This is a genomic window from Echinicola salinicaeni (genome assembly GCF_014280965.1).
GTDB classification, from domain to species: Bacteria; Bacteroidota; Bacteroidia; order Cytophagales; family Cyclobacteriaceae; genus Echinicola; species Echinicola salinicaeni.
The window spans coordinates 115,343-230,685 of sequence record NZ_JACODZ010000004.1 but is presented as its reverse complement, the minus strand read 5'-3'; the positions used below and the strand labels follow the sequence as shown (position 1 = coordinate 230,685).

101 protein-coding genes and 1 riboswitch (2 of these 102 running past the window's edge) are annotated in these 115,343 nt (G+C 38.0%); of the genes, 62 read left to right on the top strand and 39 right to left on the bottom strand.

The window, feature by feature from the left end:
* Positions 1-943: the 3' portion of a signal peptidase I gene (lepB, locus tag H7U17_RS08940; RefSeq protein WP_186756367.1), read on the top strand. 128 nt of this gene lie to the left of the window's left edge; only the last 943 of its 1,071 coding nucleotides appear in the window; its start codon lies beyond the left edge, outside the window; its stop codon occupies positions 941-943.
* 70 nt (positions 944-1,013) lie between these two features.
* Here the strand turns inward: lepB and ung are convergent, their stop codons facing one another.
* Positions 1,014-1,676 (bottom strand): uracil-DNA glycosylase, encoded by a 663-nt coding sequence (gene ung, locus H7U17_RS08935; protein ID WP_186756366.1) that lies wholly within the window; start codon positions 1,674-1,676, stop codon positions 1,014-1,016.
* Between the two features lie 73 nt (positions 1,677-1,749).
* Between ung and apaG the strand changes: the two genes are divergently transcribed.
* Together apaG and H7U17_RS08925 are read left to right on the top strand one after the other, a co-directional pair.
* Complete coding sequence (apaG, locus tag H7U17_RS08930; RefSeq protein WP_186756365.1) at positions 1,750-2,136, top strand: Co2+/Mg2+ efflux protein ApaG; 387 nt, start codon at positions 1,750-1,752, stop codon at positions 2,134-2,136.
* Between the two features lie 3 nt (positions 2,137-2,139).
* Entirely contained in the window at positions 2,140-2,922 is a 783-nt protein-coding gene (locus H7U17_RS08925; protein WP_186756364.1) for an O-methyltransferase, read from the top strand.
* Positions 2,923-2,924: 2 nt separating this feature from the next.
* Here H7U17_RS08925 and H7U17_RS08920 read toward each other — a convergent pair whose 3' ends face one another.
* The gene (locus tag H7U17_RS08920; RefSeq protein ID WP_186756363.1) at positions 2,925-3,518 is read right to left on the bottom strand and encodes a class I SAM-dependent methyltransferase; all 594 of its coding nucleotides are present in this window, start codon (positions 3,516-3,518) and stop codon (positions 2,925-2,927) included.
* A gap of 32 nt (positions 3,519-3,550) precedes the next feature.
* Between H7U17_RS08920 and H7U17_RS08915 the strand changes: the two genes are divergently transcribed.
* The 4 genes from H7U17_RS08915 (at position 3,551) to rplI (ending at position 5,793) form a co-directional block, all read left to right on the top strand.
* Positions 3,551-4,471: a coiled-coil domain-containing protein gene (locus tag H7U17_RS08915; RefSeq protein WP_186756362.1), complete on the top strand. Its 921-nt coding sequence runs from the start codon at positions 3,551-3,553 to the stop codon at positions 4,469-4,471.
* Positions 4,472-4,685: 214 nt separating this feature from the next.
* Entirely contained in the window at positions 4,686-5,057 is a 372-nt protein-coding gene (gene rpsF, locus H7U17_RS08910) for a 30S ribosomal protein S6 (protein WP_186756361.1), read from the top strand.
* Complete coding sequence (rpsR, locus tag H7U17_RS08905; protein WP_186756360.1) at positions 5,054-5,305, top strand: 30S ribosomal protein S18; 252 nt, start codon at positions 5,054-5,056, stop codon at positions 5,303-5,305. The genes rpsF and rpsR overlap by 4 nt, the downstream gene beginning before the upstream one ends.
* 44 nt (positions 5,306-5,349) lie before the next feature.
* Entirely contained in the window at positions 5,350-5,793 is a 444-nt protein-coding gene (rplI, locus tag H7U17_RS08900; RefSeq protein ID WP_186756359.1) for a 50S ribosomal protein L9, read from the top strand.
* An 81-nt stretch (positions 5,794-5,874) separates the two neighbouring features.
* On the opposite strand, the gene H7U17_RS08895 is transcribed toward rplI, so the two are convergent.
* Entirely contained in the window at positions 5,875-6,123 is a 249-nt protein-coding gene (locus H7U17_RS08895) for a hypothetical protein (RefSeq protein ID WP_186756358.1), read from the bottom strand.
* A 197-nt stretch (positions 6,124-6,320) separates the two neighbouring features.
* On the opposite strand from H7U17_RS08895, the gene H7U17_RS08890 reads away from it, so the two are divergent.
* The 5 genes from H7U17_RS08890 (at position 6,321) to pfkA (H7U17_RS08870) (ending at position 13,390) form a co-directional block, all read left to right on the top strand.
* Positions 6,321-7,301 (top strand): GSCFA domain-containing protein, encoded by a 981-nt coding sequence (locus tag H7U17_RS08890; RefSeq protein WP_186756357.1) that lies wholly within the window; start codon positions 6,321-6,323, stop codon positions 7,299-7,301.
* Between the two features lie 15 nt (positions 7,302-7,316).
* Positions 7,317-9,353, top strand: coding sequence for a thioredoxin domain-containing protein (locus H7U17_RS08885; RefSeq protein WP_186756356.1), 2,037 nt, complete (start codon positions 7,317-7,319; stop codon positions 9,351-9,353).
* 6 nt (positions 9,354-9,359) lie between these two features.
* Entirely contained in the window at positions 9,360-11,885 is a 2,526-nt protein-coding gene (priA, locus tag H7U17_RS08880; protein WP_186756355.1) for a replication restart helicase PriA, read from the top strand.
* Positions 11,886-12,027: 142 nt separating this feature from the next.
* Entirely contained in the window at positions 12,028-12,414 is a 387-nt protein-coding gene (locus H7U17_RS08875; protein WP_186756354.1) for a methylglyoxal synthase, read from the top strand.
* Positions 12,404-13,390, top strand: a complete 987-nt coding sequence (gene pfkA, locus H7U17_RS08870; protein WP_186756353.1) for a 6-phosphofructokinase — start codon at positions 12,404-12,406, stop codon at positions 13,388-13,390. The genes H7U17_RS08875 and pfkA (H7U17_RS08870) overlap by 11 nt, the downstream gene beginning before the upstream one ends.
* Before the next feature lie 132 nt (positions 13,391-13,522).
* On the opposite strand, the gene tamL is transcribed toward pfkA (H7U17_RS08870), so the two are convergent.
* A complete protein-coding gene (tamL, locus tag H7U17_RS08865; RefSeq protein WP_186756352.1) occupies positions 13,523-15,823 on the bottom strand; it encodes a translocation and assembly module lipoprotein TamL in 2,301 nt (766 codons plus the stop codon).
* An 8-nt stretch (positions 15,824-15,831) separates the two neighbouring features.
* Entirely contained in the window at positions 15,832-20,889 is a 5,058-nt protein-coding gene (locus H7U17_RS08860; RefSeq protein ID WP_186756351.1) for a translocation/assembly module TamB domain-containing protein, read from the bottom strand.
* Positions 20,890-21,258: 369 nt separating this feature from the next.
* Between H7U17_RS08860 and miaB the strand changes: the two genes are divergently transcribed.
* From miaB to H7U17_RS08830, 6 genes are all read left to right on the top strand, one after another.
* Positions 21,259-22,719 carry a tRNA (N6-isopentenyl adenosine(37)-C2)-methylthiotransferase MiaB gene (gene miaB / locus H7U17_RS08855; RefSeq protein ID WP_186756350.1) on the top strand — a complete coding sequence of 487 codons (1,461 nt, stop codon included), beginning with the start codon at positions 21,259-21,261 and terminating at the stop codon, positions 22,717-22,719.
* Positions 22,720-22,740: 21 nt separating this feature from the next.
* Positions 22,741-24,030, top strand: coding sequence for a sigma-54 interaction domain-containing protein (locus H7U17_RS08850; protein ID WP_186756349.1), 1,290 nt, complete (start codon positions 22,741-22,743; stop codon positions 24,028-24,030).
* Positions 24,023-24,559 (top strand): LptE family protein, encoded by a 537-nt coding sequence (locus H7U17_RS08845; RefSeq protein ID WP_186756348.1) that lies wholly within the window; start codon positions 24,023-24,025, stop codon positions 24,557-24,559. The genes H7U17_RS08850 and H7U17_RS08845 overlap by 8 nt, the downstream gene beginning before the upstream one ends.
* Positions 24,560-24,598: 39 nt before the next feature.
* Positions 24,599-25,480: a hypothetical protein gene (locus tag H7U17_RS08840; RefSeq protein WP_186756347.1), complete on the top strand. Its 882-nt coding sequence runs from the start codon at positions 24,599-24,601 to the stop codon at positions 25,478-25,480.
* A 12-nt stretch (positions 25,481-25,492) separates the two neighbouring features.
* Positions 25,493-25,852 carry a preprotein translocase subunit SecG gene (gene secG, locus H7U17_RS08835; RefSeq protein WP_186756346.1) on the top strand — a complete coding sequence of 120 codons (360 nt, stop codon included), beginning with the start codon at positions 25,493-25,495 and terminating at the stop codon, positions 25,850-25,852.
* A gap of 167 nt (positions 25,853-26,019) precedes the next feature.
* Positions 26,020-27,003 (top strand): sterol desaturase family protein, encoded by a 984-nt coding sequence (locus tag H7U17_RS08830; RefSeq protein WP_186756345.1) that lies wholly within the window; start codon positions 26,020-26,022, stop codon positions 27,001-27,003.
* 30 nt (positions 27,004-27,033) lie between these two features.
* Here H7U17_RS08830 and H7U17_RS08825 read toward each other — a convergent pair whose 3' ends face one another.
* Entirely contained in the window at positions 27,034-27,741 is a 708-nt protein-coding gene (locus tag H7U17_RS08825) for a hypothetical protein (RefSeq protein WP_186756344.1), read from the bottom strand.
* A gap of 220 nt (positions 27,742-27,961) precedes the next feature.
* Between H7U17_RS08825 and H7U17_RS08820 the strand changes: the two genes are divergently transcribed.
* The 3 genes from H7U17_RS08820 to H7U17_RS08810 all read left to right on the top strand — a co-directional run bounded on the left by H7U17_RS08820 (position 27,962) and on the right by H7U17_RS08810 (position 30,516).
* On the top strand, positions 27,962-28,240 hold the full coding sequence (locus tag H7U17_RS08820) for a co-chaperone GroES (RefSeq protein ID WP_186756343.1): 279 nt from the start codon (positions 27,962-27,964) through the stop codon (positions 28,238-28,240).
* Between the two features lie 49 nt (positions 28,241-28,289).
* Entirely contained in the window at positions 28,290-29,924 is a 1,635-nt protein-coding gene (groL, locus tag H7U17_RS08815) for a chaperonin GroEL (RefSeq protein ID WP_186756342.1), read from the top strand.
* A 196-nt stretch (positions 29,925-30,120) separates the two neighbouring features.
* Positions 30,121-30,516 carry a response regulator gene (locus H7U17_RS08810; RefSeq protein ID WP_186756341.1) on the top strand — a complete coding sequence of 132 codons (396 nt, stop codon included), beginning with the start codon at positions 30,121-30,123 and terminating at the stop codon, positions 30,514-30,516.
* A gap of 31 nt (positions 30,517-30,547) precedes the next feature.
* Here the strand turns inward: H7U17_RS08810 and gloA2 are convergent, their stop codons facing one another.
* On the bottom strand, positions 30,548-30,931 hold the full coding sequence (gene gloA2, locus H7U17_RS08805) for an SMU1112c/YaeR family gloxylase I-like metalloprotein (protein WP_186756340.1): 384 nt from the start codon (positions 30,929-30,931) through the stop codon (positions 30,548-30,550).
* A gap of 188 nt (positions 30,932-31,119) precedes the next feature.
* On the opposite strand from gloA2, the gene H7U17_RS08800 reads away from it, so the two are divergent.
* Positions 31,120-31,842 carry a hypothetical protein gene (locus tag H7U17_RS08800; RefSeq protein ID WP_186756339.1) on the top strand — a complete coding sequence of 241 codons (723 nt, stop codon included), beginning with the start codon at positions 31,120-31,122 and terminating at the stop codon, positions 31,840-31,842.
* Positions 31,843-31,857: 15 nt separating this feature from the next.
* Here H7U17_RS08800 and rfbA read toward each other — a convergent pair whose 3' ends face one another.
* Both rfbA and H7U17_RS08790 read right to left on the bottom strand, forming a co-directional pair.
* Positions 31,858-32,718, bottom strand: a complete 861-nt coding sequence (gene rfbA / locus H7U17_RS08795; RefSeq protein WP_186756338.1) for a glucose-1-phosphate thymidylyltransferase RfbA — start codon at positions 32,716-32,718, stop codon at positions 31,858-31,860.
* Positions 32,719-32,877: 159 nt separating this feature from the next.
* Positions 32,878-34,332, bottom strand: coding sequence for an alpha-L-fucosidase (locus tag H7U17_RS08790; protein ID WP_186756337.1), 1,455 nt, complete (start codon positions 34,330-34,332; stop codon positions 32,878-32,880).
* A 305-nt stretch (positions 34,333-34,637) separates the two neighbouring features.
* On the opposite strand from H7U17_RS08790, the gene H7U17_RS08785 reads away from it, so the two are divergent.
* The gene (locus H7U17_RS08785; RefSeq protein WP_186756336.1) at positions 34,638-35,399 is read left to right on the top strand and encodes a creatininase family protein; all 762 of its coding nucleotides are present in this window, start codon (positions 34,638-34,640) and stop codon (positions 35,397-35,399) included.
* Positions 35,400-35,448: 49 nt separating this feature from the next.
* On the opposite strand, the gene H7U17_RS08780 is transcribed toward H7U17_RS08785, so the two are convergent.
* A complete protein-coding gene (locus tag H7U17_RS08780) occupies positions 35,449-37,611 on the bottom strand; it encodes a glutamine synthetase III family protein (RefSeq protein ID WP_186756335.1) in 2,163 nt (720 codons plus the stop codon).
* Between the two features lie 234 nt (positions 37,612-37,845).
* Here H7U17_RS08780 and mtaB point away from each other — a divergent pair, with 234 nt between their 5' ends.
* Positions 37,846-39,165 carry a tRNA (N(6)-L-threonylcarbamoyladenosine(37)-C(2))-methylthiotransferase MtaB gene (gene mtaB / locus H7U17_RS08775; RefSeq protein WP_186756334.1) on the top strand — a complete coding sequence of 440 codons (1,320 nt, stop codon included), beginning with the start codon at positions 37,846-37,848 and terminating at the stop codon, positions 39,163-39,165.
* Between the two features lie 110 nt (positions 39,166-39,275).
* On the top strand, positions 39,276-39,629 hold the full coding sequence (locus tag H7U17_RS08770) for a DUF805 domain-containing protein (RefSeq protein WP_186756333.1): 354 nt from the start codon (positions 39,276-39,278) through the stop codon (positions 39,627-39,629).
* 2 nt (positions 39,630-39,631) lie between these two features.
* On the opposite strand, the gene H7U17_RS08765 is transcribed toward H7U17_RS08770, so the two are convergent.
* From H7U17_RS08765 to lpxK, 4 genes are all read right to left on the bottom strand, one after another.
* Positions 39,632-40,876: an ABC transporter permease gene (locus H7U17_RS08765; protein ID WP_186756332.1), complete on the bottom strand. Its 1,245-nt coding sequence runs from the start codon at positions 40,874-40,876 to the stop codon at positions 39,632-39,634.
* Between the two features lie 106 nt (positions 40,877-40,982).
* Complete coding sequence (miaE, locus tag H7U17_RS08760) at positions 40,983-41,594, bottom strand: tRNA-(ms[2]io[6]A)-hydroxylase (RefSeq protein WP_186756331.1); 612 nt, start codon at positions 41,592-41,594, stop codon at positions 40,983-40,985.
* Positions 41,595-41,599: 5 nt separating this feature from the next.
* Entirely contained in the window at positions 41,600-43,468 is a 1,869-nt protein-coding gene (locus tag H7U17_RS08755) for a putative porin (protein WP_230981335.1), read from the bottom strand.
* A gap of 40 nt (positions 43,469-43,508) precedes the next feature.
* Positions 43,509-44,576, bottom strand: coding sequence for a tetraacyldisaccharide 4'-kinase (gene lpxK, locus H7U17_RS08750; protein ID WP_186756329.1), 1,068 nt, complete (start codon positions 44,574-44,576; stop codon positions 43,509-43,511).
* A 45-nt stretch (positions 44,577-44,621) separates the two neighbouring features.
* On the opposite strand from lpxK, the gene H7U17_RS08745 reads away from it, so the two are divergent.
* The 3 genes from H7U17_RS08745 to H7U17_RS08735 all read left to right on the top strand — a co-directional run bounded on the left by H7U17_RS08745 (position 44,622) and on the right by H7U17_RS08735 (position 47,086).
* Positions 44,622-45,722, top strand: coding sequence for a Nif3-like dinuclear metal center hexameric protein (locus H7U17_RS08745; protein ID WP_186756328.1), 1,101 nt, complete (start codon positions 44,622-44,624; stop codon positions 45,720-45,722).
* A gap of 3 nt (positions 45,723-45,725) precedes the next feature.
* The gene (locus H7U17_RS08740; RefSeq protein ID WP_186756327.1) at positions 45,726-46,508 is read left to right on the top strand and encodes a zinc ribbon domain-containing protein; all 783 of its coding nucleotides are present in this window, start codon (positions 45,726-45,728) and stop codon (positions 46,506-46,508) included.
* 167 nt (positions 46,509-46,675) lie between these two features.
* Positions 46,676-47,086 (top strand): hypothetical protein, encoded by a 411-nt coding sequence (locus H7U17_RS08735; protein ID WP_186756326.1) that lies wholly within the window; start codon positions 46,676-46,678, stop codon positions 47,084-47,086.
* Here the strand turns inward: H7U17_RS08735 and H7U17_RS08730 are convergent.
* Entirely contained in the window at positions 47,070-47,699 is a 630-nt protein-coding gene (locus tag H7U17_RS08730; protein ID WP_186756325.1) for a histidine phosphatase family protein, read from the bottom strand. The two genes, H7U17_RS08735 and H7U17_RS08730, sit on opposite strands and share 17 nt — an antisense overlap.
* A 54-nt stretch (positions 47,700-47,753) precedes the next feature.
* Between H7U17_RS08730 and H7U17_RS08725 the strand changes: the two genes are divergently transcribed.
* From H7U17_RS08725 to menD, 3 genes are read left to right on the top strand one after another with little or no spacing between them, the layout of a single operon-like run.
* Entirely contained in the window at positions 47,754-48,176 is a 423-nt protein-coding gene (locus H7U17_RS08725) for a hotdog fold thioesterase (RefSeq protein WP_186756324.1), read from the top strand.
* A gap of 2 nt (positions 48,177-48,178) precedes the next feature.
* A complete protein-coding gene (locus tag H7U17_RS08720) occupies positions 48,179-49,384 on the top strand; it encodes a chorismate-binding protein (RefSeq protein ID WP_186756323.1) in 1,206 nt (401 codons plus the stop codon).
* Between the two features lie 9 nt (positions 49,385-49,393).
* Positions 49,394-51,073, top strand: a complete 1,680-nt coding sequence (gene menD / locus H7U17_RS08715) for a 2-succinyl-5-enolpyruvyl-6-hydroxy-3-cyclohexene-1-carboxylic-acid synthase (RefSeq protein ID WP_186756322.1) — start codon at positions 49,394-49,396, stop codon at positions 51,071-51,073.
* Positions 51,074-51,122: 49 nt separating this feature from the next.
* Here the strand turns inward: menD and H7U17_RS08710 are convergent, their stop codons facing one another.
* A complete protein-coding gene (locus H7U17_RS08710) occupies positions 51,123-51,956 on the bottom strand; it encodes a 1,4-dihydroxy-2-naphthoyl-CoA synthase (RefSeq protein WP_222439177.1) in 834 nt (277 codons plus the stop codon).
* Positions 51,957-52,126: 170 nt separating this feature from the next.
* On the opposite strand from H7U17_RS08710, the gene H7U17_RS08705 reads away from it, so the two are divergent.
* From H7U17_RS08705 to H7U17_RS08685, 5 genes are all read left to right on the top strand, one after another.
* The gene (locus tag H7U17_RS08705) at positions 52,127-53,221 is read left to right on the top strand and encodes an AMP-binding protein (RefSeq protein WP_186756320.1); all 1,095 of its coding nucleotides are present in this window, start codon (positions 52,127-52,129) and stop codon (positions 53,219-53,221) included.
* A gap of 110 nt (positions 53,222-53,331) precedes the next feature.
* Complete coding sequence (locus H7U17_RS08700; RefSeq protein ID WP_186756319.1) at positions 53,332-54,657, top strand: cytochrome ubiquinol oxidase subunit I; 1,326 nt, start codon at positions 53,332-53,334, stop codon at positions 54,655-54,657.
* Positions 54,658-54,661: 4 nt separating this feature from the next.
* Entirely contained in the window at positions 54,662-55,681 is a 1,020-nt protein-coding gene (locus tag H7U17_RS08695) for a cytochrome d ubiquinol oxidase subunit II (RefSeq protein WP_186756318.1), read from the top strand.
* 257 nt (positions 55,682-55,938) lie between these two features.
* Complete coding sequence (locus H7U17_RS08690) at positions 55,939-57,375, top strand: hypothetical protein (RefSeq protein ID WP_186756317.1); 1,437 nt, start codon at positions 55,939-55,941, stop codon at positions 57,373-57,375.
* A 123-nt stretch (positions 57,376-57,498) separates the two neighbouring features.
* Positions 57,499-58,662, top strand: coding sequence for a hypothetical protein (locus H7U17_RS08685; RefSeq protein ID WP_186756316.1), 1,164 nt, complete (start codon positions 57,499-57,501; stop codon positions 58,660-58,662).
* Between the two features lies 1 nt (position 58,663).
* Here H7U17_RS08685 and H7U17_RS08680 read toward each other — a convergent pair whose 3' ends face one another.
* The gene (locus tag H7U17_RS08680) at positions 58,664-59,179 is read right to left on the bottom strand and encodes a gamma carbonic anhydrase family protein (RefSeq protein ID WP_186756315.1); all 516 of its coding nucleotides are present in this window, start codon (positions 59,177-59,179) and stop codon (positions 58,664-58,666) included.
* 145 nt (positions 59,180-59,324) lie between these two features.
* Here H7U17_RS08680 and H7U17_RS08675 point away from each other — a divergent pair, with 145 nt between their 5' ends.
* Both H7U17_RS08675 and H7U17_RS08670 read left to right on the top strand, forming a co-directional pair.
* Positions 59,325-60,047 carry a YceI family protein gene (locus H7U17_RS08675; RefSeq protein ID WP_186756314.1) on the top strand — a complete coding sequence of 241 codons (723 nt, stop codon included), beginning with the start codon at positions 59,325-59,327 and terminating at the stop codon, positions 60,045-60,047.
* Positions 60,048-60,127: 80 nt separating this feature from the next.
* The gene (locus tag H7U17_RS08670) at positions 60,128-61,378 is read left to right on the top strand and encodes an anthranilate synthase component I family protein (protein WP_186756313.1); all 1,251 of its coding nucleotides are present in this window, start codon (positions 60,128-60,130) and stop codon (positions 61,376-61,378) included.
* Positions 61,379-61,431: 53 nt separating this feature from the next.
* Here the strand turns inward: H7U17_RS08670 and H7U17_RS08665 are convergent, their stop codons facing one another.
* The 6 genes from H7U17_RS08665 to H7U17_RS08640 all read right to left on the bottom strand — a co-directional run bounded on the left by H7U17_RS08665 (position 61,432) and on the right by H7U17_RS08640 (position 71,315).
* A complete protein-coding gene (locus H7U17_RS08665) occupies positions 61,432-63,882 on the bottom strand; it encodes a GumC family protein (protein WP_186756312.1) in 2,451 nt (816 codons plus the stop codon).
* A 2-nt stretch (positions 63,883-63,884) separates the two neighbouring features.
* Positions 63,885-64,682, bottom strand: coding sequence for a polysaccharide biosynthesis/export family protein (locus H7U17_RS08660; protein WP_186756311.1), 798 nt, complete (start codon positions 64,680-64,682; stop codon positions 63,885-63,887).
* A gap of 172 nt (positions 64,683-64,854) precedes the next feature.
* Complete coding sequence (gene rfbB, locus H7U17_RS08655; protein ID WP_186756310.1) at positions 64,855-65,904, bottom strand: dTDP-glucose 4,6-dehydratase; 1,050 nt, start codon at positions 65,902-65,904, stop codon at positions 64,855-64,857.
* Positions 65,905-66,002: 98 nt separating this feature from the next.
* On the bottom strand, positions 66,003-67,034 hold the full coding sequence (locus tag H7U17_RS08650; RefSeq protein WP_186756309.1) for an NAD-dependent epimerase: 1,032 nt from the start codon (positions 67,032-67,034) through the stop codon (positions 66,003-66,005).
* A gap of 220 nt (positions 67,035-67,254) precedes the next feature.
* Complete coding sequence (locus H7U17_RS08645) at positions 67,255-68,202, bottom strand: PorP/SprF family type IX secretion system membrane protein (RefSeq protein WP_186756308.1); 948 nt, start codon at positions 68,200-68,202, stop codon at positions 67,255-67,257.
* 26 nt (positions 68,203-68,228) lie between these two features.
* A complete protein-coding gene (locus H7U17_RS08640; RefSeq protein ID WP_186756307.1) occupies positions 68,229-71,315 on the bottom strand; it encodes a T9SS type B sorting domain-containing protein in 3,087 nt (1,028 codons plus the stop codon).
* Between the two features lie 962 nt (positions 71,316-72,277).
* Here H7U17_RS08640 and pfkA (H7U17_RS08635) point away from each other — a divergent pair.
* Positions 72,278-73,249 carry a 6-phosphofructokinase gene (gene pfkA / locus H7U17_RS08635; RefSeq protein WP_186756306.1) on the top strand — a complete coding sequence of 324 codons (972 nt, stop codon included), beginning with the start codon at positions 72,278-72,280 and terminating at the stop codon, positions 73,247-73,249.
* Positions 73,250-73,251: 2 nt separating this feature from the next.
* Positions 73,252-73,584, top strand: coding sequence for a hypothetical protein (locus H7U17_RS08630; RefSeq protein WP_186756305.1), 333 nt, complete (start codon positions 73,252-73,254; stop codon positions 73,582-73,584).
* Here the strand turns inward: H7U17_RS08630 and miaA are convergent.
* A complete protein-coding gene (gene miaA, locus H7U17_RS08625) occupies positions 73,572-74,486 on the bottom strand; it encodes a tRNA (adenosine(37)-N6)-dimethylallyltransferase MiaA (RefSeq protein WP_186756304.1) in 915 nt (304 codons plus the stop codon). The genes H7U17_RS08630 and miaA overlap by 13 nt on opposite strands.
* Before the next feature lie 54 nt (positions 74,487-74,540).
* On the opposite strand from miaA, the gene H7U17_RS08620 reads away from it, so the two are divergent.
* The 5 genes from H7U17_RS08620 (at position 74,541) to H7U17_RS08600 (ending at position 78,290) form a co-directional block, all read left to right on the top strand.
* Positions 74,541-75,290, top strand: a complete 750-nt coding sequence (locus H7U17_RS08620) for a response regulator (RefSeq protein ID WP_186756303.1) — start codon at positions 74,541-74,543, stop codon at positions 75,288-75,290.
* Between the two features lie 2 nt (positions 75,291-75,292).
* A complete protein-coding gene (locus tag H7U17_RS08615) occupies positions 75,293-75,682 on the top strand; it encodes a response regulator (RefSeq protein WP_186756302.1) in 390 nt (129 codons plus the stop codon).
* 12 nt (positions 75,683-75,694) lie between these two features.
* A complete protein-coding gene (locus H7U17_RS08610; protein WP_186756301.1) occupies positions 75,695-75,973 on the top strand; it encodes a hypothetical protein in 279 nt (92 codons plus the stop codon).
* Complete coding sequence (locus H7U17_RS08605) at positions 75,970-76,734, top strand: MBL fold metallo-hydrolase (protein WP_186756300.1); 765 nt, start codon at positions 75,970-75,972, stop codon at positions 76,732-76,734. Before H7U17_RS08610 ends, H7U17_RS08605 begins: the two co-directional genes overlap by 4 nt.
* A gap of 71 nt (positions 76,735-76,805) precedes the next feature.
* Positions 76,806-78,290 (top strand): NFACT RNA binding domain-containing protein, encoded by a 1,485-nt coding sequence (locus H7U17_RS08600; RefSeq protein WP_317172715.1) that lies wholly within the window; start codon positions 76,806-76,808, stop codon positions 78,288-78,290.
* A 50-nt stretch (positions 78,291-78,340) separates the two neighbouring features.
* Here the strand turns inward: H7U17_RS08600 and pyk are convergent, their stop codons facing one another.
* A complete protein-coding gene (gene pyk / locus H7U17_RS08595) occupies positions 78,341-79,777 on the bottom strand; it encodes a pyruvate kinase (RefSeq protein ID WP_186756298.1) in 1,437 nt (478 codons plus the stop codon).
* Between the two features lie 19 nt (positions 79,778-79,796).
* On the bottom strand, positions 79,797-80,225 hold the full coding sequence (locus H7U17_RS08590) for an IPExxxVDY family protein (protein WP_186756297.1): 429 nt from the start codon (positions 80,223-80,225) through the stop codon (positions 79,797-79,799).
* Between the two features lie 150 nt (positions 80,226-80,375).
* Here H7U17_RS08590 and H7U17_RS08585 point away from each other — a divergent pair, with 150 nt between their 5' ends.
* From H7U17_RS08585 to H7U17_RS08565, 5 genes are all read left to right on the top strand, one after another.
* Positions 80,376-80,612 (top strand): acyl carrier protein, encoded by a 237-nt coding sequence (locus H7U17_RS08585; protein ID WP_010855324.1) that lies wholly within the window; start codon positions 80,376-80,378, stop codon positions 80,610-80,612.
* A gap of 22 nt (positions 80,613-80,634) precedes the next feature.
* Positions 80,635-81,888, top strand: a complete 1,254-nt coding sequence (gene fabF, locus H7U17_RS08580; protein ID WP_186756296.1) for a beta-ketoacyl-ACP synthase II — start codon at positions 80,635-80,637, stop codon at positions 81,886-81,888.
* Positions 81,889-81,894: 6 nt separating this feature from the next.
* On the top strand, positions 81,895-82,638 hold the full coding sequence (gene rnc, locus H7U17_RS08575; protein WP_186756295.1) for a ribonuclease III: 744 nt from the start codon (positions 81,895-81,897) through the stop codon (positions 82,636-82,638).
* Between the two features lie 112 nt (positions 82,639-82,750).
* Positions 82,751-84,604, top strand: a complete 1,854-nt coding sequence (gene nadE / locus H7U17_RS08570; RefSeq protein ID WP_186756294.1) for an NAD(+) synthase — start codon at positions 82,751-82,753, stop codon at positions 84,602-84,604.
* Between the two features lie 32 nt (positions 84,605-84,636).
* The gene (locus tag H7U17_RS08565) at positions 84,637-85,740 is read left to right on the top strand and encodes a prolipoprotein diacylglyceryl transferase (RefSeq protein ID WP_186756293.1); all 1,104 of its coding nucleotides are present in this window, start codon (positions 84,637-84,639) and stop codon (positions 85,738-85,740) included.
* On the opposite strand, the gene yidD is transcribed toward H7U17_RS08565, so the two are convergent.
* Entirely contained in the window at positions 85,737-85,958 is a 222-nt protein-coding gene (gene yidD, locus H7U17_RS08560) for a membrane protein insertion efficiency factor YidD (protein WP_186756292.1), read from the bottom strand. The two genes, H7U17_RS08565 and yidD, sit on opposite strands and share 4 nt — an antisense overlap.
* 82 nt (positions 85,959-86,040) lie before the next feature.
* Here yidD and H7U17_RS08555 point away from each other — a divergent pair, with 82 nt between their 5' ends.
* From H7U17_RS08555 to H7U17_RS08545, 3 genes are all read left to right on the top strand, one after another.
* On the top strand, positions 86,041-87,498 hold the full coding sequence (locus H7U17_RS08555) for a BamA/TamA family outer membrane protein (protein ID WP_186756291.1): 1,458 nt from the start codon (positions 86,041-86,043) through the stop codon (positions 87,496-87,498).
* Positions 87,499-87,565: 67 nt separating this feature from the next.
* Entirely contained in the window at positions 87,566-88,393 is an 828-nt protein-coding gene (locus tag H7U17_RS08550; protein ID WP_230981333.1) for a PorV/PorQ family protein, read from the top strand.
* On the top strand, positions 88,390-90,492 hold the full coding sequence (locus tag H7U17_RS08545; RefSeq protein WP_186756290.1) for a ComEA family DNA-binding protein: 2,103 nt from the start codon (positions 88,390-88,392) through the stop codon (positions 90,490-90,492). Before H7U17_RS08550 ends, H7U17_RS08545 begins: the two co-directional genes overlap by 4 nt.
* 17 nt (positions 90,493-90,509) lie before the next feature.
* On the opposite strand, the gene mscL is transcribed toward H7U17_RS08545, so the two are convergent.
* On the bottom strand, positions 90,510-90,926 hold the full coding sequence (gene mscL / locus H7U17_RS08540) for a large-conductance mechanosensitive channel protein MscL (RefSeq protein ID WP_186756289.1): 417 nt from the start codon (positions 90,924-90,926) through the stop codon (positions 90,510-90,512).
* Positions 90,927-91,118: 192 nt separating this feature from the next.
* Between mscL and H7U17_RS08535 the strand changes: the two genes are divergently transcribed.
* Entirely contained in the window at positions 91,119-93,170 is a 2,052-nt protein-coding gene (locus H7U17_RS08535) for a S9 family peptidase (RefSeq protein ID WP_186756288.1), read from the top strand.
* Positions 93,171-93,728: 558 nt separating this feature from the next.
* Positions 93,729-94,475 (top strand): 4'-phosphopantetheinyl transferase family protein, encoded by a 747-nt coding sequence (locus H7U17_RS08530; protein ID WP_230981331.1) that lies wholly within the window; start codon positions 93,729-93,731, stop codon positions 94,473-94,475.
* A gap of 120 nt (positions 94,476-94,595) precedes the next feature.
* On the opposite strand, the gene H7U17_RS08525 is transcribed toward H7U17_RS08530, so the two are convergent.
* From H7U17_RS08525 to H7U17_RS08495, 7 genes are all read right to left on the bottom strand, one after another.
* Entirely contained in the window at positions 94,596-94,820 is a 225-nt protein-coding gene (locus H7U17_RS08525; RefSeq protein ID WP_186756287.1) for a hypothetical protein, read from the bottom strand.
* Between the two features lie 189 nt (positions 94,821-95,009).
* Positions 95,010-97,070, bottom strand: a complete 2,061-nt coding sequence (metG, locus tag H7U17_RS08520) for a methionine--tRNA ligase (RefSeq protein WP_186756286.1) — start codon at positions 97,068-97,070, stop codon at positions 95,010-95,012.
* 103 nt (positions 97,071-97,173) lie between these two features.
* A complete protein-coding gene (locus tag H7U17_RS08515; protein WP_186756285.1) occupies positions 97,174-98,358 on the bottom strand; it encodes an MFS transporter in 1,185 nt (394 codons plus the stop codon).
* A 324-nt stretch (positions 98,359-98,682) separates the two neighbouring features.
* Positions 98,683-99,174, bottom strand: a complete 492-nt coding sequence (locus H7U17_RS08510; protein ID WP_186756284.1) for a DUF6691 family protein — start codon at positions 99,172-99,174, stop codon at positions 98,683-98,685.
* Between the two features lie 13 nt (positions 99,175-99,187).
* Positions 99,188-99,769, bottom strand: coding sequence for a YeeE/YedE family protein (locus H7U17_RS08505; protein ID WP_186756283.1), 582 nt, complete (start codon positions 99,767-99,769; stop codon positions 99,188-99,190).
* A gap of 64 nt (positions 99,770-99,833) precedes the next feature.
* Positions 99,834-101,255 carry an MBL fold metallo-hydrolase gene (locus tag H7U17_RS08500; RefSeq protein WP_186756282.1) on the bottom strand — a complete coding sequence of 474 codons (1,422 nt, stop codon included), beginning with the start codon at positions 101,253-101,255 and terminating at the stop codon, positions 99,834-99,836.
* Between the two features lie 162 nt (positions 101,256-101,417).
* Positions 101,418-102,221, bottom strand: coding sequence for a sulfite exporter TauE/SafE family protein (locus H7U17_RS08495; protein WP_186756281.1), 804 nt, complete (start codon positions 102,219-102,221; stop codon positions 101,418-101,420).
* A gap of 211 nt (positions 102,222-102,432) precedes the next feature.
* Here H7U17_RS08495 and H7U17_RS08490 point away from each other — a divergent pair, with 211 nt between their 5' ends.
* Positions 102,433-103,257: a universal stress protein gene (locus tag H7U17_RS08490; protein ID WP_186756280.1), complete on the top strand. Its 825-nt coding sequence runs from the start codon at positions 102,433-102,435 to the stop codon at positions 103,255-103,257.
* Between the two features lies 1 nt (position 103,258).
* Here the strand turns inward: H7U17_RS08490 and H7U17_RS08485 are convergent, their stop codons facing one another.
* Positions 103,259-103,924, bottom strand: coding sequence for a Crp/Fnr family transcriptional regulator (locus tag H7U17_RS08485; RefSeq protein WP_186756279.1), 666 nt, complete (start codon positions 103,922-103,924; stop codon positions 103,259-103,261).
* A 5-nt stretch (positions 103,925-103,929) separates the two neighbouring features.
* Positions 103,930-104,514, bottom strand: coding sequence for an acetyltransferase (locus tag H7U17_RS08480; RefSeq protein ID WP_186756278.1), 585 nt, complete (start codon positions 104,512-104,514; stop codon positions 103,930-103,932).
* 471 nt (positions 104,515-104,985) lie between these two features.
* On the opposite strand from H7U17_RS08480, the gene H7U17_RS08475 reads away from it, so the two are divergent.
* Complete coding sequence (locus H7U17_RS08475; protein WP_186756277.1) at positions 104,986-106,197, top strand: Gfo/Idh/MocA family protein; 1,212 nt, start codon at positions 104,986-104,988, stop codon at positions 106,195-106,197.
* A gap of 697 nt (positions 106,198-106,894) precedes the next feature.
* Positions 106,895-107,683 carry a DUF5995 family protein gene (locus H7U17_RS08470; protein WP_186756276.1) on the top strand — a complete coding sequence of 263 codons (789 nt, stop codon included), beginning with the start codon at positions 106,895-106,897 and terminating at the stop codon, positions 107,681-107,683.
* A gap of 1 nt (position 107,684) precedes the next feature.
* Here H7U17_RS08470 and H7U17_RS08465 read toward each other — a convergent pair whose 3' ends face one another.
* Positions 107,685-108,845, bottom strand: a complete 1,161-nt coding sequence (locus tag H7U17_RS08465) for a DUF4407 domain-containing protein (protein ID WP_186756275.1) — start codon at positions 108,843-108,845, stop codon at positions 107,685-107,687.
* A gap of 326 nt (positions 108,846-109,171) precedes the next feature.
* On the opposite strand from H7U17_RS08465, the gene H7U17_RS08460 reads away from it, so the two are divergent.
* On the top strand, positions 109,172-109,561 hold the full coding sequence (locus H7U17_RS08460; RefSeq protein WP_186756274.1) for an SGNH/GDSL hydrolase family protein: 390 nt from the start codon (positions 109,172-109,174) through the stop codon (positions 109,559-109,561).
* 376 nt (positions 109,562-109,937) lie between these two features.
* A riboswitch (SAM riboswitch) is annotated at positions 109,938-110,045 on the top strand.
* A gap of 138 nt (positions 110,046-110,183) precedes the next feature.
* Complete coding sequence (locus H7U17_RS08455; RefSeq protein WP_186756273.1) at positions 110,184-111,359, top strand: trans-sulfuration enzyme family protein; 1,176 nt, start codon at positions 110,184-110,186, stop codon at positions 111,357-111,359.
* 130 nt (positions 111,360-111,489) lie between these two features.
* Here the strand turns inward: H7U17_RS08455 and H7U17_RS08450 are convergent, their stop codons facing one another.
* Complete coding sequence (locus tag H7U17_RS08450; protein WP_186756272.1) at positions 111,490-113,034, bottom strand: beta-N-acetylhexosaminidase; 1,545 nt, start codon at positions 113,032-113,034, stop codon at positions 111,490-111,492.
* Between the two features lie 308 nt (positions 113,035-113,342).
* Between H7U17_RS08450 and H7U17_RS08445 the strand changes: the two genes are divergently transcribed.
* Together H7U17_RS08445 and H7U17_RS08440 are read left to right on the top strand one after the other, a co-directional pair.
* Complete coding sequence (locus H7U17_RS08445) at positions 113,343-114,803, top strand: Gfo/Idh/MocA family protein (RefSeq protein WP_186756271.1); 1,461 nt, start codon at positions 113,343-113,345, stop codon at positions 114,801-114,803.
* A gap of 104 nt (positions 114,804-114,907) precedes the next feature.
* Positions 114,908-115,343, top strand: the 5' portion of a protein-coding gene (locus H7U17_RS08440; protein ID WP_186756270.1) for a DinB family protein. Its footprint extends 23 nt past the window's final position; 436 of the gene's 459 nt are visible here — the first part of the coding sequence; the start codon lies at positions 114,908-114,910; its stop codon lies beyond the right edge, outside the window.

The window sequence follows — 115,343 nt, the reverse complement described above, 5'->3', positions numbered from 1 at the left end:
GGAAAAATCCCTGCTCGTAGGGGACTTTCTATTTGTCAGTAAAATGCATTATGGAACCCGTACCCCTCAGACATTACTACAAGTCCCATTGACCCATCAAAAAATCTGGGGAACGAATATCCCTTCGTATTCAGACGCCATACAGCTACCCTATTACCGTCTTCCAGGTTTTAGCAGTGTAGAAAGAAATGATGTAGTTGTATTTAACTATCCTGATGAATTTGAATATCCGGTAGATCTAAAAACCAACTATATCAAAAGGGCCGTCGCTATTCCTGGGGATGTGGTAAAAATAGATGAAGCCCAACTTATCATCAATGACCAAGTTGCTGAAAACCCCGAGGAGATGCAATTTTCCTATGATGTGGTTCCTAATAGGATGCTAAATGCGGAATTCTTTGAAGAATATGATATCAACAGGGACTCTTATCATCCTTTCAATGGTATGTATGTAGTATTTACTACGCCGACCATAGCAAAACAATTGGAAAAATCCCCTGTAATCAAGGAAGTTAAAATCCGAATTTACGAAAAGGACAATGGTGATCCGGACATCCATCCTGACGGTTCCTACTATGGCTGGAACAGGGATAATTTTGGACCACTTAAAGTCCCTGCAAAAGGTTGGACCATAGACCTGACAGAGGACAATGTCCGTAAATATGCCTTCACCATTAAAAATTATGAAGGTATTGAAGATTTGAGAATTGAAGCCAACCAAGTCTTTATCAATGGGCAAAAACAAGACACCTATACTTTCACCCAGGATTATTATTTTATGATGGGGGATAACAGGCATGACTCCTTGGACTCTAGGTTCTGGGGGTTTGTTCCTGAAGACCATATTGTAGGAAAAGCATGGTTCCTATGGCTATCATTGGATAAACACAAGAGCATGTTCAGTAAAATCAGATGGAACAGGTTCTTTAATGGAATCCACTGATCTTAAGAAATAAATGGCCCCAGGGGCCAGAAAAAAGGCGGCAAGAACAAATATTCTTGCCGCCTTTTTTTTACCATTCGATCTCTTTTTCTCCTTTTGATTTCAAATAATCATTGGTTTTGCTAAAATGTCCACAGCCTAAAAATCCTCTATGAGCAGATAAAGGGCTAGGATGTGGCGCATATAATTTCAAATGCTTAGCATCTGAAATAAAGGCAGCCTTCTTCTTGGCATAAGCTCCCCAAAGCATAAATACCAATCCTTCTCTTTCTTCAGCCAACTTTCTAATAACAGCATCAGTGAACTCCTCCCAACCTTTCTTTTGGTGGGATCCAGCCTTATGGGCTTCCACAGTCAGTGTTGCATTCAACAATAGAACTCCTTGTTCTGCCCATCTCTCCAAATTACCGTGCGGCGGAACGGGTAAGGCTAAATCATTTTTCAGTTCCTTGAAGATATTCATCAATGATGGGGGAAATGGCATTCCCTCCCTAACGGAAAAAGACAGTCCATGAGCTTGCCCTGGGCCATGATAAGGATCCTGTCCTAAGATGACCACTTTCACTTTTTCAAATGGACATTTTTCAAAAGCATTAAAAATCTCACTACCCTGTGGAAAGATTTTTTTTTCGTTATATTCCTTTTTCACAAAAGAGGCCAAGCTTTCAAAATAGGGTTTCTCAAACTCATCACCCAACTTTTCTTTCCAATCCGCGTTTATTTTAACATTCATTTATTTTAATTCTCTTGAGATTTATGAATAAACCCTTAATTTCGAACAAAAATCCCGATAGACAAAGTTTTTAATGGTTACGGCAATCACCCAAGGTATTAAGGTTAGCGTAGAAGCCACCTATCAAGCAGAATACTCCAGTCCGCATCAGCACCACTATGTCTTTACTTATAAAGTCTCTATTGAAAATAATAGTGCCCATACCATACAGCTATTACGAAGAAAATGGGAGGTTTTTGATGCCGGCTTGTCTACAAAAATTATTGAAGGAGATGGAGTGGTTGGACAACAACCGGTCTTAGAGCCTGGGAAATCCCACCATTATGTATCAGGCTGTAACCTTCGGTCAGGCTTAGGCAAAATGAAGGGGGAATTTTATATGGAGCGCCTCCAAGACGGACAGGTCCTAGCAGTTGAAATTCCAGAATTTCAACTGATTTCTGACATCTTCGACAATTAGACCGTGCTCAAAAGGTTGTATCCATTTTTTTCCTATCTAAGGTATTTTCTTTTGAAGGAAGACCGCCATTCTCTCCAGGCGCCCTTTGCTTTTGAAGTATATGAAGGCTTAAAATCCTTCAGCAAACAGCAACCCATAGATGACGAGCTGATTCAGCTAAAAAAAAGACTTTTATCCAATAATGATGTGATCTCCATTGAGGATTTCGGTGCAGGTTCTATTCATCTAAAAAAGAACAAGCTCAGAAAAGTTGCTGATATCACACGGCACAGCAGCTCATCAAGCAAATATTCCAGGCTTTACCAATACTTTTGTTCTTTGACGCCTGCCAATACTGTTCTAGAACTAGGGACTTGTGTAGGGATCAACACCTGCTATTTATCCAAAGTCACACAAGGAAGGTTATTCACTTTTGAAGGAGCACCTTCACTTGCTAAAGTGGCACAAAACACATTTTCTTCTTTTGAGAACATTAAATTAATTGAGGGCAAAATACAGGAAAGCTTCCCTCCTTTCTTAGAAGATATCACTTTATTGGACTTTGTACTGATCGATGCCCATCATACCTACGAGGCTACCCTGCATTTCTTTGAACTGATCAAAACTAATTTGCATCATGATAGTATCGTAGCCATCGGAGACATCAATTGGTCTCCAGAAATGCAAAAAGCCTGGGAACAAATCAAAACACAAGAGGAAGTCACCATGAGCATGGATTTTTACGAATGTGGCATCCTGTTTTTTAAGAAAGGAATCAATAAAAAACATTATATCCTTAACTATTAAGCTCAGCCTTTGACAGCCTTAAAAAACAACTCAGCCCCTGCCCTTTCTTTGATGCTATTATAACACTTTTCCATCTTAAGGACTCTGAGTTCAGGTTCAAAGCATTTTTGATATTCCCCTTTATCACCTCCAAAAGGTGGACCGGATTTCCCAAAATCCACATTGAATAATACCCCTCTCAATTCCCCTTTAGGTTTTAATAACTGCGCCATCTTTATGGCATAGTTTTTTCTGAGTGAAGGATTCAAGGCGCAAAAGAAAGTTTGCTCAATAATAAGATCATACTGCCCTTTATGCTCAAAGAAATTTTCGTGAAGCAGTTGCCCTGAAGGAAAGTCTGGGTGACTGGCTGCGAATTTTTCCAAAGGCAATGAAGAGATATCCAAAACATGAACATTTTTAAAACCTTTCTTATAGGCATAAGCTGCTTCATATGCATTTCCAGCCCCCGGAATTAGAATCTTTACATCTTTATTTGCAATTTGGTCTAAATATTGCTTTATGGGATTTGTTGCTTCACCTACATCCCAACCGGTTTGGTTAAGGTGATACCTAGAAGTCCAGTAATTTTCATCAAAAAGATCTGAAATAGTCATTATAGTGCAAATAAGGCCTAACGTTCTACATTATGAGTACTAATTTACCCGAAGAAAAATCATCCCGAAACGAAAAAGGGAAAAACATTTTAATAATTGTTTTACTTGTACTGGTAGTCATCAGTGGAGTAAAACTGTATTTGGACAGTGTTGACAAGTCCCAAAAAACAGAAGAAATCCTCATCCTGTCGGAGGACAATAACAATCTTAACCTACGAATTGATTCCATGGCCTACCAGCTAGATTTAAGAATCAATGAAATACAAAAGCTGGGGGGAAATGTAGACTCTTTGGTTATGCTAAAGGAACAATTAATTCAGGAGCGTAACACTGAAAGAAACCGATCGGCTTCTGAAATAGCCGCTTTGAACAAAAGGATCGACAGCTTTTCAACTGTACTTACCGACAAAGACCAAGAAATCACCAGACTGAAGCAGGTCAACGAGGAACTCTTTACGGAAAATCAAGACCTTAAAACATCCAAGGCTGAAATTGAAGATAGCATTGTGCAGCTCAACTTAAAACAAGAAGAACTCGAAGAAAAGGTCAATATAGCCCAAAAGCTATATGCAGAAAATATCGTCATAACAGCTGTCAACTCCAGGGGCAAGGAAAGAGAGGGTTCATTCAGAAACAGGCATTTAGAAAAACTTAAAATTTCCTTTGATATAGCTGAAAACAAAGTCGCTGAACCTGGCACAAAAGACATCTTTGTACAGGTGGTAGCACCAAACAACCAGGTCATTTTTGACATCGCTAAAGGATCCGGCACCTTTACCATTGATGGTAGAGAAGAATTTTATACTGCCAAACAGGACATTTTATTTGACAATACACAAAAGAAGTTAATATACCTTTATCAGAAAGAAACTGATTACCCAGAAGGCATTTATGAAGTTAAAATCTATTCTGAAGGTTTCAATATTGGAAACAAGAAATTTGAAATCAAATAATTGATTTCTCAAGTTTGACATATTTATTTTCACTACTTATCAGCACCTGTGAATATATATCGCAGGTGCTTTTATCATTTTTATCCTATATGCTTTTTAAAAAAGGTTTTCAATAATTATTCAACCTCCAAAAACCCACACACTTCTTTGATTAATTAAAATAAAGCGCTAATTTTGCGATCTGTTTAAATAATTAAATCTAAACAATTATCAAATGTTCCAAAGAAATTATGAAACGGTATTCATTTTAACTCCCGTTTTGTCTGATGTTCAGATGAAGGATACCGTAGACAAGTTCGTTAACTTGTTAAAAGAAGAGGGAGCAGACATTATCAATGTTGAAAACTGGGGTCTTAAGAAGCTTGCTTACCCAATCGATAAGAAAAGCACTGGTTTCTATGTTCTTGTAGAATTCAAGAGTGTTCCAACTTTGATCAAGAAGTTTGAACTTGAAATGAGAAGAGACGAGAAAGTAATGCGTTTCTTAACTACAGCTCTAGACAAGCATGCTATTGCTTACGGAGAAAGAAGAAGAAAAGGTGAATTCAACAAAAAATCTGAAGTAAAAGAGGAGGCTGCAAAATGACACTTAAGAACGAACCAATCAACAGAGAGCAAAACAAAAAGAAGTACTGCCGATTTAGAAAATTAGGCATTAAGTACATCGATTATAAAGATCCTAACTTCTTATTGAAGTTTGTGAATGAGCAAGGTAAAATTCTTCCTAGAAGACTTACTGGAAACTCTGCGAAATACCAGAGAAAAGTGGCTAACGCCATCAAAAAAGCTAGACATTTGGCCTTGTTACCTTATGTAACTGACGGACTGAAATAATCCGGCCCTGTTCTATTCAATACTTATTAAATTAGACAACTACAATGGACGTTATCTTAAAAACAGACATAAAAGGACTTGGCTATAAAAACGACTTAGTTACTGTAAAACCTGGATACGGAAGAAACTACCTTATCCCTCAGGGTTTTGCTGTATTGGCCACTGCTTCCAACAAGAGAATTCTTGAAGAAAATATCAAGCAAGCAGCTCACAAAGCTGAGAAAATTAAAACTGAAGCAGAAGAACTAGCTGCAAAAATCGAAGGTATTTCTCTTGAAATCAAAGCTAAAATCGGTGATTCAGGTAAAATCTTTGGTAAAGTAACTACGCTTCAAATTTCTGACGCACTTGCTGCTAAAGACATTGATGTGGATAGAAAGAAAATATCTATCAGCAGCCCTGTTACTGGAGCCGGTGAATACCAAGCAGAAGTTGATCTTCACAGAGAGGTTAAAACTGAAGTTAAATTTGTAGTAGTAGCTGAATAATCGCAGTACACTCAAATCAAATTATAAATAAAGGCTATCCGCTGAGGCAGATAGCCTTTTTACTTTTCTTCCCTCAAAAAATTAGGCTGTTGCTACTTTTTCTAGGTCATCCAACAACTTCTTGGACACAGCCCTACTGTTCTTCTCTTTAACTGCTTTTAAGGTAGAAAGTGCGACTCCACTCTTTTCTATCAAGCCAATAGGATTACTATCATAACGATAACTTCCTAGGCACCATTCCAATTCTGCTACCAGCTGATTTTCAACTTTTAATTTCTGTAGCTTTTCAACTGTTGCCTCAACTGTTTTCTCTAAAGTGACTGTTTTCATGATACTGATGGTTTTTTGTTAGCTTCTTATTATGTGAATGGTATTAAAAATAGACTATACCGCACAAACATTCAATAAGTTACACTATTTTTTAACAAAGAAATATCATAATACACTTTCCCTTAACGAATCATTAATTTTAACAGCAATTTCCAGGTTAAAACTGAACATTAAATCAATTTATTTAATTTAGCCTCATGTTACTTCAAACCAAAATTCAAATTCCCCAACTTGAAACCCAACTCAACTATGATCAGGAAATTCTGACTATCGGCTCCTGTTTTTCAACGGTGATTGGACGAAAACTATTGGAAAGAAAGTTCAACACTTTAAACAATCCATTTGGAACAATTTTCAACCCACTATCCATAATTAAACTTCTACAACACACATTGAATGGAGATGCTTTTCCAGAAGATCATATCATCCAACATCAAGGGAGATATCTCCATTATGATTTTCATTCTGATATTTTCGGAAATTCACCTAGTGACTTAATGGAAAAAATCGAGGCATGCACTGAAAGAACAGCCAAAAGCTTAAAAGAATCCGCTACTTTAATCATCACCTTTGGTACAGCCCATGTCTACGAATACATTAAATCGAATACAACTGTAGCCAATTGTCATAAACAAAGCAGTCAACTGTTTGAAAAAAGACTCCTATCGCTAAGCGAGATCCTGCATTCCTTTGATCATTTCCAAAAAAACTTAATCAAAATCAACCCTAATATTCAAATCATCCTAACCGTAAGCCCAGTTCGCCATATCAAAGATGGCATAGCAGAAAATCAACTCAGCAAGTCATTATTAAGGCTGCTCTGTCATGAAATCAGCTCGCGATATGAACAGGCCAGTTACTTCCCAAGCTATGAAATCATGATGGACGAGCTTCGGGACTATAGATTTTACAAAGAGGACATGATTCATCCCACGGCTCAAGCAGAGGACTATATCTGGGAGAAGTTTTCTCAAGCTTTTTTCACAGAAGACACAAAAAAAAAGATCCTCTATATTGAAAATATACTAAAAGCTCTCTCCCACAAGGCTTTCAATCCCAATGGAGAGGCCCATCAAAAGTTTTTGTCAAATCTCTTATTGAAAATGGAACAATTGACACCTGAATTTGATTTTTCAAATGAAATCAATCAAGTCAAAGACCTAATTCAAACCAAATAATCAAGTCCCAATCCCATGAGCAAAAAGGCCAATCAACTCATAAAAAGCCAGAGTCCCTATCTTTTACAACATGCCTACAATCCAGTAAACTGGCACCCTTGGGGACCTGAGGCATTGGAAAAAGCAAAAAGGGAAAACAAACCTATCTTAGTATCCATTGGTTACTCTGCCTGCCACTGGTGCCATGTGATGGAGCATGAAAGTTTTGAAGATGAAGCCACAGCGGCCATCATGAATGAGCATTTTGTCTCCATAAAAATTGACAGGGAGGAACGCCCTGATCTGGACAATATTTACATGGATGCCATTCAAGCCATGGGATTGCAGGGAGGTTGGCCACTCAATGTATTCTTGATGCCCAATCAAAAACCCTTTTATGGGGGAACTTATTTTCCCAATGCCAATTGGAAAGGGCTACTTCAAAATATTGCCGATGCCTATGAAAAACATTATGATGACCTGGCCAAAAGTGCTGAGGGCTTCGGGAAAAGCATTAAGTTAAAAGAAAGAGAAAAATACGGGTTGTCCGCCAATGAAAACGAACTTTCAGAGGAAGAGCTTCAGCATATTTCCCAAAAACTCACTGGACAAATGGATGACAAATGGGGTGGGATGAACAGGTCTCCAAAATTCCCTATGCCTTCAATCTGGAACTTTTTACTTGATTATGCCCATCTCAAACAGGATCAGGAAGTCAAAAACAAAGTCCTTTTCACTCTTAGGAAAATGGGTATGGGAGGCATCTATGACCACCTAGGAGGTGGGTTTGCCAGATATTCTGTGGACAGCGAGTGGTTTGCTCCCCATTTTGAAAAAATGCTCTATGACAATGGTCAGCTCTTATCATTATTTGCAAAGGCCTACCAAATCTGTGGCGAGGACTTCTTCAAGGAAAAAGTAAATGAAACCATTGCCTGGATAAACAAAGAAATGCTACAGAAAGAAGGCGGTTTTTATGCGGCTTTGGATGCAGATAGTGAAGGAGAAGAGGGCAAATTCTATACGTGGACCTTCGAAGAACTTAAAAGCCTTCTTGGAGTGGAGGATGCATGGTTTTATGAGTTATATAATATTTCAGAAAATGGCAACTGGGAAAATGGTGTCAATATTCTTTTCCAAACCTCATCTTATGAGGATTTAGCTGCTAAACTTGGCATTTCTGATCAGGAATTAAAAGATAATATAAAAAGCACAAAGGAAAAGCTTTATCAAAACAGGTCCAAAAGAATCAAGCCAGGCCTGGATGACAAAATCCTCTCTGGCTGGAATGGACTCTGCATCTCAGGGTTGGCACAAGCCTATTGGGCAACAGAAAACGCCCTTGCAAAGGAACTGGCCCTAAAAAATGGTGAGTTTTTATTAAAAAGAATGATTGAGGGAAATCAGCTTTATCGATCCTACAAAAACGGCCAAGCTTATACCCCCGCATTCCTAGAAGATTATGCTGCGACCATACAAGCTTTCATCAAATTATACCAACTGACTTTTGACGAAAAATGGCTAAACAAAGCCAAAGAACTTACAGATTTTTGCTTGCGCCATTTCTATGACCAAGAAGACAATCTATTTTATTTTAACAACCCAGATGCCGAGGAATTGATCGCCAATAAGAAAGAAATCTTTGACAATGTCATCCCATCCTCCAATGCTATCATGGCTGAGAACCTCCATCACTTAGGCCTTTACTTCTATGAGGACTATTATAGTCATCTTTCCGATAAACTTTTGGGACTGATCAGATCCATATTGGTAAAAGAGCCAGGTTTTCTAACCCAATGGGCCAGCGTTTACTTATCCAAAAAAGCCACCACACCGGAGATTGCTATCATTGGAAAGGGTGCTAAGGAATTAGCCCTGTCCCTTCATCAAATTTACACAGGCCCTAAGGTACTGGCCGCTAGTGAAACTTCGGATGTTGCGCTTCCCCTTTTACATCATAAGGTGGCAGATTCAAGCGGAAATGCTTTAATTTACGTTTGTTTTGACAAGGCTTGCCAACAACCCGTTGGTGATGTCAAAGCCGCCATAAAACAATTTCCGAACCTAGCTTAAGCATACTTGGAAAACCTATTTGGAGAAACTTTTGAAACTGACAGTAATAAGCAGGCAGCCGCAATATTTGCGGACATAATACTTCCTGTGCCAATCCCAAAGATGTTCACTTATCGAATCCCTCGAAACCTGGAGGACAATATTGGGATTGGTTATCGGGTGATTGTACAGTTTGGCAAAAAAAAGGTATTAACGGGAATTATAGGAAAGGTGCATCAAAAACCACCAGAGGCCTATGATGCCAAGCCTATCTTGGAATTATTGGATGAAAATCCAGTAGTAAATCCACTACAAATCAAATTTTGGTTTTGGATGGCGGAATATTATTGCTGCCATATAGGGGAAGTCATGAATGCAGCACTTCCTTCTGGACTTAAACTTAATAGTGAGAGCAAAATCCAACTCAACCCATCTTTTGATCTTGATAACTGTAATTTCCCAATTGATGATAGAGAAAAGATCATCATAGATGTTCTCACAGAAAAGGATGAACTATCTTATGAAGATTGCGGAAAACTATTAGGCATCAAATCTTCCTACGCCATCATCAAAAGTCTGGTAGCCAAAGAAGCTGTATTGGTATTTGAACAGGTTAGAGAAAAGTATAGTCCAAAAGTAGAAACAAGAATAAGATTAACTGAAACCTACAAGGAATCCAAAGAAGCTCTTGAAGGCTTATTTGAACAAATCAGCAAAAAACCTAAACAAGAAGAGGTACTTTTAAAATACCTCCAAAAAGTACCCGTACACCAAAACCCTGAGCTAAACGAACAAGGTTTAGAAAAAAAGGTAATCATTGACGCAGGATTATCGGCAAGTTCTATAAAAACATTAGTAAAAAATGACATCCTTGAAGAGTTCAAGGTTATAGTCAGCAGGTTTGACCAATTAAATGGTTCGGAAGAAGAAATAAAACTTGCGGACTTTCAGGAAACTGCTTTAGCTAGCATAAAGGAACAGTTCGCCAAAAAAAACTCCATTCTCCTACATGGAATCACAGGAAGTGGTAAAACCGAGATCTATATCCACCTCATTCAGGAGGCGCTAGAGAGTGGGTCGCAAGTATTGTTATTATTACCGGAAATAGCCCTTACCACCCAAATTGTAAGCAGACTGCAAAAAGTTTTTGGGAGTAAAATGGGGATTTTTCACTCCAAATTCTCTGACAATGAACGGGTGGAAGTGTGGCAAGGAGTACTTAGCGGGAAATTCTCCTTTGTAGTTGGAGTGAGGTCTTCTATTTTCCTACCTTTTGACAGTCTGGGTCTAGTCATCGTGGATGAAGAACACGAACCTTCGTTTAAGCAATTTGATCCTGCTCCGCGTTTTCAAGCAAGGGATGCCGCGATTATGCTTTCATGGCTGCACCAGGCAAAAACCCTCTTGGGAAGCGCCACGCCTTCTTTTGAATCATTCTATAATGCCAGGATGGACAAATATGGCTATGTAGAGCTAACCAAGCGATTTGGCGAAGCCCAACTTCCTGAATATCATATTGCTGATATACTTTCGGACAGAAAGAAAAACCTACTCAAACTGGATTTCACTAGGATCATGAGAGAGAAAATCCAAGAGGCCCTCAACAACCAAGAACAGGTGTTGATATTCCAGAACAGGAGAGGCTATGCTCCCTATATGTCCTGTGAAGAATGTGGCTGGATCCCTGAATGTGAACATTGCGATGTCAGTTTAACTTATCATCAATACAGTGAAGAGATGCGTTGTCACTATTGTGGTTTCAAGGAGAAAGTACCAAGATCCTGCCCCGCTTGTGGAAGCCATGAACTAACGACCGTTGGTGTGGGAACGGAGCGTATTGCCGAAAGCTTGTCATTACTGTTCCCTGAAGCTAGAATAGGGAGAATGGATTTAGATACCACCAGAAGTAAGTTTGCCTATCAAAAAATCCTAGAAGAGTTTGGAATGGGCAATTTAGACATTCTCGTGGGCACCCAAATGATCACCAAAGGCCTGGACTTTGATAATGTCACTGTGGTGGGCATAGTCGATGCGGACCGCATATTATATTTCCCCGATTTCAGGGCTGGCGAAAGGGCTTTTCAACAAATCACCCAAGTAGCAGGAAGAGCAGGCAGAAGGAATAAAAAGGGAAATGTGATCATTCAGACCAGAAAACCGGACAACGAAATTTTCAGGCAAGTGATCAAAGGGGAATATCAACAATTTTACATAAATGAAATGGGGGAAAGGCAACAGTTTTTCTATCCTCCCCTGGTCAAGAACATCAAAATCACCACCAAACATAAAGAATTTAAAATTGCCGAGCGGGCCGCCAACCATTTGAGCAATCTTCTCAAAGAAGTTAAGGTCAAAAAAATAATCTTAGGTCCTGAAAAGGCCCTGATAGGCAAGATCAAAAACCAGTACCTTTTTGATTTATTGATCAAACTAGATAAGTCGGGCCAGTCTCCAGCTGTGTTTAAACATGAGCTGAATTTGGTAATTGAAGAACTAAAAAGTAAAAAAGAATTTAAATCAGTACGGTTCGTAATTGACGTAGACCCTTTTTGAGCGGTTGTTAAAGACCATAAATTCAGTTTTTTTACAGTTAAAACAATTGTATTATATATTTCGGTATTATAGCCATACAAACCTTGAACATAATATCTAATTTTTCATAACTTTAGGCCTTAAACCTATTAAACCAAAAAGAATGGAAATTGCTTTAATCGCTCACGATGGAAAAAAGGCTGACATGGTTCATTTCCTTAGTGGTTTTAAGGACAAGCTGTTGGGTAAGAATATCCAACTTTTTGCCACTGGCACTACTGGATCTCATATAGAAAGATCTGGTTTCCAGGTAAAAAAACTAATGTCCGGACCTTATGGTGGTGATGCCCAAATAGCAGCCATGGCCGCTCAAAAAGAGCTAGACCTGGTGGTATTTTTTAGAGACCCATTGGACAAGCATCCACATGAACCAGACGTACAAATGTTAATGAGAATTTGTGATGTTCATAATATCCCTTTGGCTACCAACTTGGCCTCTGCAGAATTAATGTTCAAACAATTAACGAGCGAAATTGAAGATGGAAAGTAATGCAATCACAAAAATAGGCGTATTAACTTCTGGTGGGGATGCTCCCGGAATGAATGCAGCCATTAGGGCCGTCGTAAGGAGTGCTTTTTATTATAATTTAGAAGTATTCGGAATTTACAGGGGTTACGAGGGTATGATCCAAAACGATATCAAACAGCTGAGCAGTGCTGATATCGCTTATATTCTCGAAAGGGGAGGAACCTTCCTTAAATCTGCCAGAAGTATTGAGTTCCGTACTCCTGAGGGTAGAAAAAAAGCCTATGAAAACCTTCAAAAGCATGGCATTAATGCATTGGTAGTGATTGGTGGAGATGGTTCACTTACAGGTGCGCACCTTTTTTACAAAGAATATGGCATTCCTGCTATTGGCTTGCCTGGAACCATTGACAATGACCTTTCTGGTACAGATAATACCATTGGTTTTGATACAGCTTGTAACACTGCCATTGAGGCAATTGATAAGATCAGAGATACCGCAACTTCACATGACAGATTGTTCTTTGTAGAAGTAATGGGAAGAGATTCCGGCTTTATTGCGATCAATGCAGGTATTGGCAGCGCTGCAGCTGCAACTTTGATTCCTGAGAAGAAAATGCCTGTAGAAGCTTTGATCGATAGACTAGAAACCCGTGCCAAAGCAAAAAAACAAGCCAATGTGGTCATTGTTGCCGAAGGAGGAAAAAGTGGTGGGGCATTGGAAATCTCCAAAAAGGTCAAGAAGCACCTGCCAAACTATGATATCAAAGTAACTATTCTAGGCCACTTACAAAGGGGTGGATCTCCTACTTCCTACGATCGTGTACTGGCAAGTAAACTAGGAGTAGCAGCTGTGGAAGGGCTTATTCAAGGGAAATGTGATGTCATGGCTGGAGTAATCAACAACAAAGTAGTCTTTACTCCGATCAAGAGGGCTATTGTAGATGACAAAGAAGTGGATGACGAGGATTTCAGAGTAGCGAAAATTCTATCTACCTGATAAAAATCCCTATAAAAAGCTTAGCCGGACAATTCTCTTGTCCGGCTTTTTTTTGCAGTAGACCATATGCTTCTACTTAGATTAGCCATTGATATAAAATCATTCTCTCATCCAATCAGGCTTCATACTGAATTAAAAGGGGTAACCAATGGCAAAGTTCAGTATTAGATTTTCTCTTCTCCAATCCCTCTTAAAAGGTTTAAACTCGAATTCCCACCTATCCCCTTCTGCTTTATAGGGTTTTCGAATAGGGCTTGCAAAATCAAAACGAATTACAAAAAAGTCAATATCAATTCTAAATCCAATTCCTGTCCCAATACCTAATTCCCTTAACCAAGAATTACTGAATTTCCCTCCAGGCAAAGCTTCATTTTCATTCATCAACCATACATTACCTGCATCCATGAAAAGTGCACCCTTTAGAAAGGAAACTATTGGAAACCTATACTCAATATTTCCTTCAATCCTTATATCTCCAGTCTGCTCAAAATAAGATTGATTGTTTACCGAATCAGGCTTATATGTACCCGGCCCTAATGAGCGGATTCTAAAAGCCCTCACACTGTTTGGCCCACCCGAAAAATACTGCTTTACATAAGGCAATGACACAGAGTTACCATAGGGAAGTCCCAGCCCACCAAACAACCTTGCCGCAAGCACTTGATCTTTTCCTAATTCTATATGATACCTTAAGTCAACATCCCCTCTGACATACTGGGCATATTCCATTCCCAGAATTTTACCAGGGGATTCTTGTGTATTTTTACCATCAAATAGCCCAATCATATTTCCAGCCATATCCAACTGCGTACCGACGTAAAACTGACTTTGTCTAAAATCATCCCCTAACTGACTGTAATTGAAACTATAAATTAATCCTGGAATAAACTGCTGCTCAAAACTTCTCCTCAAAAAAGGATTTTTATCCAAGATTTCTTCAAATTCAGGAGAAGTGTCAGAAAGATTTACAATACTTAAACTAACAGGTGTTATTTCGTGGTAAACATATCGACTGGAATTCCAGTAAAGCCCATAACTTGTAGAAGCTGAATTCAACCTATATAATCCTATCCGATTAAGCGACTCCCCTCCCAGGCTCACTTTAGTTTTGGGCACTGAATAGACAAACCTATCTTCTATTAATTTAGGGAAAAGGACTCTGGGAAAAATCATTTCTGTATTTAGTCCGATATCATAGGTACTCAAACCAGTCCTATCTCCTCCCGCTATCTGAATTTCATATCCAAAATTACCTGAAATATTAAAAGTCTCTCCCCCATAGAACATATTCCGATTTCTAAAGGTTATCTCAATTGCTGGACCTATGAAGTTATTGGACTTCGACAAACCCTGAAGTTCGGCCCTGATGGATCGTTTTTTCAATGGAGACAAATAAATATCTGCATCAAGACTCCTTTCCTCCACTTTAGCCGAAACTGAGTCCTTTTCAGAATACCGTAAATTTACATACCTATAGTTACCAATGGAAGACAATCTGTTGGTGGTAAGCCTCGAAAAATCAGCATTGTACCTCTCAGACTCTTTGATCAAAATATACTTTTCCAATAATTCAGGTTTGAACACCAATTCATCTTGAATATAATCTATTCCTTCCAGATTGGTGGTGTCCTGATTTTTCGAATCTTCTTCTATGGAATAATTGGGATATACTCTAATCTGATCAACTTTATAAGGAACAATGGACCTTTCTGGAACGTCCATTTTCAACCGCATAAAAAGATCATACCTTCTATCCTCATAATTGTTGGTGTCTGCCTCAAAAATCAAAAAATCCGAGTTAAAATTATAATACCCCCTTTGCCTTAGTTCATCATTTATCCTGTTGCGCTCCTCCTTAAAAGCTTCCAACTCAAATCTACTTCCTTTGGTTAAAGTTGTTTCTTTTAAAACATCCGATATTTCCTTGTGAATCCCTAGTGAATCACCCAACAACTCCAGTTTTCCCATCAAATAAGGCCTTGTCACCTCTACTTCATATTGCATCCCCTGATACTTTCCCTTTCCAGTACTTTTAGAATTCGCTTGGGAATAAAAAAAACCATTATTCTCTAGTCTGTTAAGTAAAAGATTTTCTGTCTTGTTTGGGGTCACCATACTGAAGTAAACCGGTTCCTCTCCAATCTTCTTTTTCAGAAATCTATTAATAAACCCAGGGTTTTCTTTGCTTCCCTTATAATATGCCCACAATCCCATGCGCATGCCTAAAAATCTCCCATTTGCTTCAGGCCTAATTAACTCCTCCAGTCTTGTCTGTATTTTTTTTAAAACTTTTTTAGAAACTGTTTTATCTTCAGACTTTACTTCAAGCGTTGCCCCTGTATACAGCTGTTCATCTTCTGGAATATATTTCCCAACCCCACATGATAACAGGAAAAATGAAAAGAGTAGAACTATAAAAATATTTTTTATCATAAGATTCACTATTCGTCTTTTTCGGAGAAGATCGTCACATTAGCTTCTTTATTACTCTTTTCTGAACTTTCTAATTGCGACATGTCCTTTTCTCCTTTCCAAAATTCATAAAACTTATTAAACTCCCTGTTGAGGATAAATGCAATACCCGTAACTATCAGTTGGCCATCAATGACACTTTCGTATTCATTTTTTCTGAAACCTCTTACCCGATATCTGCCGTTCTCCGTCAGTAGATATTCGAGATTCACATTGCCAAACATGGCTGTATTTCCATTTTGTGAACTTTGACTTGTTCCCTCTAAGTCCATCTGGCTACCGACCTGCACTATCAACCTGTCATCGAAAAGTCGCTTTCTAGCATTAACACTTAATTGGGTTCTATTCCCTTCATATCCCGAATAACTGTCCAAATCAAAATCAAGCTCAAAGCCTGAGTTCCCTAAAACATTATTGGAAAGTGAGTTTAATTGACTGGACAACATCTGACTTACACTGGACCTGGCCAAGCCCGTCGTCATGCCTCCAGAACCGTCCCCACCTGTATTTGGCATAAATTTTTTAAACACCAGTAATGAAAACACCTGCCTGTTCAACTCTCCTTCATCTTCATTCACCTGCTGAAGCGCCTCATATACATTTCCTCCCATAGCCCCTTGTTCATCTTCAGGCATATCCAAACCAAAGAAAATTTCTGGCCTCAACAATTCCCCCTCAACATTCAAATAAACTAGGAAATCTAGCCTTTCCCTATATTGATTGGCTACATCCGTACTAACACCTGAAATTTGAGAGGCCATCAATTCACTCGAAGAAGTACGCACTTCATAAGAGGCCGTGATATCCAAATCAGCATCCATTGGATTGCCTTTCCAGGTGATGGTACTTCCTTTGACAATATTAAATTTCCTGCTCACTAAACTGTAAAGACTCATTTCATAATGCCCCTTTTCCAGTTCATAAACTCCAGTCATATTCATTCGGCCATTTTGTTCTATTGCAAAATTTATATCTGCCCGACCTGCGATCAATAAATTATCACCGGATCTTTCATCTACAATCACTTGAAACTCTGCATCAGGATCTACCTTAAAAATAGCTTCAAGTTCCATCCCTGTGTATAGTGATCCCATCCTTTCTCCCTCTGTTTTGGTTAAAATATCATTAGGATCATCTCTATCCACTATTAAAACCACTCCTTCCCTCTCTACTACATCCAACTCAGTTTCTGGAATAACAAAAGTCAAGCTTGTCCCTTCATTGACTTTTAAATCAGCCTTGATGATAGGTAGATTCATGTCTCCACTGATTCTTACATCAGCATCCACATTGGCCTTACCATAAAAGAGTTCATTATTTTCTCTATCTGAATCTAAAAGTTGAAAATTATTGGCCTTTAAATTCAAATCAAAAACCATATTGGTCATATCCGAGGTATTGATCTCTCCATCCAAGCTAAAATCATTGCCCTCAGCATCTTTGAAAGTGTAATTATCAAAATAAACTCCATCCTGATCTACCCTTAAAACCTGTTCTGGCAATGAAAACTTGGAATTAAGGCTATTTACATTCAATGCAGCCTTATCAAAGGAAAAATCACCATCATACTGAGGAGATGCTGTGTTTCCACTAACTACAACTCCGCCCTTTAAACTACCGGTTGCCTCACTTATTTCCTCATCCATTAAATTTTGTAGCACTTCCAATTTTAATTCATTTAAACTTAAATTTAAGTCCAAATCGGCTCCAGTCTCATTTGCTATATAACCTCCTATTAAATCCAAATCAATCCCTCTGTCTTTCAATGCCAGTTTAAAATCGTAATTCCCCGCATTTTTAGAGGAAGCTTCAAGTTTTAAATTACCCAGATTGGTTCCCATTGCCATTAATTCATCTATTTTCAAATCAGCCAGCAGACCAATTGCCCCAAAAGGATTTTCAACTATAAAATCCCCATTTACTTTCCCTCCCATCAACTGCTCGTCTGGGTTCAACAAACTCACAAGGGTTGCTAAACGAAAATTATTAAAGGACAATCCTATTTGACTCTCCTCAATATTGTTTAACTCATTACTAAATCTAATTTGTTGCAGATTGTTTGAGAATGAAAAATCTTTAAAAACCACTGATTTTCCCGATAACAAAACCTGGTTGCTTTCAGGCACCTCCCAGTTCTTCCTATTAAGGATCAATTTATCAGGTATCACATGGAAACCCATGGTATCTCCTATAGCTTTCAGTTCTGAATCCATGTAATACAACTCCTCATCCCCATCGAAAGACACAAAATTTAACCTCAACAGTTTATTTTCAAGCTCCCCCTTTAAATTGGTCTTCCCAATGGAAAGCGGCGAAGCTTTAATTGACCTCACCCCTAGACCGAAAGCCATATGCTGACCATCCCCATTTGCTTCAATACTCAAGCTATCAATGACAAGATCATTATAGTCCATTCGAGGCAAGTCAATCTGAGCAAGAAGCTTTTCTTCCTGTTCATTGAAATCAAGCTGAATTGTTAAAGAATCCATTTGATCCAAACCCTGCAAAACCACTTGATCTAATACTGGAGATGAATTGAAAATCAAATCTGCATCCAAGATCACTCCCTTATCTCTTAAATTAAGTGAATCACCACGCAAACTATCTGTCATCAAACTATCCCTCAAATAACCTTGAAAATGATTTTGAATCCCAGTAATGATCTGCTCAGGAGAGGAATTTGACCTGGCATATCCATTTAGCATCAAGCTATTTATATCCATGCTCGTGCTATCAGGCCTAACCAATGCATCCAACTTAAAATCACCCAAGGGATAGTTTTTTTCATCATATACCACTAAACCCTCGGCCACAGAAGCCTTAAGATCAAATGAATCTGGATTCCCATTAAAATCTACCTCTATCCTCATTTTAGTTCTTATATCCTTTTGGCTAAAGCCCAATGCCATAAGGTTCACTCCACGCAAATCCAAAACAGCTCCATAGTGTCCTTTAACTGAATCTAAATCAAGCTCCAAATCGAGATCTAAATCAACATACTCATCCAGTACGGACAAATTAAGACCGCCATGACCATCTATTAATTCCCCCTGGAGAGATAGGCCTGAATAATTATAACCATTAAAACCTAGCTGATCGAAATCAGATTGAAAATTAGCGGATATGCTCTCCAAGCTATTTCCCTGCCCTGAACTAGAGAGAGAAAAACTCAAGGTGTCCAAGCCCATCCCTGGAAGCAGTTCTCCCAAAAGCACTTTTTGCACATGAAGATCAAGATCATATACAAGCATTCCTTCATCTTTGTAACTACCTGATAGATCTATATCTCCCTCTGGCATCATTAAGTTTGCTTCTGCAAAAATCTCTGACACCCCTCCTTTAACTTCACTTTTGAACTCCACTGTTTTAGGAAATTTTACCCCATAATCTTCCTCATGGACAAATTTTTTGATGTCATTTCTAATTGTAGAAAAATTCAATTCATTAAAGTCCACTGCAAAACTTTCCTCTTCCAAAGGGTTCAAAATGCTTCCCTTTGCCTTAAATTTGGTATCCTCACCCCAGCCAAAATCAAATTGGGATATTTCTATCTTATCCAAGGTCCCGCTAGATTTTATAACTCCCTTAATATCCTGCTCTGCCAGTGCCATGATATAGAAATCCTGCTTAAGCTCTGGGACAAAGGGGTAAGCTTCATTGACGGCCAAGCTTATATCTGAAAAATCAAGAGAAAAACCTGACTTTTCTGGCTGAGAGATCAGTTCTTTGATAGAGGCATAGCTAAGACCTAAGCCTCCGCTTATTTTGCTATTTAGTGTTGCCAGTTGCAATTCCTGGACTTTCAGCTCACGTTGGTTCATCTCTACTTGAAAAGTAAATTCTTTCAGTCCAAAACCACTGTTTTCATGAAAGTCAAATTGGTCAAGTGAAAGCCCCAAGCCAGACTGATTTAGATAAATCTGCGAAGCCTTGAAATTAAGTTTGTCCAAATCCACTGCTTCAGGGTCAAACTCTCCCTGTTTCAGTTTTTGTTGTCCTACAGCATAAGAAATTTCATTATTGGAAAAATCAATAGATCCTATATCCACTGTCCACGCTGGCCATTCAAATTCTCCTATTGGAACTTCTTCTTGGGTATCAGACCTATTTGGAGGAGAGGCTGGCAGCTTCAGTTTCACTTTGGACTGAGACAACACTAGTTTTCTTAAATCTATTTTTTGACCTGCCAAGTCAGCTTCAGGTAATTGAACCAATAATTCTCCCAATTCAACAGCTGCATTAATTTCATCCGGCAATGATTCATAGACTGCATTTACGCGCTCTATTTGAAAATTATCAATAATGACCAATGGCAGAACAGACTCAGTTGTGTCCTCATCTGATGGGGGAAATACCTTGGTTTGTTGGTAAAAAGCCTCAGAATCCCTAAACTGAAAATCTTTTATATAAAAGCCCATATTTTCCAGATCCAGCTTTTCTATCCTGACTTCAAGCTTTCCTAAACTCAAGCTACTTTTGATCCCCGAGACCTCATCCTCATAGCTCAAATCAAATCCTTGTAATTCAACTGGGCCAATCGCTATTTCTGGATATGAACTTTCCTCTTCAGGTGCTGTCTTGAAAGTAGTACTGTCACTTGCTGCAGGATCGACAAATGCTTCCATTAAAAAATCAAAATTAAATCTCCCTTCTTCTCCCCTTAATATATGGGCTTTTAAACCAGTCCATTGGATTTTACTGATATGGATTCCTCCATTCCGTATCAAGGGCATCAATTTCACTCCTGTCTCTAACTTTTTTGAATAAACCAAAGTATCACCCTTGGCATCCTCCATATACAAGCCCTCTAAATATAGATTTCCCGAAAAAGTAAAATAAAGGCGATTAATATCAATTTTACTATTGGTTTTTCCCGAAACATAGCTGACTACTTTTTGAACAATAAAGTCTTGTCCCCATGGACTTCGTACAAAAAGAAACAGCACAAAAACAAGCATTACAAGCCCTATAAGTATTTTTAAAAATACCTTGAAAGTTTTAAACAATATCAGTTTTACTTTATTCAAATCAATTTTTTCAACATTTAATCAAAGATAAATAAGTAAAAGTCATACTAAAAGAAATTGTTTTAAAGTACCCCAAAATCATTGGGCATCACCATGTCTTTTCAAAATAGATCAGTTCTCTTTTCCTCAATACATCCCGTCCTTTGGTGACATTACCACTTCTAAATCTATTCCCATACCCTTCACTACTTTCGCATCAATTGAAATCTACAAAAAACAGTTGATAAGCCCTATACTTCGTCGAATAGAGCCCATGATGCAACAACCTGAACCCATTCTCCAATTCAGCGTAAAACATTAATGGATAAAAGCCTGTCATTTTGTCGGTATTTTATTAATTTCGCAACTCAATTAGATAGAATGAGCGATATGGAAAACATTATCAAAGACATTGATATAATTCCTGCAGAAGAGGCGCAGGCATGTGATTACAAAATCACGGAAGAGGAGAATACAGGAAAACAAAAAAAACTGTATATAGAGAGCTATGGATGTCAAATGAATTTCTCTGACAGTGAGATCGTTGCTTCCATAATGAAAGAAAATGGATTTGACACTACAGCAAACTTTGAGCAAGCTGATGTGATTTTCTTAAACACCTGTTCTATCCGGGAAAAAGCTGAACTCACTGTAAGAAAAAGGCTGACCCAATTTAAAAGCATCAAAAAAGAAAAGCCAGACCTGACCATTGGTGTTTTAGGCTGCATGGCAGAAAGACTCAAGGACAAATTACTAGAGGAAGAGAAGTTGGTCGATGTGGTTGTAGGACCAGATGCCTACAGGGACCTTCCCAACTTGGTCAAAGTAGCTGAAGAAGGCGATAAAGGAGTCAACACCTTTTTGTCGAGAGAGGAAACTTATGCCGATATTTCACCTGTAAGGTTAAATTCTGACGGAGTAAGTGCCTTTATTTCTATCATGAGAGGTTGTGATAATATGTGTTCATTCTGCGTGGTTCCGTTTACCCGTGGAAGAGAGCGAAGTAGAGCCCCTCATTCCATTGTCAAAGAGGCCCAAGAACTTTTTGACCAAGGTTATAAGGAAGTTACCTTGCTTGGCCAAAACGTGGACAGTTTTAAATGGTCTCCTGAGGAGAATAACAAAGCAAGACTGAACAAACAAGAAGAAGCCGTAAGTGAGGTGATCAACTTTGCCAACTTATTGGAAATGGTGGCAAAAGTCAGCCCGCAACTAAGGGTAAGGTTTTCTACTTCCCATCCCAAGGACATTACAGATGAAGTACTTTACACCATGAAGAAGTACGATAATATTTGTAAATACATCCACTTACCTGTACAAAGTGGTAATAGCAGGGTGCTCGATTTAATGAACCGTACCTATGATAGAGAATGGTACCTTGAAAGAGTTGCTAAAATCAGGGAAATTCTTGGTCAGGAATGTGGCATTTCATCAGATATGATTGCCGGTTTCTGTTCAGAAACCGAGGAAGAACACCAAGAAACACTCAGCTTGATGGACATTGTCAAATATGATTTCTCATATATGTTCTATTATTCTGAGAGACCAGGAACACTTGCTGCAAAAAAATATGAAGATGATATTTCTTTGGATGTCAAAAAAAGACGTCTTCAGGAGATCATTAATAAGCAATCCCAGCATTCACTGGAAAGAAACCAACTTGATATTGGCCAAGAACAATTAGTATTAGTCGAAGGCACTTCCAAAAGATCTGAAGAACAGTTAAAAGGAAGAAACTCTGCTAATAAAGTCGTAATTTTTAATAAGGGCGAATACAAAAAGGGAGACTACGTCCGTGTTAAAATAACCGACTGCACCGCTGCAACCTTATTTGGAGAAGTGGTTTCATAAATCGAAAAAGGCTAAGAATTTATGATCTCAGACGCAGAAGTATTATCCATAAAACAACGATTTGGAATAATCGGTAACAGCCCCTTATTGAACCATGCCATTAGAGTGGCCATGCAGGCTGCCCCTACTGACATGACCGTTTTGATTACCGGTGAAAGTGGAAGTGGTAAGGAATCTTTTTCCAAAATCATCCATTCTATCAGCAAGCGTAAGCATGGTAAATTCATTGCAATTAACTGTGGTGCTATCCCTGAAGGAACCATTGATTCTGAATTGTTCGGACATGAAAAGGGTTCTTTTACAGGTGCACATGAAGCCCGAAAAGGGTATTTCGAAGTGACAGATGGCGGCTCTATTTTCTTAGATGAAATTGGAGAAATGCCACTGGGCACTCAAGCAAGACTGCTAAGGATTTTAGAGAATGGTGAATTTATCAAAGTAGGCTCTTCCAAAGTCCTCAAAACCAATGTCAGGGTAATTGCTGCTACCAATGTCAACCTAATCAAAGCGGTAGAGAAAGGTAAATTCCGAGAAGATCTTTACTACAGACTCAATACGGTACCTATTTATGTTCCCCCTTTAAGGGAAAGAGGAACAGATATCATCCTGCTTTTCAGAAAATTCACAACAGACTTTTCCGAAAAGTATAATGTAACGCCCATCTCCTTGGACAGTGAAGCCAAAGAATTATTGCTTAAATTCCCTTTCAAAGGGAATATCAGACAATTAAAAAACTTGGCGGAACAAATATCCTTATTGGAGGAAGACAGAGAAGTAAATGCCATTACCATGGCCAAATACCTTCCTACTACCGAATCCAATCTACCAGCACCATATACTCATGGAAGCGGAAAAGAAGGAGACAAATCGAATGATTTTTCAGAAAGAGAAATCCTCTACAAGGTCCTGTTTGACATGAAGAAAGACATGACCGATCTGAAAAAGCTGGTATTGGACACGTATCAATCAGGTGAGATCAATTCCAATATCATCAAGAAACATCACTCCCTTTTTGAGGACATGGATACCTCAGTACCTTTTGAAGAAACCCCTGAGAAACCTCAATCTTCATTGCCGATTATTTTAGAATCGGGCTCTTCTTCAAAAAATGAAGACTATGATGATGAAGGCATTGAAGATATTATGCACGAGGAAGATGACAATTCTCTTTCCATAGAGAAAAAAGAAAAAGAATTGATCATTAAAGCGCTAAGAAAGCACAATAACAAGCGGAAATACGCGGCACAAGATTTGGGGATATCAGAAAGGACACTTTATCGTAAAATCAAACAATATGATATCAATGAGTAAACTTAAACTCATTATCGGATATTTACTTTGCCCATTCTTACTACTTTCAGCTTGTAAGGTGGAATATAGTTTTACTGGAACGACTTTAGACTACAATGTAACCCAGTCTTTTTCAGTGGCCAATTTCTTCAATGATTCTGGGGGAGGACCAGCCAATATGGGGCAAAACTTTACCGAGTCCCTGAAGGATTATTTCCAAAGAAATACCCAACTTGAGCTTGTACAAAGTAATGGAGACCTTCAATTTGAAGGAGCAATCACCAGGTACAGCATTACTCCACAGGCTACAGTCTCCAGCAATGACCCCAACCAACCTGACAGGGCTGGACAAATGAGGCTGACCATTGCGGTAGAGGTAAACTATATGAACCTATCCAATGAAGAAGAGGATGCGAAAAAAACATTCTCCTTTTATCAGGATTATGACCCAAGGAGCACGTCTTTGCTAACCGTAGAAACGGAGTTGATAGACACAATTTTTGAAAACATCATTCAGGATATTTTCACTTCAACTGTGGCTAATTGGTAATTTTCTTTAAATTAGATAATTAAACAAACGGACAAACCTGTGAATGCAGCTGAACTTTTAAGTATCATAAAAAAAGGTAATCATCTTGAGAAGGAAGACTTTAAAGCTTTAATAAAGCTTCATGAGACCTTCCCCTATTTCTTGGTACCTAAGGTTTTAGCAGCCAAATACGAGCTCAATGTATCCAATGGAGAATCCAAAGAATTATTACACTGGGCAGCAGTACAAAGCCCGGACAGATCTTGGCTCAAGACTTTAATCGAACAGGATCTCCCATTTTTAGGAAATCAACAATCAATTGATGAACCTAAAAAGGCTGCAAAAGAGAAGCCCGTCCTATTAGAAGAAAAGCCTGAAACTACAGAAAGCAAAAAGAAAGTAGAGCCTGAAGAAAGTCCAAAGCAAAACCCTATTACCAATAGCCGTGCTGAGGTCTTGAAAAAGCTGGAAGAGAATCTGTCCAAATTAAGAAACCAAGAAACTGAAAAGCCTACCGCATCTCCAAAACCCCAAGAAAAACCACCTCAATCCAGTACTGCAGATAAGCCAAAAGAAAAAAGTCCAAAATCAACAAAGAGACGACAAAAAGCTGGTGATGACCTGATAGAAACTATCAGAAAAAAGGAAAAAAAGGTCATCAAGGATGTTCGCAAAAAGGAACAAATAGACATCATAAAAGCCTTTAGTAAAAAGGAAATTAAGGTGGCTACAATCAAGGAAAATGAAGACAGCAACAAGCTTCAGGATTTATCCGTAAAAAGCACCCAGCTTAGTGACAAGCTGCTTTCTGAATCTTATGCCAAGTTATTGACCAAACAAGGTAAAAAAGACAAGGCAAAAGAAATTTATGAGAAATTAATTTTGAAATTTCCGAAGAAAAAGGCTTATTTTGCGGACTTAATAAAAGAGTTAAAAGATTAAATTCAATATTATATGTTTACTTTAATAATCAGTGTCATCATCGTTTTGGCCGTATTATTGGTACTAGTGATTTTGGGCCAAAATTCAAAAGGCGGTGTTGGTGCTGCATTTGGAGGAAGTGCTTCACAAATCATGGGGGTTACCAAAACTGGAAATATCCTTGAAAAATCCACTTGGGTTTTGGCGATCGCCATCCTAGTGCTTTCCCTAATTTCCTCCGCGTTCATTAACGAAACTACCTCTGTGGGAGATGAGTACAATTCTCCCAATATAGAAAACGCTAAAGAGCAAGGGATAACACCTGCTTTTGGTGAAGGAGAGAGTATACTTCCTAGTGAACAAGAAGCTACTCCTACTGATAGTGCAGAATAAGCATATAAACAGAAGACTCCAGATAGCCCGTTAGATAAACGGGCTATTTTTGTTTATCGCCTCTATTTTTCTAAATTTTTGTTAATAAACCCGTTTAATTTTGGCACTATCTTGATTTAGTAGTACCTTTTAATTTATGCTAAACCAAATCAGTTAAACTTTATTTTATGTTTGAAAATTATCAAAGCCTTGAAGATTTAGGAGCAAATGACTGGCCAAATATCATCTTATGGGCTGCACCTGTAATGTTCGCGTTGGTATTTGCAGAATGGGGATTAAGTATTTACAAAAACAGAGATTCATATGATGGCAAGGATTTCCTAGCAGCATCCTCCATTGGCCTAATCAACGTAGGAATAAGCGCCTTAATCAAGGTAGCTTTATTTTCTGCCGTCCTTTTCTTTTGGAATATTGTACCTTGGAAAATCCCAGCAACTTGGTGGTCTTTTATCCCCTGCTTCATTGCAATTGATTTTGCCAGATACTGGGCACACAGGGTTGCCCATGAACAGCGATTTTGGTGGGCCACTCATGTCACTCACCATAACTCAAGCAAATATAATTTTTCTGTTTCATTTAGATTAAGCTGGACCCAACATATTAAATTCATATTTTTCATCCCTGTGGTGATGATAGGATTTGATCCATTTGTTTTCTTTATCTGCCATCAAATAGCTGTTCTATACCAGTTTTGGATCCATACAGAGTACATCAAGAAACTTCCTGCTCCCATCGAATATATTTTCACCACACCTTCACACCATAGGGTTCACCATGCCAGTGACGAACATTATTTGGACAAAAACTATGGTTCAACCTTTATCATTTGGGACAGAATCTTTGGGACTTTCATGCCAGAAGCCGAAACTCCAAACTATGGCATCACTAAACCAGTAACTTCTTACAATCCGGTTTATTTGGTATTCCATGAATGGTACGATATAGTAAACGACTTGAAGCAGGCTGAGAATTTCAAAGAGGCTTATAAAATCCTATTTGGCAAACCAGGAGACGAAGTAATAAAAAACAGAGAAGTCAGAAGGCAAAAGCTCAAAGAAGCTAAAGAGGGTACAACGGATTCTAAAACCAGTCCGGCCCCAATACTCAATGAAAAAGAACCTTCGCTTCTTCAAAAGAGAATGGATAAATAAAATCAAAAGCGCCTCGATCAAGGCGCTTTTTTATGCAATCATTTTCATCAGAATCCGCTTACTGATGGGCACTACTGTTTCAATTAAAGGCACTTTCTTTTTACTATGCGCCCTCCATGTCGCAGGGTTGGGCAAATCTTTATTTAACTTAACCAGTTCAAGTTTAATATGCTCCAAGCTTTGATCAAGAGAATGGTGTCGTTTATCCAAAAAACTAAAAGCTATACCTCTTAACTTCTCAAAACTATTTTCAAATAATTTAACTTGATAACGGTAGATGAAAAGGTCAGATGAATGATCAAAAGAAAAAATAACATACCCTTCTTTTTGATAAATAGGACTCAAACCAACTGGCCCTACCTCAAGATTACTTTCAATCAGTTCATAAATGGTTTTACCTTGCTCAATTTGCTCTTTGATCTTAGGTATAGAATAAGCCATTATCTCTTCGAGCTCTTCCATCACTTCATCATCAGGCATTTCTATGGTCTTCCTTAGCTCAACCTTTTCATGATCTATCCCCATCAGCCGTTTAGGAAAAGATTGTTTGAGCACTTCCTTCTTATTAGAAAACCCCATTAGAATCTCATAATGCCTGACCAAATCACCCAGTGGTGGATAAAGTTTAATATCACTAAAATGCCTATCTACATGTTTTAAATAAGCCAATAGTAAATATTTCTTATACTCAAAATCTATCCAGCCTTCTACAATCCAGTTATCCGATAATGTTTTCATAGAGGATATAGTTTTACAGAATTTAATAAAAAACTGACATAGAAACGAATTTCAAAAAAGCAAAATTGACAGAAAGTTCAGGACATATCAACCAAACCTGACAAAGCCCCACGTTTTTTACGACTTTCTGTCATAAAATTTAAGGATTTTCCACTTGGCACAAGAAATGTAATAGAGGCTTTCAGAACATAGAAACTAACCTAAAAAAAACAATAAGATTATGTCAAAAGTGAACATCCAACCGCTTGCAGATAGAGTTCTAGTTGAACCGGCTGCAGCTGAAGAGAAAACAGCATCTGGACTTTATATCCCTGACACTGCCAAAGAAAAACCACAAAAAGGCACTGTAGTAGCTGTTGGAAACGGTAAAAAAGACGAACCTCTTACCGTGAAAGTAGGTGACACTGTACTTTATGGCAAATATGCTGGTACTGAGTTATCTGTTGAAGGTGCTGACTATTTGATCATGAGAGAATCAGACATTTTTGCTATTCTCTAAATCTTCACTTTAAAAGTTTAATCAAACAAAACATTAAAAGTAAACAAAAATGGCAAAGGAATTATTTTTCGATACAGACGCTAGAGACAAACTGAAAAAAGGAGTTGATGCTCTTGCTGAGGCGGTAAAAGTAACATTAGGCCCAAAAGGTAGAAATGTAATTATTGACAAAAAATTTGGTGCACCTACTATCACTAAAGATGGTGTTTCTGTAGCCAAAGAAATCGAATTGGAAGAACCTATCGAAAACATGGGTGCTCAATTGGTTAAAGAAGTAGCTTCTAAAACTGCAGACAATGCAGGTGATGGTACTACTACTGCTACTGTTTTGACCCAGTCTATTTTCAACGTAGGTATCAAAAACGTAGCGGCCGGAGCTAACCCTATGGACCTTAAAAGAGGTATCGACAAGGCTGTTAGTGCTGTAGTTGCTGAATTGAAAGCTACTTCTAAAGCCATCTCAACATCTAAAGAGATCGCTCAAGTAGGTACTATCTCTGCCAACAATGACGAGGAAATCGGTAATATGATTGCTGATGCCATGGACAAAGTAGGTAAAGATGGCGTTATCACTGTAGAAGAAGCTAAAGGTACTGAAACTGAAGTTAGAACTGTAGAAGGTATGCAGTTTGACAGAGGTTACCTTTCTCCATATTTCACTACCAACACTGAGAAAATGGAAGCTGAATTGGAGAACCCTTATATCTTGATCTACGACAAGAAGATCTCTTCAATGAAAGAATTGCTTCCTGTATTGGAGCCAGTAGCACAATCAGGCAAGCCGCTATTGATCATTGCTGAAGATGTAGACGGAGAAGCGCTAGCTACCTTGGTAGTTAACAAAATTAGAGGTGCACTTAAAGTAGCAGCTGTTAAAGCTCCTGGTTTTGGAGACAGAAGAAAAGCCATGTTAGAAGACATCGCTATCCTAACTGGTGGAACTGTTATCTCTGAAGAAAGAGGCTACAAACTTGAAAATGCTTCTATCGAGTACCTAGGTACAGCTGACAAAGTAAACATTGATAAAGACAACACTACTATCGTTAACGGTGCTGGTGAAAAGTCTGCTATTGAAGCTAGAATTGCTGAGATCAAATCTCAAATTGAAAAAACTACTTCTGACTACGACAGAGAGAAACTTCAAGAAAGACTAGCTAAGCTTTCTGGTGGTGTAGCTATCCTATATATTGGTGCTGCTACTGAAGTAGAAATGAAAGAAAAGAAAGATCGTGTAGATGATGCACTTCACGCAACTAGAGCAGCTGTTCAAGAAGGTGTTGTTGTTGGTGGTGGTGTAGCATTGATCAGAGCTTCTTCTGCCCTAGAAGGACTGAAAGGTGATAACGATGACCAAGACACTGGTATAAATATCATCAAACAAGCTATCGAATCTCCTCTTAGATCTATCGTAGCCAACGCAGGTGCTGAAGGATCTGTAGTGATCAACAAGATCAAAGAAGGAACTGGAAACTTTGGTTATAATGCCCGCACTGACAAGTTTGAAGACTTGTTCGAGTCTGGTGTAATTGATCCTACTAAAGTAACTAGATTAGCGCTTGAAAATGCTGCTTCGATTGCTGCATTGCTATTGACTACCGAATGTGTAGTAGCAGATGTTAAAGAAGAAGCTTCTGCTGCAGCTGCTCCTCCTATGGGAGGTGGCGGAATGGGTGGTATGATGTAAACACCTTCTGCAAACTGGAAAACACAAATTTTAAGGGGACTGATTATCAGTCCCCTTATTTTTTCACCAAGCAGGACAACTAGAGCCATATTAAAAAAGTACAAATCAGCCCCTAAATAATTTTTCAAAACTTAAAATATAATTGTATCTTACCTAGAATTGGCACAGTAAAACTTGAAATTATAAGGCGCGATTGATGTATTCATTTGATTCAATTGTTTTAATAGACGACGACCCTATCAATAATCTCATCAACAAAAGATTAATCGGTAAAACGAACCTAAGTTCTAATGTAGATGAGTTTCTTGAAGCAGAAATCGCGCTTGAAAAAATAATCAACCTTAACAATCAGAAAAGATTACTTATCCTCCTAGATATCAATATGCCCGTAATGAATGGTTGGGATTTCTTGAATCAATATGAGGAAAAATGTCCCGATAGGAATGACATAATTTTAATGCTATCCAGTTCTATCGACTTCCAGGACAGAAAAAAATCACAAGAATATGCTTCTGTTAAAGGTTTCATCGAAAAACCCTTAACCAATGAAAAACTCTTTGAAATCATCCCCGAACAAGTAAAGAATAAGTAACCTCTTTCCTTCCAATAATTTTTAACACGTATTACTCCTCGTAAAACTCAATGGGAAGCCCGTCAGGATCTGAAAGAAAAACAAACCTTTTTCCCGTCCATTCATCAATTCTTACCTTTTCCGTCCTCACTCCCTGCTCGCCTAGTACAGCAATAGTCTTTTCCAAATCATCTACAGAAAAAGCCAAATGCCTTAAACCACATGCTTCAGGCCTGGAAACCCTTCTTGGAGGATCAGGAAAAGAAAATAACTCTATTATATACGCTCCATCCAAAGCCAAATCTAGCTTATACGATTGCCTTTCTTCTCTAAAAACTTCCCTTAAGATTTCCAAACCTAAAACTTCAGTATAAAACCATTTCGAACGAGGATAATTTGAGCAAATTATAGCGATATGATGAATTCCTTTAAGCATTATTCAAGATTATAATAAAAAAACAAACTCCAAAATATCCTTTGATGGATATCCTTTTACAATTTATAAATTGTATGCAATGCATTTTATTTATTCCAACGTCAAAAAATGGAACAATGCTTGCTATTATTTTTAATTATCCCAATATTAACCTTACCCAATTGCATATCATCCCATAAAATTTGGAAATGACTTATAAGAAACTATTACTCCTAAGCCTCATTATTTTTTTTATATCATGCCAATTCTCTGGTGCGCAAAACTTCTACATAGAAAAAACACCCAGAAAATATTCTGCCCACTTAGGCATTGGTCCCGCATCGATGTATGCTGATAATGGTGGCCCATATAGAAATTTTGAATTCCCTATTTTCCCTGCTTTTAGCTTTGGCTTGGCTTCAAAGATTTCAAGGAGGACCAATTTAAGAGGTACATTTGGCTTTCAACCGGTTTCCAGTAATTTGGATTATATACCTGATCTGGCCATACAATGGGGAGAAAAAAATAAAGCCTATGCATTTTCTGGAAATGCATACACCTTGGACCTAATGCCGGAATTCTACCTCTCCATGTATGATTCTCATATAGAAAGGCCCAAATACAATTTCTATGGAGGACTTGGATTAGGGATAATTATGGTTTTCAGGGAACAGGCATTAGCCAAAACAGATGAAGTAATCATTCAAGATGCCACTTCCACCTCTGTCTATATCCCTATCAGAATCGGAGGTACCATAGGGATAAGCCCCCATTGGGACATTGGATTTGAAGGAACCCTAATAAGCACTTTTTCAGATTATCTTGATGGAAATGAAGGATCAAATACCACCAACGACATGCTAATTCAAGGACAGTTCTTTGTAAAAAGATACTTATCTCCTTTTCCATTCTGGAAAAAAAGAGTCAATTAAACAGCTCTGAAACCACTACTCAACCAATCTTTTCAAATACACCCCATAACCACTCTTGCCTAGCTTATTAGCCAATTTCAACAACTGTTTCTTCTCGATAAAACCTTTTCTATAAGCTACCTCTTCCACACAGCCAATTTTTAACCCTTGCCGCTCCTCAATTACTTCAACAAACTGGGCAGCTTGCAACAGTGACTGATGAGTTCCAGTGTCCAACCAAGCAGTCCCACGACTTAAAATCCCTACACTTAACTCCTCATCCTTTAAATAAACGTTGTTCACATCCGTGATCTCCAATTCTCCACGAGAGCTTGGTTTAATATTTTTGGCAATCTCAACGACTCTATTATCATAAAAATAAAGCCCAGGGACGGCATAATTTGACTTTGGCTTTTCTGGTTTTTCCTCAATGCTGATAGCCTTTTGTTCCCCATCAAATTGAACCACTCCATAGCGCTGAGGATCGTTCACATGATAAGCAAAAACCACCCCACCTTCCGGATCAGTATGCTTCATTAAGGTCTCTTGTAAACCTGACCCATAAAATATATTGTCACCCAATATAAGTGCTACCTTATCATCACCAATAAACTCCTCACCAATCACAAATGCCTGAACTAATCCTTCTGGTTTAGGCTGAATCGCAAAGGAAAATTCACATCCCAAATGAGAACCATCCCCTAATAGTTTTTGAAAGGCATCAGCATCCTCAGGAGTAGTGATAATCAATATTTCCCTAATTCCTGCCATCATCAATACTGACAAAGGATAATAAATCATCGGTTTATCATATACTGGCATTAATTGCTTGCTTAAAGCAATCGTCAATGGGTAAAGACGTGTTCCGGATCCACCGGCAAGAATAATCCCTTTCATAATAAAAATCTTTCTTCGAAACGCTAAGATAAGGCTTGTTTAACAAATATTAAATATGGGCTTCGATAATCAAACAATAAGCCAATTTCCTTAAACAGTCAAAAAAAAAGCCCGAAGGGAATCCTTCCCCCCAGGCTTTGACCCTAATAAATATTTTTATTAATTCTCAAATTCAAATACCAACGCCTCTTTTTGCTTTATTCTGCGCTTAACAGCATTTGGTATTTTCACTTGAAACGTATTATGATTCTCCGTAACACTTAACCTTTTATTCCCTTCCAATAATATAACCTTTTTCCCATCTACTGGCTGCTCTGAAGACCAGGATATAAGATCCGGAATTTCATCCCCCTCAGCAATCAATTTTATCGCGTATTTCTTTCCACTTTTCTTATTTTGGGTAAAATAAACATCTCCGTCTTGATAGAAATCCACTGTTCTGCTACCATAAATGGCTTTACCATTTACATCAAGCCAGTCTCCTATTCCTTTCAACCGTTTCACATCCTCATCTGGTATTAGCCCTTCTGGTGTTGGGCCTACTCCTAACAATAAACTCCCTCCTTTAGCTACTACTTCGACCAAAGTATGGACTACTTTAGTAACAGATTTATAATTTTGATTAGGCACATATCCCCAGGCATGCCCTAAAGTCATACAAGACTCCCAAGGATTATCAATTTTCTTTTCAGGGACACTTTGTTCTGGAGTCTGATAATTCTCATATGGACCATGAACCGTCCTGTCCACCATTATCAATCCGGGCTGTGCCTCTCTTGCCATTTTAGCTATTTTTGGCATATCAATATCTTGGCTCCATTCTGGAATCCTTGCGCCCCAGGCCCTTACTTCATCATTAACAGTTTCCAAAGGTCTTACCCATCCTCCATCTAACCAAAGGATATCGATATCACCATAACCATGCATCAACTCGCTGATCTGATTAAAGGTAAACTCTTTGAACTTATTCCACCTCCAGGGGTTTTTCCTTATATCGTAATTATTATTCCGGTCTGCTGTAGCATACCGGGACCACCAATAATATTGCGAATGCCAGTCAGGCTTTGAAAAATAAGCTCCGATCATAAAATCCTTCTTTCTAAAAGCATCAAAGACATACTTTGCCACATCAGCCTTAGGGTTATCCTTGAATGGACCATCAGAGATCTTAAAATCAGTCTGTTGTGTATCAAACATATTAAAGCCATCGTGATGTTTAGTGGTAAACACCAAATACTTCATTCCTGCAGCTTCGGCAGCATCTGCCCATTGATCAGGATCAAAGTCAACTGGATTAAACTCATCCTTTAGTCCCCAATACCAATCCTTGAAACCATTATATGTAAAAGTACTATCTCTATTGATCCAATCTTCAGAGCAAAGCGCCCATGATTCTATCATACCTGGCACTGCATATAATCCCCAATGAATAATCATCCCAAATTTCAAATCTTGCCAATCTTCTAACTTCTCTATTACCAAAGGGTCCTGTGGAGCCTCATATACAGAAGATTGACGATGAAGATTATCTTCTTGGGCCAATGCAGCTTGTCCTAGCAGGCAAAACCCTGCTAGCATTAAGGATAAAGTAATTTTTAATTTCGCGGCACTCATTTACTATGCTTGTTAGGGTAATTATTTCAGAAAATAAATCTACAACTTTTATTCAATAATTAAAATTTTTATAAAAGATTTATGCAATACATAAACATTTGTCCTAAAAAGAAAATATGGTATAAAGAATACAAAATCCACAATCACGGCTAAAAATTTGTACAAGAAATTATTATATTATGAAACAGCCCTAATTATCAATATAACACCTATTTTCTTTCAACTAATCGGATAAATAATAACCCAAAATAGATTCTTTAAAAATTAATCCATCTCAAAAACCAAAAACACCACTAAACTTGCCTATGAAACCATATATGCTTGCTGAAGCAAACTGGAAAGACTTAAAAGACACCGTGATTGACTTGGCTATCCTCCCTTGGGGAGCCACAGAAGCCCATAACTACCACCTTCCCTACGGTACGGACATTTATGAAGCTGACGCTATAGCCAAAGAAGCTGGTAGGATTGCTTATGAAAAAGGAGCCAAAATAATGATACTACCAACCATACCTTATGGAGTCAATACAGGACAAACAGATATATTTCTTGACATGAACTTGAATCCCAGTACACAACTGGCCATAATTAATGATTTAGCTGAAGTCCTTCACCGACAAAAGGTCAGAAAACTACTTATTCTAAACAGCCATGGCGGAAATGACTTCAAAACCATCTTAAGGGAACTCGGACTTAAATACCCAGACATGTTTTTCTCAAGCTGCAATTGGTTTAAAGCACTAGACAAATCCAAATACTTCGATCATGAAGGGGACCATGCAGATGAAATGGAAACAAGCTTGATCATGCATTTACATCCCAATTTAGTTCGTCCACTTGATGAGGCGGGCTTAGGTGAGGAAAGAAAATCACTGGTTAAAGGAATCCGAGAAGGATGGGCATGGTCAGAAAGGAAATGGAGCAGAGTAACCAAAGACACGGGAATCGGCAACCCCAAACTTTCCTCAAAAGAAAAAGGTGAAAAATATTTCAAGGATGTCACTCAAAAAGTAGCCAACCTATTCATAGAACTAGCAGAACTTAATCAGTACGATCCATATGAATAAAAAAAGCCGGGCAAAACCCGGCTTTCTTATCATCTATTCTGATATCTTCTTATTTCAAGAACAACATCTCTCTGTACTTAGCCAATGGCCAGTACTCATCATCAACAAACAACTCAAGCTTGTCTGCAGAATATCTGATCTTATCGAAATAAGCATCCTTAACTTCTGAACTATAACCTTTAGCTCTCTTAGCGATATCTTCCTCTTTATTCAAGGTTCTTCTAGCATCAATCATCGCTAGTACATTGTCCTTCAAGGCAGAAATATGCTTACTGATCTCACTGATAGTCTCTACAACAGCTTTGGCATCCAAACCAAGACCTTTAAGACCATTAGCATTTTCGATCAACTTGTTTTGGTACTGAATAGCAGTAGGAATGATATGGTTCAACGCCAAGTCCCCCATAACACGAGATTCAATTTGAACCTTCATGATATAGTTCTCCAACCTGATCTCATGTCTCGCATGTAGCTCAGTTTCATTCAATACATTATGTCTTTCGTAAAGCTCAGCAGTTTGCTTTCTGATTAATACATCCAGAGCAAATGGAGTGCTCTTCAAGTTAGAAAGACCTCTCTTTTCAGCTTCTTTCTCCCATTCTTCAGAGTAACCGTCTCCTTCGAATCGTACTTTCTTGCTGTCTTTGATGTATTGTCTCAATACATTAACGATCGCAATTTTCTTCTCGTTACCTTTTTCGATTTCTGCTTGGATGTCTTTAGACATCTGACGAAGCGTATCTGCTACAATAACATTTAGAGCAGTCATTGGTCCTGCTACATTCGATGAAGAACCTACAGCCCTGAACTCAAATTTATTACCAGTAAAGGCGAATGGAGAAGTTCTGTTTCTATCGGTGTTATCCAATATGATTTCAGGAATCTTATTGATACCTAACTTCATATACATATTATCACCTTTTTCGATCTTGATGTTACCATTTTTCTCAAGCTCATCCAATACTTCTGTCAAGGTAGAACCCAAGAACACGGAAATAATGGCTGGAGGAGCTTCGTTTGCACCAAGTCTAAAGTCATTACCTGCAGAAGCAATACTTGCTCTCAAAAGATCCGCGTGATCATATACAGACTTGATTGTAGCAACCAAGAAAGTCAAGAACTGAAGATTCTCTCTAGCAGAGTTGCTTGGCTGGAACAAATTCACACCAGAATCAGTGATCAAAGACCAGTTATTATGCTTACCACTACCGTTAAGACCGGCAAATGGCTTCTCATGGAACAAGACTTTCAAGTCGTGCTGATCAGCAACTTTGTCCATCATGTCCATCAATAATTGGTTATGGTCAGTAGCCTTATTGATTTCTTCAAATACAGGAGCAACCTCAAATTGACCTGGAGCTACCTCATTGTGACGAGTAGAAACAGGGATGCCCAATTTCCAAGCTTCGATCTCAAAGTGTTTCATGAAAGCTTTTACTCTACTTGGGATAGAACCAAAGTAGTGATCATCCAATTGCTGACCTCTAGCAGGATTATGACCAAATACAGTTCTACCAGACATCACCAAGTCAGGTCTTGCTGCGTAAAGCGCCTTGTCAATAACAAAGTACTCTTGCTCAACACCCAAAGAAGGAGTTACCTTCTTCACATTTCTATCAAACAATTGACAAATCTGAGCAGCTGCAGAGCTAACCGCATCAACAGACTTCAATAAAGGAGTCTTATAATCAAGCGCTTCACCTGTATAAGAAACAAAAATCGTTGGAATGCAAAGGGTATTCTCAAAGATGAACATTGGAGAACTAGGATCCCATGCAGTATAACCTCTGGCTTCAAATGTAGTTCTGATACCACCATTTGGGAAAGAAGAGGCATCTGGCTCTTGTTGAACCAAAGCTGAACCTTTAAATTTCTCAATCCCGCCATGTGCATCAAAGAAAGTATCATGCTTCTCAGCAGTAGAACCCGTCAATGGTTGGAACCAGTGAGTGTAATGCGTTACACCCTTAGATAAAGCCCAAGCTTTAACCGCAGTTGCTACTTCTTCTGCACTAGATGAATCAATCTTAGATCCTTTCTCAATTGCTTCACTAACCTTTTTGTATACGGTTGGAGCTAATGATTCTTTCATTTCGGTCAAACCGAACACCTCAGAACCATAATAATCAGAAATTTTGTGTGACGGAGCTTCAAAAGACGCTTGCTCTCTTGACTGCACCATCATTAATGATTTTTGTCGTAAAGTCGCCATGTTTTAATAATGTGGTTTAAAAACAGTAGCGAAGATACGCAAAAATCTGAAATAAAAAGAAAAATCGTATTTTTTTGAGGCATTCTTTGTAAAAACAGCATTATTTCACAGAAATAAGCCCCAATTTCACACGAAACACCCGTTTTTTGCGCAAAATCCTCAGAATAAACCGAAAATTGCAAACTGAAATAATATACTTAAATTTGCAACTCATTGTAAATTCGAAAAGTAGGTTTGAAAAAGGTAGCATTTTATACGTTGGGTTGCAAACTGAATTATTCAGAGACCTCTACGATTAGCCGTCAATTTGAGGAAAAGGGCTATAAAAAAGTAGGCTTTGAGGATAATCCAGACATCTTTATTATAAATACATGCTCGGTAACTGAAAATGCCGACAAAAAATGTAAAAAGATTGTCAAAGAGGCAAAAAAGATCTCCCCTAACTCTTACGTAACTATAATTGGCTGTTATGCTCAGTTAAAACCTAAAGAGATTTCTGAAATAAAAGGAGTAGATGCTGTTTTGGGCGCTGCTGAAAAATTCAGACTTATTGAACTTCTGGATGGCTTTGCCAAGGAACAGGAAACCAAAGTACTCGCTTCAGAAATCCAAGAAGCTACTACGTTTAATAATGCCTACTCCATGCATGACCGCACAAGGACCTTTCTAAAGGTTCAAGACGGCTGTAATTATGGATGTGCTTTTTGTACAATTCCCCTAGCCAGAGGAAAAAGCCGCAGTGATGCGATTGAAAATATTTTAGCATCCGCCCGTGAGATTGCTGAAACCGATGTTAAAGAAGTCGTATTAACAGGTGTAAATATTGGTGATTTTGGTATACAAAACGGAAAAAGAAAAGAGAAATTTTCTGACCTAGTGACTGCTTTAGATGAAGTTGAGGGGATAGATAGATTTAGAATTTCATCCATAGAACCTAACTTGCTCACCAATGAAATAATTGAATTTGCTTCTAAATCAAAGAGATTTGTACCCCATTTCCATATCCCGTTACAATCAGGCAGCAATACCATATTAAGAAAAATGGGCAGGAGGTACTTAAGAGAATTATATGTGGACAGAGTAAGCAAAATCAAATCCCTTATGCCCCATTGCTGCATTGGAGTAGATGTTATCGTAGGATTTCCAGGGGAAACAGATGAATTGTTCTTGGAAACCTATAATTTTCTAAATGAATTACCTGTAAGCTACCTACATGTTTTCACCTATTCAGAAAGAGCCAATACAAGGGCCACTGAAATGGAAGAAGTTGTTCCCATGAAAAAAAGGCATGAACGTAGTAAAATGCTCAGAATTCTCTCTGAAAAGAAAAAGCGTAAATTCTATGAAGAAAACCTCGGGGAGACATTAGAAGTATTATTTGAAGAGGATATTGAAGATGGTAAAATGCACGGTTTTACTGAAAACTATATTAGAGTATCAGCAAAATATGATCCTCTCCTCATAAACGAAATCAAAAAGGTCACTTTGGATGAAATCAATGATAAAGGGACAGTAGAAGTTTTAGAGCCTGAAACGATTTACGAAAAACACTAAATAAAGAAAGCACGCAAAATTAGCGTGCTTTTTTATTGCACCCATAGCTTTAGCAAACAATTATTTGTATTTTATTGTTAATTAAATAGAATTGTTTAAAAACGCTAGCTATGAAAACTATTCTCAAGACAACTGGTCGGATTACCAGAAGAAAGTACCTGTTACTTTTTATAGTATTTTACTTTATCAACTTGCTTTGCTTGATGATCATGTACGAATCGATCAAGCAACATAATTGGTTGACTTTTGTGATTTTTGGCATTCTCTTAATCACCACCATTGTATTATTAATGGTGCAAGCAATCAAAAGGTTCCACGATATTGGAATGGATTGGAAATATGCACTCTACCTACTGATTCCACCACCTGTAAACCTTATAGGTTTCATATTTCTGGCCATCAAAGAAGGTCAAAGAGGAACAAACGAATATGGTCCCGACCCTCGAAAAACAGACATTGTATAAATCTATTCGTACCGCAATGCTTCAATAGGATCCAACCTACTCGCTTTGATGGCTGGAATAACCCCTGAAACCAAACCTACTAAAACACATACAATAAAGGCCAGAATCATCCAAAGCCATGGGATTAAAAAACCTCCTGGACCAACTAGACTTGCTACAATATTTCCTATTCCCATGCCCAATAAGACACCAAAAACCCCTCCTATCACACAAATCACCACCGCCTCTATCAAAAATTGAATCCTAATTCTTCTTGGAGTGGCACCCAAAGCCTTTCTAATACCTATTTCCCGGGTTCTCTCTGTTACTGAAACCAACATAATATTCATCAAGCCTACAGATGCTCCTAGCAAAGTAATAAAACCAATACTAAAACCTCCAATCCTTAAATAGCCTGCCACTTCCTCTAAGCTTTCTCCGACATTATTTGACTTTACCACTTCGAATGAATCCTCCTGACCTATTCTATCCTGCCTTACTTTCCTCATAATCCCTATTGCCTGCCCCATTTCAAAATCCATTTTTGTAGGATCAGCTGTGGAAGCTGTTATAGTATATCTAAAAGTACCGTTTTGATCTAACCTGGAAGCATTCTCCACAGGAATAAAGATATTTCTATCCGCCCCGGAATCACCACCTACCGCACCCTGCTCTTCCAGCAGCCCCACAACAGTATACCGGTTTCCAAAAAATGAAACATAAGCCCCTAAGACCTCTTCTCCTTCCTCAAATAAGGTTTCTGCAATTTCGCTCCCTATAATGCAGACATTATTACCATAGCGAATTTCTACATTACTAAAGTTTCTTCCCTGCTCTAAATCATAGCCCTTGATCAATAGATAATTCTCATCCACACCTGTAATCCTTGTATTAGGGTTTGTGGTTACAGAACCTCTTTTCACCTCTGAAGAACCTGATACAGTTATATAAACAGTGGACAATCCATTATTGCCATACGCTTCTTTAAAGTCCAAAGCCTCACGATAACTTACTGGAGAATAACTCTTTTCGGCAACCCCGTCCTTTGTCACCCTCTGACCTGACGCTCTCTTAGTCCTTACATCAAAATTATTTGCTCCTAATCCTGAAAAACTCTCTTCAATCTGTGCTTTCATCCCGTCTATCGCTGTGAGCATCCCCACAAGGGAAGTGATCCCAATAGCAATGATCAAACCAGTCAGAATGGTTCTTAGCCAATTTGATTTAATTGACCGCATCGCTTCTCTAATGTTTTCCAGCAATTCCATATTCAATCTTTCCTTTTCTGGATAAAAATCAGGCTCATATTAGGAATAAAAACCTCCTAATACCAATAAATTTCTCTAAAAATAACCAAAAGAAGTAGTTACTTAACTAATGCATCCTATCTGAGCGCACATCAATATTCCTAAGCACATCCGCCTCATAAGCCAGCCATTCTTTCCACCTTTTATCAACCAATTCATATTCCTGGTATTTGCGTGCTAGCTCCAAAAAATTCACATAATGTCCTGCCTCCGAAATCATTAATTCATAATAAAAATGTTGAAGCTCTTCATCTGCTATATTTTTCCAAAGCAATTTAAAGCGTTCACAGCTTCTAGCTTCTATCAAGGCATTCATCAATAAATGCTCTGTCAATTGGGAAACCCTTGATCCTCCTTTACGCACAAATTGGTTCAGCTTGATCACGTACTCATCTTTCCTGGGAAACCCAAATTTAAATCCTCGCTTCCTGATTTGCTCCATCACCCTTTCAAAATGACCCCATTCCTCAGCCACCACCGGTGTCAACACCTCCACCAATTCTTCCAAATCTGGAAACCGAAGAATCAAAGAGATACAAGACGAAGCCGCTTTTTGTTCACAATATGCATGATCTACCAATATATCTTCCAGGTTCATGGAAGCTATATCTACCCACCTTGGATCAGTAGGCAATTGCAAATTCAACATTTTGTTTTTTGTGCTTTCTTCCCAACTCATAATATTTAATCAAAGAAATACCAGCTTATGCCTAAATCCAAAGAACCTTTCAAACCTGTAAAATCCGGAGTCACAAAATACCCCGGCACATTTAACAAATTACTATTAACGTGATTGTACCTAAACAGTACCCGGGTACGATTTATCCTCAAATTCACAAAGGCATCCACCACTGGATAGGCCTCAATAAGAAAATCATCCTGTAAATAATATTGCTGGGTGGCAGGCATATAGGCCTCAGCATAATAATCACTTTTGTAGCGGCCTTCCAGCCCAAATTGAATAAAAAGGTTTTCATCAAACATCGGCCCATCAAAGAACAGCCTAGTTCTTGCATACCACTCTGGAATTCTAAACTTGTCAGCAGCACCTCCAGAAATGGAAGTATAAATCACCTCACTCTGCCAAACTAATTTTTTCCAAAACCTAAAACTTGTTTTTATACCAGGAATCACCATATAAGCTTCACCATCTATCTGTTCAGCCTCTTGGCTCTGATTGAAATAAACGTATTTGTTTACTCTATTCAATGTCAAGCTAGGGCGGACAGATAGCTTGGCAAAGTCTGCTTTTATCTCACCTTTTATCTGATCCACACCAGTATTTGAAAAATCATTGGTCCATTGATAATGATTTCCCCGATACATCTGTTGCATTGCAGTAGGCTTGTAAGAGGCTTTGGTATAAGTCACATCCAAATAAGGAGAAATAAAATACCCTCTCAAGCGATACCCATCAGGCACCAAATATTCTCCCTCCGCTTCAAACGACCATTTTTCATTAATCTCTCCCCTCAAGGCTCCTCCTAAATAAAATTCATTATAATTATTGTCGCTATCAAAATTCGGGCTGCTTAATGAGCCAGTCCTGTATTTCACATAAGCATTATAATACACCGGCCCAAAATCGCCTTTAAAACCTGCTTCGTTATTAAACTCAACAAATCGATGGTAATTCCGCGTGGTATCTTCGTTGATAAAACGATTTTGGTTGAACTGATTGAAAAAAGATGAATCACTTGTAGTCAAATCAGAGACAAAGGAAACGCCTTGTTTTCTCCAATCTGAAACATGGTAAATCTGCCACCCCTTGAGAAGCTCAAACTGCTGATAAAGGTGATAATCTTGCCTCAAGTCTACAGCCTCACTATTGCTCAACCAAACCTTGGAGTCTTCATAAGTAAAATACAAGGATGTGCTATCCACCTCAGGGGAAATAATCCCTCCCTGCTCATAAACCTTATGATGCATCCTGGAAAAATTGGCCAAAAGCATATACTTACCATTATCCGATTGATAATTGGTATGAATAGAATAACTGGTTTGTTCAGCCATATTATCATCCCTGGCATTTGGGTTAAGAGTCTTCCTGGCCCTAACAGTATTAAAATTAAACCCCACATTCCAAGTAGGGGTAATATTTCTGGCAAATTCAACATTCAGCAAATTCCGATTACCTCCACCATAAAAAGCTTCCAACTTAGTATAGGGTGATTTGGTATCGAAATACTTCAAGCTATCAGGAGACCTATAATACAAATCATAAACATCAAAGCCAGACCTAGCACCGATTTTACCTGGAAGATCATAATAAACGGGCTTTGCTGCACTACCTAAATTGCCCAGGTCCTGGTATTTGTTTCCGCTTTTAAATACAGGTTCGAAATTATGAAAATTGGTAAGCCCAGTATCAAGGGGTGTTTTTTCCATTTTATTGAAGCGGACATTCTCTTCCAGAAAGTAAAGGGATGTTTTTGGCCCATATACCATCTTGGTGGAATCATCTATCAATCCTCCTCTTCTTTGTTGCTGCTCTTCCTCTTCGCTTCCACCAGTAGCCTCTTGCCCTCTCCCCGTTTGTCCGAAGGCGGTCATGCTAAACATTAACATGAATAAAAATAAGACAAATAGCTGTTTACACTTCACTTTTATAGGCTTTGTTTCTAATGACTTTTGATGCCATGTCCAGCAGGGTATCCCTGTCCTTTTCCTCAAATCTCACCTGAACGGGCACCGCAAAAATCGGAATTTCTTGCAAATAAGGAAGAAATTTATTGGCATTAAGTTTTACAGCGTCTTTCTCAGTAGTCAGAAGCACTGGATTTGCTCCCTTATGTCGTTTTATTTGCTCGACCATATATTTAATATCCTTTTCATTATAATGATGGTGATCACTGTATTCCAATACTTCAACTAACTCATAATTACTGGACACCCATTGTTTCAATAATTTATTATTAGCAATACCACTGACCAAAATAACTTTTCGGAAATCCCCCTTTTCTTTATTACGAACATTATATGGTTCTCCATATTTAAGCCCTGCAAAAAGCACTGGACAATGTTTTTTCACAAAAGGCCGGATTTGTTCTAAATACGCTCTTTTAGTGGCCTCACCCAATGTTTCTGGGGATTTGGTCACCACAACCACATCCGCCCTGCCCGCACCTTCAGGACGCTCTCTGAGCATACCCAAAGGCAGCACATGGTCTTTGAAAAAAGGCCGCTGAAAAGTCGTCAACAAAACATTCAAATCACCCTTAACATACCTGTGCTGGAAAGCATCATCGAGAATCACTAATTCAGTAGCTGGACGCTCGACAATTATCTGTGGAATGGCTAGAATTCTTTGCTCTCCAACTGCCACAGTTATTTCATGGCCATATTTGGAAAAAACCTGAAAAGGCTCGTCCCCAATTTCATCGGCAGTTACGCCAAGTCCTGCCAAAATAAATCCCTTGGTCTTACGCCCATACCCTCTGCTAAGTGTAGCCACTTCATGAAACTCCTTGAAATTCTCAACAAAAAACTCCACCATGGGAGTCTTCCCAGTACCGCCAATCGCCAAATTGCCCACTACAATAGTCGGGATTTCGAAGGCAACACTTTTCTTTAGACCAGTATCAAACATCCTGTTCCTCAAACGGGTAATCCCATCATATAAAAGGGAAAAAGGATACATAAAATACTGATTGGGCTGCATTACTTTATTTTTTATAATTTTGAATCAAAAGGTAAATACAAATATATGGTTAATTTGATTAGAGATGTAGTTTCCTACCTGGAAAGCATAGCTCCACCCTCCTATCAGGAATCTTACGATAATGCCCAATTAATTACTGGGGACCCAAATGAAAAGGTCAAGGGCATTCTTTGTTCTTTAGACGTTACGGAAGCAGTAGTGGAAGAAGCTATTTCCTTGGGCTGTAATATGATTGTAGCGCACCATCCAATAGTATTCAAGGGATTAAAAAGCCTTACAGGTAAAAACTATGTCGAAAGGACAGTACTAAAGGCCATTAAAAATGATATTGCCATTTATGCCATCCACACTAACCTTGACCATATACATACTGGCGTCAACAAAAAAATATGTGATAAAATAGGACTAAAAAACACAAAAATATTAGCTCCCAAAAAAGGATTACTAATGAAGCTCACAGCATTTGTCCCTTTGGAAAACACCGACGACGTCTTAGATGCCCTTTATTCAGTGGGAGCGGGTTCAATTGGAGAATACAGTAATTGTAGCTTTAGCAGTCAAGGCACTGGGACATTCTTGCCTTCAGAAAAAGCCAATCCCAGTATCGGTAAAAAGGGAAAGGCTGAGACCGTTGAGGAAAACAGAATAGAATTAATTTTCCCTGGACACCTACAAAGAAAAGTGATAGCTGCCCTAAAATCATCCCACCCTTATGAAGAAGTAGCTTATTACCTACAACAAACCGAAAACGAATTTCAAGAAGTCGGTGCCGGAATGATCGGGGAGCTTGAGAATCCGATGGATGAAAAGGATTTTTTACTCCATCTGAAAGGATCTATGGACCTAAACATCATCAAACACACACATCTGAGAAACAAGCCTATTAAGAAAGTGGCCATTTGTGGTGGAGCTGGAATATTTTTACTTGGAGCAGCCAAAGGGGCAAAGGCGGATATCTTCATCACTTCAGATATAAAATACCATGAATTCTTTGACGCTGAAAATCAGATAGTTATATCAGATGTCGGCCATTACGAAAGTGAAATTTACACAAAAGAGTTATTAATGGATATATTGTCACAAAATTTTAGTAATATTGCACTCTATTTGACAAAAGTCATTACGAATCCCATAACTTACATATAGTACATGGAAAGTACAGTTGCACAGAAGCTTGAAGCCATTTATAATCTTCAAAAAATAGATTCCCGTTTAGACGCGATTTTTAAAATTCGGGGAGCCCTTCCTGAGGAAGTTCAAGACTTAGAGGACGAAATAGTTGGTTACGAGACAAGGTTAGAAAAATTCAACAATGACATCGTAGCCCTTGAAGATGAAATCAAAGGCCATAAGGAAGCTATTAAGGAGTCTGAAAAGCTAATCAAGAAATATCAGGAACAACAGATGAACGTCAGAAACAATCGTGAGTATGACGCCATCACCAAAGAATTGGAACTTCAAGATTTGGAGATTCAGGTTTCCAAAAAGAAAATTGGCGAGGCTGAGGCGAGAATTGAAGGAAAAAACTCAGACTTAAATGATCTTCAAGAGACCTTAAAGGACAGAAAAAAAGATCTTGACACGAAGAAAGAAGAACTTGATACAATCGTAGCAGAAAGTGAAGCAGAAGAATCAAAACTGAAAGCTGAACGTGAAAAAGCCACGAAAAAGATCGAAGAAAGAATCATCAAGTCTTATAAAAAGATTCGTGCCAACGCCAAAAACGGATTGGCAGTTGTTGAAGTAAAAAGAGGCGCTTGTGGCGGTTGCTTTAATATTGTCCCTCCCCAACGACAAGCTGATATTAGAGAAAAGAAAAAAATCATCGTTTGTGAGCACTGTGGAAGAATCTTAGCTGACGTCGCTGACGAAATCGAAGATGAAACACTTCCAAAGAAAAAAAGAGCTACAAAAGCAAGAAGCAAAAAATAACAAAAAAGGCTGTCAGTTTTGACAGCCTTTTTCTTTTCTGCTTAGAACAACTTCTCTGACAAATCCTAATAATTTAGGAGTTCTTATTTTAAGTGTTCCAGAAACTTTTATTACACAATTGAAGGTCGAGCACTTGATTAGTCGTAATTAATTTTATATATTTCTACATGAAGCATTTATTATTAATTACCCTATTCACCCTCATTACTTCTGCCGTTTTCTGTAAAGCATCAGAAGAAAAAACTTTCGTTGTTATTTTCAGTAAAAAGGAATTAAAAGAACTTAAATCAAGCCCTGAATTCATTGAATTAAATTTCTTTGAAAAATTTGACACCAAAACCTATAACGGCAATTCTGATGCTGTTCTATTCATCAAGGTTCCTGATTGTGATTTTGACAAATGCCAATTTGGACAAACCATGGTTCAAATCAACAAAACCACCGAAAAACCATTACAGGAAGTAGCTTTTAGGATTATTGACTTAAGCGAATCTAAAGAAAGCTATAAAGACTTGCTAAATAGCTTCTATGCTTCATTAGATAAAAAGCAGGTGAAAGCAATCAAATCAGTCCTTTAAGTTTTAAATGCTTTACATTATTGTAGCGATCCATTCTGAAACGACCGTTCTCTAAATGTGTTAATTCATAACACCCTAAATTATGGTGTTCAAACACATCCATAAATCTCAGGTCGTACTCCAACATCAAGCTTAGCATTACCCTCATGGCACGACCGTGCATACAGATCAAAATGGTCTCACCATCTTGCTCCATAACATAATCGAGCCCTTTCTTTAAACGCTCGTACACTTGATTTGGAGACTCACCTCCTTCAATGCTATAATCCAAATTTCCGTCAGACCATTTCTGAAGCATACTTTGATAATAACTATGCTCCTCTTTGCTCATAGGCACTCCCTCATATTTCCCCCAGCTGATTTCATTGAACTCTACAACTGACTCATAGGGTGTTCCATTTTCTAAAAATTGAGCAATAGACTGCTTTGTTCTTTGAAGGCCTGTATAATAAATTCTATCAAATTTGATATGTTTATGGGCATCATAAAAGGCCTCAGCTTGCTGTTGTCCCATTTCATTTATCGGGGCATCTATCCCACTGCCCTGCACCACTCCTTTTAAATTGTAATCCGTCTGTCCATGACGGACTAGGTAGATTTTTTTAGTACTCAAGATTCCGTATTTTTGTTAACAATTTTCAAAGAAAACGTTTTTATTCTAAAACACATGATATTTAATCAAAACCTCGATGTCGATTTTTTGAATAACTTGGGTCAGGACAGCATGCCCGGACACTTAGATATTCAATTCACAAAAATAGGCGAAGATTTTATCGAGGCTAGCATGCCTGTAGACCATAAAACAAAACAACCCTTTGGATTGTTACATGGGGGAGCCAGTGTGGTTCTGGCTGAAACGCTAGGAAGTGTCGCCGCAATGTGCTGTATCGACACCGACACGCAATATTGTGTGGGACTGGAAATAAACGCAAATCACCTCAAACCCGTTAAAGATGGAAGAGTCAGAGGGATCGCCCAACCACTTCATATTGGTAAAAAGACACATGTTTGGGAAATTAAGATCTATACTGATTCAAATACTTTAGTTTGTATTAGCAGGATCACCATAGCAGTCCTGGATAAAAAATAACAATGGATATATCAACCGCCCAACCAAAGACCATTTCCCAAGAGGAACTCATCGCATTGAGGCTTTATGATGCGCTGAAAGGAGGTCATCAAATTGCCATTTGGAAATCACCCAAGAGTTCTGCCGTACAGCTTATTGTAGACAAAACTGAAAAAGTAAAAAAAGTGGATTTAGACCTGGACCAACTTCCGGCAGGTTTTATAGCCCACACTTTTTCTCCCCAAAATGACAACAAAGCCTATTTTCTACAAGCTTCAGATTATATAAAGTTTGATCTAGATTTACCTATATCAACCGAAGACCTTGATGAGACATTTCATTCCAAAAAGACTCAGCCAACAGAAATAAAAGATTTTATCAAAAATTTCTGGAGACAAAACCATCCCCATAAATCCGAATATGACATAGTTTCTTCGTCAAAGGAAACCTTCATTAATTTTGTGGAATCTGGTATATCTGCCATTAATGCAGGAGAGATCGCAAAAGTAGTCCCTTCTAGAGTTAAAAAGGTAAAACCTAAGGCGGATTTTGATTTGGTCAAGACATTTTTAGACCTTTGCAAAGCTTATCCAAATACCTTTGTCAACTTCTTCCATATCCCTGATATAGGGACTTGGCTTGGAGCTACCCCTGAAATTTTGATCAAAACAGAGGGAAAACATTTCTATACCATGGCACTGGCCGGGACTCAAAAGGCCCAGGGAGATAATCCAATAAAAAATGCCGCATGGACTCAAAAAGAAATTGAAGAGCAAGCTTTGGTGAGCAGGTATATTGTCAACAACTTTAAAAAGATCAGACTGAGAGAATATGAAGAAAACGGACCAAAAACGGTTTTGGCGGGTAATTTACTTCATCTAAGATCTGATTTCAGAGTAGACATGGAAGCCACTAACTTCCCCCAACTCGGGGCAGTCATGCTCAAACTACTACATCCTACCTCAGCCGTCTGTGGAACCCCCAAGGATAAAGCAATGGACTTTATTCAAAAACATGAAAGATTTGACAGATCATTCTTTTCGGGTTTTATAGGCCCCGTCAACATAGAAAACCAAACTTCCATCTATGTCAATCTTCGCACGGCTCAAATTTTAAATGGCGAGGTAATCCTATATGCCGGTGCAGGAGTAACCGAAGACTCCAATCCAGAAAAGGAATGGGAGGAGACCTCCCTAAAATGCGAAATCATTGGTAAATTCATTCAATAAGCAGCTACTTTGATCATTCAACCACTTATCGATCTTGCGAATATTTGTGCCAAAAAAGGCATCAAAAACATTATTCTTTCACCTGGTTCTCGCTGTGCCCCAATCACATTAGCTTTTGCCAGACATCCAGACCTTCACTGTAGAACCATTTCAGATGAGCGGTCTGCAGCATTCATTGCCTTGGGAATGGCACAACAGCTAAAAAAACCTGTAGTCCTGGTCTGCACAAGTGGTACCGCAGCGCTAAACTATGCTCCAGCAGTCGCTGAGGCGTTTTTTCAGCAAATCCCTTTAATTATCATAACCGCTGACAGACCAGCGGAGTGGATCGATCAATGGGACGGACAAACTATTAGACAGGAGAAAATTTATGGAAGGCATATCAAAAAAGACTATAGCTTCCCAGATGAGTTCTCGCATCAGGACAAAGCCTGGCATGCAAATCGAATCAGTAATGAAGCCATCAATATTTCACAAAGTTTCCCTGCAGGCCCTGTCCATATAAACATACCCCTTAGAGAACCGTTTTACCCAGCTGAAAACGAAAAATTTGATTATAGTTCAGATGTTCGTTTGGTTGAACAGGTAGACAATGAAAACATCCTATCAGAAGAAGCCCTGATCAAACTTAAAAGCCAACTTGGTTCATATAACAAAATCATGATAGTTCCAGGGCAACAAAGCCCTAATAAGGAGCTTCAGATCCTTCTAGATGATATTTCCAAATCAAAAAAGGCCATAATCGTTACCGATACAATCAGTAACCTCCAATCAGAGCAAACCATAAATTTCCATGATCAGTTTATATCTTTTACTGACAAGAAATCTCTGAAACCTGACCTGATCATTAGCTTTGGTAAATCGATTATTTCAAAGTCACTTAAATTATTTTTACGAGAATCAAATGCAGACCATTGGCACATTCAGCCTAACGGCGAAGTGCCTGACACCTATCAGGGCTTATCTAAATATATTTATTGTGATATAAACCAGTTTTTGAATTTCTTGAATAAACACCTTGATCATGCCAATCAAGCATTTTACCAAGCTTGGCATGAGGCTAATAATGCGATTGATTCTAAAATGGCGGACGCACTTGAAAACATCGATTTCGGAGAGTTCAAAGCCATTTACAAAATACTGAAACACATCCCAAAAAACTCCAAACTGCACCTGGCTAACAGCATGTCTGTTCGCTACGTCAATTTCTTAGGCCCAAGAGAGCAAGAAATTATTTGCAATCGAGGAACCAGTGGAATCGATGGCTCTAACAGTACAGCAGTCGGATGTACCTTTACAACAAAAGACTTTGTGTCCTTGGTTACTGGAGATTTGGCTTTCTTTTATGACCGAAATGCCTTTTGGCATAATTACGCCTTCAATAACCTTAGAATTATACTTTTAAATAACCAATCTGGGGGAATATTTCGGTTAATTGACGGACCTAGCAAACAAGCAGAACTTGAAGAATTCTTTGAAACCAAACAAGCACTTCAAGCAGAAAACCTGGCCAAAGATTTCAATTTCAAATATTACACTGCAAAAGATGAAGTGACCTTAGAGAAAGCACTGGAAGAATTTTATCATCCATCTATCCGACCAAAAATTCTAGAGATCCAATCTGACAGTGTTAAGAATGCACAAATCCTAAAAAATTTCAAACATATACTCAAAGAAGACTTGCAATAAAATAAGCCAACACATTTTATTCTTTGTGTTGGCTTGTTCAATATTCACATTAAGGTATCCATTTTACATCCTTGAAGTTTGGCTTCCTCTTTTCAAGGAAAGCATTCCTGCCTTCTTTGGCTTCCTCAGTCATATAGGTCAGCCTGGTCGCCTCACCAGCAAAAACTTGCTGTCCTACCATTCCATCATCGGTAAGATTAAAGGCAAATTTCAGCATTTTTATAGATGTAGGAGACTTTTCTAATATTTCTTGCGCCCACTGAAACGCCGTATCCTCAAGCTCACCATGTGGAATCACCGCATTGACCATCCCCATCTCATAGGCATCCTGAGCGGAGTAATTTCTTCCTAGAAAGAATATTTCCCTTGCCCGTTTTTGTCCTACCATTTTAGCTAAATAGGCAGATCCATAACCACCATCAAAGCTAGTAACATCGGCATCTGTTTGTTTAAAAATCGCATGTTCTTTACTGGCCAAGGTCAGGTCACAAATCACATGCAGACTATGTCCACCGCCAACTGCCCAACCTGGCACTACTGCGATCACCACTTTAGGCATAAAACGGATTAATCGCTGCACCTCCAAAATATTCAAGCGATGCATACCATCATCACCTACATAGCCCTGTTCCCCTCTTGCTTTCTGATCACCTCCACTACAAAAAGAGTAAACGCCATCCTTAGGTGAAGGGCCTTCAGCAGAAAGCAAAACCACCCCAATGGAAGTATCTTCTCTAGCATCTAAAAAAGCCTCAAAAAGCTCACTGGTGGTTTGTGGCCTAAAAGCATTTCTTACTTCTGGACGGTTAAAGGCAATCCTTGCGACTCCACCGCATTTCTTATAGGTTATATCTTCAAATTCTTTAACTACTTTCCATTCCATTTTGCTCATTGATTAGGTTAAAAGGTAATTTTATCGCAAGATAATAGGCTCAAAATTATTAATTGCGCTTCATTATCATTTAATGAATGATATCTAAAAAGATTTTTACCTATAATTTCATTTCAAAGCCTTTTAAAATAATGTAATTTGTCCAATAATAACTTATTAAAATGAGTCATATTATTATCCAAAACCATAAAATCTCATTTGACCAAATTAAACTTGGTCAATGGCCTGATCTCACCGAATATTATCACCAATCTTTGGTATTTTGCAGTGAATGGCTCAATGGCAAAGAAAACTTTGAACTTCAAACTTCTGGATCAACCGGAAAACCAAAAAAAGTAATGGTCAGTAGGCGCCAAATGGAAGCCAGCGCAAATGCTACTGGACACTTTTTCAATATAACTAATGACCAATATTTACTTTGTTGTTTGAACACCACTATGATTGCTGGTAAAATGATGCTCGTCAGGGCAATGCAATGGAACTGTAACCTAAATCTAACTGAGCCAAGTGGCTCTCCTCTTAAAGATTTCTTGGAGCATCCCCCCTTTGGTTTTGTAGCTATGGTTCCTTCACAAGTGGAAAACTCCCTCCGGGATTCCAAGACTACCCAAAGACTCCTGGATATAAATTATTTAATTATCGGTGGTGCTCCCATTTCAGCAGGACTTATAGATAAACTGAGCCGTTTGAAAATCAATGCCTATCAAACCTATGGAATGACAGAAACTGTTTCTCACATCGCTTTGGCACCTATAGTTCAAGACACCAAATTAATTTATAATACTCTTCCCGGAGTTAAAATCGATCAGGATCAGGAAGGAAGACTTATCATAGCTGCACCCATGGCCCTAAAAGAACTGCACACCAACGACCTTGTTGAAATTCTTAATGAGCAGCAATTTATCTGGAAAGGTAGGGCAGATTTCACTATTAACTCAGGTGGAGTCAAACTTCAACCCGAAGAAATCGAAAAGAAACTTTCCTCTATAATGAGCAAAATACTTCCCAATTCCCGGTATTTTATCGCTGGGACCCCACATTCTAAATGGGGAGAACAAGTCGTTCTTTTGATTGAATCAGAGAAGCCAAGTTCAGATTTAATTTTAGAATTATCCAAAAAAGTAAAAGACACAGTAGGAAGATTTGAAAATCCAAAAAAAATCCATTTTGTAGATAATTTTATAGAAACCACTTCTGGCAAAATCAATCGGATCCAATCCTTAGAACTGGTTCTAAAAAATCAACAATTGCTCTGAACACCTTATTTTATACCAAATCATCTTTAAATAATTCTAAATCTAAAACCAACCCAAAGAGCAAAAAACCGTAAATTCAAGCAGGATTCATTCTTTATCAATTTCCATATATGGATGACTTATTAGCTGCAAGATCACAAATGGCCCTTTCCTTGGGTTTCCACATTATTTTTGCCTGTATTGGAATGATCATGCCATTCTTAATGGCCATTTCTCATTACAAATACCTAAAAACTGGAAAAGACAAATATAAAATCCTCGCCAAGGCCTGGAGCAAAGGTGTTGCTATTTTCTTTGTTACGGGAGCAGTATCAGGCACAATGCTTTCCTTCGAGCTAGGCTTATTATGGCCGGAATTCATGAAACATGCAGGCCCAATATTTGGTATGCCATTTTCTTTGGAAGGAACAGCATTTTTTATTGAAGCTATTGCTTTGGGATTTTTTCTTTATGGTTGGGAAAAGTTTAATCCCTGGTTTCACTGGTTTACCGGAGTAGTGGTTGGACTCAGTGGATTGGCATCCGGCATCTTGGTTGTCGCTGCCAATGCATGGATGAATTCCCCAGCAGGTTTTGATTTTGTAAACGGTGAGTATATTAATATAGACCCTATCACGGCCATGTTCAATGATGCTTGGTTTACACAAGCACTACATATGGTCTTGGCAGCTTTTGTAGCCACATGTTTCGCTGTCGGAGGAATCCATGCATTCATGTTGATCAAAGGCAAAAACAAAGAAATCCATAAAAGCGCACTTAGAATCGCCTTGACCATAGGAGCTGTGGCTGCCATCCTACAACCGCTGAGTGGCGATCTCTCTGCAAAAGACGTTGCTGAGCGACAACCTGCAAAATTAGCAGCCATGGAAGCCCACTTCCATACAGAAAAAAAGGCATCTTTGATTATAGGTGGAATTCCTGATGAAGAAAAGAAAACTGTCAATTATGCCATTAAAATCCCTGGTGCTTTAAGCTTCTTGGCCCACGGCGACTTCAATGCTGAAGTAACTGGATTGGACCAAATTCCGCAAGATGAACATCCTCCTGTACTGATAACTCATTTTGCATTCCAAATTATGGTGGCCTGTGGAACCATTTTGATGATCGTAGGAATAAGTTGGCTATTCGGAAACTGGAAAAAGAAAAGCTATATCTATTCAAAAAAATATCTTGGACTTTTAGCCATGATGACTCCATTAGGCTTTATTGCTGTGGAAGCAGGCTGGTTTGTCACGGAATTGGGCAGACAGCCTTGGATACTTTATGGGATTATGAGAACCAATGAAGCTGTAACACCCATGCCAGGAATAGTTTATTCCTTTATATTGTATACAGTAATTTATTTATCACTGGCTGTTATTGTCTCATTATTACTTATCAGGCAAATTAACAACCTAGAAAAAGACCAAGACCTTTCACTTCCTCTTAACCAGTAAAAACATGCTATACGTAGTCATTGCTTTTTTATATATCTCCATTCTTTTTTACCTGCTGTTTGGTGGAGCTGATTTTGGAGCAGGGATTATTGAGCTATTTACCAAAGATTCAAAAAAAGAACAGACCAGGCTATTGACATACCAAGCTATCGGCCCTATTTGGGAGGCCAACCATATGTGGTTAATCATTGCCATAGTCATTCTCTTTGTGGGATTTCCAGAGATTTATACCACTGTTTCAGTATACCTTCATATCCCGCTTTCATTATTGTTAATAGGTATCATCGCTAGAGGAACAGCCTTTATTTTCAGGCATTATGATGCTGTTAAAGATCATTTTCAAAAAATTTACAATGTGATATTCGTATATTCTTCCTTTATGACACCCTTGTTTCTTGGAATTTTAGCAGGTTCGGTGATATCAGGAAGAATCGACCCAAATGCCACCGACTTCGTTTCCGCATATATTGATCCATGGCTAGGCATATTTCCCATTTCAGTGGGTATTTTTACAGTAGTAATATGTGGATTGCTAGCTGCCATTTATTTAATTGGAGAAGCTGACACAGACGAGGATAGGGAAATCTTCAGAAAAAAAGCCCTGAGGATGAATATCCTCACCGTAATCATGGGAGGTTTAGTTTTTCTTGCTGGAGAATTGGAAGGCCTTTCACTTGCTCGACAATTATTACAACATCCATTGGGCTTAATGGCCTTGATTGCGGCCTCGCTTTCATTGCCCTTCTCTTGGATTCAACTCAAAAAAGGTAAGGTAAACAGCCTAAGAGTTTTAACAGGCTTTCAGGTTACCATGATACTATTTACCCTTTTTAGTAGTCAGTATCCTGATTTCATTCGGATGAAAAATTCCACACTTACCCTTGAAAATGCTGCTGCAGGGCCTGCTACATTAAATAGTCTGGGCATTGCATTACTCGTCGGAAGCATTTTCATTTTACCAACATTGTTTTATTTGATTTATAGTTTCCAAAAAACTCCTTACAAAATCGGGAAGCTTGACTAATTTGACCAAGTACTGCTGACCTATACTTTTTTACACTTATCTACATAAGAACAACAAAAAACACTGTCATACAGGTGTTTATACCTGAAAACGTATTCTGGTATTTTTACGCTGTTAAGGCAAAAAATAATTAATGACTTTTGAATCATAAGATTAAGTAATAAGGACCAATTGGTACATACAGTTTTCCGGAAAATATTTTTGCCCATGACGTTAGGGCACATAAACTAAATTTTTACCAATAAACAATTTAAGTCATGCCTGATCAAAATTCAAGAATGCTCCAAGCAATTTATGATACGCTTTTTAGTGCTTATACGAATCCGCCTGAAGGAACCCAAGGTCCCGCAACAAGTCAAGCGGATCAAACTTATTTAAGTTTGAACTGGCCGGGTCAGCAAATAGATATCAGCCAATTTGCCAACCCTCAAAGCCCAAACAATCCTAAAGGGAGTCCAGCTTCCACAGAAAATTTCTCCACCTTGGCGGATAACCTCATGTCTATCAATCCTATTTCCAGCCAAAACGGAAATAGATTGACAAAGGTTTATGACCTGACGGTTAATGCCCAAGTGGTGCCACCACCAGAAAGTCCAGAAGAAAAAGCTGCTTATGAAAAAGCATTCAATTTCTTACATACAGATGGTACCACCTACAATGATGAAGGAAAGCCAATTACCGTAAAGGTGGATTCTCCAGTTTACCAAAACTACAAGAGAAAATTAAAAGCCTATAATAATGCTGTAGCATCATTAATGTCAAATTATTTTCAATTGGATATGTCCAACCCTGAAGATCAAAGAAAATGGTCTCTTATAGGCCCCACCTATCAATCGAATGTTAGGTCCGCCTATGAAGATCTAATCAATGCTCAGCAGACCAAAGTTGAAGACATGTTGGCCACCTTGGCCCAATCCTCCAATAATCAAGTTGGTGTCGCCTTCAAACAAGCAAGGGAAACATTCGAGGCTTATAGAAGAGCAGGTATAGTGGATCCGAACAAAACTTGGTATCCATCTTATGCTATGCCTGCCAACTGGTTTGCTCCTAATGCAGCTGAAGAATGGACAGAAATAACAATCGATTCCAATGAAATCCACACTTCTGAGCACTCTGATTTCACCAAAATAAGTGCTGGAGGAAAGGCAAGTTGGGGATTATGGAGTGTAGGAGGTAGCTTCAACAAAGAAGATAGCCACCACCAAATGTCCAGCGACACAAAAAACCTAAAGGTATCCTTCAAGTTTTGTAAAGTTGATATCGACCGACCATGGTACAATCACTTACTATATTCGATGAAAGGATGGAACTTAGGTGAAGCTTATGAGCCAGGAGGTTTATCTGATGGAACCAGGGAACAACCATTGAATACGCCTTTCCCTTTACTTCCTACCTCATTTATCGCAGTAAGGGATGTCAAAATAAGCGCAGATTTCTCTCATGAAGATTCTTCATTGGTAGAAAGCAAACTGAGCACATCTGCTAGCTTTGGTTGGGGGCCTTTTTCTATAAGCGGTTCCTATTCACACGGCAGCACTGACAAAAAGTTCAATTCCTCCTTCGATGGAAGTACAATTTCCAATGACGGACTTCAAATCATCGGATGGATCAATGAATTGGTACCTTTTGCTCCGCCAAAAAATGGCTCAGGAAAAAGCAGTAAGCAGTCAAGCACTGCAGCCATGGAAAAATAAAACAGAAACCTTTAGAATTTGAAAACTGACTGTTCTAAAGTTAAACCTACTCAACATACTAAAATACGGTTCCAGTGGACCGTATTTTAGTTTCTTTTTTCTTCTTCACCAAACACTTTTCTCATGTCCATCTTCAATGATCCTTTGATTCAAAAGAAACTAGAAAACTTATTTACTTCTGGCTTCTCCCAAGGTTCCTTTGGAGGAGTTAAAGGAGATCAAATTCAATTTCTATTTTCTTGGCCTCCTGAAGTTTTAGATGACTCCCAATATGCCAACCCTTGGTCTGCTAATCACCCTCAGGGCTTGATGTCTGCCACTGAAAATATATCCAAACTGGTCAATCCCATACCTTTATTGAGCAAGAACTTCACCCCTAGTCCAAACTCAATAGAAAGTATCTATGGCAACATTATTCTCAATGCCAGCCCAGTCGAATTGACAAAAGAAATCGCTTCTAGGACCAACACTAGAGTAAGCACCTTTCAAAACACGCTAAACGATAAGGGCTTAACAAGCAACCGGATTCAAAAAAAAATCGATACCAAAAAGGATCTTATGCTCTCCCAAGAACGAGAATCATTACTCGAGCTAGAACGAAAAATATCATTAGAAATAGCAGACAACATCATAAGTGGAAAAGCCACCTCATCAACCACGAACAAATCAATAAAATCTCTTCAAGGTTTAAGAAGCCAATTTTCCCGAAACCACGAACAAGCCTTTGCCAGAAGTTTTGCCGCAACTGTTCGTCAGCTACCTTTGGCTAAGAAAAGTGTACCATCAACTATGCTAAAAGAATTAGCTACAGAAGATAACACGCCATTGATTGTAAATATCCTTCATAATGCCAATGCTCTATTTCGAACCTCTGCTGTGAGTAGCGTCAACAACCCAAACACAAGTTATCACCCATCCTATATTACACCTTATAATTTTGCAGACTTGAATGCATCAAAAAGCTGGCCCGAAGTCAATACTACTTTAACTGACAGCTATCAAAACAATATAGAGGTAAGTTTCTCATACACTAGGGCCGATATCGAAAGACCTTGGTTTTTGGGGTATATCATGACCATGAATGGATGGACCATCAATGGCCAATCTCCCGGATGGTTATCCACAGGAAATACAGATAATAACCCCGGTATATTTCCGCTTTTACCCGTATCATTCCTATTATGTAGAAATATTAAGATCTCAGGACCTAAAAGCAATTATGAAGCTAATGGGCTACAGATAATTGCAAGATGCTGTCAAATAACTCCCAAAATGTCCCCAGATTAATTTATTCCTCTTGGTACCATTTAGAGTATACAGGATAATTTCTGGCTGTTCTAGCAATTACCTCCGTCATTTCATCACCAATATCTTTAACCTTCTTAGCTGGCATCCCTGCATATATACTGTCTGCTTCCACTACAGTTCCCGCCAATACAACTGCCCCTGCAGCAATAATGGCACCACTGTTAATAATAGCATTATCCATGACTATAGCTCCCATCCCAATAAGAACATTATCATGAATCGTACATCCATGTACGATTGCATTATGAGCTATAGAAACATTACTCCCTATATATGTTCCTGCCTTTTGGTAAGTACAGTGAATAATAGCACCATCCTGAACATTGGTGTTTTCTCCAATTCTAATTTCATGCACATCCCCACGCACTACAGCATTGAACCAGACGGTACAATTATCCCCCATTACTACATCACCTACCACAGTCGCATTATCCGCCAACCAACAATCAGCACCCATTTCAGGTGATTTTCCATTTACTTTTTTTAACAAAGCCATAACTTTTCTCTAAACAATCAAATTCAATTCCTCGTTATATTTAAAATCAAATCTAGTTTTTTTCATTACACAATGAACCTTTTTTATTAATTTTAAATTTACATGTATATACATCAAATTTGACACATAATAAATATAAACAACTATGAATTTAATTAAAACATCAGGATTATTTCTTGCAGGGGCACTATTGGTAGCTTCTTGCGGTCAAAAAGGTGAAACAGTAGAAACCTCTGAAGCTAAAGAAGTAGCTAAAGCTACAGGCAAAACAATCAATGTCAATGAAACTGCTAGTAAAGTTTCTTGGACTGGATACAAGCCAGCTGGAAAACATTATGGTATTATTCCTGTTACTGAAGGGGAAATCAGTATAGAAGGATCTAATATCACTGGTGGTGAGTTTACTTTTGACATCACTGCCCTAGAAATTCATGATATGGAAAAAACTGAAGAAAGCTATGGAAAACTCCATGGACACCTTCAGTCTCCTGATTTCTTTGATGCAGCTAACCATCCTAAGGCCACTTTTGAGGTAACATCAGTGGAGCCTTTCACAGCTGATGCTGAAATAGAAGACAAAGAAGAGTTCAAAACTGAGTTTACACCTAAATCACTTAGTGAGCAAATGGTAGAAGCCCCTACTCACTGGATCAGCGGCAACCTTACTATGAGAGGTACTACTAAAAACATCAAATTCCCTGCTTCAGTTAAAATTGAAGACGGATCGGTTTCTGCAAAAGCTGGATTTAATATTGACAGAACCGACTGGGGTTTATCTTATGGTGACGAAAGCACCGCAGTTGACAAAGCTAAAGACAAATTCATTTACAACACGGTAAATGTTGGCTTTGAAATTAAAGCAAATTAATACTAGTTAACCGCAAATAATAAAAAGAGGAATTCCATGGAGTTCCTCTTTTTTTGTATCCTTTCCCTTATTTTTGGCTTATGAAAGAGAAAAAAATAAAGGCTTATCCCATTCATCCCGGATTATTAAAAAAATCAATCTCATGGGCCTGCGAAAACCACCTTTTTCTTTCCTATCACAACCCCAATAAAATCCGATATCCAAAGGGTGGCTTTGATCATATTCTATATGCTGGAAATTCATCAATAAACTGGAATGATCCAGAAAGTTTCCCAGGCCCAAAAGCCGGAATCTTCAGTTATGATCTAAAAAACAAATTTGAAAGGCTTAAAAGTGAAAATCAAGCTTTTGTAAATTGTCCTGAAACCTCAGTCTTCTTGGCAGAATTAATCATTTCATATAGTGAAAATGAAATCACTATTTGCCATGACAATCCAGATGCCATCATAGAACAAATCAATGGATTTCAACCAATATACCGTAAAACTCAGATCAAAAAAATAATCGCAAACACTTCCAAAGAAGATTATATCAAGAATGTAAAAAGTATTCAAAACCACATTCTTGAAGGTGACATTTATGAGTTAAATTACTGTATAGCATTTAATGCCCTATTTGAACAACTTGACCCACTTTCCATATTTTTGAAACTCCAGCGCTTATCACCAATGCCCTTCAGTAGTTTTTTCAAAGCTAAGGAACAATTCATCATTGGAGCTTCACCAGAAAGATTTCTAAAAAAAGAAGGTACAAAACTTACTGCCCAGCCTATCAAAGGAACGATCAGGCGTGGACAAACCAATGAGGAAGACCAAGAGCTTCAGGAAACATTAAGAAACAGTGAAAAAGAAAGAGCTGAAAACCTGATGATTGTTGATCTGATGCGGAATGATCTTGCAAAAATCTCAGTCCCTGGAACTGTCAAGGTAGAAGAACTTTTTGGCATCTACCCTTTTAAGCAAATATCCCAAATGATCTCTACCATTTCCTCCACCATCAAGGCCAATACAAGCTTTGATCAAATCATCGCCCATACTTTCCCTATGGGCAGCATGACAGGTGCTCCAAAGATCAAATGTATGGAATTAATTGATCGATACGAAAACTTCAAAAGAGGCTGGTTCAGCGGTGCTGTAGGCTATATCAAAGAAAATGGAGATTTTGATTTAAGTGTCATTATCAGGAGTATTATAATAGACAAAAACACCAAAGAATTATTCTTTGCTGCGGGCAGTGCCATCACTTACGATGCAGATCCTACTTACGAATATGATGAATGCCTCTTAAAAGCAAGCACCCTATTTAAAGTCTTGGATGACAAAACACCTTAGGGCTAAAAGACTATGCAATAAACCTATAATGCCTCAAAAACCTCCCCTCTGAATTAAACCCTGAATATGGAAAGTATTCTTCCTATCCAACTTGATTTTGCAGGTTTGCTCTCCTCCTCATAATAATTTCCTGTGTATTTGTTTTTTCTGATATACGAATAATTATATCCATAACCATAATTATAACCTCCAAAATCATAAACATCTCCACCAGCTTTTAAACCATTGAACACACAATAAAAATTTCTTATTTGATCGTTCGCGTAAAGGTCATTAATCATTAAAAGGTATTTCTTATGTGTATAGTCCTGCCTCACTATATAAAGGTTTACATCAGAGAACCTCAATAAATCCATAGTTTCAGAGACCAGTGCCAAAGGTGGGGTATCCATGATTATCACATCAAAATCCTGCTCCAGTTCATTGACTAAATCTTCCAACTTACTTTTTAAAAGAAGCTCAGAAGGATTAGGAGGAACAGGACCTGATGGAACAAAATACAAATTATCATATTTGGTTGGCTGTACAATATCCTCTTTGGTCGCTTTATCTACCAAATAAGAAGATAACCCTTTTCGGTTACTTACCCCCACATACTGGGAGATTCTTGGCTTCCTAAGGTCCATCCCTAAGATACATGTTTTCTTTCCACTCAAGGCCATCGCTGAGGCCAAGTTCAAACTCACAAAGGTTTTTCCTTCTCCTGAAATACTTGAGGTTACTAAAATCCTTTTACATTTCTTTTCACTGGCAATATAAAAAAGCGCTGACCTCAAAGACCTAAAGGATTCAGAAACAATAGCCTTGGGATATTCGGCCACCAACATATTCGTATCCTTCTCACTAAAGCCAATGGTTCCAAGAAGCGGAATTCTAATGGAGTTCTTTAGTTGGATTTGGTCCATTATCTTATTGTTCAAGTAATGGTATAACAATAATAAGCCCAGCGGAATAAAAAAGCCCAAACCAAAGGCCAGTCCATAGTTTTGAGATTTTTGAGGAAAGATCAAACTTCCTCTTCTTGCATAATCCACTATGGAATTATCTGAGACATTGGAAGCTTTGGCAATCCCAGCTTCTGCTCGCTTTTCCAATAAATAATTGTATAGATTTTCCCTTAGCTTATACTCTCTATAGATATTAGTATAATTGGATTCTGCCTGAGGCAGCTGAGAAAACTCCCTATCAAGTTCTGCTAATTTAGCTTTTGCTGTTGCTCTTTTTTCTTCTGTATTGGCTACCAGATTACGGATATTTTCATAGATATTCTCACGTAATCTTTCTATTTGCTTATCCAGCTTCAGGACATCAGGATGGTTTTCATTGACTGCGGACAATAGTTTCCTTCTCTCCATGGAAATATCCATCAATGACTGAGTCATTCCGCTCAACAAGCCATCATTTATCCCCATCATAGAAGGCGCCAGTACCTTACTATAATCCTCTGACCTATCGTCAAGATAATTCTTCAAAGATTTAAAATACCCCAATTCAAATTCCAGCTCTTGGATATGCTCTTCCAGAAGGTGTATTTTGCCCAAAACCCCACCAAATTCTGAATTTACATCGAGCAGTTGATTGTCCACTTTAAAATCCAACATCCTTTTTTCCACCGACCTAAGGGAATCCTCTACAATATACATTTGCTCATCGATGAACTTAAGGGTGTTTTCGGACATTAAGTTCTTTTCTTTAAGATCATGTTCAATATAGGAATCCATCAAAGCATTGACATAGTCTCTTCCCTTTTCAACAATAGTCGAAACCAAAGTCACCCTCAATACAGAACCATAATTATTCTGGGGCCTTACAGAAACTGCATTGGCATAATGATCGATTAACGAGGTTGGGTTATGAATAACAAAGGAAAGTTTCTCCCCTATCCGTAAAGGGCGCAACTCCTCCACCCAGAACTTTGAGCGATTGGAAGCAATCACCTCATCAAACTTATAGGACTTATCTAAAATCTCTTCATCAAAGGGACCTCTTGCCTTTGCAGAAAAATAATTGACCCAACTTTTTTCTTCTTTATTTAAAACAAATTCATTTTCAGCAACCTTGGTAAGCTGTATCAAACTATTTTCCTGCTGAATATGATTCCAGTCCACATGAACCTTTATAGGAGATTTATCATATAACTCTACCTCTTTAATGTTCGTAGATGCAAAATAACTCACATCAAAATGTAATTTTTTCAGTGCCTCAGCTGCTAGGTTTTTTGAAGTAAAAACCAAGATGTCATTTTCCAGGTTGTTCATTCCAGAGAATATATTGGACCTGTCCAGAATCCTTACCTCCGGAGAAGAATTACGCTTGATCAAAATACTCCCCTGTACTTCATAGCGCTCCACAGTATACCTATGGTATAAAAACACCATCGTCATAGCTATCGCTATACTCAAAACATACAAAGGCCAGTACCTGGAATACTTGATCAAGTAATACTTTATATCAATTGGTTTGACCTCTTCCTCAAACTTCGATATGTCTTGTTGGTCTATCATTTTTATTTAGTCAATGCTATAAAAAACAGCACAGAAGAAATTAATCCAATTGTTAATTGCAATGCTGTAGTCAGGTTATTGGCATCCCCAACCTGTCTAATATTCATTGGTTGTAAATATAGAATATCATTAGGTTGTATGAAATAATAGGATGATGCTAGTAGTGCCCGGTCATTCAGGTTAATTTGGTGAATTTTCGTTCCTCCGTCATATTGTCTGATTAAAAACAACTCATTCTTTTTGGCCAAAATATTACTTTCCCCTGCCATCGCCAGTGCATCAAATATGGTGGCCCTGTTTTTCATAATAACCTTGGTTCCAGAACTCGAAAATTCCCCTAATGTAGTAAACCTGATTCCGCCGGTTCTTAAGCGAACATATACCTCCTCTTTGAAATATTCATTGATTTTATCTTCCACTTTTTGTCTGGCCTCTTCCTCGGTTAATCCACTGATTTTGATTTGTCCCAATTTAGGAATCCGGACCATCCCGTTTTTATCTAAACTATAACCAGTAAAATAGAAGATATCACCTCCACCACTGGCTCCTCCACCTCTAGCACTGCGGGATCCCTGATATTCAAACACCTTTGTCAGCTCCTCATCTGAAGAGGCAAAATCAATATCTACCACATCATATGGCTGTAAAATATATTCATAATCTACTTCAGCATAAGGAATAAACTCTTCCAATTCAATAGGTTCATTTCCAGGCAAATTTTGCAAATAATTTAACCGCTTATTACTTACACATGAAGAAAAGGAAACAAATGCGATTAAAACAAGTAGAAAATATTTCATTCAATCCAATTTGAGATTAAGCATTATCCAAATATACTATAATATCTAAGTTTTGGAAATCTAAAAAATGCCTTAAAAATAAACTCGCTACAGTTTTTCTATAATGAACAAACAAAATACAAAAAAGAAAGGCCAAAGTTCATTTCAACAGAAATTCCCTTTGGCATAAATATCATTGTGAATAATGCTTATCATAGTATTTCTGATAATCTCCGGAGGTTACATGCGCTAACCACTCTTCATTCTCAAGGTACCAATCAACTGTTTTTTCTATTCCTTCTTCAAACTGTAAGGAAGGTTTCCAGCCCAGCTCTTTTTCCAACTTACGGGCATCGATAGCATACCTCATATCATGTCCAGCCCGGTCTTTGACAAAAGTGATCAACTGAGCAGACTCACCTGCTTTCCTGCCCAATTTCCTGTCCATAATTTCACAGAGCAACTTAACGATATTTATGTTTTGCCATTCATTCCAACCTCCAATATTATAGGTTTCACCTGCCTTCCCTTCGTGAAATATTTTATCGATAGCATAAGCATGATCAACCACATAAAGCCAATCACGAACATTCTCTCCTTTTCCGTAAATCGGTAGAGGCTTTTTGTTTTTGATATTGTGAATACACAAAGGAATCAACTTCTCTGGAAATTGATTTGGACCATAATTATTCGAACAATTACTGATTACTGTCCTTAAACCATAGGTATTTGCATAAGCCCTCACAAAATGATCGGAAGAAGCCTTAGATGCTGAATAAGGAGACTGTGGATCATAGGCTGTAGTTTCTTCAAAATACCCTCCCTCGTCCAAAGATCCATATACCTCATCTGTGGAGACATGATAAAAAAGGTGCGATGCATAATTCTCCCAATAACCTTTGGCAACATTAAGGAGGTTTACTGTCCCGATTACATTTGTTTTAACAAACGCCAAGGGATCAGTAATAGACCTGTCCACATGTGACTCAGCAGCTAGATGAATGACATCGGTGATTTGATGTTTTTCAAAAACTTCCTTCAATCTAGATTCATCCAAAAGATCTACTTTTTCAAACACATAATTTTCTGCATTCTCCACCTCTTTAAGGTTCTCCAAATTCCCTGCATAAGTCAGGCAATCTAAATTGACAATTTTATATTGTGGATATTTTGAAACGAATAATTTCACCACATGACTTCCTATAAAGCCTGCTCCACCGGTAATTAAAATTGATTTTTGCATTTGTATATTTTGTACTGAAGCCCTATAAAGCTCGATTCCCCAAACAAAGTAGCAAAGTTAATACCACAAGGGACGATAACATAATTTCTCCTGTAAAACTAGACACCATAATATTCCCTGTACCAAGCAATAAAAGAAGCTATTCCCTTTTCTATAGCAGTATCAGGCTGATAACCTGTGTCACGCGCCAGATCTGAAACATCCGCATAGGTAACTGGGACATCCCCAGCCTGCATAGGCTGCATATCCAATACAGCTTTCTTACCCAGTTCGTTTTCTATGGCTGTTATAAAGTCCATTAAGTTAACAGATTTGGAATTTCCAATATTATAAACCCTATAGGGCACCTGAGAAATATCGGAATCCTCCTTTACTTTTGGAACATTCAACGACGCCCTATAAACTCCCTCCACTATATCATCAATATAAGTGAAATCTCTTTGCATTTTGCCATTGTTGAAAACCTTCAAAGGTTTCCCTTTTACTATGGCATCTGTAAACAAAAACATCGCCATATCAGGTCTACCCCATGGACCATACACGGTAAAAAACCTTAATCCGGTAGTAGGTATTCCGTAAAGGTGACTATAGGTATGCGCCATTAATTCATTGGATTTCTTTGTGGCGGCATAAAGACTGACAGGGTGATCCACATTATCTGAAGTGGTAAAAGGGATTTTTTTATTTGCCCCATAAACCGAACTTGAAGACGCATATACCAAGTGTTTAACTGGAAAATGCCTGCAGGCTTCCAACACATTGATAAAACCAACAATATTGGCATCGATATAAGCTTTTGGGTTTTCTAAGGAATACCGGACCCCGGCTTGCGCTGCCAAATTAACCACCACATCAAATTTCTCCTTTTCAAAAAGTTGTATCAACCCATCATAATCCTCAAGTTTCATTTTATAAAAGGAAAATCCAGATGAAGTTTTTACAACCTCACCATTGGCGCTTTTGACTTGAACAATATCCAGATTTAAATCCTTAAGCCTTCCGTACTTTAGGTTGACATCATAATAATCATTCATACTATCCAGACCAACTACCTCATGCCCTTCATCCAAAAGTCTTTTTACCAGGGCATGGCCAATAAATCCAGCTGCACCTGTTACCAAAAATTTCATAGGCGATTAATATTTTAATTCATTTCTAACTTCAAATTTAGGACATTTATTGTTGCCGATATTGCCAATATTCATAAATGGGAAATAGGAACGTCAAATAAAAAAACATATTTTCAACGCCCTCTTTTTACAATATACAAGAAATTCAATAAGTTAAACCAAAAAAATCGCACTGAAACAGTACGATTTTTTCATTTATTAATTGAGGAAAATCAAGTGACTACCAAATTCCCATCACTCCCTTTTTGCCTTTTTCGAACAAGCTAAAAGAAGCCATGAATTCATGTGTACTTCCATACATTTTAGAATTTCTTTTAGTGGACATTTCATATACATATCCTACCCTGAAGCGATCAAACATAAAGCCGGCCTGAAGGTTTGTAGCATAATCCACCCTGTGCCCAACACCTAACCATACTTTCTCCATCATCACCGCCTTCACATTGAATTCTTGATGAAAAGGCAAATCCCTTTGCATTCTATAAAGCATATTCCCAACTAAACCTACGTTTGGACTGACCATACCTCGAAAGCCAGCCTGGAAATTGGAGATGGGTGATCTCGCATTATAAAAATCATCTCCACTTGAGATTTTTCCACTGCCGACATTTTGAAGGGAATAGGATAAGTAGTATTGTTTACTGATCAGACTTAATCCCAAATTAAAATCAAATGCTTTATTCTCTGCAAAGCCTCCCATATACCTAGATAGACTTGGATCATTCTCCTGTTCTGGCGAAAGTTTGGTTCCATCCAACTCAGTATTCAGGTATTTTACTCCTACTCCTAAACCTAACATATGATTCTCGGTGATCCTTACCCTGTTGGTATAATTCAACAATATTTCGGTTTCCGAAAATGGTCCATGTTGATCAAACAACACAACCAATCCTGCTGCATTCCTACCGACAATCCCTACACTGTCAACTTTTCTCAACTGAGAAAAATCACCCTCTACACTTCCCAAAATAGTCTTTGGAGCGCCCGGCAAACCTCCCCACTGGTTCCTTACAATACTTTGGGCTACGCTTCCCTCATGAGCCACCAAACTAGGGTTATAGTAGCTTTTAAAACTACTGAAATGACTGATATATTTTCTACTTTGTGCATTTGCCATTCCTAGCACTAGTGGAAACAAAACGATCAATATGATTAATATCTTTTTCATCTTTTTTCAATTTTCTATGGTGCTGTCTAATCCCTAATCAAGGTGATTACTCCTCTTCTTTTTTGACCTTCGCTTCCTATTTCAATAATGAAATAATAACTGCCCACGGGCAAATCAACTCCTTCATATTTCCCGTCCCATCTTTCTTTGGGATCAAAAGACACAAAGACCATTTTACCGCTTCTTTCAAAAACCATCACTTTGACAGCTTCATAAAACTGAAGGGCTGAAACTCCCCATCCATCATTGATTCCATCTCCATTTGGACTAAACACATTAGGAATATTCAAATCATCTAATGCTGGCTTAGTCCTATTGATTACAAAAGTTTTGGAAATGGTATTTCCCAGTCTATCTGTACTTGTTACCGTAATGAAAAATTCACTCTGTCCTTCAGGCATATCTTCAGGATCATAAAAAAGACGATCACCTAAAATATAGAAATACTGTTCATCTGAATGATCACCAGATAAATCGTAAGTATGGATATCATCATCAGGATCGATGGTTGTGAGTGTTCCCAATGGAGCTTCAGGGTTGTCCTCCACGGAAAATTCATCATCACTTAACTCAATATCCGTCGGCAACTCTTTCTCTAAAACCATGATGATCAAATTGGCCTGTAAATCATTGACATTCTCCAAATCATCTGCCAACACCAAATCCCCGGCACTGGCATACATCCCTGGAACAATTTCATCGTATCCGGACAAGTCCCAATTCACATCTAACATGACCGTTTCTCCAGAAAGCAAGACTGCTTCTATTTGCTCAGGAACAGGGAGCTCATCTGGAGTAGTTCCCCAATTGACAGTGATCATTTCGGGATCTACAAGCGCCTCTATGATCCGACTCTTTAGGGTAATGGTAAATACCGCTTCCTGAACATTTCCACTTGCATCTTCAGCCTGAACTTTAATTTCTATTGGTTCATTATAACCACTCAAAACAGTCCCAGGTGCAGGAATTTGAGTAGCATTAACTAGAGCACAGTTATCCTTAATTTCAAATTCTGGAATCACATCTGTCAAAATGTATTCTCCCGAGGAATCAACATATACATCTATATTACCTTCTATTCCAGAAATTTCTGGGGCCAAAGCATCCACCACACTTACCGAAACTTCATGCTCAGTTACCTCTCCATTGGGGGCGCTGCTGGTTAAAATAATGGTTGTATTACCTATATCAGAGCAAGCAAATAGCGATTTGCTTAACTCAAAGCTGTAATCATCCATTTCATAGCAGCCTCCATCAAAACCTTTGACCACATCTGTATATGCTATTTCTATAACACCATCTGCATTAAGCTCCAATGCCAGGTCTTCTATGATCAACTCAGGAGTTTCATTGGACACTATCGTTAGTACTAGCGTAATAGTCGTCGCATTCCCAGCCAAATCAGTTGCCGTTAAAGCCAATTCATTTTCTCCGACGTTTTCACAAGCAAAATCACTTTTACTAAGTTGTAAGTCTATTTCATCAGTAACCGTAAAATTATCTGTAACTGCATCTATTAACATTTCAGGCGTCACATTCACCGTTCCATCTTCAGCTAGGGCTACCTCAATATTCTTTCCTGTCAAGACAGGTCCCGTCTTGTCTATTTGTAATTTAAACTCCTCACTTGCTTCACTTTCATTACAAGAATCATCCACAGCTGAAACTGTAACTGTATAATTTCCTTCTACCAATTCCTTCCCGCTGATATCAAATACCCAATTACCTTCTGTATCTGCAGCAACCTCACCAACCTCCTCATTGTTGATCATTACTTTAACGTTCACTTCAGCGCTGGCTGTCCCACTTATGCTTAGCGTATTTGTATTGGTAATTCCATCTGCTGAATCGACACCTGAATCTGGTGATATGGCTGTTATTGTTGGCACTTCGGGCGCTGTACCATCAATAGTAATATTATTTCCTCCTTTTATTTCGGTTTTAGTCAAAGTCAAATCCGTAAACAAATTATCGGCCTGATCAAAAATATTTACACCACCAAGCTCTAAGCCTACAAGCTCAATCCCGTCAGCCTCCGCATCACCTGTAGCTATACTATAATTAAAAACCAATAATTTAGCATTACTTTCCTCGGCAATATAATTGGCTTTGCGGGTACCTGAATCCATATTAAAGACCAAAACCAAACCTTCGCCTTCAAGATGAATCTCTTCACTTATTGCCAAGCTGAACTTTAATATGTTTTCACCACAAACAGCATAATTGCCATCAGCCGGTAAAGTCAAATCAAGAGCATAAGGTCTAATTCCATCCACTTTGATACCCGAAGAATTTGGAAAATTTCCAATGGTCAAGTCTGCCAACTCGCCGATACTATCCTTTATGCTTGCTCCGTCGAGAATTAGCTCTGGATTAATTTCTATTCCATCCTCATCGATTTCATTCTCAATTACCGTATAGGTAAACTTCAGCTCCGTAGAGCCAGAACCTGCACTATACAAAAACTTCACATCTTCTCCCCCAAGATTAATGAAGAAATAAGGGACACCCTCTGCAACAAATACTGGTCGATTAAAAATCAAATTAATTTCAATTTCTTCACCAATCCCATACCAGCCATCTTCCGAGATCTCCACATTGGTAATCACGGCCTGCACATTCTTAATTCTAACAATCCTCGTTTCGCTGTCACTGATATTACCATCTTCATCATAAATGGTAAACTGAATAAGCCGGTCATCAATATTCGGAATGACTGATACATTATTATAATTGAGTTGTTGCAGTATCTCTTGATAAAGTTCAAAGCTTGCAAGACCTTCAATGGTCAACTCTCCATTGGTAAAATCATAATTGATGATAAGACCATTTTCCTCTGCCAAATCAACTACTTCCGGACCAATGGTAATAAATTCATTTCCTCCATCAGGTCGATTCGACAACTTAACTACTGCCTTTGTCGCAATATCAGAATCCTCATCTGAGACAGTAACCCCAGAGTCGATAATCACAGCCCCCTTACCTGGCTCAAACTCTGTATAGCCAGGGGTGGTAGAAATCACAGGCAATTCACCGGCCTCTGCATATAATAAAGGTGATGCCCAAAGCAGGATGAAAAATCCCAAAATAATTGAAAGTAAATTTCTTTTCATTGTATAAAATTCAGGTGTTCATTAACGTCAAAATACCATACAAAATATCATATCAACTTTCGTCAATGCTCTTTTGTAAACTTCCATTCGAAAGACCAGGATAAAATATTATCTCCAATTGTAAAGTTAAATCAGGATGTGTGGCACATGATTTAACTATAATTAGTTCAATAACTAATCAGAAAATTACTTTTCCATTAAATCTCTCAATATTTCAGCAAATGGCCAGTGCATACTTTTTGTAATAGATCACAAAAAGATATGACTGTAAGTGGTAGGTAGTTGATCTATTCTCTTTTAGTGTGTGGTCCAGAAAATTGATCTAAAATAATTCGGTTCTCTTGGTGATAAAATATTTGGTATAGTTGATTAGAACATCCGCCAAAGCTGGTTAGACTTTAAACTCTTTTTTTAATCACTATACCTTACAACTCTTTCTTAATTATAAATTGCATCCAACAACTCATCGGGATAAATCAGGTTTATTAATAATTTAGAGCTTCAAAACAATTTACTCAAGCGGCCTGAAGCTTCAGTCTCCCATTCAACAAACAATCTATTTCTCTAAGAAAGACAAATTAAATGTAAAGGTGTTATCTCATAAGTAATATTTTTATACACAGACTAAGTAAGTACTGAATTGTTTATGAAAAACAAATATTGTAGTCTGAACAACACAAAACTTAATTCACAATCAAAACAATTATATGAAATTTTATTTTGTATAATTCAGTAATAACAAATATAACAAGGCAATCGATAATTCAAAAAAAATCACCAAAATTTCGTATTTAACGCCTTTAACAAACATTAAGCATCAACCACTAAAATAATCACCTGTCATATAAAACAGGTTAAAACCACAATAACCATGTCTTTTTAACAGAAAAGAATTCACCAATTAATTAAAAATCCATTCATTAATCCTTAATTTTAGCACACTAAAAAACCTAATTAAACCAATGAAGAAAATAGCTGTTTTAACATCAGGTGGAGATGCCCCTGGAATGAATGCCTGCATAAGAGCAGTCGTGAGAACAGGGATTTATCACGGACTTGAAGTTTATGGCATCATGTATGGATATGATGGGATGATCAAAGGAGAAATCAATCTTATGGAATCCCACGCCGTAAGTAATATTGTTCAAAGAGGTGGAACGATCCTTAAATCAGCCAGAAGCGTTGATTTCCGTACTAAAGAAGGCAGACAAAAAGCCTATGAACAACTAAAAAAACATGGTATTGAAGGACTGGTTGCCATTGGTGGAGATGGCACTTTTACAGGAGCAAAAGTATTTTACGAGGAATTTGGTATTCCAACTATTGGCTGTCCTGGTACTATTGACAATGATATTTATGGGACTGATTTCACCATCGGATTTGACACTGCTATCAATACCGCACTTGAAGCAATAGACAAAATCAGGGACACTGCAGCAGCCCACGACCGTATTTTCTTTATTGAAGTAATGGGAAGGGACAGTGGCTATATCGCTGTAGAATGTGGCCTTGGGGGAGGCGCTGAATTGGTAATGGTACCTGAGACCCAAACCACTTTAAATGAAGTCGTTCAAAAGTTGACCAGTTCAAAAAGCAAAACTTCCAGTGTTATTGTTGTTGCTGAAGGCGACGAAGAGGGCAATGCCGCTGAAATCATGGAAAAAGTTAAAAACACCATTAACGACGACTCCAAGGACTTTAAAGTAACCACACTTGGGCATATCCAAAGAGGAGGAAACCCAACAGGAAAAGACAGAATGCTTGCCAGTAGATGTGGGATGGCAGCTGTAGAAGGCTTATTAAATGGACAGGCCAACTGCATGGCTGGTATTATTCATGACGAAGTGGTTTATACCAGCTTCGAAGATTGCATCACCAAAAACAAGCCTTTAAATAGAGACACCCTAAAACTCATTGAAATTCTAAGTATCTAAACATGGGTTTTATTCCAATATTATTAACATTTGGTGGTTTTGTATTTCTCTTTGCATTGGTGGTCACCCAAAGCATCAAAGCAAAAAAGGAGCAATACAAAACCGCTCTTTTACAATTGGCAGGCTTATTAAAACTTGAGGTAACTGATCAAGACCTTAAAATTGAAGAAGTTGAAGCTGAAATAAAAAAGACGAACAGCTTGGATGAACAAGAAAACAAGTCCGTAAAAATCCTTTTAGGGAAAGCCAAATTACTTAGACACCAATACAATGAATTGATCATTACCAAGCCTTATAGCTTTGTTGCCAAATCACTTGGTTATCATGCTATTTGATCTTGAATATAGGCAAAAACACCCTTTTCATCTTCTGGAGAAAACCAACGGATTTCATTATCCCTTCTAAACCAAGTAAGCTGCCTTTTGGCATAGCGTCTGGAATTTCTTTTCAATAACCGAATAGCCTCTTCCTTGCCATATTCCCCTTCCAAATAATTAAAAATCTCTGAATAGCCTACGGTTTGTAAGGCATTCAATTCTCTGTATGGGAATAATTTTTCAGCTTCCTCAAACAATCCAGCCTCAATCATCAAATCCATCCTATAATTTATTCGATCATAAAGCTCCTCCCGCTCTCTTTCCAATCCAACTTTTATTATTTTAAAAGGTCTATTAACTTTCTTTTTGAGGCGATAACTGCTAAATGGTTTGCCTGTGCCTAGGCTCACTTCACATCCCCTAATCAATCTTTGGGGATTTTTTAAATCCACAGCAGCATAATATTCAGGATCAAGTTCCTTAAGTTTTTCCTGAATAGCGACAATACCTTCCTTTTGATATAAATCATTAAGTGATGCCCTGATTGAAGGATCTATGTCCGGTATATCGTCAAAACCTTCACAAATAGCATTAACAAACAGTCCCGAACCTCCCGTCATAATTAATATATCATGAGATTTAAACAAGTTTTCCATGAGTTCTAAAGCCTCCTTTTCAAACTTCCTTACATCATAGTCATCAAAAATAGACAGATTATTTACAAAATGATGTTTCACCTCTCTAAGCTCATCCTCACTAGGTTTAGCAGTCCCCAACTCCATCTCCCTGTAAAATTGTCTACTATCAGAAGAAACAATTTCTGTATCAATTTTTTTAGCTAAATTTATACATAAATTTGTTTTTCCTACCGCTGTAGGACCAACAATAACTAGTAGATATTTATCATTTTCCAAAGCCATCAAAAGATATTCATTCTATGAATTAATTGGTCCAAAATTAATAATTAATAGGTCATGGAAAATAAAAAGGTGCTAATAGTGGATGACAATAATCTCAACCGCAAGGTTTTTGAGAATATTATCGCCCATGATTATCTGTTTGAAACTGCCGAAAATGGCCAAGAAGCAATTGGCAAGATAAAAGAACAATATTACGACCTGATCCTAATGGACATCCAAATGCCTATAATGGACGGGATTACAGCTCTTAAAATAATAAAGGAAGAAAACTTAACCATTGCTCCAATAATTGCTATTTCTGCATTTTCCAATCAAAATGACAGGGAATACTTTCTTTCGGCAGGCTTTGATGAATTTATTGCTAAACCTGTAAAGCCCAAACACCTTCTAGAAAGTATTTATTATCAATTAAACAGCTCCGAGAAGCCTAAAAATGCAATTGAGGCAACTATTGAAATCCACGAAATCCTAGACTCCAAGGTATTTAGCCAACTCAAAAAATATAATTCAGATGAAAACATTAAAATGGTTTATGATGATTTCATAGAAGAGGCACAGGGAATAATTGATGAAATCGAAAAACTGGTGAAACAAAAGAGTTTTGCTGACATTGGTGAAAAACTTCATATATTAAAAGGGAATTCGGGGACCCTTGGTGCTAAAAAATTATTTATTGAAACAGGAAAGTTTGAACAAAAAATTAAAAATGCAAAGTTTGAAGATATCAAAGAAGATTATTTAACATTGCAAAAGCATTTTATAAACTTTAAGAACCACCTACGCCAACAAAATAATAAGGGATAAGAATGAGCGACAGTAAAAAAATATTGGTAGCAGAAGATAGTTCCGTTATCATCAATCTCACCAAAAATGTTTTGATGTTTGAAAATTATGAGATCAAAGCAGTCAAAAATGGCAAACAGGTATTGAGCGAATTGGAAAAAACAGATTTTGACTTGATCCTCATGGATATCAATATGCCTATCATGGATGGTATAGAATGCACTAAATCTATCAGGGAATTGCCAGACCCAAAAAAATCCCAAATTCCCATTATTGCTATAACGGGTAATTATAAAAACTACACCTTGGATGATTTCAAGCAAGCAGGATTGAACGATTACCTTCAAAAGCCGCTTGATTATGATCTACTCCTTGCCACGGTTAAAAAACAGCTTAATAAATCAACCTTATAATATTGACCAACAATGGCGATTAAGTATACGAAAAACAACTTAGATAAAATTGAGAGCCTTTTCGCAGAATCCGACTATATGTTAAGATACGAAAAGGGAAATTTCAAATCAGGTTACTGTATACTAAAGGACACCAAGGTGGTGATTATCAACAAGTATTACACCCTAGAAGGAAAGGTAAACACCTTGATAGACATTCTTAAAGAATTAAATTTTAACCCAAAGGAGTTTAAAAACAAAAAGAACCAAGACTTCTATATAGAACTCCAACAAACAGAACTTAAGCTTTGAATATCACTTTTTTAGGAACAGGCACTTCTCAAGGAGTCCCTGTAATTGGCTGCCAATGTGACGTATGCACTTCCCTTGATTTCAGGAACAAGCGGTTAAGAAGTTCAATCCATATTGAAATTGACCGAAAAAGCATTGTGATTGATACTGGACCAGACTTCCGGTCTCAAATGCTAAGAGAAGGCATCTCTCAACTTGATGCGGTTATTTATACACACGAGCATAAAGACCATACTGCAGGACTAGATGATATCCGTCCTTTTAATTTCATGCAAAAAAAGGACATGCCTATTTATGGTACTAGACCAGTCTTAGAACAAATAAAGAGAGAATTCTCTTATGTATTTTCGTCAAAAAAATACCCCGGAGTACCACAAGTAATCACTCATGAAATCCAAAACAAAGCTTTTGATGTACATGAGATCACCTTCACCCCCATAGAGGTTTTACATTATAAATTACCCGTATTTGGCTATAGGATAAAAGACTTCACCTATATTACAGATGCAAAATACATCTCTGAAAAAGAAATGAACAAAATAAGGGGAAGCAAGACCCTTGTTTTAAATGCGCTCCAGATTTCCGAACATATTTCACACCTTACCTTGGATGAGGCCTTGGAAATAATCGAAGAGATAAAACCAGAAAAAGCCTATTTGACACATATCAGCCACAAACTAGGCTGCCATCAGGAAATCCAACAACAGCTTCCTGACAATGTTTTCCTAGCTCATGATGGCTTGAAGATATCCCTTGACTAATGCATCTCAATTACCATTTCTTAAAATTTCTTTGCCCTGCTCTTGATAAAAAGCTTCGGGACTTAACCTTAATGGAGTGTTTCTCGCAAAACAAGGACGAAATGGTCTTGGGCTTTGCTGCAGAGGACTACTCACTATATATAAGAGCTAACCTATCCCCTAGTGTAACATGTCTTAGTTTTCCAGAAGACTATAAAAGAAGCAAAAAAAACAGTGTCGACCTTTTCCCCGACATCATTGGAGAAAAAGTAACAAAGGTTCATCCCTTAGCTTATGAAAGGGCAATGTTAATTAATTTCGAATCAGGCAAAGCATTACTATTCAAGCTGCACGGGAATAGAAGTAATATCATACTTTATAAAGACCCAACGCTACCCCCAAGCAGCGTATTCAGAAATGAATTAAAAGAAGACCAGGCCTTGCTCATCAAAGATTTGGAAAATCCACTTGACCTTAGTCATGAACATTTTATTCTTTTAGAGGGCAAAGCAGCCGCTTTTCTTCCAACATTGGGGAAGATACCCCGGGCATGGTTAAAATCAAAAGGATACATTACTGCGGGCATTGAGGAAAAATGGAAACTAATGCAAGAAGTCATGGATATGCTGGAAACTCCCCTTTTCAGCATCACAAAAGAAAACACCCAATACGCTCTCAGCTTATTGCCAGAAAATAATAGCATATTTTCCTCAATAGACCCAATAGAAGCCGCTAATGAATATTTTCGACATGCAGTGGTTTTCCAGGCATTTGACAGAGAAAAAAAACAAATCTCCAAAACCTTAGAGGATCAAAAAAAGAAAACAGCCTCTTATATAAAAAAAACACGCACAAAACTTCAAGACTTAGAAGGGAGTGCCTCTCCTAGCCAACTCGCGGATATAATAATGGCCAACCTTCATCAAATCCCCTTAGGGACAACTGAAGTAGAGCTATTTGACTTTTATCAAAACAAAAACATAACGGTTAAAATAAAAAAGGGAAGTAGCCCTCAGAAACAAGCTGAAAATCTTTACAGAAAATCAAAAAACAGAAAAATTGAGCTCGAGCAACTCCATAGTAATCTCTCAGAAAAAGAATTACTCTTTTTGGAATTAGAGGAACTACTTAACGAGTTAAATGAAATCCAAGATTTCAAATCCCTCAGGGACTTTGCAAAGAGCAATCAAATCAATCAAAAATCCCAAGAACAAAGTGTTAACCTCCCCTTCAAACGCTTAGAACTGGAGGGCTTCGAAGTATTAATAGGCAAATCTGCCAAAGCCAATGATCAAATGCTCAGATACTACAGTTGGAAAGACGATTTATGGCTACATGCCAAAGACGTTTCTGGCTCACATGTTATCATCAAATTTAAGTCAGGTCAAACCATTCCTAAATCGACTATTGAAAGGGCTGCAGAACTGGCCGCATTTTATTCCAAAAACAAAAATGAATCCCTTGCTCCCGTGATTTATACACCATGCAAATACGTAAGAAAAGTAAAAGGAAGTCCTGCAGGAGCCGTAATGGTAGACAAGGAAAAAGTAATTATGGTCAGTCCAAAAGGGCCATAAAAAAAGGGATCCATCATGAAGGATCCCTTTTTTTTCTAGTAATTTATTACCTATTCCACTACGTGGACCTTAAGCATATTAGTTCTTCCTTTATCTTTTAGAGGCATACTTGCAGTATTCACAATCAAGTCACCCTCAACCACATGGCCATCAGCTTTCAACCTGTCCTGAATCTCTTTGAAAGTTCCATCAGTAGAGGTTTGATCATCACTAAAATAATAAGCGTTCACACCCCAAACCAAACTCAGCTGAGTGATCAAGGTCTTATTCATGGTAAAGACAATATTCTCAGCAAAAGGTCTATGGGAAGCAATTCTAAAGGCAGTAAATCCAGAAGCTGTAATACCCACTATGGCTTTAGCCTTGACGTTTCTTGACAATCTTGAAGCCATTAGGATCAAGTTATTGCTCAAGAAAGTTTCATCGTTTTCAGGTATTTTATAAAGGTTGTGATAAACATCAGAATTATCTTCAACATGTTTGATCACGCTGGTCATCGCTTTTACAGCATGAACTGGATATGCACCAGAGGCAGTTTCAGCGGAAAGCATTACTGCATCGGCACCGTCAAGAACAGCATTCGCCACATCGTTTGTTTCAGCTCTTGTTGGGCGAGGGTTCTGGATCATACTTTCCAACATTTGAGTAGCAATGATCACTGGCTTACAAGCCAATTTACATTTCTCCACCAAACGTTTTTGCCATAAAGGCACCATTTCCATTGGCACCTCAACACCAAGATCACCACGGGCGACCATTAACCCATCTGTCAATTCGATGATTTCATCTATATTATCTAAGGCCTCAGGCTTTTCGATCTTTGCTACTATCTTACAAGATTTTCCAGCTTCATCAATTCTTTTCTTCAAATCTGCAATATCTTCAGCAGATCTAACAAAGGAAAGCGCGATCCAGTCAACTTCTTTTTCAAGTCCAAAAACCAAATCTTCTTTATCCTTTTCTGTTAAAGATGGAGCACTTACTTTGGTATTCGGCAAATTAATTCCTTTTCTTGACTTAAGGATACCGCCATGAACTACAGTACAGTCTACATTAATCCCTTCAGTCTTATTGACCAATAATTCCAAATTACCATCATCGATCAAAATTCTATCACCGGGATTAACATCTTGAGGTAGATTTTGATAAACCGTACTCACTAATGAAGAAGTACCTACTACTGGCTCACTTGTAATGGTGATTTTACCACCTTCCTTAATCTCAACACCATTATTTTCAACTTCACCCACCCTAATTTTTGGGCCTTGCAAATCCTGCAGGATACCGATATTAAGATTATTTTCTTTATTAATCTTTCTAATAAGATTAATTACCTCTGCATGGCCTTCATGATTACCATGAGAGAAGTTCAGTCTGAAAACATTAACGCCAGCATTTACTAATTCTTTTAGGGTTTGTTCGTTGTTGGAAGCTGGGCCAACAGTAGCCAGGATCTTTGTTTTCTTATTCACGTTGGGTACCTTCATTTCTTCTTATAATTGTTATTTAATAGGTTAATAGGTTCTCCTTTGATTTTATTTTCGAGACATCAAGTTTAACCACATTTTGAATAAACTTGCTGACTGACAATTTTTCTATACACCAATTTAAATTAGTCTCATGGGTAAAATCCTGTAGGAGCAGGAAGTAATCCATAATTTTCAATTCGGGCACAAGATACAGCGTTTGTCCCGAATCTGAAAAAGAACGGTTCTTTAATAACTGAATAAAACCATGTTCTTTTTCCAAAATAAATTGAGAGATCACCAAATTGGGTTGATTGATGAACTCCAATTGGTAATCTTTTGATTTTATCAACTTAATATCCAAAGAACTATTGATGGCCCATGCCATCTTATAGTCTTTTAGAGGTGCTACCAGCCCTAAAAGTTCAAAATCAAAATCATGTTCTACTTGGAGTTTTGTTTTCCTCATGAAGGAAGAATTTTAAAAGAACAAAATTAAAAATATTCTCTCAACTTCAATGTTTCCACGGAATATCTTAAATTTAGTTATCAGTTTTTTTTGACATTAATGTTTTAAATATATTTCTTTGCGGAGTGTTTTAACTAAACTAATCACAAAATGTCTGAAATTGCACAAAAAGTAAAAGCCATTATCGTGGATAAGTTAGGCGTAGAAGAATCTGAAGTAACTCCTGAAGCTAGCTTCACTAACGATCTTGGCGCTGACTCTCTTGATACGGTAGAACTTATCATGGAATTCGAAAAAGAATTCAACATTTCTATTCCAGACGACCAAGCTGAGCAAATCGGTACAGTAGGTCAGGCTGTAAGCTACCTGGAAGCTAACGTAAAATAATCTAACCTTTCAAAATTCATTTATGAATTTAAAAAGAGTTGTAGTAACAGGTTTAGGTGCCCTTACACCACTAGGCAATACCGTTCCAGAATACTGGAAGGGGCTGTCTAATGGTGTAAGCGGTGCTGCACCTATTACTAAATTCGATGCATCCTTATTTAAGACGCAATTTGCCTGCGAGGTAAAAAACCTCGACATAGAGCAATTTATAGATAGAAAAGAAGCCCGTAAGATGGACCCTTTTACTCAGTATGCGGTGATTTCCGCAGAAGAGGCCATGAAGGATTCCGGGCTTGACCTCGAAAAGATCGACCTTTCCAAGGCCGGTGTTATTTGGGGTTCTGGTATTGGCGGGCTAAAAACCTTTCAGGATGAAGTAGCCAGTTTTGCTACTGGTGATGGAACGCCACGTTTCAACCCTTTCTTTATTCCCAAAATGATCGCTGACATCAGCGCAGGCTTTATCTCCATGAAATATGGTCTACAAGGACCTAATTTCGTTACAGTTTCAGCTTGTGCTTCAGGCACTAATGCCCTGATTGACGCTTTCAACTATATCCGTTTGGGTAAAGCAAATGTTTTTGTAACTGGTGGCTCCGAGGCTGCTGTCACAGAAGCAGGCGTTGGGGGATTCAATGCCCTTAAAGCATTGTCTCAAAGAAATGATTCTCCAGAAACTGCTTCAAGACCTTTTGACAAAGACCGTGATGGATTTGTATTAGGAGAAGGAGCTGGTGCTATTATCCTTGAAGAATATGAGCATGCAAAAGCCAGAGGTGCCAAAATCTACGCCGAAATGGTCGGTGGTGGCATGACAGCTGATGCTCACCATATTACTGCCCCACACCCAGAAGGTGTTGGTGCTGGCAATGTGATGAAATTTGCTCTGGAAGATGCAGGTATGAAGCCAGAAGATATTGATTACATCAATGTCCACGGTACTTCAACACCACTGGGGGATGTAAGTGAAACCAAAGCTATTCAAAGAATTTTTGGTGAACATGCTTACAAGCTTAACATAAGTAGTACTAAGTCTATGACCGGCCACCTTCTTGGTGCAGCAGGTGCTATAGAGGCCATTGCATCCATAATGGCTATCAACCACGACTTGGTTCCTCCTACCATCAACCACTTCACTGATGATGAAGCTTTCGACGCCAAGTTAAATTTGACTTTTAACAAAGCTCAGAAAAGAGAAGTAAATGTAGCCTTGAGTAATACTTTTGGATTTGGTGGGCACAATGCTTCCATCATTTTCAAAAAAATAACTGAGTAATCTGCCTTGAAAATATTTCGCAAACTCAGATTTCAAGAACTACTTTACAATAATAAAGATAAAAGGCTTGCTGCTGCTATTAAATTAATAGTGGGCAGCAAGCCTTTAAATTTATCTCTGTATAAACTGGCCCTTAAACATTCTTCTGCAGCAGCAGAAATAAAACAAGGGATCAAAGCCTCCAATGAACGCCTTGAATTTTTGGGAGACGCAATCTTGGGTGCCATAGTAGCCGAACACCTATTCATCAAATTCCCATTCAGGGATGAAGGTTTCTTGACCGAAACCCGTTCCAGAATAGTCAATAGAGAATCGCTTAATCAAGTAGGTAAAAAAATTGGCCTTCCCAATATTGTAGACACTGATCTCACAGGCAAAGGCTTTTATACCCATAAATCCATTTACGGAGATACATTGGAAGCATTGGTCGGTGCTGTATACCTGGACAGAGGATATAGTTTTTGCAAGCGTTTCATCCTTACTAGGATAATCACACCTCATTTTGATATTGAAAATATCATCTCCACAACTACCAATTTCAAAAGCAAGATCATCGAATGGTCCCAAAAGGAAAGCAAGGAAATTGAGTTTTCTTTAATTTCCGTTACTGGAAGCCAGCGCTACAAAGAATTTTTAGTAGAACTAAAGATTGAACAGGAAAGCTTCTCTGAAGGAAAAGGAGCCACCAAAAAGAAAGCAGAGCAAGAAGCTGCAAAAAATGCCTGTGAAAAACTGAATCTGGCTATTTAGAATCCTATATTTGCCCTTTGTGTGTTTTAATTATAATTCCTAGGAATAAAATTCTTTCGGGGATAAAACCTGCCTACTAAAACGATAATTAAGGGGCCGAACAAATTTACTTATGTCTGTATTGAAAATCGGAGGTGCCACTGTTAACCAGACTCCTTTGGACTGGAAGGGCAACTTATCAAACATTCTAGATGCCATTAAAGAAGCTAAAGCACAAGGCATTGAATTACTTTGCTTTCCAGAGCTGTCCATTACTGGCTATGGCAGTGAAGATCTGTTCTTAAGTAAATGGTACCCAGAAAAAGCCCTGAATCAATTAAAATCACTTTTGGACCATTGTGATGAAATTACTGTATGCATAGGGCTTCCCATCAGAATTGACGATGCCCTCTATAATTGCACTGCGGTAATTGAAAATAAAAAAGTCAAAGGGATCATGGCCAAGCAATTCTTGGCTATTGATGGAGTCCATTATGAATATAGATGGTTCACTCCTTGGACAGCTGGAAAAATCATCAACTTTGATTTTTTTGGAGAAGATGTGCCATTTGGGGATATCATCTTTGACAAGAAGGCCTTTAGCTATGGTTTTGAAATATGTGAAGATGCTTGGCGAGGAGCAAAAAGACCTGGTCACCGACTAAAAGACAGAAATGTAGATCTTATCTTTAACCCAAGTGCCAGTCATTTTGCCATGGGTAAGAGTGAGCACAGGGAAGAGTTGGTGAAAGAAAGTTCTATAGCGCTAAATGCCACCTATTTTTATATCAACTTGCTAGGAAATGAGGCTGGAAGAATGATTTTCGACGGGGAGATTTTACTTGCGCAAAACGGTAATTTATATGTAAAAAACGAACTTCTCTCCTTTAAAGCTTTTCAGATAAAATCATTTGATCTAGATCGAAACGCTAAGCCAAAAGCAGCCATCGAGTCAAGCTTTGACAAAAACATTGAATTCACCCAAGCCGTGACCTTGGCCCTTTTCGATTATATGAGAAAAAGCTGGAGCAAAGGTTTCGTGCTTTCCCTAAGTGGTGGAGCAGACTCCTCCTCCATAGCTGTTCTGGTTGCTGAAATGGTACGAAGAGGAGTATTTGAACTTGGAAAAGAAGGTTTTTTAAAAAGAGCCCGTCTAGACTTTCAAATTATCTCAGACGAACCTATAAAAGAAATCACAGGAAAACTGCTAACAACTGCTTATCAAGGTTCTGATAATTCCTCATTTGACACCTTACAAAGCGCCCAATACCTAGCAGAAAGCATTGGAGCTACATTCCATAACTGGAAAATTTCTTCTGAAGTAAGCTCCTATACCGAAAAAATTGAAACAGCCATAGGCAGAGAACTTACATGGGAAAGTGATGATATCACACTTCAAAATATTCAAGCACGGGTCAGGGCCCCTATCATCTGGATGCTGGCCAATTTAAACAATGCCCTGCTCCTGGCCACTTCTAATAGAAGTGAAGGCGATGTTGGCTATGCCACCATGGACGGGGACACTAGTGGTAGTATTTCACCAATTGCAGCAGTTGACAAATATTTTCTTCTACAGTGGTTAGGGTGGGCTGAGAAGTCACTTGGCTATAAAGGATTGGAAAAAGTCAACTCCCTCCAACCAACGGCTGAGCTCAGACCGCAAGAAAGGCATCAAACCGATGAAAATGACCTAATGCCTTATTCAGTCATTGTTCAAATAGAAAGATTGGGCATTTTGGAAAGAAGATCACCTGTGGACATATTCCATATCTTAAAACACGAACTGGATATAGATGCTGTCCAATTAAAAAACTACATTCAAAAGTTTTTTAGACTTTGGTCAAGAAACCAATGGAAGAGAGAAAGGTTAGCCCCCTCTTTTCATTTGGATGATTTTAATGTGGACCCCAAAACATGGTGTAGATTCCCGATCTTATCCGGAGGATACAGAGAAGAATTGATGGAATTGGAACAAATAGATGAATAATAAAATTATCTTAGCAAAAACTTACTAAACCAATGATCAGCTTAGTTTTAGATTATATAGTCTGGAGCCCAAATCCAGCAGTTTTTCCAGGTTTTGAAAGGATCAGATGGTACAGCCTTCTTTTTGCCTTGGGCTTTATCATTTCCCAGCAAATCATGATTCATATCTTCAAAAAAGAAGGTCATGATGAAAGGTTGGTAGATAAATTAACTATCTATATGGTTTTGGCTACCATTATTGGGGCAAGGCTCGGACACGTTTTGTTTTACGAACCAGAAAAATACCTCAGCAATCCTATTGAAATCCTAAAAGTATGGGAAGGAGGACTGGCCAGCCATGGAGCCGCTTTTGCCATCTTATTTTCTCTCTGGTTATATGTAAAAAAGACGCCTTCCCAAAGTTATTTATGGGTAGTAGATCGAATCGTCATTGTAGTAGCTATGACAGGTGCTATGATCAGGTTTGGCAACCTAATGAATTCTGAAATCGGAGGAAAACCAACCGGTACGGATACTGGCATCGTATATGCAAGACAAGTAGAAGAAATTCTTGAAACATTGAATGTTCCCGTTGAAAATGTTGATGCCTATAAACCAGAAGGTAGAAGTAATGAATTAAAAGGTAATGGCATAGTTCCGCTAAATATTGATATCACTATACAAAAAGGCAACTATAAGGAAGATGATCTAAAAAACACCCTTGAAAGTGATATTAAATATGTACTGACCAAATTCAATAGTTCAAAAAAGTATTTAGCCGAACCGGAAAATACACCCTTAAATTATGAATTGGTAGATAATGGACAAAGTTACCTGGCCACTGTAAAGACATTTGGACTGGCCAAACACCCCACACAAATTTATGAATCCATCTCCTACCTGATTATCTTCCTTATCTTATTTACTCTCTGGAATAAATACAAGGAGCGTTTACCAGATGGTTTATTGCTGGGTTTATTCTTGATTTCGGTATTTGGAATGCGCTTTATCTGGGAATTCTTCAAAGAAAACCAAGTCGAATTTGAAGATAACTTAAGCCTGAACATGGGACAATCACTAAGTATTCCATTGGTTATAGCAGGAATAATACTGGTAGTAAGAGCGCTGAAGGTAGGCAATAAGAGCATTCAAGACTAAGGGACGGGGTCATGCCCGTGCCCTCCCCAAGGGTGGCAACGCGCGATTCTTTTGATTCCCATCCAACCACCTTTGAATATTCCATGCTTCATAATAGCCTCTTTCATATATTGGCTACAAGTAGGGGTATACCTACAAGCACTTGGAAATAACGGGGAAATCAGGTATTGATAGAACAGTACCGGAAAAACTGCTATCTTTCTTAAAAGAGTTTTCAATGTATTTTATATTTTACTCTTAAAGATAATTACTTAAAACAAAGTTCCCTCAGTGAAACATTTAAAGGATCTGATATTGAACATGCAATTAAATCACTACAAAGCACTAGTGCTTTCAGTCTTTATTGTATTGTTCGCTGGGACCAAAGTTTTTGCACAAGACTCCATTCCTGCAGTCCAAGATAGCCTTTCCTCTCAAGAAATCCCTGAAAAAGTCACTATCAACAATATTTTTATCATCGGCAATGAGAAAACCAGAAAAAACATCATCTTACGCGAAATGCATGTCAGCAAAGGCGAGACCTATGACTGGGAAGACTTTGTGGGTATCCTCTCTTCAGACCAAAAGAAAATCTATAACCTTCAATTATTCACTTCGGTAGAAATCACACCATTATTTGTAGGTGATGAAGAAGTAGAATTATTGATTTCTGTAAAGGAAAGATGGTACATCATTCCAAGTATTATTTTTGAATTGGCTGACAGGAACTTTTCAGAGTGGTGGATTAACCAAAATCGCGATTTTTCACGGGTAATATACGGACTAAAATTAAACCACAATAATGTCGGAGGAAGAAATGAAAAGCTCAGGATAATGGGCAAATTGGGATTTACCCAAGCATTTGACCTTACCTATAGTATCCCCTATATTGACAGGGAGCAACTTCATGGCCTGGCAGCTAGGTTTACTTATAATACCAATAAAACCATCGCTATACGATCATCCCAAAATAAACAGGTATTCTATTCTAATGAAGATGAGGAAATCCTTAGAAAAAGAATGAATGCGATTTTGCAATACACTTACAGAGGTAGTTTCTATAATTTTCATTATTTAACACTGGGCTTCAACAATACCAGGGTCCATGAAGAAGTACTTGAAAAAAATCCAAACTACTTTTTGAACGACGATACTCGGCAGAAGTTCTTCTATGCTTCCTATTCATTTCGTCATGACAAGAGGGATAATATCGCCTATGCCACAGATGGGGAATTATTAAGTATTGAACTAAGTAGATATGGACTTTTCAGCAGCGATGATGTAAATGAAACCGAGATCTCACTTACTGCCAGCAGATACTTTAGGTTTGATGATAAAATGCATTTTGTCACTGGAATATCTGCTTCCAGCTTTTTAGGGACAAGACAGCCCTATACACTCGTACGAGGAATTGGCTATGATCCCAATTTCATCAGGGGATATGAGATCAATGTAATAGAGGGCCAGCAATTACTAATACATAAAAACAGTTTCCGGTATAAGCTTTTTGATATAGAATTCGATACTTCTAAATTAATCCCCATAGAAGAATTTTCTACGTTCCCCGTAAAAGCTTATATAAGTGCCAATTTTGACCATGGCTATGTTAATGACAGAAATAGGCTGCCAGAAAATAGTGCTCTGACCAATAAATATTTATTTGGTTATGGTCTTGGTATTGACCTCATCACCTTCTATGACCAAGTATTTCGCTTTGAATACTCCATTAACAACCAAGGTGTAGGCAGCTTTTTCATCAATATTAAGGCACCATTATAAAACATTGACTTTCAAGGAGATTTATCCTAACTTTAGTCCTCATATTTTTCATTTGACTTTTTGCTGTATGATAAAATTACAATGTCCACTTTTTTGGGCAATGTTTCTGACAGCTACCTTTTCTTTTGCACAAAACGGTTCAGAAACATCCCCTAAAGGAGCACGAAGTGTTGGTATGGCCAATGCAAATACTAGTCTAATCGACCCATGGAGTATTTTCAACAATATAGGTGCCATGGGGCAAATGGATAATAATGCCATCTTCTGTGCTTATGATCATCGTCTAGGTATAAATGAGCTTACCACTCTAGCTGCTGGAGCAACCCTTATCAGTCAATATGGTGTTGTCGGCCTAAGCCTTTCCAGCTATGGAGGAGAGCTATTTAACCAAAAATCTTTGGGCCTTGGTTTTTCCCACCAAATTGACAAAAACAGCTTTGGACTGAAAATCAACTACCTACAAACCAATATAGAAGGTTATGGAAAAAGAGGCGTTCCAATCATTGAGTTTGGAGGCTTAAGTCAAATTATACCCGAATTAAGTTTTGGTTTACACGTTTTCAATATTGCAAGAGCCAAACTCAGCCCTCATTCCAATGATTACTTACCCACAGTCATAAAATCAGGAATATGTTTTAAACCTACAGAAAACTTAAAAGTAAACATAGAAGCTGAAAAAGATATTTTATTAAAACCTGTGGCAAAAATTGGTATTGAATACGGGTTCACAAAAAGATTTTGGGCCAGATGTGGTCATCAATCCAACCCCTCTAATTTGCATTTCGGAATCGGCTTTAAACCAAAAAACTTTAGTATCGACTATGCAGTGGCCCAAAACAACCAACTGGGCTTTACCCATCATTTTTCCTTCAACTATTTCATTAAGAAGCCATGAGCTTTCATAAAGAGATATGGATCACTCTACTTTTTAGTATCCTAATAGTCAATTGCTCTATAGGTCAATCCAATGAAGGTTTTGATGTAGAGGCATTTGCGGAAGAGCTTTTTGCTACGCAGGATGAGGACCTGAATTATGAAGCACTCTATGAAAACTTGCTCCAGATATACTTGAATCCTTTAGATCTAAATCAATGTACAGCCGATGAATTGCAATCCCTCTATATTTTAAGTCCATTACAAATACAAAGCTTTATGAATCATCGAAACACATTCGGTAAATTATTCTCAATATATGAATTACAGGCCATTCCTAATTTCAATATTTCAGTTATCAAAAAGCTAATGCCTTTTGTGAGCATAAACCCCAATACCAACAAAAAAAACGCAAAATTACCCAAGAGAATTATCTCTGAAAAAACAGCTTATCTCATCTACAGGTTAAAAACCAATCTGGAAACCCGAAAGGGGTTTACAGCTCCTGACACACTGGCAAACGGTCGGCTAACAAGTCGCTATTTAGGAAGCCCTGAAAGTCAGTATATCAGATTCAGATCACAACATAGCAAAGACTTTAGCTTCGGATTTACTTTGGATAAAGATGCAGGGGAAACTTTTGAATGGAACCCTAAGACCTATCAATATGGATTTAATTTTTTCAGCTACCACTTAAGCTTATACAACAAAGGAAATTGGAAAACTATTACCTTTGGAGACTATCAGGCCCAGTTTGGACAAGGTTTAGTGTTTGGAGCAGGATTTTCAGTAGGGAAAGGTGCTGAAACCATCACGACCACCAGAAGAAGTTCCACAGGGATCAAGCCCTTTACATCAGCGATAGAGAACGGTTATTTTAGAGGAATAAGTGCTACTTACGCTAAAGGAAATTTTGAAGGGACCATCATTTTATCCCATGTGCACAGAGACGCTTCAGTAGAATGGCCGGACAGCACCAATGAAAGCAGTCGATATATCAGATCACTTCCAGAAAGTGGTTACCATAGAACTCTAACTGAAACCGCCCAAAAAGCAAGTGCCTGGGAACAAAATATTGGAGGAAACCTTACCTATTTCTCACAAAACAAAAATTTACAAATTGGAATCAATTCACTGGTCACAAATTTCAAACACCCCTATTTAAGGCAAAGGCAAATTTATAATGCTTTTGAATTTAGGGGACAAACCAACCATATACATAGCACCTACTTTTCCTTCAACCATCAAAATTACTTTTTCTTTGGTGAAGGAGCCATTTCAAAAAGTTCCGGTAAGGCATTTGTTTTTGGGGTAATGAGTAGTCTAAGCAAGCACTTTGACTTTGTTTTTCATATCAGAGATTTTGATAGAAATTTCCACAGCTTCTATGGAAATGCATTCAGCGAAAGCTCTCGCCCCATCAATGAAAAAGGAATTTATCTTGGGCTCAACTACCAAGCCAACAGAAAATGGAAATGGAGTGTCTATATAGACCAGTTTAAATTCCCTTGGCTTAAATATAGAAGCTATTCGACTTCATCAGGTTATGAATGGTTACAACGCATCACCTATTCAAACAAGAAAAAATTAACTCTTTATTTTCAAATAAGAGAGGAAGAGAAAGATCGAAATATCACTGCAAACCTCAATGACCAACCCGCATACCAAGTTTCAACAGGAAAAAAGAGAAACTATACCTTAAACTTAGATCAAAACATCAGTAAAAATTATTCAACTCGTACGCGGATTCAATGGAGTTCCTTTGATTATAACCAGAAAAGGACCAGCGGATACGCCATTGCCCAAGATTTCAACGCTGCCTTTGGAAAATGGAAATGGAGCGGACGAATAGCCTTTTTTGACACTGAAGATTATGACAATAGACAGTATATCTATGAGAAGAATGTGCTTTGGGCATTCTCAATCCCCAGTTACTATGGACAAGGAATGAGGTATTATTTACTTAGTCAATTTAAAGCCTCCAGAAAACTAAACATTTGGCTAAGGTGGAGCAGGTCTATTTATACAGACCGTGAATCCATTGGATCAGGCCTTCAAGAAGTGAAAGGTAATACCCTTAGTGATATCACCTTTCAGGTCAGATACCAATTTAATAAATAAGATAATTATTAAACAGCCTATTTTTCTTTCAAAATATCCCTTATTTCTGTCAACAACACTTCTTCTTTGCTTGGAGCAGGTGGCGGTGTCGGCTTTGCTTCTTCTTTCTTTTTCAAATTATTCATGGTTCTGATAGCCATAAAAATAACAAAAGCAATAATCAAAAAGTCTATTACCATCTGTATGAAATTCCCATACTTGATGGCCACAGCAGCAGTTTCAACGCCTTCGGAAGTGACCGTGGCCTCTTTCAATACATACATTAATTCCTTGAAGTTCACACCACCAATCGCCAAACCTATTGGGGGCATAATAATATCATTAACCAGTGAAGAAACTATTTTACCGAAAGCTCCTCCTATGATAACAGCCACTGCCAGATCAACGACATTGCCTTTCAGGGCAAACTTCTTAAACTCTTGTAAAAAACCCATATTAAATTAATAATTAACAGTTTAAACACAATTTCCAACTAAAAATCAAATAATAAATTACGAATAAATATTAATGCTGCAACATATCAAGCAAAATAATTCATATAAGATGATCCTGCTTATTTGTAGGCTTCTACCCATACCCTTATTAAATTTGTAACCATAAAAACATGAAATTCTTATCGCTATAATATGAATATACCAACCCCTCCAAAAGCTGCAATAAAACCACACAAAATCAGCTTTCATGAGCACACAAGAATTGATCCTTACTATTGGATGAATGATCGAAATAATCCTGATGTAATCAATTATTTAAATCAGGAAAATGATTTTCTTAAAGCATCCCTTGCTCATACAGAAGACCTACAAAAAGAATTGTTTGAGGAAATGAAGGGTCGCATAAAAGAGGATGATGAGAGTGTTCCCTATTTCAAAGATGGTTTCTACTATTACACCAAGTATATAACTGGAGGTGAATACCCAATTTTTTGTAGGAAAGCACAAAGTCTAGAAGGCGAAGAAAAAATTATTCTAGATGTAAATAAGTTGGCTGAAAATCAAGAATACTTCAACGTTAATAGCTTGGGCATCTCCACCAATCAGCAGTTATTGGCTTTTTCTCAGGATAATATTGGAAGAAGGATTTATACCATAAAATTTAAAGACCTTAATTCAGGAGCAATACTTTCAGACGAAATCAGTAATGTAACAGGAAATCTGGCCTGGGCAAATGACAATCAAACCATCTTCTATTCAAAACAAGATCCCAATACCTTAAGATCTTTCCAAATCTTCAAACATAAAATCGGAACAAGTCAGGATAAGGACGAATTAATATTTGAAGAAAAAGATGACACCTTTACCTGTCACATCAGCAAATCCAAATCAAAACAATATCTATTCATTTGCAGTGAAAGTACCGTTTCTACTGAAATTAGATTTTTAAATGCAGATGAACCGAATGGTAAAATTCAGTTGATCCAAGATAGAGAACGAGACCTAGAATATCATGCGGACCATTTTGGTGAAGACTTTCTAATCATGACAAACCATGATAAAGCCAGCAACTTCAAACTGGTAAAAGCTCCCGTATTAAGCCCTAGAAAAGAAAACTGGGAAGACGTTATTCCTCACAGAGAGGATGTTTTACTTGAGGGCTTCGAAGTTTTTGAAGATTACCTGGTACTAGAAGAAAGATTTAATGGACTTACTAGGATCCAGGTAAATCCTTGGAACGGCAACAAGCCTCACTATATTGAGTTTGCTGAGCCTACCTATTCTGCGTGGACAAGCTATAATCCCGAGTTTTCGACCAAACTACTCAGACTTGGCTATAACTCCCTTACCACTCCTTCTTCCACTTACGATTATAATATGGAAACAGGAGAACAGACATTATTGAAAAGGCAGGAAATAATAGGAGGATATAATCCCGAGCATTACCAGTCCGAAAGGTTATGGGCAAAAGCCGAGGATGACACAATGATCCCTATTTCTTTGGTGTATAAAAAGTCTAGCTTCAAAAAAGACGGAAGCAGCCCTTTGCTTCAATACGCCTATGGCTCTTATGGTTATAGCACAGATGCTCTTTTCAGTTCCAATAGACTTTCCTTATTGAATAGAGGTTTTGTATTTGCAATAGCCCATATCAGAGGGGGGCAAGAAATGGGACGTTATTGGTACGAAGATGGAAAAATGCTACAGAAGAAAAACACCTTTACTGATTTCATCTGTTGTTCAGAGTATTTAATTAGTCAAAAATACACCCATCCTGATAAACTGTTCGCTATGGGCGGAAGTGCTGGAGGGCTTTTAATGGGCGCAGTAATCAATATAAAGCCTGAATTGTACAAAGGGGTAATTGCTGCAGTGCCATTTGTGGATGTAGTTACCACCATGCTTGATGAAAGTATTCCGCTTACCACAGGGGAATTTGATGAATGGGGAAATCCGAAGGAAAAGGAATATTACGATTATATGCTATCCTACTCCCCATATGACAATATTGAGAAAAAAGACTATCCTAATTTATTGGTTACTTCCGGACTGCATGACAGTCAGGTCCAATATTGGGAACCTACTAAATGGGTCGCCAAATTAAGAACAGAAAAGACCAATAACAATCTCCTACTGCTATATACAAATATGGAAGCTGGCCATGGAGGTGCTTCAGGTCGTTTTCAGTCGTTGAAAGAAACGGCATTGGAATACGCCTTTATTCTTGATTTGGCTAAAAACTAAAAAAGTATTAAAAAGGAGGTGGAATTTAATTAGCCTTCCTCCTTTTTATAATTTCACTTTTCCCATTTCTCTTGATATTCCAGAAACTTGTTAGGCATTTTCAGCTATTAGAAGGCATTAGATGCTCTCTAATTCATTTGAGGCTATAATGAATAAATCATCGGTGATATAAAATTGATGTAATATTTTTTTCTTACTCATTTCTCTTTTTATAACAGACAATTACTTTTTTATCTAATTCATTTTTTTAAGTTTAAAATACATTTTTTATAATTTAAAATTTAATTAGATTTACTATAATAACAGTTGGTTTAACCAACTATATGCCACCTCCCTATATAAACCAAAGGAATATAATCCAATAATTGATATAGCAAGAAGCTAAGCAAAATCAGAAATCTAATTGTAATTCAAAAATTACACACACTGCTTATCTTACTTGGAAATATTCGTTGAATAAAAGAAACGCCCTAATCCAAATTAAATGAAGTGGAAAACCATGTGAATTCTGCATATTTCAGTGCTGAATTAGCACGTCTTGGAAGAAAACTAAAAACTATGATGAATAGTCATTTGTTTATCAGCAAAATCCGTTGTAGCACAGTTTTACTTCCCAATTGGACTGATCAATCAGATTTTATCATCGATGACCATGTCGATGTTTGGCGGCTTCCTATAGACAAAATAAAGACAAAGGTTAAGAGCTTTCTTAAATTCCTTAGTCCACAGGAAACCAAAGTGATGAACAAGCTCAAAAAGGAAAGTGAAAAGATGCACTACATACTTGGAAAAGGGTTCCTCAAAGTACTTACGTCCAAATATTTGGATTGTGCTCCTATGGACATTGAAATCGAACTTGGGATGAATGACAAGCCCTATATAAAGGATGTCAGTGAATTCAACTTCAATATTTCCTATGCTCAAAACTGGGTTGTTTTCGGTTTCTGTAATGAAGAGGTTGGAGTGGATATTGAATACGTAGACAAAAAATTAAATTTTTTCCCTTTAATTGATGAATGGTTCACTCAGCCGGAAGCCCACTTTATAGAAAGGGCCTATTCACCAAGGCATGAATTTTATAAATTATGGACCCGAAAAGAATCCCTCCTGAAAGCCACTTCTTTAGGAACAGTGGAAGACCTGCAAATGATAAATTGCCTAGATGGCATACAGTATATACCCTATGAAGTAGGCAGAGGCTTTTCAGACTGGAAAATCAAAAGTCTTTTGATGGATGAGTTCTACTTACTAAGCATCTCATTTCCTGTCCACCTTAGAAAAATAAGATTCTTTGAAATTCATTAATCCCAAGCAATAAAAAAGATCACAGCCTATCCATACCCCTATCGGAAATAACTCAAATCAATAGAAGATCAGTACTATCTAAGACTAAAACATATTTCGGGATAAACTTAGCGGTCAGCATCAATCGTCTGAGAAAAGAACTGTATTATTTTGGGTAGAGCAGCAATGTGGACACACACTGACCTCGTCAAATTTTCTTTCGGCACTTCTCAATGCCTCCTTATAATTATTAAAAGGCCCCAAGTAGGTCAGACTATCCATACTAGGCATTTTAGCACAACCTTGAACATGGACTTCATGTCCCTCGTCGTTAGGTAAAAAGTTCGTTAGATAAAAGAATACCATTGTTGTTGATGTTTAGAAGATTTAAAAGTAAAATTAAGTGATCCGACAATATGAAAAAATACCCCATCTAGGGTATTTTTATCATAAAACCACTGATTTTTGTAATTCAAACACTTCTAATTGGTATCCAAAAAAAAATAAAAGAACCGCAAAATAATTTCGCGGTTCTTTATATTGACTATTAAATCATCAACTTATTGGAGATCCTGGAGCCGTTGAATCATGTGGAACCATTAATTTCAAACTTCCATCCTTATCTTCTGCCATTAAAATCATTCCTTCTGAATCAACTCCCATCATTTTTCGTGGAGCTAGATTGATCAACATGGTCACTTGCTTTCCTATCAGTTCCTCAGGCGTAAAATGTTCAGCAATGCCACTTAGCACTGTACGTTTCTCTATCCCTGCATCTACTGTTAACTTAAGTAACTTTTTGGACTTCTTAATTTTCTCTGCTTCAAGGATAGTGACCACCCTCAAATCCTGTTTTAAGAAATCATCAAAAACGATAGTATCTTTCACTGAAGGAACTGTTGCGTTAGCCGCTTCATTTTGCTTTTTAGCTTCCATTAACTTTTGAACTTGTGCTGCTACAATATCATCCTCTATTTTCTCAAAGAGTAATTCAGCCTTTCCTATTCCCTCACCACCTTTAAGAAGGTTTCCTGAACCGGCATCCGACCAATTCAAGTCTTTTATCCCCAATATACCGTTAAGTTTTTCCGCCGTAAATGGCAAAAACGGCTGTGATACAATGGCCAAATTACTAGCAATGTTCAAGGCGATATTAAGAATAGTAGCCGTTCTTTCCTTGTCCTGCTTAATGGTCTTCCAAGGCTCCGTATCCGCTAAATACTTATTACCCAATCTGGCAAAGTCCATCACTAGACTCAGTGCTTCTCTAAACCTATATTTTTCAATAGAAGAAGCTATTTTATCAGGGAAGCTTTCCAATGCTGTCAAGACTTCTTTATCATATTCGGAAAGCTCGGCTCTTTGAGGAACAACTCCATCAAAGTATTTATGTGTAAGGACTACTGCCCTATTCACAAAATTCCCGAATATGGCAACCAACTCTGAGTTATTCCTACTTTGAAAATCTTTCCAAGTAAAATCATTATCCTTTGTTTCTGGAGCATTAGCTGTTAACACGTAGCGTAAAACGTCTTGTTTACCAGGAAAGTCTTTTAAGTACTCATGTAACCAAACCGCCCAGTTTCGTGAAGTGGATATTTTATCTCCCTCCAAGTTCAAAAACTCGTTGGCTGGTACATTATCCGGCAAAACATATTCACCATGTGTTTTAAGAATAGCTGGAAAAATAATGCAATGGAACACAATATTATCCTTGCCTATGAAATTTACCAACTTAGTATTTTCATCTTTCCAATATGGTTCCCAATCAACACCTTTTGCTGCTGCCCATTCCTTAGTAGAAGAAATATACCCAATAGGGGCATCAAACCAAACATACAACACTTTACCTTCAGCACCTTCAATTGGAACGGGAATACCCCAGTCCATATCTCTGGTCATTGATCTTGCCTGCAACCCATCACCAGTTTCCAACCAAGACCGACACTGGCCCAACACATTGTTTTTCCAATCTTCTTTGTGTTCAACCAATATCCAGTTTTTCAAAAAGTCCGTGTACTTGGCCAAGTCCAAAAACCAATGTTTAGTTTCCTTAAGAACAGGGCTGTTTCCACTTAATTTTGATTTTGGATTGATCAGGTCTGTAGGATTTAATGAAGTCCCACATTTTTCACACTGGTCTCCATAGGCATTTTCATAACCACACTTAGGACAAGTCCCTTCTATATATCGGTCAGCCAGAAATTGCCCAGCCTCTTCATCATAGTATTGTTCAGTAGACTGCTCTAAGAATTCTCCCTTTTCATATAAATCGGTAAAAAATTCTGAAGCTGTTTCATGATGAATGGGAGCACTAGTTCTAGAATAATGGTCAAAACTTATCCCAAATTCCTCAAAACTCCCTTTCATGATCCCATGGTATCTATCCACAATATCCTGAGGAGAAACACCTTCTTTTTTAGCTTTTATGGTAATTGCTACACCATGTTCATCCGAACCACAAATATAGGCAACATCTTTGCCCATAGAACGGAGATAACGTACATAAATATCTGAAGGGATATAACACCCTGCCAAATGGCCTATATGTAAAGGACCATTAGCATATGGTAATGCTGATGTTACGGTATATCTTTTAAAATCTTTTTTGCTCATAGGCTGCAAAGATAGGGAAATTTGATTTTTTAAGCGGATAATATAGGCATCGATTTCAGTTACTTGAAATCATAAGCTCCTACATCATTTGATCATTCTATACTCAGGTCAATGATCTTGTTGCTTTGATTTTCTTTGGGGATTTATGAGAATCAAAAATCTGTGTTTTTATACTCACCAATAAGGTGATACAAGTACCCATTACTGCAATCAGGACAAAAGACACCTTCAGATCAAACAGTTCAGCGACAAAACCAATCAAAGGCGGCCCCAATAAAAACCCAAAAAAGGAAATGGTAGACACTAAAGCCAAGGCAATACTTGGAGAATACATCTTGGACCTTCCTGCAATACTGTACGAAAGTGGAATTACAGATGCAGTGCCAAATCCCACCAAAAGGAAACCTATAATTGCCGTACTCACCTGCGGAAACACTACCGCGAGCACCAAGCCTATTCCAATCAAAACCCCACTTATCCTCAACATGATAATTTTCCCCCATTTATTGGCCAATGCATCTGAAAAGAACCTACCTGAAGCCATTGCTCCCATAAACGCTACATAACCCAATGGGACGATACTAGGTGAGGCCAATACTACTTTTTTCAAATAAACCCCACTCCAATCAAACATACAGCCTTCACACATCATCCCAAAAAAGCCTACCAATCCTACCCGAAGTAAAATAGCGTCCGGCTTCTTAAGCACAAGTCCTCCAGCTCCTGTATTTTTTTCTTCTTTATACAATAAATTATAACTAGAAATCAAGATGGAAACCATTATCCCCGCCACTATCCAATAATGTTCTTGGGGAGCCATATTCAATTTAATCATTAAAGCACCTATCCCTGCTCCAGCAAAACCGGCAAGGCTCCATAGACCATGAAAAGAAGCCAAAATACTTCGGGCATAATTATCCTCCACAATCAAGGCCTGGGTATTCAAGGATATATTCATAATATTTCCCAACATACCAAAAACAACTACCGCAGCACCTAACTGAAAAACAGAATTCATGAATCCTAAACTCAATAAGGACAAGGCATAAGCTATACTTCCCCAAATAATCACAGTTCTGCTACCATATTTATCTACCGCCCATCCAGCCAAAGGCAAAGCCACCAATGAGCCCAGAGGCATACCAAGCAACAATGTACCTAGCTGTCCCTCACTCAAATCAAAAATCTGCTGAAAATCAGGAATCCTGGAAGCCCAAGAAGCAAAACTTAAGCCGGCAAGAAAAAAAAGACTACTCAAGGCTATCCGCCTCTTTCTTAATAAATTCATAGGTATCGCCATCGTATTACAACACAAAGTAATGGACTTTTTTAGTATATCTAAAGCCTAAAGATTTTTAAAAATCATATCAACCGTTTGCATAAAGAGAGATTTCTGAAATAAATCAACATCTGCAGATTTATCCTTAAATTACAAGCTAAACAATGAGGAATATATGGAATTTGTTATAGCAGGAGTCACCGTCATATTGGCCATCCTTTTAATCAGAATTATTTACAAAAAAGTATTCTAGTGAATTCATAATTTTAAAAATCAAAAAAAAATGGACATACCCAGTATATCCATTTTTTTCCTTGCTTTACTTTTTCATGCTTAATTAGGGAGCTTATCAGCAAATTTCCCATATACCCAGGTTCCAGCAAGCGCACTCACTAGAGTAACTGCAACTACTGTAAAACCTGTTCCTATCTGCGCAAACAATGGCCCTGGACAAGCACCAGTTAATGCCCAACCTAAACCAAATATAAATCCACCAATAATCTGTCCTTTTCTAAACTCTTTATCTTGAATCTTTATTTTTTCACCAGAGATAGTTTTTATATTGAATTTCTTAATCAATAAGATAGAAATCATCCCTACCACTACAGCAGAGCCAATCACTCCATACATAAAGAAGGATTGCAACCTGAACATTTCTTGAATTCTAAACCAAGAAATCACTTCTGATTTCACCAGGATTATTCCAAAGAACACCCCTACTACCATATACTTAAGTAGTGCTAGACCAGTTTCCTGAGACCTTTGTAAATTAGGAGCCTCACACTCAATCGGAGTATCAATTTCTCTTTCTATTGTTGTTTTCATAAATTTCTAATCTTTAAAATCCAGCCAACTTCATTAATGAAGGCAAAAACAGATGGGTCATCGCAAATCCTCCTAACATAAAGAAAATAGTCGCGACTACTGACGGCCATTGTAAATTACTAATTCCCATAATGGCGTGCCCTGAAGTACAACCTCCCGCGTATCGCGTACCGAAACCTACCAGAAAACCACCAAACACAAAAAACACAAGACCTTTCATACTGAAGACATTTTCCCAAGAAAATATCTCTGAAGGCAATAAGTTATTGTACTGGCTAATTCCCAAAGCAGCTAAGTCAGCTTGCGTACTTTCTGCCACTACGACAGCATCAGGATTTGAGAAGAAGAAACCTGCAATAATTCCTCCCAAAAACACTCCGCCCACGAAATATAAATTCCATGCTTCTTTTCTCCAGTTATAGGAGAAAAATGGGATCTTAGCAGGCACACAAGCAGCACAAACATGCCTCAAGGAGGATGAAATCCCAAAAGATTTATTCCCTAATAAGAGTAATGCAGGAACGGTAAGTCCCAATAGCGGCCCTGCTATGTACCAAGGCCATGGCTGGCTAATCCAGTCAATAATATTTCCCATAATTATTTTTATTAATCAAAAGAGGGGAAACCCCTCTTTTGTGATTATATTCTATTTCAACTAATTACAATTTTGTACTTGGACATACATATGCTGTCAATTCAAACTTTTCTGATTCTTTGATCGCTTTGAATCCACCATCTATATCCACTAATTGATCATAACCTCTTGCTCTTAAAATTGAAGCGAAGATCATAGATCGATAACCTCCCGCACAATGCACATAGTATTTCTTGTCTTTATCTATGCTATCCATATGCTCATTGATATAGTCCAGAGGATTATTTTCTGCTCCTATAACATGCTCGCTTTCATATTCACTGGTCTTCCTGACATCCAGGATATTCACATCTTCTCCAGACTCCTTAATTTTTACCAATTCTGATACTGGAATAGATTCAATATGATCTACTTCTTTACCAGAATTTTTCCAGCTTTCAAAGCCTCCTTTCAGGAACCCTATAGCATGATCATAACCTACTCTTGCCAATCGAGTAATCACTTCTTCCTCACGTCCTTCATCAGCAACTACTAATATCTCCTGTTTGACATCCGGAATCATAGTTCCTACCCACACAGCAAAGCTTCCATCTATGCCAATATTGATAGAATTTGGAATGAAGCCATTGGCAAACACTTGGGGAGCACGGGTATCTAGTAGTATAGCTCCTGTCTCATTGGCCACCTGCTCAAACTCGGAAGGATTTAATGCCCTTTCTCCTCTTTCCAGTACTTCATCAATACTATCATACCCCTCGATATTCATCATCACATTTTGAGGAAAATAAGCCGGCGGAGGAGTAAGACCTGTGATCAACTTATCGATAAACTCCTCTTTGCTCATCTCTTGCAGAGCATAATTGGTTTTCTTCTGATTGCCCAATGTATCAGATGTCTCTTTACTCATGTTTTTACCACATGCACTTCCTGCTCCATGAGCTGGGTAAACAATAATATCATCTGGCAAGACCATGATTTTATTTCTCAACGAATCATAAAGGTGACCAGCTTGCTTTTCTTGGGTCAGATCTTCAGACACCTTCTGTGCCAAATCTGGCCTTCCCACATCACCTATAAATAAGGTATCACCCGTGAAAATCGCTTCTTCTTTGCCTTCCTCATTGATAAGCAAATAACAAGTACTTTCCATAGTGTGCCCAGGTGTATGAATGGCTCGAATGATAATATCACCCACTTTAAATTCTTCACCATCCTTGGCAATTTTTGCATCAAAACCTAAATGGGCTTCTGTAGGGCCAAAGACAATTTCTGCCCCAGTCTTCTTTGCCAAATCCTTGTGACCTGACACGAAGTCTGCATGGAAATGTGTTTCGAATACATATTTGATTTTGGCCTCATTTCTCTTGGCCTTTTCAATGTAAGGCTCTACTTCTCTCAGTGGATCTATGATGACAGCTTCACCATTTGACTCTACATAATAAGCTCCTTGAGCCAGACATCCCGTATAAATTTGTTCTATTTTCATTTTGTTCTTTTTCTAATTTTAAAGACGCGGTTATTTAAAGTATTGATCTGCAATTCCGAACTCTTCTAAGTCCTATTTGCTGATATATTATGTTACAAAACTAAGTTTTAGAATGATCAGAATAAGTGACTTCTATCACATTCCACTTAACGGATCATGGAATTAAATCCCAAATATCTCTTTGACTAGAATATAAATCCCCATGATCAGGACAAACCATCCAAATCCTTTCTTGAGTGAGCTATCATTGATCTTTTTGGAAAGCATACTTCCTACAAATATCCCAATTATCGAAAGCCCTGTAAATATTAACAAAAACCTCCAATCAATGGTTTGGGTACTCAAGTCTCCGGTAAATCCCAATAATGATTTCGCAGAAATAATCAATAACGAAGTACCCACAGCCTTTTTCATCGGCAATTTGGCCAATAGAACCAGAGCAGGAATAATCAAAAAACCTCCCCCTGCACCGACAATGCCAGTAACAGTTCCTTCAAAAAGCCCCTGAAGTGCTATCAAAGGATAATTGAGTGTTTTATTATCTTTCTCAGGGACCAGCTTTTTGCCATTTTTGATCATGGAATAGGCCGCAGCCACCATTATCACTGCAAAGAATACCATTATAGCTACATCGCGGGACAAGGATATCCCCTGAAATGTAAACAACACCTCCGGAAGGGAATGCACGATATACCGCCTTGTTAAAAATACGGCTGCAAAAGAAGGCAAGGCAAAAACCCAAGCAGTCTTATAGGAGATACTTCCCCTTCTCATATAAGAGAAAGATCCAACCAATGACGTACTACCTACTACAAATAAGGAATAAGCGGTAGCCAGAACGGGAGAAACACCCATCAAATAAACCAAAATTGGGACTGTCAAAATTGAACCACCTCCACCTATCAATCCTAAACTGATACCAATAAGCGTTGCGGCCAGAAATCCCAGTAGTGTATATAAATCCATTTACTAATCTTCTTTAATTAAATTTTATACAAAACTAAAGCATCAACCAGCCTCTCGCGGTGACATTTGTTACACTTTGGATTGCTTCTCCTGTATTTACCTGATTTATATCATAATATATTTCATCAAATACCATGTACCAATAACCAAATTCTATTGGGAAAATGTCGTGAAGTAATTATATTAATGAAATAAATCGGCAATGACAATCATGAAAATACTATTAGCTACTGATTTCTCAGAAAATGCCCAAAATGCTTTTCAGTTTGCAAAAGAACTCGCAAAAGCACATCATGGCTCCCTTAGATTATTATTTGCCTATACTCCTGTCTTTGACTTTGCTGCCCAATTGGCCGAGTATATAGTGGCCATAGAAAAACAGGCCAATAAGGAAATGGAAAAATTGAAGACCCAAGCAAAAAAAGAAGGGTTAAAAGTCTCATACCTAATAACGCAGGAAACTGCATCCACCGCAATCTGTTCGGAAGCAGAAAAGGAAAAATATGATTTGGTCATTGTAGGTACTAGTGGGGAAAGCAAAATTTCCCAAGCTTTTCTGGGTACGACTACCACAGAAGTCATCAAGCACTGCCCCAAGCCTGTATTATGTATTCCTCCTGAAGCAAAGTTCAAAAACATGAATACCATTTCTTTGGCAATGGAGTTAAACAAGGAAGATATTGCCTTCTTAGGCCAGTTGATCACACTCACCAAAGATTATAAACTCCCTTATAAAATCATTCATATAAAGGAAAAAGAAGGGATAACACAAGAAATTACTTTTTTCGAATTATCAGCCTACCTAAAAGATCGTTTCCCTGAACTCAATATCGGCTATGAGGAAATCGAAGCCCATGAAGTCAATAATGGCTTACAAAAATACGCCGAACAACACCCCCGAACCTTATTATCCATGTTCACCAGGCACAGGACCTTCTTCGATTATTTATTCAACAAAAGCCATTCTGCCGAATTGGCCCTACACACTACTGTTCCCTTGTTGGTCCTAAAATCTCAACAAAAAAACCAAGAATGATCTATACTTCGTTTTTCTTGATTAATTCATCAAAATCATCACGAATATAAATGATGTTTCTGCCTAATTCTATCCATTTCTTCTTTTCCAATTGCTTAAGCAACCTCGATATCACCTCCCTGGAAGTCCCCAGCTCATTTGCTATTTCCTGATGAGTGATCTGCAATTCATTGCTCCCGGTTTTTTCTCTTTTGGCCTGAATATACAAGGCCAGTCTCTGGTCCATTTTCAAGAAAGCCACAGCATCTAAAGCCTTCAACATCTCCTGAAATCTATTTTGATAGGTTTGCGTAACAAAGTCTTTCCACTGCCTGAACTCTTCACTCCACTTTTCATGCAACCTAACAGGAATAGAAATAATTGTGGTATCTTCCTCTGCAACAGCCTTGATTTCACTAGGCTTAGCAACATCACAGCAGGTCAATGATAACGCGCAAGTTTGCCCAGGATATAAATAATACAAGAAAAGCTCCTTACCTTCTGTATCCACTCTTAACACCTTAATGGCTCCTTCTAAAACAATAGGAACAGACTTGATAAACTGACCTGGCTCCATTATTGTCTCCCCAGCGCTAACCCTTTGTAAACTACCTTCTGATGCAATTTTTTCCAATAATGCCTGATCAGAAATACCTGTCAATTTTTCTTTAATTGCTAAAACTTCCATTTTAATTACTTTACTACACCATAAACAGTTTCACCATCATTAACATTCCTTAGCACTGTTGCCCCTGCTCCTATTATACAGTTTTTACCAATTTGAACTCCTGGCAACACAGTACTCCCTGCCCCGACCAAGCTTCCTTTGCCTACTTGAACTCCTCCACATAAAGTAGCTCTAGGTGCAATATGTACAAAATCACCAATCAAACAATCATGATCTACTACTGCCGAAGTATTGATAATCACATGCTTTCCTATCTGTGTACCTGGCTGGACTGTGGCCGAAGCCATGATCACGGTTCCTTCCGCATATCTGATATAATCATTAACTATGGCTTTTTCATGAATAACCACACCATACCATGCCCCCCTACCTAAGCGTTCATACACCTTTTCTCTTATGATATTATCACCTATGGCTATAATAAAACTATTATCATGATGGTCTTCACGCTCATTATAAACTTTTACGGGATAATGCAGGCAGGTTTTCAGCTCTTCATTATCATCAAAAACTCCACTGACATGAATTCCCCTGCTTTCCAACGCTGATATCACCACTTTACCATGGCCAGAAGCTCCAAAAATATACATGCTATTCTATTTCTTTTTGATGTAAATATAATTAACTAATCTGATTATCCACTATGATACCAATAACCAAAAATCCTTTGATGAAGTGATCAGAAACCTGAGGACCGAAGCGATTAATAGTTTAATTTAAATGATCTTTTCGTGCCTCTTTTAATCTTTAATGGTAAAATTTCAGAATTGTTTATTAACTAATCCAAAATTCCTTTTCCATTCAAATTTAACTATTTGCTTTAATGGACCTCCACCGCGCAATAATCAGGCTACTCTCTTTCTTCTTAATTCCCCCTACCTTAAAATAAATTCAAATTTTAAAACCAGTTAAATATAAAATTTCCGATAACTACTGCCTTCACTTAAGTAAAACCAAAAATCATCCATTCAAGGATTACGGTTTTTTTTTAAAATCATATTCTTATATATTTAAAGAATTTGAAAACAGAAAAAAATTCCAACAACTTAACATATCATCAAATGAACAGAAGGGATTTCGTGAAAACTGGAGGTATTATTTTAGGAGGATCAGTTTTACCTCATCAATTGGTATCTGCTTACCAGTCTTCAGGATTAAATAAAGGTCCTATAAAAATAGGGATTATTGGTTGCGGCGATAGAGGCAAAGGAATTATGCATGTAATGAAGAGCATGCCGGAGCAATTTGAAATGGTTGCCATTTGTGACAACATGGACTTCAGGTTAAAGCAGGCCAAGAAACGGTTCTCTGATATTAAATTCAAAGCCTTTAAAGACTACGAAAAACTTCTTGAACAAAAGGAAATTGACGCTGTGATCATTGCTACTCCTTTAAACATGCATTACGCCCCTGCAAAAGCAGCTTTGGAGGCAGGTAAAAATGTTTATTTGGAAAAAACCATGACCTACAACATTCCTGAAGCCCAAGATTTGGTCAAGATTGTAGCCAATAACCCCAAACTTACGCTTCAAGTAGGCCACCAATACCGATACACCCCACTATATTATAAAGTTAAGGACATGATCCAGTCTGGATACCTGGGAAAAATCACCCAAATAGACTCCAGATGGGATAGAAACTGGAACTGGAAAAGACCTGTACCAGACCCTTCTCTTGAAAGGGCCATCAACTGGAGAATGTATAAGGAATATTCGGGTGGACTTCCTGCTGAACTCCTTTCTCACCAAATAGATTTTATCAATTGGGCTTTCGAAACTCATCCAGATACAATAATGGGCACTGGAGGTATTGATAATTATCATGATGGAAGAGAAACCTTTGACAATGTCCAGCTAATTCTTCGCTATGATAAAGCTGGAATGATCGGAAATTTCGGTGCAACATGTAGTAACGCCCGCGAAGGCTATTCCTTTAGTATAAAAGGCACAAAAGGCACAGTAGACCTTTTGATGAACGAAGGGTATTTTTATCCAGAAAAAGAACGCATGGAAGAGTTACAAATAGTTGACGGTGTTTCGGGCGCAACCAAACTCACCTGGAAAGATGGAAAGGGAATCCCTATCTTGGATAAAAAGACAAAGGATGGAACCATCTATGCATTAAAGGATTTCTATAATTCTGTCATGAACAAAGAAAAGCCAGCTTCTAATGTAATCAGTGGAGCAACTACTGCTACTTGTATCCACCTTGCCAATCATTCAACTTTTAATAACACTATTGAAAGCTGGAAACCGGAATATAACTACGGATAAAATTTAAAACCGTCAATTAAGATTTTAAGCTGCCATTAACTGGCAGCTTTTTTTTATGATAAAACTTAACCTTTTGGAAACACTGACATAATATTCACCCCAATCCCATGATTCTATCACATTTTCGAGCTAATCAGGTCTAAAAAACAGCCTATCTTGACCAAAAACACCCTTTTTTTAAAAAAAAGCCATCCTCCCCCATCCTTCCTATAGTCAATTTTGTGAAATTTTGAAAAACCAGCTATAAAAACAACCCATTTTACAGGATTTTACATAAAAATCGAAAAAACAGGGTTAAAATTTAAGCAAAAAAAAGAGGAATCGCCTCATGGATTCCTCGAATGGGTTTATTCTAACTGACTAACAGCCGCATATATTTTGGAAAAAAGGGATTTATTCCTCGTTTTTAACACCAAAACTTCTTTAAACTTAATAAAAATATCTTTCACAGCAATAAAACAGTAAAAATATTTTTCTATCAACATCAACATAATAACCACCACAAAACAGCAATTTTTCACCCAATTATATTTTTCAGACATCACTAAAACGGTTTATAAAAAGCTTCGCCCATGCAGAAGAAAAATTATTCCAAACCAAAAATATTTTTTATCCTATTTATATATTCATTAAATCATCAAAAAAACAATAGCACTATATTGTACTCTAAATATTTACTCAATTAATTTTTTCCACAATGAAAACAATAGATGAAGTAATCAATGAAATGGACAGGATTGTAAATGAATGCCACCAGTCCAAAAGCCGTATCGGTTTTTTTGCTGTTCTATACCGCAGAGTTACCATTCGAATCAAAGATGGAATTGTCAACAAAGAATTTGAAGACAACAAAAGAATGGAGAAACTGGACATTATTTTTGCCCAACGATTTTTTGATGCATACGACCTCTATTTAAAATCCGAACAACCTAGCAAAAGCTGGCTCTGCGCCTTTGAATCTGCCGAAAAATCAGGCATGACCATACTGCAACATTTACTATTAGGGATCAACGCCCATATCAACCTTGACTTGGGAATAGCTGCCGTTGAGACAATGAAAAGGAAAAATCTGCTCGATATCAAAAATGACTTTGATAAAATAAACATCATATTGGCAGAACTTATAGACGGAGTAAAATCCAATCTTTCGAAAGTATCGCCAATCTTTGGCTTTTTAATCAAATTCGCCAACGGCAAAGATGAAATATTACTCAATTTCAGCATTCAAATAGCCCGAGATGGAGCATGGAAGTTTGCCAACGAATACTCGACAGCTACCAACATTAACCAATCTTTGGCAAACAGGGATTTATCAATATTAAAAATCGGAAACAAAATCGCCAAACCCGGCAAAAGACTCAGCATAATCACAAAATTCATCAGCTGGACAGAGTGGAAATCTGTACCAAGGGTAATGAACCAATTAGAGGTAATTGCAAAAGAAAATACTCCAAACACCCTTACCCCAAAACTGGAAACAGCCTAATTCAAACCTGATCTTCTTCTGCCTCTACGGGGGCTTCTTTTTGTTTCCCTTGCTGAAACTTGTCCTCAAGCCAATCACGTTCTGCTTTAGAGACCAAAACAGAACGGTGATTCTTATTCCTAATTTTCAAATCATTTTCTATGGTACTGGTCTCTTTAAAAAACTTCAAACGCATATTACTTTCTTCCTGATTCTTGAATTTTTGCTCATATACATAAACAGCCACAGCACTTTCTGATTTATCCAGCAACAAATCATATGGCCCTTTATTCGAAATCAGTTTAACAATAACTGGCGCGGTTTCTATCGCCACGAATAACAGCACAATAAACAGATTTGCTGTAGCAATTGCTTTGCTTTCTGCTGTCAACTCAGATAGCGCATCCATCCTCGCCGCTATCCCGTCATATTGATCGATCATTGCTTTTTGTTGCAAAAAAACCTGCTGTTTATCCTCGAGGATTTTATTGATCTCAAATTCATTCTCATCAATTTTCCCCCAATTTCTTTCACGAACCCTCACCAATTCATTCTCAGCAGCATTCAATTGCTTTTCTTTTTTCTCTGCATTCATCCCTAGACCTACAATCCCTGTCGTACCAGATGTCTTTTCACCAAATCGCTCTGCATCATACTCTTTCTGCCTCTGATCCCGAAAAGCTTCCTTTTCCAGTATCTCCTGCTTAAGTAGCCTGTTTTCATTCTCCAATCTTTCAATTTCAGGGAAAACGGCATCCAATTCTTTCTTGGAACTTGCCAAATCGGCCACCTTACCGGCTTCAACCTTTTTGTTTATCTCTTTCTCAAAAACCTTCAATTCTAATGGCTTTGAAATAACTATCGCCAACAAAACAGCCAAGACCAGCCTTGGAAATGCCATCCTCAATTCTGACCAAATACTATCTCTCTTCCTCATTCCCGAGACAATATACCTATCCAAATTAAAAATCATTAAGCCCCAGACCATTCCAAAAAGCACTGCCCAGTACCATGACTCAAACACAGTAAACAAAGCATACCCACCCGACAGTGCCGCTAGCAGTCCTGTAAAAAACACCGTTCCTCCAATACCAATATACTTATTGGATTCAGTTGGGCACCTTTTAAGTAACGACTTACTTCCACCACTGCAAAACCATAGAAAACGCTTAAGCTTACCCATTATTATTTCCCTTTAAAACCAAATCAAACTTTCCTCCTTCTAATCAAAAAACGAGCAATTTTAGAATTAAGGTACTCCTGATACTTTCTTATATATAATAAATGTGACCAATCTCATCCAAAATGCCACCAAACCCTATTTTTCAGTTTTAAACTTGCCAAAATTATTTTAGATCATCCCAAATTGATCGCATGTCTAAAAACGTCCAACTTATAAAGTTGTACGGCTTAATGTTCGGATTCGAAATTTATTTCGATATTTCAATCTTACTCCATTAAAATTTCAATCCATAATCGATAACTTTCCCAAAACTGATAACCTTTAACATGAAAAACCTAAAAACCTTCTACTGCAAAATCTCATTCATACTATTGGCCTCAATTTTGAGCCTTCAGCTTCAGGCTCAAAATGGTATAGAAAAATTTAAAGGAGAAGTAGAGGCCATTGTCCAAAAAACGCCAATTCCTAAATCAACTGAACCCGTATATCTTTTTACAGGAAGCTCTAGTATCAGAAAATGGACGGATCTTCAAGAGTATTTCCCTGACCAAACTATTGTCAACACTGGATTTGGCGGATCACAGGCTCATCAACTGCTTTTTTATGCTGATCAACTTATCTTACGCTACCAACCCCAAAACATTTTCATCTATGAAGGAGACAATGATATTGCTAGCGGAAAAAGCCCTGTCAACATCATTAACACTATGCAGTAACTGATTACCAAAATTCAAAAATCTTTACCTGACGCTAAAATTCACTTCATTAGTGCTAAGCCAAGCCCCTCCAGATGGGAACTAAAGGAACAATATGAATCCCTAAACAGACTAATGAAGGTTTATAGCGAAAGGACTGAAAATGTAACTTATATCAATATTTGGGACATAACTTTAAATAAAAGCGGAAAACCAATGCCTGAAATTTTCATCCAAGACATGCTCCATTATAATGAAAAAGGCTACGACTTATGGTACTCCGTATTGAAAAACTATATTCCCTGATTAAGTTTAATTCAGGAATTTCTCATGGCAAAATGTAAATTGTTTGGAATTTCAACTAGGCTAATGTTACTTTGCAGCACTTCAGGAAACTGATTTATAAAGAAGAGGCGAGAGATCAGGCTCTGAGACCCTCTGGCAACCATTCGCCACTGCGAAAAGGTGCCAAAACCTGCCCAAACATTAAAGGGAACTATAAATTAGACATTATGATCCATTTACTCACACAGCGCTTCTTCTCAATCCCCCATCGTATTTCCTTGAAATATGCCATGTCAGGTATAGGGAATAGTTTTGCCTGTGTCCATTAATTAATTTTACTAACCTGAAAAATTCCATCATGTCAAATAAGCATTTTGAAACTGAAGCAATAAGAATAGCTTCTTCCAAATCCAACCAAAGAGAACACTCCGCCCCTATTTACTTGACTTCCAGCTTTACTTTCGATAGTGCTGAAGAAGCAAGACAAATGTTTGCAGATGAAATACCTGGAAATATATACTCAAGATACGCCAACCCAAACAGCTCTGATCTCATAGAAAAAGTTTGCGCTGTGGAAGGTACTGAAGATGGTATAGCCACTGCCTCTGGCATGGCCGCTATGTTTGGCAGCATGGCATCTATCCTTCAACAAGGAGACCATATCCTTGCTTCTCGATCACTCTTTGGATCTACCCATCAATTATTAACAAGGGTATTCCCTAAGTGGGGAATCACTTCTACATATGGTGACATCTCCGACATTGAAAACTGGGAGAAGCTGGTTCAGCCCAACACCAAAATGTTATTTATAGAAACCCCTTCCAATCCAGGTTTGGAAATCATAGACTTAGAATGGGTAAGTGCTTTTGCTAAAGCTCACAATCTAATCTTGGTAGTGGACAATTGCTTTGCTACACCTTATTTACAACAGCCCGCAAAATGGGGAGCCGATATTGTAGCCCATAGTGCCACTAAATATATCGATGGTCAAGGAAGAGTATTGGGAGGATTGATCTTGGGTAAAAAAGAATTGATCCAAGATGTGCAGTTTTTCACCAGACATACCGGCCCTAGCCTTTCTCCATTCAATGCATGGATACTTTCAAGAAGCATGGAAACCTTAGCTGTTAGAATGGACAGACACTGCTCCAATGCCCTTACGGTAGCCGAGTATTTCCAGGACAACAAAGATTTGGAATTTGTAAAATATCCATTTCTAAAGAGCCACCCTCAACATGATTTGGCCAAAAAACAAATGAAAAAGGGAGGCGGAATTATCACCCTGACGCTAAAAGGAGGAATTGAGAGAGCAAAAAGATTCATAGACGAATTGCAAATGATCACAGTAACTGCCAACCTTGGAGACAGCAGGAGTATCATCACCCACCCAGCCTCAACTACACACAGTAAATTAACCGAGGAAGAAAGGGAAAGAGTTGGTATCCTGCCAGGATTGATTAGACTTTCCACTGGACTTGAACACCATGATGATATCATTGCGGATGTAGAAAGAGCATTGGAAAAATCTCGATAAAAAAATTCACAAACAGGAAAAAGCCTCCATATTAAAAACATGGAGGCTTTTTTGTTCACTCTTTATACTTCTCACCTAATTACTTTCATAACAAACAAAATCAGTTATTACAACACTTAAAACTATTGGCTTATTTAGCCTTGCCTTTCTTTAACAAAGGAGAAGAATAATAATTAACCCCTAAAGCTTTCAGTCTCTCCTCATGCTTGATGAGCCTTGATTTATAATCATCCCATTCTCTTAATCCTGGTTTGGTCCAAGCAATCTCAGCAATCCCTATCAATCTCGGGAAAACCATATACTCCAACTCATTCATTGTAGTAATCGTTTCAGTCCATAAAGGAGCCTCTACACCTAAAATATCATCCTTACTGATTCCCTCTTCTAGTTCGGCAGGATCCCACAAATATGCACTGTCCAATTCGATATATGCCGCCCAGTGCAATCCCAATTGGGTAGTAGAATCATATTGCATATCCAAATAGGCTTTTGTAGCAGGAGAGATCAAAACTTTAGCTCCCTGATCAACAGCCATTTTAGCATTTTCCGCCTTTGACCAATACTGAGCCGTAGCACTAGGCCTTAAGGCGGCATGAGCAATTTCATCCCAACCTATCACTCTCTTATCATATGAATTCACAATGTCCTGGACCTGCTCAATAAACGGAATATACTTTTCTAATGGCGTCACATGGGACTCATCTCCACCAATATGAATATAAGGACCGGGTGTCAGTTCTACCAATTCCCTAACCACATCATCAATAAACTGATAGGTAATCTCCTTATCAGTACAAAGGGTACTAAAACCTACCTCAATACCTGTATATAACTCAGGTGCCTCACCGTTGCAGTTGAGCTCAGGGTAAGACGCCAAAGCGGCATTGGTGTGACCTGGCATATCGATTTCAGGAACAATGGTAATAAAACGCTCTTGTGCATAAGCTACTATTTCCTTATAATCTTCCTGAGTATAAAACCCTCCTTCACCACCTCCAACAGCAGTACTCCCACCTATCTCTGTAAGCTTTGGCCAAGACTTGATTTCAATTCTCCAACCTTGATCATCTGCTAAATGTAGATGCAAATAATTCATTTTATACAAAGACATCAGATCTATATACCTTTTGATATCCTCCACTCCAAAAAAGTGACGGGCCACATCTAGCATGCTACCTCTATAGGCATATTCAGGCGCATCTTCAATTTTGACCCCAGGTATCTTCCAAGAGCCACCTTCAAATCCTCCCTCCTTCTCTATAGCCACAGGCATCAACTGTCTTAAGGTCTGAAACCCTCTAAAAACTCCCTCTGTACTAGCTCCTTTAATCCTGATAACATCAGGCCGAACATCAAGACCATAGCCCTCATCAGGTGCATCCAAGCCTAACTCCAAAGCGATATAATCGCTTTCGGGCTTTTCTGTCACTACCTGAATATTAAAGCCGGTAGAATGATTAATAAACTTGGAAAAGAAGACTCCAACACCTTCGAGTTCTGGCCGATCAATAAATACCTTGGTATTTTCATCTATCGTAAAAACCCCATTTTGCTCCACCACTTTTTCAGGCAATGGAATAAGTGCTTTTTCCGAAAGTTTCGGATCTGAATCGCAAGCAAATAGCCCACCTATCAAAAGAAGAACTGACAGCTTTAAAAGGTTACACTTCATCATATTGAAAATATTGTTTTTAATTTTCTTCCGTTTATACTTTAAACTTAATTAATTTTTAACCAAAACTTAATAATAGTTACCACAAATTATAAACTAATAATTTAACAGAAAAAAAGTCATTTTAACGATTTAGCAATAAACTAAGGCTACATTTCATTAAAAACACCTTTAAATCGCATGAACCGCTCATCCCCAATAAAAGCCACTGAGGATTAAAATCTTTTTTCACATGGTATAAAAAAAAGATTTCCCTAAATTATGCTTCATTTTGAAAAATACTCAATATTCCCAATACAAGTTTAATACTCATGAAAAAACAAAAGCCTTCTAATCCCAGCAATTCCCGCAGGGATTTTTTAAAGGGAGCTACCACAGCTGCCGCAGGATTTTATTTAGTACCAAGACATGTACTTGGCGGTCCTGGATTCACAGCACCTAGTGACAAAATTATCGTAGCAGGTATAGGTGCTGGCGGAAAAGGGCAAAGTGACATCAACGAAATGCATAAAAGTGGCCTTGCTGAAATCGGATATCTTTGTGATGTCGATGACAGACGAGCAGCCACTTCTAGAGAGCGATTCCCTAAAGCCAAATACTATAAGGACTTCAGGGATATGCTGGAAAAAGAACATAAACATATCGATGCGGTAACAGTTTCTACCCCCGACCACAACCATGCCGTTCAAGCCATGGCGGCCATGCAATTAGGCAAGCATGTATATGTTCAAAAACCTTTGACCCATGATATTTATGAAGCTAGAATGCTTACCCAAGCAGCTGAAAAATATAAGGTAGTAACCCAAATGGGTAACCAAGGCTCTTCAGGTGACGGAGTAAGAAGAATGATGGAATGGTATAACGCTGGATTAATCGGTGAAGCTACTAAAGTATCATGCTGGACCAACCGTCCTGTATGGCCTCAAGGAATCAAATGGCCAGAAAAATCAATCGCACCTCCAACTGAGCTGGATTGGGATTTATGGCTAGGCACAGCCCCTCATAGAGAATATGTAGACAACCTAGTTCCATTCAACTGGAGAGGCTGGTGGGATTATGGCACAGGAGCCCTTGGTGACATGGCCTGCCATATCATGGAACCTCCTTTCAGGGTATTAGGCCTAGGGTACCCTTCCGAGGCAGAATGTAGTGTGGGTTCAGTATATGTGGGTGAATTTGACAGAGGATATTTCCCTGATGGTTGCCCTCCTTCCTCACACGTAACGCTTAAATTTAAAAACCCAGGAAAGAAAGACATAGAATTCCATTGGATGGATGGAGGTATCCAGCCTGCCAGACCTGAAGAACTCGGACCAAACGAACAAATGGGTGATGGTGGCAATGGTGTAATCATCGAAGGAACCAAGGGAAAAATGATGTGTTCTACCTATGGCATCAATCCAAAACTATTACCTACTTCAAGAGAAGACGGAGATAAAGTACCTAAGACTATTCCTAGAGTAGAAAATGGTGACAATGGCCATTATGCCCAATGGGTTAGGGCATGTGTAGCAGGTCATGGTAGCAAGGAGTTTAATGAACTAAGCTCTCCTTTCTCTATCGCTGGTCCTTTAACAGAATCAGTATTGATGGGTAATTTGGCTATTAGAAGCTATGATATCAGAACACCTCGTGAAAAAGGAGGATATGATTACCCTGGTAGAGGAATCAAACTCGTTTGGGATGGACCAAACATGAAGGTTACCAACTTCGATGAAGCCAATCAATTTGTAAGAAGAAAATACAGAGGTGATTGGAGCCTTGGAGTATAAAAAACGTTAACAAACCGGTCTAATTGACCGGTTTTTTTATACCTCATTATAGTGTACATTTGCCCTAAAATTTATTTCAACAAATTAAATCACCCAGTAAAGCCATGAACATTAAACATATCCTCAAAACACGCGAAAATTTCATTAACCTTCTAAACAGCTTAAGCCTGGAACAGATCAACACTATCCCCGAGGGCTTCAACAATAATATCGCATGGAACTTTGGACACAGCATAGTCACCCAACAAATCCTATGTTATAAGCTTTCTGGCTTACCTTTATTGATCGATGAAGAACTTGTTGAAAAATTCAGGAAAGGAACTAAACCTGAATCGCCAATTACCGAAAAAGAACTAGAGAATTTAAAAATAATTGCTCTTTCTTCTTTGGAAAGCCTAAAAAACGATTTGGTAATTGATTCATTTAAAACCTTTCAGGAATACACCACAAGCTTTGGCATTACGCTAAAAAACGTTAATGAAGCGATCAATTTTGATGGAATTCATGAAGGCATGCACCTAGGTATAGCCATGGCTATGA

Coding starts and splice junctions, on each gene's coding strand:
- ung (WP_186756366.1), bottom strand. CDS start 1,676: ATGAATGTTAAAATAAACGCGGATTGGAAAGAAAAGTTGGGTGATGAG.
- apaG (WP_186756365.1), top strand. CDS start 1,750: ATGGTTACGGCAATCACCCAAGGTATTAAGGTTAGCGTAGAAGCCACC.
- H7U17_RS08920 (WP_186756363.1), bottom strand. CDS start 3,518: ATGACTATTTCAGATCTTTTTGATGAAAATTACTGGACTTCTAGGTAT.
- H7U17_RS08915 (WP_186756362.1), top strand. CDS start 3,551: ATGAGTACTAATTTACCCGAAGAAAAATCATCCCGAAACGAAAAAGGG.
- rpsF (WP_186756361.1), top strand. CDS start 4,686: ATGTTCCAAAGAAATTATGAAACGGTATTCATTTTAACTCCCGTTTTG.
- rpsR (WP_186756360.1), top strand. CDS start 5,054: ATGACACTTAAGAACGAACCAATCAACAGAGAGCAAAACAAAAAGAAG.
- rplI (WP_186756359.1), top strand. CDS start 5,350: ATGGACGTTATCTTAAAAACAGACATAAAAGGACTTGGCTATAAAAAC.
- H7U17_RS08895 (WP_186756358.1), bottom strand. CDS start 6,123: ATGAAAACAGTCACTTTAGAGAAAACAGTTGAGGCAACAGTTGAAAAG.
- H7U17_RS08890 (WP_186756357.1), top strand. CDS start 6,321: ATGTTACTTCAAACCAAAATTCAAATTCCCCAACTTGAAACCCAACTC.
- H7U17_RS08885 (WP_186756356.1), top strand. CDS start 7,317: ATGAGCAAAAAGGCCAATCAACTCATAAAAAGCCAGAGTCCCTATCTT.
- H7U17_RS08875 (WP_186756354.1), top strand. CDS start 12,028: ATGGAAATTGCTTTAATCGCTCACGATGGAAAAAAGGCTGACATGGTT.
- pfkA (WP_186756353.1), top strand. CDS start 12,404: ATGGAAAGTAATGCAATCACAAAAATAGGCGTATTAACTTCTGGTGGG.
- tamL (WP_186756352.1), bottom strand. CDS start 15,823: ATGATAAAAAATATTTTTATAGTTCTACTCTTTTCATTTTTCCTGTTA.
- miaB (WP_186756350.1), top strand. CDS start 21,259: ATGGAAAACATTATCAAAGACATTGATATAATTCCTGCAGAAGAGGCG.
- H7U17_RS08850 (WP_186756349.1), top strand. CDS start 22,741: ATGATCTCAGACGCAGAAGTATTATCCATAAAACAACGATTTGGAATA.
- H7U17_RS08845 (WP_186756348.1), top strand. CDS start 24,023: ATGAGTAAACTTAAACTCATTATCGGATATTTACTTTGCCCATTCTTA.
- secG (WP_186756346.1), top strand. CDS start 25,493: ATGTTTACTTTAATAATCAGTGTCATCATCGTTTTGGCCGTATTATTG.
- H7U17_RS08830 (WP_186756345.1), top strand. CDS start 26,020: ATGTTTGAAAATTATCAAAGCCTTGAAGATTTAGGAGCAAATGACTGG.
- H7U17_RS08825 (WP_186756344.1), bottom strand. CDS start 27,741: ATGAAAACATTATCGGATAACTGGATTGTAGAAGGCTGGATAGATTTT.
- H7U17_RS08820 (WP_186756343.1), top strand. CDS start 27,962: ATGTCAAAAGTGAACATCCAACCGCTTGCAGATAGAGTTCTAGTTGAA.
- groL (WP_186756342.1), top strand. CDS start 28,290: ATGGCAAAGGAATTATTTTTCGATACAGACGCTAGAGACAAACTGAAA.
- H7U17_RS08810 (WP_186756341.1), top strand. CDS start 30,121: ATGTATTCATTTGATTCAATTGTTTTAATAGACGACGACCCTATCAAT.
- gloA2 (WP_186756340.1), bottom strand. CDS start 30,931: ATGCTTAAAGGAATTCATCATATCGCTATAATTTGCTCAAATTATCCT.
- H7U17_RS08800 (WP_186756339.1), top strand. CDS start 31,120: ATGACTTATAAGAAACTATTACTCCTAAGCCTCATTATTTTTTTTATA.
- rfbA (WP_186756338.1), bottom strand. CDS start 32,718: ATGAAAGGGATTATTCTTGCCGGTGGATCCGGAACACGTCTTTACCCA.
- H7U17_RS08790 (WP_186756337.1), bottom strand. CDS start 34,332: ATGAGTGCCGCGAAATTAAAAATTACTTTATCCTTAATGCTAGCAGGG.
- H7U17_RS08785 (WP_186756336.1), top strand. CDS start 34,638: ATGAAACCATATATGCTTGCTGAAGCAAACTGGAAAGACTTAAAAGAC.
- H7U17_RS08780 (WP_186756335.1), bottom strand. CDS start 37,611: ATGGCGACTTTACGACAAAAATCATTAATGATGGTGCAGTCAAGAGAG.
- H7U17_RS08770 (WP_186756333.1), top strand. CDS start 39,276: ATGAAAACTATTCTCAAGACAACTGGTCGGATTACCAGAAGAAAGTAC.
- H7U17_RS08765 (WP_186756332.1), bottom strand. CDS start 40,876: ATGGAATTGCTGGAAAACATTAGAGAAGCGATGCGGTCAATTAAATCA.
- miaE (WP_186756331.1), bottom strand. CDS start 41,594: ATGAGTTGGGAAGAAAGCACAAAAAACAAAATGTTGAATTTGCAATTG.
- H7U17_RS08755 (WP_230981335.1), bottom strand. CDS start 43,468: ATGACCGCCTTCGGACAAACGGGGAGAGGGCAAGAGGCTACTGGTGGA.
- lpxK (WP_186756329.1), bottom strand. CDS start 44,576: ATGCAGCCCAATCAGTATTTTATGTATCCTTTTTCCCTTTTATATGAT.
- H7U17_RS08745 (WP_186756328.1), top strand. CDS start 44,622: ATGGTTAATTTGATTAGAGATGTAGTTTCCTACCTGGAAAGCATAGCT.
- H7U17_RS08740 (WP_186756327.1), top strand. CDS start 45,726: ATGGAAAGTACAGTTGCACAGAAGCTTGAAGCCATTTATAATCTTCAA.
- H7U17_RS08735 (WP_186756326.1), top strand. CDS start 46,676: ATGAAGCATTTATTATTAATTACCCTATTCACCCTCATTACTTCTGCC.
- H7U17_RS08725 (WP_186756324.1), top strand. CDS start 47,754: ATGATATTTAATCAAAACCTCGATGTCGATTTTTTGAATAACTTGGGT.
- H7U17_RS08720 (WP_186756323.1), top strand. CDS start 48,179: ATGGATATATCAACCGCCCAACCAAAGACCATTTCCCAAGAGGAACTC.
- H7U17_RS08710 (WP_222439177.1), bottom strand. CDS start 51,956: ATGGAATGGAAAGTAGTTAAAGAATTTGAAGATATAACCTATAAGAAA.
- H7U17_RS08705 (WP_186756320.1), top strand. CDS start 52,127: ATGAGTCATATTATTATCCAAAACCATAAAATCTCATTTGACCAAATT.
- H7U17_RS08700 (WP_186756319.1), top strand. CDS start 53,332: ATGGATGACTTATTAGCTGCAAGATCACAAATGGCCCTTTCCTTGGGT.
- H7U17_RS08695 (WP_186756318.1), top strand. CDS start 54,662: ATGCTATACGTAGTCATTGCTTTTTTATATATCTCCATTCTTTTTTAC.
- H7U17_RS08690 (WP_186756317.1), top strand. CDS start 55,939: ATGCCTGATCAAAATTCAAGAATGCTCCAAGCAATTTATGATACGCTT.
- H7U17_RS08685 (WP_186756316.1), top strand. CDS start 57,499: ATGTCCATCTTCAATGATCCTTTGATTCAAAAGAAACTAGAAAACTTA.
- H7U17_RS08680 (WP_186756315.1), bottom strand. CDS start 59,179: ATGGCTTTGTTAAAAAAAGTAAATGGAAAATCACCTGAAATGGGTGCT.
- H7U17_RS08675 (WP_186756314.1), top strand. CDS start 59,325: ATGAATTTAATTAAAACATCAGGATTATTTCTTGCAGGGGCACTATTG.
- H7U17_RS08670 (WP_186756313.1), top strand. CDS start 60,128: ATGAAAGAGAAAAAAATAAAGGCTTATCCCATTCATCCCGGATTATTA.
- H7U17_RS08665 (WP_186756312.1), bottom strand. CDS start 63,882: ATGATAGACCAACAAGACATATCGAAGTTTGAGGAAGAGGTCAAACCA.
- H7U17_RS08660 (WP_186756311.1), bottom strand. CDS start 64,682: ATGAAATATTTTCTACTTGTTTTAATCGCATTTGTTTCCTTTTCTTCA.
- rfbB (WP_186756310.1), bottom strand. CDS start 65,904: ATGCAAAAATCAATTTTAATTACCGGTGGAGCAGGCTTTATAGGAAGT.
- H7U17_RS08650 (WP_186756309.1), bottom strand. CDS start 67,034: ATGAAATTTTTGGTAACAGGTGCAGCTGGATTTATTGGCCATGCCCTG.
- H7U17_RS08645 (WP_186756308.1), bottom strand. CDS start 68,202: ATGAAAAAGATATTAATCATATTGATCGTTTTGTTTCCACTAGTGCTA.
- H7U17_RS08640 (WP_186756307.1), bottom strand. CDS start 71,315: ATGAAAAGAAATTTACTTTCAATTATTTTGGGATTTTTCATCCTGCTT.
- pfkA (WP_186756306.1), top strand. CDS start 72,278: ATGAAGAAAATAGCTGTTTTAACATCAGGTGGAGATGCCCCTGGAATG.
- H7U17_RS08630 (WP_186756305.1), top strand. CDS start 73,252: ATGGGTTTTATTCCAATATTATTAACATTTGGTGGTTTTGTATTTCTC.
- miaA (WP_186756304.1), bottom strand. CDS start 74,486: ATGGCTTTGGAAAATGATAAATATCTACTAGTTATTGTTGGTCCTACA.
- H7U17_RS08620 (WP_186756303.1), top strand. CDS start 74,541: ATGGAAAATAAAAAGGTGCTAATAGTGGATGACAATAATCTCAACCGC.
- H7U17_RS08615 (WP_186756302.1), top strand. CDS start 75,293: ATGAGCGACAGTAAAAAAATATTGGTAGCAGAAGATAGTTCCGTTATC.
- H7U17_RS08610 (WP_186756301.1), top strand. CDS start 75,695: ATGGCGATTAAGTATACGAAAAACAACTTAGATAAAATTGAGAGCCTT.
- H7U17_RS08600 (WP_317172715.1), top strand. CDS start 76,806: ATGGAGTGTTTCTCGCAAAACAAGGACGAAATGGTCTTGGGCTTTGCT.
- pyk (WP_186756298.1), bottom strand. CDS start 79,777: ATGAAGGTACCCAACGTGAATAAGAAAACAAAGATCCTGGCTACTGTT.
- H7U17_RS08590 (WP_186756297.1), bottom strand. CDS start 80,225: ATGAGGAAAACAAAACTCCAAGTAGAACATGATTTTGATTTTGAACTT.
- H7U17_RS08585 (WP_010855324.1), top strand. CDS start 80,376: ATGTCTGAAATTGCACAAAAAGTAAAAGCCATTATCGTGGATAAGTTA.
- fabF (WP_186756296.1), top strand. CDS start 80,635: ATGAATTTAAAAAGAGTTGTAGTAACAGGTTTAGGTGCCCTTACACCA.
- nadE (WP_186756294.1), top strand. CDS start 82,751: ATGTCTGTATTGAAAATCGGAGGTGCCACTGTTAACCAGACTCCTTTG.
- H7U17_RS08565 (WP_186756293.1), top strand. CDS start 84,637: ATGATCAGCTTAGTTTTAGATTATATAGTCTGGAGCCCAAATCCAGCA.
- H7U17_RS08555 (WP_186756291.1), top strand. CDS start 86,041: ATGCAATTAAATCACTACAAAGCACTAGTGCTTTCAGTCTTTATTGTA.
- H7U17_RS08550 (WP_230981333.1), top strand. CDS start 87,566: ATGATAAAATTACAATGTCCACTTTTTTGGGCAATGTTTCTGACAGCT.
- H7U17_RS08545 (WP_186756290.1), top strand. CDS start 88,390: ATGAGCTTTCATAAAGAGATATGGATCACTCTACTTTTTAGTATCCTA.
- mscL (WP_186756289.1), bottom strand. CDS start 90,926: ATGGGTTTTTTACAAGAGTTTAAGAAGTTTGCCCTGAAAGGCAATGTC.
- H7U17_RS08535 (WP_186756288.1), top strand. CDS start 91,119: ATGAATATACCAACCCCTCCAAAAGCTGCAATAAAACCACACAAAATC.
- H7U17_RS08530 (WP_230981331.1), top strand. CDS start 93,729: ATGATGAATAGTCATTTGTTTATCAGCAAAATCCGTTGTAGCACAGTT.
- H7U17_RS08525 (WP_186756287.1), bottom strand. CDS start 94,820: ATGGTATTCTTTTATCTAACGAACTTTTTACCTAACGACGAGGGACAT.
- metG (WP_186756286.1), bottom strand. CDS start 97,070: ATGAGCAAAAAAGATTTTAAAAGATATACCGTAACATCAGCATTACCA.
- H7U17_RS08515 (WP_186756285.1), bottom strand. CDS start 98,358: ATGAATTTATTAAGAAAGAGGCGGATAGCCTTGAGTAGTCTTTTTTTT.
- H7U17_RS08510 (WP_186756284.1), bottom strand. CDS start 99,174: ATGAAAACAACAATAGAAAGAGAAATTGATACTCCGATTGAGTGTGAG.
- H7U17_RS08505 (WP_186756283.1), bottom strand. CDS start 99,769: ATGGGAAATATTATTGACTGGATTAGCCAGCCATGGCCTTGGTACATA.
- H7U17_RS08500 (WP_186756282.1), bottom strand. CDS start 101,255: ATGAAAATAGAACAAATTTATACGGGATGTCTGGCTCAAGGAGCTTAT.
- H7U17_RS08495 (WP_186756281.1), bottom strand. CDS start 102,221: ATGGATTTATATACACTACTGGGATTTCTGGCCGCAACGCTTATTGGT.
- H7U17_RS08490 (WP_186756280.1), top strand. CDS start 102,433: ATGAAAATACTATTAGCTACTGATTTCTCAGAAAATGCCCAAAATGCT.
- H7U17_RS08485 (WP_186756279.1), bottom strand. CDS start 103,924: ATGGAAGTTTTAGCAATTAAAGAAAAATTGACAGGTATTTCTGATCAG.
- H7U17_RS08480 (WP_186756278.1), bottom strand. CDS start 104,514: ATGTATATTTTTGGAGCTTCTGGCCATGGTAAAGTGGTGATATCAGCG.
- H7U17_RS08475 (WP_186756277.1), top strand. CDS start 104,986: ATGAACAGAAGGGATTTCGTGAAAACTGGAGGTATTATTTTAGGAGGA.
- H7U17_RS08470 (WP_186756276.1), top strand. CDS start 106,895: ATGAAAACAATAGATGAAGTAATCAATGAAATGGACAGGATTGTAAAT.
- H7U17_RS08465 (WP_186756275.1), bottom strand. CDS start 108,845: ATGGGTAAGCTTAAGCGTTTTCTATGGTTTTGCAGTGGTGGAAGTAAG.
- H7U17_RS08460 (WP_186756274.1), top strand. CDS start 109,172: ATGAAAAACCTAAAAACCTTCTACTGCAAAATCTCATTCATACTATTG.
- H7U17_RS08455 (WP_186756273.1), top strand. CDS start 110,184: ATGTCAAATAAGCATTTTGAAACTGAAGCAATAAGAATAGCTTCTTCC.
- H7U17_RS08450 (WP_186756272.1), bottom strand. CDS start 113,034: ATGATGAAGTGTAACCTTTTAAAGCTGTCAGTTCTTCTTTTGATAGGT.
- H7U17_RS08445 (WP_186756271.1), top strand. CDS start 113,343: ATGAAAAAACAAAAGCCTTCTAATCCCAGCAATTCCCGCAGGGATTTT.